Annotated in this window: 109 protein-coding genes (2 of these 109 cut by a window edge); 55 read left to right on the forward strand and 54 right to left on the reverse strand. The window is 72.1% G+C overall.

Annotated features, from left to right (window positions below; all coding sequences use genetic code 11):
• Positions 1-299, forward strand: partial view of a tryptophan--tRNA ligase gene (trpS, locus tag ACQPZG_RS15250; RefSeq protein ID WP_433546308.1) — the 3' portion only. The gene continues 700 nt to the left of window position 1, outside the view; the window shows 299 of its 999 coding nt (coding positions 701-999); its start codon lies off the left edge, out of view; the stop codon is at positions 297-299.
• Between the two features lie 259 nt (positions 300-558).
• On the opposite strand, the gene proC is transcribed toward trpS, so the two are convergent.
• Positions 559-1,410 carry a pyrroline-5-carboxylate reductase gene (gene proC, locus ACQPZG_RS15255; protein WP_433546309.1) on the reverse strand — a complete coding sequence of 284 codons (852 nt, stop codon included), beginning with the start codon at positions 1,408-1,410 and terminating at the stop codon, positions 559-561.
• A 141-nt stretch (positions 1,411-1,551) separates the two neighbouring features.
• Here proC and ACQPZG_RS15260 point away from each other — a divergent pair, with 141 nt between their 5' ends.
• Positions 1,552-1,902: a hypothetical protein gene (locus ACQPZG_RS15260; protein ID WP_433546310.1), complete on the forward strand. Its 351-nt coding sequence runs from the start codon at positions 1,552-1,554 to the stop codon at positions 1,900-1,902.
• Between the two features lie 113 nt (positions 1,903-2,015).
• Here the strand turns inward: ACQPZG_RS15260 and ACQPZG_RS15265 are convergent, their stop codons facing one another.
• Complete coding sequence (locus tag ACQPZG_RS15265; RefSeq protein WP_433546311.1) at positions 2,016-2,588, reverse strand: hypothetical protein; 573 nt, start codon at positions 2,586-2,588, stop codon at positions 2,016-2,018.
• 161 nt (positions 2,589-2,749) lie between these two features.
• Here ACQPZG_RS15265 and ACQPZG_RS15270 point away from each other — a divergent pair, with 161 nt between their 5' ends.
• Positions 2,750-5,350, forward strand: coding sequence for a protein kinase domain-containing protein (locus ACQPZG_RS15270; RefSeq protein WP_433546312.1), 2,601 nt, complete (start codon positions 2,750-2,752; stop codon positions 5,348-5,350).
• Positions 5,351-5,357: 7 nt separating this feature from the next.
• On the opposite strand, the gene ilvD is transcribed toward ACQPZG_RS15270, so the two are convergent.
• The 3 genes from ilvD to ACQPZG_RS15285 form a co-directional block, all read right to left on the reverse strand.
• Entirely contained in the window at positions 5,358-7,208 is a 1,851-nt protein-coding gene (gene ilvD, locus ACQPZG_RS15275; protein ID WP_433546313.1) for a dihydroxy-acid dehydratase, read from the reverse strand.
• Between the two features lie 923 nt (positions 7,209-8,131).
• Positions 8,132-8,995 carry a sugar phosphate isomerase/epimerase family protein gene (locus ACQPZG_RS15280; protein ID WP_433549418.1) on the reverse strand — a complete coding sequence of 288 codons (864 nt, stop codon included), beginning with the start codon at positions 8,993-8,995 and terminating at the stop codon, positions 8,132-8,134.
• A 64-nt stretch (positions 8,996-9,059) separates the two neighbouring features.
• Positions 9,060-9,992 (reverse strand): Ppx/GppA family phosphatase, encoded by a 933-nt coding sequence (locus tag ACQPZG_RS15285; RefSeq protein ID WP_433546314.1) that lies wholly within the window; start codon positions 9,990-9,992, stop codon positions 9,060-9,062.
• 54 nt (positions 9,993-10,046) lie between these two features.
• Here ACQPZG_RS15285 and ACQPZG_RS15290 point away from each other — a divergent pair, with 54 nt between their 5' ends.
• Positions 10,047-10,943, forward strand: a complete 897-nt coding sequence (locus ACQPZG_RS15290; protein ID WP_433546315.1) for a hypothetical protein — start codon at positions 10,047-10,049, stop codon at positions 10,941-10,943.
• A gap of 23 nt (positions 10,944-10,966) precedes the next feature.
• On the opposite strand, the gene ACQPZG_RS15295 is transcribed toward ACQPZG_RS15290, so the two are convergent.
• Both ACQPZG_RS15295 and ACQPZG_RS15300 read right to left on the reverse strand, forming a co-directional pair.
• Positions 10,967-13,042, reverse strand: coding sequence for a BACON domain-containing protein (locus tag ACQPZG_RS15295; protein WP_433546316.1), 2,076 nt, complete (start codon positions 13,040-13,042; stop codon positions 10,967-10,969).
• A gap of 140 nt (positions 13,043-13,182) precedes the next feature.
• The gene (locus ACQPZG_RS15300) at positions 13,183-13,554 is read right to left on the reverse strand and encodes a DUF1304 domain-containing protein (RefSeq protein WP_433546317.1); all 372 of its coding nucleotides are present in this window, start codon (positions 13,552-13,554) and stop codon (positions 13,183-13,185) included.
• A 73-nt stretch (positions 13,555-13,627) separates the two neighbouring features.
• On the opposite strand from ACQPZG_RS15300, the gene radA reads away from it, so the two are divergent.
• A complete protein-coding gene (gene radA / locus ACQPZG_RS15305; RefSeq protein ID WP_433546318.1) occupies positions 13,628-15,037 on the forward strand; it encodes a DNA repair protein RadA in 1,410 nt (469 codons plus the stop codon).
• A 102-nt stretch (positions 15,038-15,139) separates the two neighbouring features.
• Positions 15,140-16,279, forward strand: a complete 1,140-nt coding sequence (gene disA / locus ACQPZG_RS15310) for a DNA integrity scanning diadenylate cyclase DisA (RefSeq protein WP_433546319.1) — start codon at positions 15,140-15,142, stop codon at positions 16,277-16,279.
• Between the two features lie 518 nt (positions 16,280-16,797).
• On the opposite strand, the gene ACQPZG_RS15315 is transcribed toward disA, so the two are convergent.
• Positions 16,798-17,652 (reverse strand): hypothetical protein, encoded by an 855-nt coding sequence (locus ACQPZG_RS15315; RefSeq protein ID WP_433546320.1) that lies wholly within the window; start codon positions 17,650-17,652, stop codon positions 16,798-16,800.
• A gap of 206 nt (positions 17,653-17,858) precedes the next feature.
• On the opposite strand from ACQPZG_RS15315, the gene ACQPZG_RS15320 reads away from it, so the two are divergent.
• From ACQPZG_RS15320 to cseC, 6 genes are all read left to right on the forward strand, one after another.
• A complete protein-coding gene (locus tag ACQPZG_RS15320; RefSeq protein WP_433546321.1) occupies positions 17,859-18,482 on the forward strand; it encodes a phosphatase PAP2 family protein in 624 nt (207 codons plus the stop codon).
• A gap of 105 nt (positions 18,483-18,587) precedes the next feature.
• Entirely contained in the window at positions 18,588-19,580 is a 993-nt protein-coding gene (locus ACQPZG_RS15325) for an A/G-specific adenine glycosylase (protein WP_433546322.1), read from the forward strand.
• Between the two features lie 240 nt (positions 19,581-19,820).
• Positions 19,821-20,423, forward strand: a complete 603-nt coding sequence (locus ACQPZG_RS15330; RefSeq protein ID WP_433546323.1) for a SigE family RNA polymerase sigma factor — start codon at positions 19,821-19,823, stop codon at positions 20,421-20,423.
• Between the two features lie 110 nt (positions 20,424-20,533).
• Entirely contained in the window at positions 20,534-21,310 is a 777-nt protein-coding gene (locus tag ACQPZG_RS15335; protein ID WP_433546324.1) for a hypothetical protein, read from the forward strand.
• An 18-nt stretch (positions 21,311-21,328) separates the two neighbouring features.
• Positions 21,329-22,030: a two-component system response regulator CseB gene (gene cseB / locus ACQPZG_RS15340; RefSeq protein ID WP_185036494.1), complete on the forward strand. Its 702-nt coding sequence runs from the start codon at positions 21,329-21,331 to the stop codon at positions 22,028-22,030.
• 220 nt (positions 22,031-22,250) lie between these two features.
• Positions 22,251-23,555, forward strand: a complete 1,305-nt coding sequence (gene cseC, locus ACQPZG_RS15345) for a two-component system sensor histidine kinase CseC (RefSeq protein WP_433546325.1) — start codon at positions 22,251-22,253, stop codon at positions 23,553-23,555.
• A gap of 9 nt (positions 23,556-23,564) precedes the next feature.
• On the opposite strand, the gene ACQPZG_RS15350 is transcribed toward cseC, so the two are convergent.
• Positions 23,565-25,160 (reverse strand): MDR family MFS transporter, encoded by a 1,596-nt coding sequence (locus ACQPZG_RS15350; RefSeq protein WP_433546326.1) that lies wholly within the window; start codon positions 25,158-25,160, stop codon positions 23,565-23,567.
• A 123-nt stretch (positions 25,161-25,283) separates the two neighbouring features.
• Between ACQPZG_RS15350 and ACQPZG_RS15355 the strand changes: the two genes are divergently transcribed.
• The gene (locus ACQPZG_RS15355; protein ID WP_433546327.1) at positions 25,284-25,901 is read left to right on the forward strand and encodes a TetR/AcrR family transcriptional regulator; all 618 of its coding nucleotides are present in this window, start codon (positions 25,284-25,286) and stop codon (positions 25,899-25,901) included.
• On the opposite strand, the gene ACQPZG_RS15360 is transcribed toward ACQPZG_RS15355, so the two are convergent.
• Positions 25,898-26,548, reverse strand: coding sequence for a M23 family metallopeptidase (locus ACQPZG_RS15360; protein WP_433546328.1), 651 nt, complete (start codon positions 26,546-26,548; stop codon positions 25,898-25,900). The genes ACQPZG_RS15355 and ACQPZG_RS15360 overlap by 4 nt on opposite strands.
• 566 nt (positions 26,549-27,114) lie before the next feature.
• On the opposite strand from ACQPZG_RS15360, the gene ACQPZG_RS15365 reads away from it, so the two are divergent.
• Together ACQPZG_RS15365 and ACQPZG_RS15370 are read left to right on the forward strand one after the other, a co-directional pair.
• Complete coding sequence (locus ACQPZG_RS15365) at positions 27,115-27,471, forward strand: hypothetical protein (RefSeq protein WP_433546329.1); 357 nt, start codon at positions 27,115-27,117, stop codon at positions 27,469-27,471.
• Positions 27,468-27,713 carry a hypothetical protein gene (locus tag ACQPZG_RS15370; RefSeq protein WP_433546330.1) on the forward strand — a complete coding sequence of 82 codons (246 nt, stop codon included), beginning with the start codon at positions 27,468-27,470 and terminating at the stop codon, positions 27,711-27,713. The genes ACQPZG_RS15365 and ACQPZG_RS15370 overlap by 4 nt, the downstream gene beginning before the upstream one ends.
• 132 nt (positions 27,714-27,845) lie before the next feature.
• On the opposite strand, the gene ACQPZG_RS15375 is transcribed toward ACQPZG_RS15370, so the two are convergent.
• Positions 27,846-30,374: an ATP-dependent Clp protease ATP-binding subunit gene (locus ACQPZG_RS15375; protein WP_433546331.1), complete on the reverse strand. Its 2,529-nt coding sequence runs from the start codon at positions 30,372-30,374 to the stop codon at positions 27,846-27,848.
• Between the two features lie 454 nt (positions 30,375-30,828).
• Between ACQPZG_RS15375 and ACQPZG_RS15380 the strand changes: the two genes are divergently transcribed.
• Complete coding sequence (locus tag ACQPZG_RS15380) at positions 30,829-31,476, forward strand: SCO3374 family protein (protein ID WP_433546332.1); 648 nt, start codon at positions 30,829-30,831, stop codon at positions 31,474-31,476.
• Here ACQPZG_RS15380 and ACQPZG_RS15385 read toward each other — a convergent pair.
• The 11 genes from ACQPZG_RS15385 to ACQPZG_RS15435 all read right to left on the reverse strand — a co-directional run bounded on the left by ACQPZG_RS15385 (position 31,455) and on the right by ACQPZG_RS15435 (position 40,448).
• A complete protein-coding gene (locus tag ACQPZG_RS15385) occupies positions 31,455-31,787 on the reverse strand; it encodes a histone-like nucleoid-structuring protein Lsr2 (RefSeq protein WP_433546333.1) in 333 nt (110 codons plus the stop codon). The genes ACQPZG_RS15380 and ACQPZG_RS15385 overlap by 22 nt on opposite strands.
• 157 nt (positions 31,788-31,944) lie before the next feature.
• Positions 31,945-32,475 carry an amino-acid N-acetyltransferase gene (locus ACQPZG_RS15390; protein ID WP_185033749.1) on the reverse strand — a complete coding sequence of 177 codons (531 nt, stop codon included), beginning with the start codon at positions 32,473-32,475 and terminating at the stop codon, positions 31,945-31,947.
• A gap of 9 nt (positions 32,476-32,484) precedes the next feature.
• Positions 32,485-32,874, reverse strand: coding sequence for a BlaI/MecI/CopY family transcriptional regulator (locus ACQPZG_RS15395; protein ID WP_433546334.1), 390 nt, complete (start codon positions 32,872-32,874; stop codon positions 32,485-32,487).
• A gap of 134 nt (positions 32,875-33,008) precedes the next feature.
• Positions 33,009-33,173 carry a hypothetical protein gene (locus ACQPZG_RS15400; protein ID WP_433546335.1) on the reverse strand — a complete coding sequence of 55 codons (165 nt, stop codon included), beginning with the start codon at positions 33,171-33,173 and terminating at the stop codon, positions 33,009-33,011.
• A 13-nt stretch (positions 33,174-33,186) separates the two neighbouring features.
• Positions 33,187-33,840, reverse strand: coding sequence for a hypothetical protein (locus tag ACQPZG_RS15405; RefSeq protein WP_433549419.1), 654 nt, complete (start codon positions 33,838-33,840; stop codon positions 33,187-33,189).
• 365 nt (positions 33,841-34,205) lie between these two features.
• The gene (locus tag ACQPZG_RS15410; RefSeq protein WP_185033756.1) at positions 34,206-35,006 is read right to left on the reverse strand and encodes a type III pantothenate kinase; all 801 of its coding nucleotides are present in this window, start codon (positions 35,004-35,006) and stop codon (positions 34,206-34,208) included.
• Positions 35,007-35,008: 2 nt separating this feature from the next.
• Positions 35,009-36,049 carry a carboxylating nicotinate-nucleotide diphosphorylase gene (nadC, locus tag ACQPZG_RS15415; RefSeq protein WP_433546336.1) on the reverse strand — a complete coding sequence of 347 codons (1,041 nt, stop codon included), beginning with the start codon at positions 36,047-36,049 and terminating at the stop codon, positions 35,009-35,011.
• Positions 36,046-37,803, reverse strand: a complete 1,758-nt coding sequence (locus ACQPZG_RS15420) for an L-aspartate oxidase (RefSeq protein WP_433546337.1) — start codon at positions 37,801-37,803, stop codon at positions 36,046-36,048. Before ACQPZG_RS15420 ends, nadC begins: the two co-directional genes overlap by 4 nt.
• Positions 37,800-38,831, reverse strand: coding sequence for a pantoate--beta-alanine ligase (gene panC, locus ACQPZG_RS15425; RefSeq protein ID WP_433546338.1), 1,032 nt, complete (start codon positions 38,829-38,831; stop codon positions 37,800-37,802). Before panC ends, ACQPZG_RS15420 begins: the two co-directional genes overlap by 4 nt.
• A complete protein-coding gene (locus ACQPZG_RS15430; protein WP_433549420.1) occupies positions 38,828-39,688 on the reverse strand; it encodes a Rossmann-like and DUF2520 domain-containing protein in 861 nt (286 codons plus the stop codon). Before ACQPZG_RS15430 ends, panC begins: the two co-directional genes overlap by 4 nt.
• Before the next feature lie 451 nt (positions 39,689-40,139).
• On the reverse strand, positions 40,140-40,448 hold the full coding sequence (locus ACQPZG_RS15435; RefSeq protein WP_433546339.1) for a hypothetical protein: 309 nt from the start codon (positions 40,446-40,448) through the stop codon (positions 40,140-40,142).
• Between the two features lie 137 nt (positions 40,449-40,585).
• On the opposite strand from ACQPZG_RS15435, the gene ACQPZG_RS15440 reads away from it, so the two are divergent.
• Positions 40,586-41,704: a DUF5937 family protein gene (locus tag ACQPZG_RS15440; protein WP_433549421.1), complete on the forward strand. Its 1,119-nt coding sequence runs from the start codon at positions 40,586-40,588 to the stop codon at positions 41,702-41,704.
• 69 nt (positions 41,705-41,773) lie between these two features.
• Here the strand turns inward: ACQPZG_RS15440 and ACQPZG_RS15445 are convergent, their stop codons facing one another.
• Both ACQPZG_RS15445 and ACQPZG_RS15450 read right to left on the reverse strand, forming a co-directional pair.
• Positions 41,774-42,460, reverse strand: coding sequence for a response regulator (locus ACQPZG_RS15445; protein ID WP_433546340.1), 687 nt, complete (start codon positions 42,458-42,460; stop codon positions 41,774-41,776).
• A 172-nt stretch (positions 42,461-42,632) separates the two neighbouring features.
• Entirely contained in the window at positions 42,633-43,826 is a 1,194-nt protein-coding gene (locus tag ACQPZG_RS15450; protein ID WP_433546341.1) for a sensor histidine kinase, read from the reverse strand.
• A gap of 179 nt (positions 43,827-44,005) precedes the next feature.
• Between ACQPZG_RS15450 and ACQPZG_RS15455 the strand changes: the two genes are divergently transcribed.
• Both ACQPZG_RS15455 and ACQPZG_RS15460 read left to right on the forward strand, forming a co-directional pair.
• Positions 44,006-44,983 (forward strand): SAM-dependent methyltransferase, encoded by a 978-nt coding sequence (locus tag ACQPZG_RS15455; RefSeq protein ID WP_433549422.1) that lies wholly within the window; start codon positions 44,006-44,008, stop codon positions 44,981-44,983.
• A gap of 471 nt (positions 44,984-45,454) precedes the next feature.
• Complete coding sequence (locus tag ACQPZG_RS15460; RefSeq protein ID WP_433546342.1) at positions 45,455-46,600, forward strand: NADH-quinone oxidoreductase subunit D; 1,146 nt, start codon at positions 45,455-45,457, stop codon at positions 46,598-46,600.
• Between the two features lie 64 nt (positions 46,601-46,664).
• On the opposite strand, the gene ACQPZG_RS15465 is transcribed toward ACQPZG_RS15460, so the two are convergent.
• From ACQPZG_RS15465 to ACQPZG_RS15480, 4 genes are all read right to left on the reverse strand, one after another.
• Positions 46,665-47,822, reverse strand: a complete 1,158-nt coding sequence (locus ACQPZG_RS15465; RefSeq protein ID WP_433546343.1) for a hypothetical protein — start codon at positions 47,820-47,822, stop codon at positions 46,665-46,667.
• A 106-nt stretch (positions 47,823-47,928) separates the two neighbouring features.
• Positions 47,929-48,915, reverse strand: a complete 987-nt coding sequence (locus ACQPZG_RS15470) for an ABC transporter substrate-binding protein (protein ID WP_433546344.1) — start codon at positions 48,913-48,915, stop codon at positions 47,929-47,931.
• Between the two features lie 155 nt (positions 48,916-49,070).
• The gene (locus ACQPZG_RS15475) at positions 49,071-49,739 is read right to left on the reverse strand and encodes an ABC transporter permease (RefSeq protein ID WP_433546345.1); all 669 of its coding nucleotides are present in this window, start codon (positions 49,737-49,739) and stop codon (positions 49,071-49,073) included.
• 5 nt (positions 49,740-49,744) lie between these two features.
• A complete protein-coding gene (locus ACQPZG_RS15480; protein WP_433546346.1) occupies positions 49,745-50,476 on the reverse strand; it encodes an ABC transporter permease in 732 nt (243 codons plus the stop codon).
• Positions 50,477-50,662: 186 nt separating this feature from the next.
• On the opposite strand from ACQPZG_RS15480, the gene ACQPZG_RS15485 reads away from it, so the two are divergent.
• Positions 50,663-51,820 carry an ABC transporter ATP-binding protein gene (locus ACQPZG_RS15485; protein ID WP_433546347.1) on the forward strand — a complete coding sequence of 386 codons (1,158 nt, stop codon included), beginning with the start codon at positions 50,663-50,665 and terminating at the stop codon, positions 51,818-51,820.
• Between the two features lie 10 nt (positions 51,821-51,830).
• Here the strand turns inward: ACQPZG_RS15485 and ACQPZG_RS15490 are convergent, their stop codons facing one another.
• Positions 51,831-52,943 carry an alpha/beta hydrolase gene (locus tag ACQPZG_RS15490; protein WP_433546348.1) on the reverse strand — a complete coding sequence of 371 codons (1,113 nt, stop codon included), beginning with the start codon at positions 52,941-52,943 and terminating at the stop codon, positions 51,831-51,833.
• Positions 52,944-53,090: 147 nt separating this feature from the next.
• On the opposite strand from ACQPZG_RS15490, the gene ACQPZG_RS15495 reads away from it, so the two are divergent.
• Positions 53,091-54,929: a phosphatidylglycerol lysyltransferase domain-containing protein gene (locus ACQPZG_RS15495; protein ID WP_433546349.1), complete on the forward strand. Its 1,839-nt coding sequence runs from the start codon at positions 53,091-53,093 to the stop codon at positions 54,927-54,929.
• A 380-nt stretch (positions 54,930-55,309) separates the two neighbouring features.
• On the opposite strand, the gene ACQPZG_RS15500 is transcribed toward ACQPZG_RS15495, so the two are convergent.
• A complete protein-coding gene (locus ACQPZG_RS15500) occupies positions 55,310-56,236 on the reverse strand; it encodes an NADP-dependent oxidoreductase (protein ID WP_433546350.1) in 927 nt (308 codons plus the stop codon).
• Positions 56,237-56,397: 161 nt separating this feature from the next.
• Here ACQPZG_RS15500 and ACQPZG_RS15505 point away from each other — a divergent pair, with 161 nt between their 5' ends.
• The 6 genes from ACQPZG_RS15505 (at position 56,398) to ACQPZG_RS15530 (ending at position 60,029) form a co-directional block, all read left to right on the forward strand.
• Positions 56,398-56,880: a MarR family winged helix-turn-helix transcriptional regulator gene (locus ACQPZG_RS15505; protein WP_433546351.1), complete on the forward strand. Its 483-nt coding sequence runs from the start codon at positions 56,398-56,400 to the stop codon at positions 56,878-56,880.
• A gap of 16 nt (positions 56,881-56,896) precedes the next feature.
• Positions 56,897-57,793, forward strand: coding sequence for a dihydropteroate synthase (gene folP, locus ACQPZG_RS15510; RefSeq protein WP_433546352.1), 897 nt, complete (start codon positions 56,897-56,899; stop codon positions 57,791-57,793).
• Positions 57,790-58,245: a nuclear transport factor 2 family protein gene (locus tag ACQPZG_RS15515; RefSeq protein WP_433546353.1), complete on the forward strand. Its 456-nt coding sequence runs from the start codon at positions 57,790-57,792 to the stop codon at positions 58,243-58,245. Before folP ends, ACQPZG_RS15515 begins: the two co-directional genes overlap by 4 nt.
• Before the next feature lie 270 nt (positions 58,246-58,515).
• Positions 58,516-58,875, forward strand: a complete 360-nt coding sequence (folB, locus tag ACQPZG_RS15520; protein WP_433546354.1) for a dihydroneopterin aldolase — start codon at positions 58,516-58,518, stop codon at positions 58,873-58,875.
• Entirely contained in the window at positions 58,872-59,471 is a 600-nt protein-coding gene (folK, locus tag ACQPZG_RS15525) for a 2-amino-4-hydroxy-6-hydroxymethyldihydropteridine diphosphokinase (protein WP_433546355.1), read from the forward strand. The genes folB and folK overlap by 4 nt, the downstream gene beginning before the upstream one ends.
• A gap of 72 nt (positions 59,472-59,543) precedes the next feature.
• The gene (locus ACQPZG_RS15530; protein ID WP_433546356.1) at positions 59,544-60,029 is read left to right on the forward strand and encodes a DUF3180 domain-containing protein; all 486 of its coding nucleotides are present in this window, start codon (positions 59,544-59,546) and stop codon (positions 60,027-60,029) included.
• A 42-nt stretch (positions 60,030-60,071) separates the two neighbouring features.
• Here ACQPZG_RS15530 and folE read toward each other — a convergent pair whose 3' ends face one another.
• The 6 genes from folE to dacB form a co-directional block, all read right to left on the reverse strand.
• Positions 60,072-60,677, reverse strand: coding sequence for a GTP cyclohydrolase I FolE (folE, locus tag ACQPZG_RS15535; protein ID WP_433546357.1), 606 nt, complete (start codon positions 60,675-60,677; stop codon positions 60,072-60,074).
• A 140-nt stretch (positions 60,678-60,817) separates the two neighbouring features.
• Positions 60,818-62,845: an ATP-dependent zinc metalloprotease FtsH gene (gene ftsH / locus ACQPZG_RS15540; protein WP_433546358.1), complete on the reverse strand. Its 2,028-nt coding sequence runs from the start codon at positions 62,843-62,845 to the stop codon at positions 60,818-60,820.
• A gap of 219 nt (positions 62,846-63,064) precedes the next feature.
• Positions 63,065-63,625 carry a hypoxanthine phosphoribosyltransferase gene (hpt, locus tag ACQPZG_RS15545; protein ID WP_185033798.1) on the reverse strand — a complete coding sequence of 187 codons (561 nt, stop codon included), beginning with the start codon at positions 63,623-63,625 and terminating at the stop codon, positions 63,065-63,067.
• A gap of 29 nt (positions 63,626-63,654) precedes the next feature.
• Positions 63,655-64,695: a tRNA lysidine(34) synthetase TilS gene (gene tilS, locus ACQPZG_RS15550; protein ID WP_433546359.1), complete on the reverse strand. Its 1,041-nt coding sequence runs from the start codon at positions 64,693-64,695 to the stop codon at positions 63,655-63,657.
• Between the two features lie 186 nt (positions 64,696-64,881).
• Positions 64,882-66,015, reverse strand: coding sequence for a zinc-dependent metalloprotease (locus ACQPZG_RS15555; protein ID WP_433546360.1), 1,134 nt, complete (start codon positions 66,013-66,015; stop codon positions 64,882-64,884).
• Between the two features lie 255 nt (positions 66,016-66,270).
• Entirely contained in the window at positions 66,271-67,686 is a 1,416-nt protein-coding gene (dacB, locus tag ACQPZG_RS15560) for a D-alanyl-D-alanine carboxypeptidase/D-alanyl-D-alanine endopeptidase (RefSeq protein ID WP_433546361.1), read from the reverse strand.
• Between the two features lie 178 nt (positions 67,687-67,864).
• Between dacB and ACQPZG_RS15565 the strand changes: the two genes are divergently transcribed.
• Entirely contained in the window at positions 67,865-68,359 is a 495-nt protein-coding gene (locus ACQPZG_RS15565; RefSeq protein ID WP_185034151.1) for an inorganic diphosphatase, read from the forward strand.
• Between the two features lie 434 nt (positions 68,360-68,793).
• Positions 68,794-70,752 carry a threonine/serine ThrE exporter family protein gene (locus ACQPZG_RS15570; protein WP_433546362.1) on the forward strand — a complete coding sequence of 653 codons (1,959 nt, stop codon included), beginning with the start codon at positions 68,794-68,796 and terminating at the stop codon, positions 70,750-70,752.
• Between the two features lie 347 nt (positions 70,753-71,099).
• Here the strand turns inward: ACQPZG_RS15570 and ACQPZG_RS15575 are convergent, their stop codons facing one another.
• Positions 71,100-71,840 (reverse strand): DedA family protein, encoded by a 741-nt coding sequence (locus tag ACQPZG_RS15575; protein ID WP_433546363.1) that lies wholly within the window; start codon positions 71,838-71,840, stop codon positions 71,100-71,102.
• A gap of 167 nt (positions 71,841-72,007) precedes the next feature.
• On the opposite strand from ACQPZG_RS15575, the gene ACQPZG_RS15580 reads away from it, so the two are divergent.
• Positions 72,008-72,373 (forward strand): YbjQ family protein, encoded by a 366-nt coding sequence (locus ACQPZG_RS15580; protein WP_433546364.1) that lies wholly within the window; start codon positions 72,008-72,010, stop codon positions 72,371-72,373.
• A 188-nt stretch (positions 72,374-72,561) separates the two neighbouring features.
• On the opposite strand, the gene ACQPZG_RS15585 is transcribed toward ACQPZG_RS15580, so the two are convergent.
• Positions 72,562-73,320 carry a MerR family transcriptional regulator gene (locus ACQPZG_RS15585; protein WP_433546365.1) on the reverse strand — a complete coding sequence of 253 codons (759 nt, stop codon included), beginning with the start codon at positions 73,318-73,320 and terminating at the stop codon, positions 72,562-72,564.
• A 230-nt stretch (positions 73,321-73,550) separates the two neighbouring features.
• Between ACQPZG_RS15585 and ACQPZG_RS15590 the strand changes: the two genes are divergently transcribed.
• Positions 73,551-74,264: a bleomycin resistance protein gene (locus ACQPZG_RS15590; protein WP_433546366.1), complete on the forward strand. Its 714-nt coding sequence runs from the start codon at positions 73,551-73,553 to the stop codon at positions 74,262-74,264.
• 15 nt (positions 74,265-74,279) lie between these two features.
• Here the strand turns inward: ACQPZG_RS15590 and ACQPZG_RS15595 are convergent, their stop codons facing one another.
• The 3 genes from ACQPZG_RS15595 to ACQPZG_RS15605 form a co-directional block, all read right to left on the reverse strand.
• Positions 74,280-74,804, reverse strand: coding sequence for a DinB family protein (locus ACQPZG_RS15595; RefSeq protein ID WP_433546367.1), 525 nt, complete (start codon positions 74,802-74,804; stop codon positions 74,280-74,282).
• Positions 74,805-74,913: 109 nt separating this feature from the next.
• A complete protein-coding gene (locus tag ACQPZG_RS15600) occupies positions 74,914-76,371 on the reverse strand; it encodes an aldehyde dehydrogenase family protein (protein ID WP_433546368.1) in 1,458 nt (485 codons plus the stop codon).
• 180 nt (positions 76,372-76,551) lie between these two features.
• Positions 76,552-77,415: a helix-turn-helix domain-containing protein gene (locus ACQPZG_RS15605; RefSeq protein WP_433546369.1), complete on the reverse strand. Its 864-nt coding sequence runs from the start codon at positions 77,413-77,415 to the stop codon at positions 76,552-76,554.
• Between the two features lie 317 nt (positions 77,416-77,732).
• Between ACQPZG_RS15605 and ACQPZG_RS15610 the strand changes: the two genes are divergently transcribed.
• Positions 77,733-78,224 (forward strand): ATP-binding protein, encoded by a 492-nt coding sequence (locus ACQPZG_RS15610; protein ID WP_433546370.1) that lies wholly within the window; start codon positions 77,733-77,735, stop codon positions 78,222-78,224.
• A 242-nt stretch (positions 78,225-78,466) separates the two neighbouring features.
• Here the strand turns inward: ACQPZG_RS15610 and ACQPZG_RS15615 are convergent, their stop codons facing one another.
• Entirely contained in the window at positions 78,467-78,709 is a 243-nt protein-coding gene (locus ACQPZG_RS15615; RefSeq protein ID WP_185033823.1) for a DUF397 domain-containing protein, read from the reverse strand.
• A 255-nt stretch (positions 78,710-78,964) separates the two neighbouring features.
• On the opposite strand from ACQPZG_RS15615, the gene ACQPZG_RS15620 reads away from it, so the two are divergent.
• Positions 78,965-79,504: a hypothetical protein gene (locus ACQPZG_RS15620; protein ID WP_433546371.1), complete on the forward strand. Its 540-nt coding sequence runs from the start codon at positions 78,965-78,967 to the stop codon at positions 79,502-79,504.
• Positions 79,505-79,660: 156 nt separating this feature from the next.
• On the opposite strand, the gene ACQPZG_RS15625 is transcribed toward ACQPZG_RS15620, so the two are convergent.
• The 5 genes from ACQPZG_RS15625 to ACQPZG_RS15645 form a co-directional block, all read right to left on the reverse strand.
• Complete coding sequence (locus tag ACQPZG_RS15625) at positions 79,661-81,895, reverse strand: FUSC family protein (protein ID WP_433546372.1); 2,235 nt, start codon at positions 81,893-81,895, stop codon at positions 79,661-79,663.
• A 208-nt stretch (positions 81,896-82,103) separates the two neighbouring features.
• The gene (locus ACQPZG_RS15630; protein WP_433546373.1) at positions 82,104-83,297 is read right to left on the reverse strand and encodes an ABC transporter permease; all 1,194 of its coding nucleotides are present in this window, start codon (positions 83,295-83,297) and stop codon (positions 82,104-82,106) included.
• Entirely contained in the window at positions 83,294-84,064 is a 771-nt protein-coding gene (locus ACQPZG_RS15635) for an ABC transporter ATP-binding protein (RefSeq protein WP_433549423.1), read from the reverse strand. Before ACQPZG_RS15635 ends, ACQPZG_RS15630 begins: the two co-directional genes overlap by 4 nt.
• A gap of 542 nt (positions 84,065-84,606) precedes the next feature.
• Positions 84,607-85,704 carry a peptidoglycan-binding protein gene (locus tag ACQPZG_RS15640; RefSeq protein ID WP_433546374.1) on the reverse strand — a complete coding sequence of 366 codons (1,098 nt, stop codon included), beginning with the start codon at positions 85,702-85,704 and terminating at the stop codon, positions 84,607-84,609.
• A complete protein-coding gene (locus tag ACQPZG_RS15645) occupies positions 85,701-86,378 on the reverse strand; it encodes a hypothetical protein (RefSeq protein ID WP_433546375.1) in 678 nt (225 codons plus the stop codon). The genes ACQPZG_RS15640 and ACQPZG_RS15645 overlap by 4 nt, the downstream gene beginning before the upstream one ends.
• Before the next feature lie 134 nt (positions 86,379-86,512).
• Between ACQPZG_RS15645 and ACQPZG_RS15650 the strand changes: the two genes are divergently transcribed.
• The 3 genes from ACQPZG_RS15650 to ACQPZG_RS15660 are packed head-to-tail and all read left to right on the forward strand — an operon-like array spanning position 86,513 to position 89,207.
• Positions 86,513-87,205 carry a response regulator transcription factor gene (locus tag ACQPZG_RS15650; protein WP_433546376.1) on the forward strand — a complete coding sequence of 231 codons (693 nt, stop codon included), beginning with the start codon at positions 86,513-86,515 and terminating at the stop codon, positions 87,203-87,205.
• Positions 87,202-88,716, forward strand: a complete 1,515-nt coding sequence (locus tag ACQPZG_RS15655; RefSeq protein ID WP_433546377.1) for an ATP-binding protein — start codon at positions 87,202-87,204, stop codon at positions 88,714-88,716. Before ACQPZG_RS15650 ends, ACQPZG_RS15655 begins: the two co-directional genes overlap by 4 nt.
• Before the next feature lie 17 nt (positions 88,717-88,733).
• A complete protein-coding gene (locus tag ACQPZG_RS15660; protein ID WP_433546378.1) occupies positions 88,734-89,207 on the forward strand; it encodes a GerMN domain-containing protein in 474 nt (157 codons plus the stop codon).
• A gap of 383 nt (positions 89,208-89,590) precedes the next feature.
• Here ACQPZG_RS15660 and ACQPZG_RS15665 read toward each other — a convergent pair whose 3' ends face one another.
• Positions 89,591-90,766: a DUF2786 domain-containing protein gene (locus ACQPZG_RS15665; RefSeq protein ID WP_433549424.1), complete on the reverse strand. Its 1,176-nt coding sequence runs from the start codon at positions 90,764-90,766 to the stop codon at positions 89,591-89,593.
• A 216-nt stretch (positions 90,767-90,982) separates the two neighbouring features.
• On the opposite strand from ACQPZG_RS15665, the gene ACQPZG_RS15670 reads away from it, so the two are divergent.
• The 7 genes from ACQPZG_RS15670 (at position 90,983) to ACQPZG_RS15700 (ending at position 97,680) form a co-directional block, all read left to right on the forward strand.
• A complete protein-coding gene (locus ACQPZG_RS15670) occupies positions 90,983-92,677 on the forward strand; it encodes a bifunctional 3'-5' exonuclease/DNA polymerase (RefSeq protein ID WP_433546379.1) in 1,695 nt (564 codons plus the stop codon).
• 143 nt (positions 92,678-92,820) lie between these two features.
• A complete protein-coding gene (locus ACQPZG_RS15675; protein ID WP_433546380.1) occupies positions 92,821-93,225 on the forward strand; it encodes a DUF6479 family protein in 405 nt (134 codons plus the stop codon).
• A gap of 168 nt (positions 93,226-93,393) precedes the next feature.
• The gene (locus ACQPZG_RS15680) at positions 93,394-93,900 is read left to right on the forward strand and encodes a Dps family protein (RefSeq protein WP_433546381.1); all 507 of its coding nucleotides are present in this window, start codon (positions 93,394-93,396) and stop codon (positions 93,898-93,900) included.
• A 136-nt stretch (positions 93,901-94,036) separates the two neighbouring features.
• A complete protein-coding gene (locus ACQPZG_RS15685; RefSeq protein ID WP_433546382.1) occupies positions 94,037-94,699 on the forward strand; it encodes a DsbA family protein in 663 nt (220 codons plus the stop codon).
• Positions 94,700-94,807: 108 nt separating this feature from the next.
• Positions 94,808-95,197 carry a VOC family protein gene (locus ACQPZG_RS15690; protein ID WP_433546383.1) on the forward strand — a complete coding sequence of 130 codons (390 nt, stop codon included), beginning with the start codon at positions 94,808-94,810 and terminating at the stop codon, positions 95,195-95,197.
• Positions 95,198-95,357: 160 nt separating this feature from the next.
• Entirely contained in the window at positions 95,358-96,311 is a 954-nt protein-coding gene (locus ACQPZG_RS15695; RefSeq protein WP_433546384.1) for an aldo/keto reductase, read from the forward strand.
• A gap of 130 nt (positions 96,312-96,441) precedes the next feature.
• Positions 96,442-97,680, forward strand: a complete 1,239-nt coding sequence (locus ACQPZG_RS15700) for a serine hydrolase domain-containing protein (RefSeq protein WP_433546385.1) — start codon at positions 96,442-96,444, stop codon at positions 97,678-97,680.
• 320 nt (positions 97,681-98,000) lie between these two features.
• Here the strand turns inward: ACQPZG_RS15700 and ACQPZG_RS15705 are convergent, their stop codons facing one another.
• Entirely contained in the window at positions 98,001-98,681 is a 681-nt protein-coding gene (locus ACQPZG_RS15705) for a TetR family transcriptional regulator (RefSeq protein ID WP_433546386.1), read from the reverse strand.
• 121 nt (positions 98,682-98,802) lie between these two features.
• Here ACQPZG_RS15705 and ACQPZG_RS15710 point away from each other — a divergent pair, with 121 nt between their 5' ends.
• The 10 genes from ACQPZG_RS15710 (at position 98,803) to ACQPZG_RS15755 (ending at position 106,909) form a co-directional block, all read left to right on the forward strand.
• Positions 98,803-99,912 carry an IS701 family transposase gene (locus tag ACQPZG_RS15710; protein WP_433549425.1) on the forward strand — a complete coding sequence of 370 codons (1,110 nt, stop codon included), beginning with the start codon at positions 98,803-98,805 and terminating at the stop codon, positions 99,910-99,912.
• Positions 99,913-100,035: 123 nt separating this feature from the next.
• Positions 100,036-100,479, forward strand: coding sequence for a MarR family winged helix-turn-helix transcriptional regulator (locus ACQPZG_RS15715; RefSeq protein ID WP_185033844.1), 444 nt, complete (start codon positions 100,036-100,038; stop codon positions 100,477-100,479).
• A 237-nt stretch (positions 100,480-100,716) separates the two neighbouring features.
• The gene (locus tag ACQPZG_RS15720; protein WP_433546387.1) at positions 100,717-102,162 is read left to right on the forward strand and encodes an AMP-binding protein; all 1,446 of its coding nucleotides are present in this window, start codon (positions 100,717-100,719) and stop codon (positions 102,160-102,162) included.
• Positions 102,162-102,422, forward strand: a complete 261-nt coding sequence (locus ACQPZG_RS15725; RefSeq protein WP_433546388.1) for a phosphopantetheine-binding protein — start codon at positions 102,162-102,164, stop codon at positions 102,420-102,422. The genes ACQPZG_RS15720 and ACQPZG_RS15725 overlap by 1 nt, the downstream gene beginning before the upstream one ends.
• A 116-nt stretch (positions 102,423-102,538) precedes the next feature.
• The gene (locus ACQPZG_RS15730; protein ID WP_185033846.1) at positions 102,539-102,913 is read left to right on the forward strand and encodes an ectoine synthase; all 375 of its coding nucleotides are present in this window, start codon (positions 102,539-102,541) and stop codon (positions 102,911-102,913) included.
• 93 nt (positions 102,914-103,006) lie between these two features.
• Entirely contained in the window at positions 103,007-104,137 is a 1,131-nt protein-coding gene (locus tag ACQPZG_RS15735; protein ID WP_433546389.1) for an acyl-CoA dehydrogenase family protein, read from the forward strand.
• 14 nt (positions 104,138-104,151) lie between these two features.
• Positions 104,152-104,928 (forward strand): transglutaminase-like domain-containing protein, encoded by a 777-nt coding sequence (locus ACQPZG_RS15740; RefSeq protein WP_433546390.1) that lies wholly within the window; start codon positions 104,152-104,154, stop codon positions 104,926-104,928.
• Between the two features lie 82 nt (positions 104,929-105,010).
• Positions 105,011-105,850, forward strand: coding sequence for a maleate cis-trans isomerase family protein (locus ACQPZG_RS15745; RefSeq protein WP_433546391.1), 840 nt, complete (start codon positions 105,011-105,013; stop codon positions 105,848-105,850).
• On the forward strand, positions 105,847-106,089 hold the full coding sequence (locus ACQPZG_RS15750; protein WP_185033850.1) for a DUF6253 family protein: 243 nt from the start codon (positions 105,847-105,849) through the stop codon (positions 106,087-106,089). The genes ACQPZG_RS15745 and ACQPZG_RS15750 overlap by 4 nt, the downstream gene beginning before the upstream one ends.
• A 55-nt stretch (positions 106,090-106,144) precedes the next feature.
• Positions 106,145-106,909, forward strand: a complete 765-nt coding sequence (locus ACQPZG_RS15755; protein ID WP_433546392.1) for a 4'-phosphopantetheinyl transferase family protein — start codon at positions 106,145-106,147, stop codon at positions 106,907-106,909.
• 120 nt (positions 106,910-107,029) lie between these two features.
• Here the strand turns inward: ACQPZG_RS15755 and ACQPZG_RS15760 are convergent, their stop codons facing one another.
• The gene (locus ACQPZG_RS15760) at positions 107,030-107,953 is read right to left on the reverse strand and encodes a ScbA/BarX family gamma-butyrolactone biosynthesis protein (RefSeq protein ID WP_433546393.1); all 924 of its coding nucleotides are present in this window, start codon (positions 107,951-107,953) and stop codon (positions 107,030-107,032) included.
• Positions 107,954-108,199: 246 nt separating this feature from the next.
• Between ACQPZG_RS15760 and ACQPZG_RS15765 the strand changes: the two genes are divergently transcribed.
• Positions 108,200-108,829, forward strand: a complete 630-nt coding sequence (locus tag ACQPZG_RS15765; RefSeq protein WP_433546394.1) for a ScbR family autoregulator-binding transcription factor — start codon at positions 108,200-108,202, stop codon at positions 108,827-108,829.
• On the forward strand, positions 108,826-109,794 hold the full coding sequence (locus ACQPZG_RS15770; protein WP_433546395.1) for an NAD-dependent epimerase/dehydratase family protein: 969 nt from the start codon (positions 108,826-108,828) through the stop codon (positions 109,792-109,794). The genes ACQPZG_RS15765 and ACQPZG_RS15770 overlap by 4 nt, the downstream gene beginning before the upstream one ends.
• Positions 109,795-110,077: 283 nt before the next feature.
• On the opposite strand, the gene ACQPZG_RS15775 is transcribed toward ACQPZG_RS15770, so the two are convergent.
• The 4 genes from ACQPZG_RS15775 to ACQPZG_RS15790 form a co-directional block, all read right to left on the reverse strand.
• Positions 110,078-110,497: a DMT family transporter gene (locus ACQPZG_RS15775; RefSeq protein ID WP_433546396.1), complete on the reverse strand. Its 420-nt coding sequence runs from the start codon at positions 110,495-110,497 to the stop codon at positions 110,078-110,080.
• Positions 110,498-110,579: 82 nt separating this feature from the next.
• A complete protein-coding gene (locus tag ACQPZG_RS15780; RefSeq protein WP_433546397.1) occupies positions 110,580-110,900 on the reverse strand; it encodes a DMT family transporter in 321 nt (106 codons plus the stop codon).
• A 144-nt stretch (positions 110,901-111,044) separates the two neighbouring features.
• Positions 111,045-111,542 carry a nucleoside deaminase gene (locus ACQPZG_RS15785; RefSeq protein ID WP_433546398.1) on the reverse strand — a complete coding sequence of 166 codons (498 nt, stop codon included), beginning with the start codon at positions 111,540-111,542 and terminating at the stop codon, positions 111,045-111,047.
• 125 nt (positions 111,543-111,667) lie between these two features.
• Positions 111,668-112,010 carry the end of an NADH:flavin oxidoreductase gene (locus ACQPZG_RS15790; protein ID WP_433546399.1) on the reverse strand. Its footprint extends 779 nt past the window's final position, so the window shows 343 of its 1,122 coding nt (coding positions 780-1,122); its start codon lies off the right edge, out of view; it ends in the stop codon at positions 111,668-111,670.

The following is a 112,010-nucleotide window of genomic DNA, read 5'->3' on the forward strand; positions in this document are numbered from 1 at the left end:
AGTACGACCCCGAGGGGCGGCCCGGGGTGTCGAACCTGCTGGAGGTGCTGGCGGCCTGTGGCGGTGGGGAGCCGGACGAACTGGCGGGGGCGTACACCTCGTACGGGGCGTTGAAGCGGGATGTCGCGGAGGCGGTGGTGGAGCTGCTGCGGCCGGTGCGTGAGCGGCACGCGGCGCTTGCCGCGGATCCCGGGTACGTGGACGGGGTGCTGCGGGAGGGGGCGGCGCGGGCACGGGCGATGGCCCGGCCGACGGTGGATGCCGCCTACCGGGCCATCGGGTTGCTGCCGGCCGGGTGAGGTCTCCCGGGTGAGGGGGTGGGGGTGTCGGCGCGGGAGGGAGCGGCGGGGTGAGGGCTCCGGGGTGGCGGTGCGGGTGAGGGGCGGGGTGGCAGTGCGGGTGAGGGGCCGGAGGTGCGGGCCCGTCACTCGGACTGGCTCCCTCGGGGTGAGGGGCCGGGGGCACAGGCCCGTCTCACTCGGACTGGGGCCCACCCGGGGTGATGTGTGAGGGCGTCCATGCGGGCACGGGTCCGGGGTGGGGTGGGGTGGGGTGGGGTCAGCCGTTGCCGGAGGCGAGTTCGCGGCTGCGGTTGCGGGCGGCTTCCAGGGCGGAGATGAGGGCGGCCCGTACGCCGTGGTTCTCCAGTTCCCTGATGGCGCTGATGGTGGTGCCGGCGGGGGACGTCACCGCCTCGCGGAGTTTGACCGGGTGCTCGCCGCTGTCGCGGAGCATGACGGCCGCGCCGATCGCGGCCTGGACGATCAGGTCGTGGGCCTGGTTGCGGGGCAGGCCCAGGAGGATGCCCGCGTCGGTCATCGCCTCGACGAGGAAGTAGAAGTACGCCGGGCCCGACCCCGAGAGGGCGGTGGCGGCGTCCTGCTGGGACTCCGGGACACGCAGGGTCTTGCCGACGCCCGCGAAGATCTCCTCCGCATGGGAGAGGTGGACGGCGGTGGCGTGGCTGCCGGCGGAGATGACGGACATGGCCTCGTCGACGAGGGCCGGGGTGTTCGTCATGACGCGGACCACGGGGGTGCTCGCCGCGAGCCGTTCCTCGAAGAAGGAGGTCGGGATGCCTGCCGCACCGCTGATGACCAGACGGTCGGCGGGGAGGTGGGGGGCGAGTTCTTCGAGGAGTTTGCCCATGTCCTGCGGCTTGACCGTGAGGATCAGGGTGTCGGCGCGCTTGGCGGCTTCGGCGTTCGTGACGGACTCCACGCCGTAACGCGTACGCAGCTCCTCGGCGCGCTCGGGGCGGCGGGCGGTGACCAGGAGGTCCGCGGGGCGGCGACCGCCCCGGATCATGCCGCTGAGGAGGGCTTCGCCGATCTTGCCGGTGCCGAGCACGGCCACGGTCTTGGGAGCGGGAGCGGTCGTGAGTGGGGCGGCGGCTGTCTGCTCGGTCATGCGGGGTGCACCCTCCGTGCCGGTGGAACATGTCGTACGCGGTCATCCTCGCACCGGGGAGGGGCGGGGCGGAGGGGGTGTCCGAGGGGTGGGAGGGAGCAGGCGGGGGCGGTGCGGTGGGGCTGCGCCTACGCTTTGGGGATGACTGGCGTGAATCCGACCCTGGCCGAACTCCTCGAAGGGGGCAGCCCGGACCATGCGGAGCTGCTCGCCGCCGTGGCGGACGGCGTGATCATCGCTGTGGACGACAGCGGGGCCGTCGTTTTCATCCGGGGTGAGGACGGGCAACCCTGGCTCCCCTCCTTCGTCGACGAGGCCACTTGTGCGCGGGACATCGCGCACGGGCAGCCGTTCCTGTGCGATGGGCAGCGACTGCTCGACATCGCTGCGCGCACGGGGGTCAGGACCATGACGGTGGCTTCGGCGACTCAGTGTGCGACCGTGCCGATCGCTCTGGTGGGGAGAGCGGCGGCTGGGGACGGCGGGCAGTAACCGGGGCGGGTGGCCGAGAGCTGGCGGCTGAGGGGCCAGGGGCTTGAGGGGCTGAGGGGGCTGGGGCGGAGGGGCTGAGGCGGAAGGGCTGGGGTGCGGGCAGGGCGGGGTGGCTATGTGCGCTTGGGCTTCTTCTTGCGGGCGGCAGGGTTTCCCGTACGGGTGCCCCGTCGGCGTTCGTACTGCTTGACGGCCGCCTCGTACTCCGTGCGGTGCAGTTTCTCGCCCGGTGCTTCGGTCAGGGACCGGAAGAAGTAGGCGAGGAGCGAGCCGACGAAACCGATCGTCTTCAGGCTGCGCAGGGACTGCTCGCGGGCCGGGTCGGCGGGGCGGGCCGAGAAGCCCTCCCAGGTCTTGCGGAACGCGATCGCACTGCACACCGCGAACATCACGATGACCAGCATGCCGACGAAGCCGCCCACGTCCGCGATCTGGAGTCCCTGGTACGCGAAGCGGAGCAGGAAGCAGCCCGCGGCGGCTGCGGCGAGCGAGCCGAGGGAGGCGCCGACGCGGCGCAGGGCGTAGCCGTTGTCGTGGTGGAGCCAGGTGGTGCCGAAGAGGCGGAGGGGCTCGGGGCGGGGGCCGGTGATGGTGGGTGTGGTGGTGCGGGTGTCCGGCGTGGTGGGGCCGGTGGGGGTGTCGGGGGTGGTGGAGGGGGTGTCGGCGTGCTGGGGGTTTTCACTCACAGGGGTGATTGTCTCCCGGAGGGGGTGGGTGGGGGTTGAGCGGGACCGTCGCGCGGGTGGTGGGGACGGGCGGGCGAGGGGGCTACTTGGGGAGGGGGTGGGGGTTTTAGGGTGGGCGGGCCAGGCGGCTTTTTACGTACGGGAATCGAGAGGGGCGTGTCGTGTCGCTCGCGGCGGACGAGCCTGAGGTGATCGGCGACTACCGGCTCGTCGGGCGGCTCGGTACCGGGGGCATGGGCACGGTCTTCCTCGGGCGGTCGCCGTCCGGCCGCGACGTCGCCGTGAAGGTGATCCACGAGCAGTACGCCGCCGATCCGGATTTCCGTACCCGTTTCCGGCAGGAGATCGCCGCGGCGCGGCGGGTCAGCGGGGCGTTCACCGCGCCCGTGGTGGATGCCGATCCGGACGCCGTGCGGCCGTGGATGGCCACCCAGTACGTGCCGGGGCCGACGTTGGCGCAGTTGCTGGAGAGCCAAGGCCCTTTGCACGACCGTGAGTTGCGGTCATTGGCGCTGGGGCTGGTCGAGGCGTTACGTGACATCCACCGCGTCGGGGTCGTACACCGGGACCTGAAGCCCGCCAACGTGCTGATGGCGCAGGACGGGCCGCGCGTCATCGACTTCGGCGTCTCACGGGCCGTCGGCAACCGTGCGCTGACCGTCACCGGGCACGTCATGGGCACCCCGCCGTTCATGTCGCCCGAGCAGCTCAGCAGCCCGCGCACCATCGGCCCCGCGTCCGACATCTTCTCGCTCGGCGCGCTCCTGGTGTACGCGGCGGTGGGGCACGGGCCGTTCGACGCGGACAGTCCGCACATGACGGCGTACCACGTGGTGCACGAGCCACCGGTGCTCGACGGCGTGCGTGAGCCGTTGCGCGGGATTCTGGAGTACTGCCTGGTCAAGGAGCCGGAAGAGCGGCCGGACGGTGTTGAGCTGGCCTCGCTCCTCCGGAAGTGGAGGACTGCGTCCGGGAGCGGCGACGGGCCGGGGGGTGGGGACTGGGACGGGGCCGGGTTCCGGGTCGGGGATCGGGATGGGACCGGGGCGGGGTACCCGGTCGCGGGCGCTTCCGCCCGTGGCCCGGAGGTGGCGGACGATGCCGATCGCGGCACCGTGGTCGTGCGACGGGGTGGGCAGGACTCCGAAGCGCTCGGGGTGGTCGGGGTGGACGGGGCGGGTAGGGAGGCGGGGCAGACCGGGGCGGGTACGGCCGGGACGGGGGCTCGGAACGGGCCGGGCGAGAAGGTCGGGGACTCCGGGGCGGCCGGAGAGGCCGTGGGTGTCGGGGCGGGGGTATCTCGTGGGGCGGGCCGAGCTGTTGGGCCCGGTGGGGCGGTGGGCGGGCTGCCCACCCCGGCGGTGTCCCGGCGGCCTCTCCCCCGGCGCGTGCTCCTCGTCTCCGCCGTCGCTCTGGCGCTGGTTCTCGGTGGGGGCGGCCTCGCTCTCTTCGTCGATCCGCCGGGGGCGGGCAAGGGCGGGGCCGCGGAGGATGTGCGGGACGGGAAGCCCACCGCTCCCGCCGGGCGGGAGTCCTGGCAGGTCGCCTTGGACTGGGCCCCCGGGACGTCCTCGTCCCTCGGGGCGGTCCGCTGTGTCGCCTCGGGTTCCGCCGCGTTCTGCGGAGGGCCGTACGTGCGGGCCGCACGGCTCGACACCGCGACGGGGGCGACGGTGTGGCAGGCCCCGGATCCGCCGACCGCCCCGGGTACCAGGACGGCCGCCGACTCGGCTCCGGCGGGGGTGGGGGGCAAGGCCGTGTTCGTCGTGGAGACCCTGTCGGACTCGGCGCGACGGCTGGCCGCGCTGGACGCCGGTGACGGGCGGCGGCTGTGGCACCGCCCGGTGGGCGGGTACCGTCCTCCGGCCGTCCACGGCGGACTCGTCGCCGCCGCCGACGCGGGGCAGCGCAATGTCGTCGCCCGTGACGCACTCACCGGCGCCACCCGCTGGACCGCACCGAATCCGGCCGGGCAGGCGTGCTTCCCGATCGTGCTCCAGGGGCAGTGGTACGGGTCCTGCACGCCCTCCGACGACGGCGCGGCGCCCCGCACCTACGTCCGGTACGGCGCCGACGGCAGCCCGTCCCACCTCTTCACCCGGGGCCGCGACCACGAACTCGTGGGCACTGACGGCAAGTTGCTCGTCTTCGCCCGGTGGGCGCGTCCCGACGACGCGGCCGGGCACGCCAACCACGAGGGCGCCTACTCCTCACTCCTCCTGGTCGACCCCTCGGGCGCCCGGCTGCCGCGCACCCTGCCTCTGCCCGGTGCGCCGGCGGGGCGTCCGGTTCTGCGCGGCGACGCGGTCCTCTTCGTGCACCACTGGGGCACGGTCTCCTCGCACGGGGTGCGCGACGGCGACCGGCGGTGGGCCAGGGACACCGGGGTGCGGGGTCTCGGGGTGCCGACGGCCGGGCGGGCGGCGGAGCAGGACGTGCTGTTCGTGCCGAGTCTCAGCGGGCGGGTGCTCGCGCTGAACGCGCGTTCCGGCAAGGAGGTGTGGCGTTCGGCGCACCGGGGGGCGCCCCCGGCCTCGTACCACGACACGGAGGTCGTGCGCGTGGGCGGACTGTTGCTCGTCACCGGTACGGGCGGCACCGTCTTCTCCCTGGACCCGGCGGATCCGGCCCTGCGGGCGGGCGACGGCGGACACGCGCCGGAGGGTGCGCCGGGGCCCGGACCCGGTCCCGGCGGTGGACCGCCACCGCCCTCGCCTCCGCGCAACGGCGGGGGCGGGGGCGGGGGCGGGGGCGGCAGTTGAGCCGGTCTCAGCCGAGCTTCGTCACGTCGCGGACCGCGCCCTTGTCCGCGCTGGTCGCCATCGCGGCGTACGCGCGCAGGGCCTGGGAGACCTTGCGTTCGCGGTTGCGCGGGGCGTACACGCCACCGAGGGCTTCGCTGCGCTCGGCCAACTGCTCGTCGGGAACCAGGAGTTCGATCGTGCGGTTCGGGATGTCAATGCGGATGCGGTCGCCGTCCTCGACGAGTGCGATCGTGCCGCCGGAGGCCGCTTCGGGGGAGGCGTGGCCGATGGACAGGCCCGACGTGCCGCCGGAGAAGCGGCCGTCGGTGATCAGCGCGCACTCCTTGCCGAGGCCGGTGCCCTTCAGGTACGAGGTGGGGTAGAGCATCTCCTGCATGCCGGGGCCGCCCTTGGGGCCCTCGTACCGGATGACGACGACGTCGCCGGCCTTGACCTGCTTGAGGAGGATCTTCTCCACGGCTTCCTCCTGCGACTCGCAGACGACCGCCGGACCCTCGAAGGTCCAGATCGACTCGTCGACGCCGGCCGTCTTCACGACACAGCCGTCGATGGCCAGGTTGCCGCGCAGCACGGCCAGGCCGCCGTCCTTGGAGTAGGCGTGCTCGACGGAGCGGATGCAGCCCTCGGCGGCGTCGGTGTCGAGGCTGTCCCAGCGCTCGGACTGCGAGAACGCGGTGGCGGAGCGGACGCAGCCGGGGGCGGCGTGCCACAGTTCGACGGCCTCGGGGGCGGGTGAACCGCCGCGCACGTCCCAGTTCTTGAGCCATTCGGCGAGGGACGGGGAGTGCACGGAGTGCACGTCCTCGTTGAGGAGTCCGCCGCGGTGCAGTTCGCCCAGGATGGCGGGGATGCCGCCGGCGCGGTGGACGTCCTCCATGTAGTACGTGCGGTTCTTGGCGACGTTCGGGGCGACCTTGGCGAGGCAGGGGACGCGGCGCGAGATCTCGTCCATCTCGGGGAGCCCGAAGTCCAGTTCGGCCTCCTGGGCGGCGGCCAGCAGGTGCAGGATCGTGTTGGTGGAGCCGCCCATGGCGATGTCCAGGGCCATGGCGTTCTCGAAGGCGGCGCGCGAGGCAATGGCGCGGGGCAGGACGGTCGCGTCGTCCTGCTCGTAGTGGCGCTTGGTGATCTCGACGATCGTGCGGCCCGCGTTCTCGTACAGGGCGCGGCGGGACGTGTGCGTGGCGAGGGTCGAGCCGTTGCCCGGGAGGGCGAGGCCGATGGCCTCGGCGAGGCAGTTCATCGAGTTGGCGGTGAACATGCCGGAGCAGCTGCCGCAGGTGGGGCAGGCGTTCTCCTCGATGCGGAGCATGTCCTCGTCGGAGATCTTGTCGTTCACCGCGTCGGACATCGCGTCGACCAGGTCGAGGGTGCGGACGGTGCCGTCGACCAGGGTGGCCCGGCCGGACTCCATGGGGCCGCCGGAGACGAAGATCGTGGGGATGTTGAGGCGGAGCGCCGCGTTGAGCATGCCCGGGGTGATCTTGTCGCAGTTGGAGATGCAGATCAGGGCGTCGGCGCAGTGGGCCTCGACCATGTACTCGACGCTGTCCGCGATCAGGTCGCGGGAGGGCAGGGAGTACAGCATCCCGCCGTGGCCCATCGCGATGCCGTCGTCGACGGCGATGGTGTTGAACTCTCGGGGGACGGCGCCGGCCGCGAGGATCGCCTCGGAGACGATGCGGCCCACCGGGGCGAGGTGGGTGTGGCCGGGGACGAACTCGGTGAAGGAGTTGGCGACCGCGATGATCGGCTTGCCGATGTCCTCGCTCGCTACACCGGAGGCGCGCATGAGCGCGCGGGCGCCTGCCATGTTGCGGCCGTGGGTGACGGTGCGGGACCTCAGCTCGGGCATCGGGTTCACTTCCCAGGAGTACGGGTGCGGGGTGCGGGCCGCGCGGGGCGCGGATGCGTGCGGCACTACTGGCGTCGAGCGTACGCCTCCGATCCAGGATCTGGACAGGTCGTCCGGATGACGGAACAGGTGTTCAGGTTCCGGACGGGCGAGGTGGGGCGGGGTGGGATCGGGTGGGGTGGGTTCGGGTGGGGTGGGTTCGCGGGGTGGGCGGGGGCGGGGACGGACGGCTGCTGGGCGGGGGCGGACGGCTGCTGGGCGGGGACGTCGCGGGCAGCAGCAGGGCAGGCGGGCGCGGAGGAAGCGGCGCGCGGCACGGCACGGGACAGACGGACCCCCGACGGACCCCCGAGGCGGGCAGGCATCGGGCCGGAGGGCATCGCCGGACGCGGACGCGGGGCCAGGGGGGCCGGCACCGCATCTGACGGAGCCGGACGGTCGGGCACCGGACCGCACCGCACCGCACACCGCACACCGCACACCGCACCGCAAGGACGGTACTGGGCCGCACAGCGCCGGAGGGCGCGGAGCGAGGACGAGCGGGCATCGGGCCCGGCGCTGGCGGACGGACAGCCATCAGGCCGCACCACACGGGAGGGACCGCGACGGGCCGGGTGGAGCCGGAACGGCTGTGTCCGCTGTACCGGGGGTGCCTCGCGTTACCGAGGGGCCTCGGGGTACCGAGGGGCCTCGGGGTACCGGCGGTGCCATGCGGGTACCGGGGGATGCCACGCGATACCGGCTATGCCCCGCCGTACCGGCTCTGCCACGCACGGGTGGCCTGCCTCAGTCCCGTAGCCGCGCCCGGCGCATTCCGCGTGAGGGGCCGTCGAGGTGCGGTGCGGGTGTGCGGTCCGGCCGGGTTCGGGGCGGTACGGGCGACCGGTCGCGGCGGCAGGGTGCCGTCGGCGGTGCCGGTGCGCTCACGCGCCCGGGATCCGGGCGCGTGAGGCCGGTGGTGCGGCGGATGCGGCCGGTGACGTAGCGGAGGCCAGGTGGAGGCGGGTGAAGGCGAGGGCCTCGGCGAGGTCCGCTTCGCGTTCGGCCGAGGACATGGCGCGGCGGGTGTTGACCTCGACCACGACGTGGCCGTCGAAGCCGCTGGTCGCCAGGTGTTCGAGGAGTTCCGCGCAGGGCTGGTCGCCGCGGCCGGGGACGAGGTGTTCGTCCTTCGCGGAGCCCTTGCCGTCCGCGAGGTGGACGTGGCCGAGGCGGTCGCCCATCCGGCTGATCATCGCCATGGCGTCGGTGCGCGCGGTCGCCGTGTGCGAGAGGTCGACGGTGAAGTGCCGGTAGTCGTCCTTCGTGACGTCCCATTCGGGGGCGTACGCCAGCATCTCCCGGTCCTTGTAGCGCCACGGGTACATGTTCTCGACGGCGAAGCGCACGTCGGTCTCGTCGGCCATCCGCCAGATGCCGGTGACGAAGTCCCGCGCGTAGTTGCGCTGCCACCGGAAGGGCGGGTGGACGACGACCGTGGACGCGCCCAGGCTCTCGGCGGCGGCCCGAGCACGCTGGAGTTTCACCCACGGGTCCGTCGACCACACCCGTTGCGTGATCAGCAGGCACGGGGCGTGCACGGCGAGGACCGGGACGCCGTGGTAGTCGGAGAGTCTGCGCAGTGCCTCGACGTCCTGACTGACGGGATCCGTCCACACCATGACCTCGACGCCGTCGTAGCCGAGGCGTGCGGCGATCTCGAAGGCCGTCGCCGTCGACTCCGGATAGACGGAGGCCGTGGACAGCGCGACCTTCGCATCCGGGATGCGTACCGCTGGTTTCGCCACTTCTGCCACGAGGGACAGCCTACGGTCCGCCGCCGGTGCGGGGTCGGCCGAGGTCACGTCCCGATCATGACGGAGGGAGCCGATCCAGCCGCCGCAGAATGACGCCCTCGCGCAGTGCCCAGGGGCCTATTTCCAGCGTCGACACGTCGAAGAGGTCCATCGCGGCCTCTGCGACCAGCGCTCCTGCCAGGAGTTGGGTGGCGCGGTCGGCCGAGACGCCGGGCAGTTCCGCCCGCTGCTCGGCCGTCATCGAGGCGAGTTTCGGAACCCATTCCTCCAGCGAAGTGCGACTCAGCTCACGTTGGACGTAGAGGCCCTCGGCCGAGCGTGCGGCCCCCGCGATCCTCGCGAGCTGGCGGAAGGTCTTGGACGTGCCCACCACGTGGTCGGGCGGACCGAAGCGGGCGAATTCCCCGACGCTGCGGCCGATTCGCGCGCGTACGTGGCGGCGCAGTGCCCGTACGTCCTGGACGTCCGGCGGATCGCCGGGCAGATGGGCCGCGGTCAGTCGGCCCGCGCCGAGCGGGAGGCTGACCGCCGCGTCCGGGTCCTCGTCGATGCCGTACGCGATCTCCAGCGACCCGCCGCCGATGTCGAGCAGCAGCAGCTTCCCCGCCGACCAGCCGAACCAGCGGCGGGCGGCCAGGAAGGTCAGCCGGGCCTCGTCCTCACCGGAGAGGACCTGGAGGTCCGCGCCGGTCTCCTCGCGGACCCGGGCCAGTACGTGGTCGGCGTTGGTGGCTTCGCGCACGGCGGAGGTCGCGAACGCCATGACGTCCTCGCAGCCCTTGTCCTCGGCCGCCTGAAGGGCCACGCCGATGGTGTTGACCAGCCGTTCCACCCCTTCCTCACCGATCGCGCCGTCCTCGTCGAGCAGCTCCGCGAGGCGGAGTGCCGCCTTGTAGGAGTACGCGGGAAGGGGGCGGGCGCCGCGATGGGCGTCCACCGCCAGCAGGTGCACCGTGTTCGAACCGACGTCGAGGACTCCGAGTCTCATGGGCGGAACGCTACTGCGGCGCGTGGCGGACACCCTTGCGCCTACCCTTGCCCCGTGCCAAAGACGAAAAAGGCGAAGCCCGGAAAAGCCGCGAAGCAGACGAAGTCGGGCGTGTTCGTGGACGTCAAGGACGTGACGCCCGCCGCGAGAGACGACGAACAGGGGTTGGACTTCGCACGCGCGTGGGTGGAGTTCCCCGATCCGGAGGACGAGGAGCAGGTCTTCCGGTGCGACCTGACCTGGCTGACCTCGAAGTGGACGTGCATCTTCGGCAGCGGCTGCCAGGGCATCAAGCTGGGGCGCGCGGACGACGGTTGCTGCACGCTGGGGGCGCACTTCTCCGACGAGGACGACGAGAAGCGGGTCGCGGAGCACGTGGCGCGGCTGACTCCGGACATCTGGCAGTTCCACGACGTGGCGAAGACGACGAAGGGCTCCAAGGGGCCCCACGGCGGCTGGACGCAGACCGACGAGGACGGCGACCGGCAGACACGGCGCTGGGAGGGTTCGTGCATCTTCCAGAACCGGCCCGGGTTCGCGGGCGGCATGGGCTGTTCCCTGCACATCCTCGCGTTGCGGGAGGGCAAGGAGCCCCTCGAAACGAAGCCGGACGTGTGCTGGCAGCTGCCGGTGCGACGGACGTACGAGTGGATCGAACGGCCCGACGACACGAAGATCCTCCAGGTCACGATCGGTGAGTACGACCGGCGCGGCTGGGGGCCCGGTGGGCACGACCTGCACTGGTGGTGCACGTCGGCGACGTCCGCGCACGGGGCGGGCGATCCGGTGTACGTGTCGTACCGGCCGGAGCTGACGGAGCTCATGGGCGCGGGCGGGTACGCGCGTCTCGTCGAGCACTGCGAGGCGCGGACGGCTTCGCTGCTGCCGATGGTGGCGCCGCATCCGGCGGACCCGGAGCAGTCGGAGCAGTCGGAGCAACCGGAGGGGTAGGGGGCCGCACGCCCGCCCCTCCCCTATCCCCCGTCCGGGGCCTGCGTTCCCGGGGCCGGCGGCGAGGGGTCCGGCGGGTCGCTCTGCGCGGGCGGGGAGGAGGGCGGATCCGTGGCCGGTGGCGGGGTCGTCGGCGGCTCGGTGGGCTCCGGCGGCGCGGTGGTCGCCGAGGGCTCGGTCGGTTGCGGCGCGGGATCCGTGGGCGCGGGGCCCGGCCCGGGCGTACCGCCGGGGGGCGGAGTCTCGCCGGGTCCGGGGTGGCCGCCGGGTCCCGGGTGCGGGCCCGGTCCTGGAGGGGCGCCCGGCTCCGGCTGCGTTCCCGGCGCGGCCCAGGCCCCCGTACCCCGCCCGGAGACCGAGAGCACCGCTCCGCTCGGCGCGACCCCCAGGCGCGCCGTCCACGGTTCGGTGGGCTCCTTGTCGCGGTCCACGGTGACGTACACGGTGAACGACTCGCCCGCGGCCAGTGTTCCCGTCGTCCTGCTCAGATGCAGCCAGTGCGCGTCGGCCCACATGGACCAGACCACCGGACCGCCAGACGCCGTCAGCCGTACGACCGTGGTGCCGCCCGCCGTCTCGGCCCGCACCGCGAGGTTCCTCCCCGTCGCCGACGTCCCGCGGCCGGGGGTGAGGACCTTCACCGTCACGTCGCCCACGCCGTTGCCCACCGAGAGGGTGGGGTCGGGTCTGCCGTGCGCGGTGCCGGTCTTGCGGTAGCCGTCGTACGGAAGGCCGTCGTGTCCGGGCAGTCCGTCCTCCTCGCTCGCGGTGATCGCGGTGTCCCGGTGCCCGTCGCCCGTCACGGGCGCGCCCCGGTAGGCGGCCCACAGGGCGAGGACGGGGGCGGCGACCACCGTCGCGACGACCGTCGTGGTCACCGCGCGCGTACGCAGGCGTTCGCGGCGTGCCGCCCGGTCCTTGGGGTCGAGCGGGAAGCCCCCGCGGTCGAAGCGCGGGGCAGCGCTCCGGGGCATCCGAGGGGCGTGCACCATCGCCGCGTACGCCGTCGCCCGGGGCGCCTCGACGAGTGGCAGGTCCCCGGGGGAGGCGCCCGTTCCGGGCCACGGGCCGCGGGCGCCCGCGCGTTCGGCGGCGCGGCGGCAGAGTGGGCAGTCGTCGACGTGCCGGACGAGTTCGCCGCGCAGGGCGGTGCTGAGCAGGACCTGGTCGTCGCCCGCGAGGCGGGTGACGGTCGGGCAGGTGCCGGTCTCGACGACGACGAGCGCCGCCCTGGTGCGCTCCACCTCGCATGCGGCGGCGGCGAGGAGTTCGCGGGCCGCGAGCGGTTCGAGGCCGAGGACGGCGGCGACCTGCCGGGCGCCGAGCCCGTGCCGTACCGCCAGTTCCAGGGCTTCGCGCTGTTCGGGGGTGGTGCCGGCCGCTTCCGGCCAGGCGAGGCGGGCCAGGTCGGCGTGCCGACGACGGGCCTCGCCCTCTTCCACCGGAAGTTCCGGTTCCGGAACGGGCGGGGCCGGGCGATGTGCGTGGCTCCCCCGTCCGCCGCTGTCGCCGTGCCTTCCGTGCGCGCCCTGTCTGCGGCGCTTGTCGTCGGTGAGGCGGCGCAGGCAGTTCCAGCGGGCGAGGGCGTAGAGCCAGGCCTTGCGTTCCGGTTCGGCGGCGGGGCTGCGCGAGTCGCTGCGTTCGGCGAGGGCGAGCACCTCGCCGATGGCCGTCGTCGCCAGGTCGTGGTCGCGCAGTACGCAGAGCGCGTACGTGAACAGGCCGTCGAGGTACGGCTCGTAGCGGGTCGACGGTTGCTGGTCGCAGGCGCGGGGCGCGCGCCGGAGCGTTCCGGGCTCGTCGGGGGCGCCCGAGGGGGCGCTTCCGGTCCCGCTGTCGCCGGTCGCGCCGAAGCCGGTCGCGCTGCTGCCGGTCGCGCCGCTGTTGGTTCCGCCGTCGTGGGTCGCGCCGAAGCCGGTCGCGCCGTCGCCGGTCGCGCTGGAGCCGGTCCTTCCGATGCCCGTCGTGCCCGCTGCGGAGCCGTCGGATCCGGAGCCCTGGGCTCCGGAATTCGCCGTTCCGCCGGTTCCGACTCCGCTGCCCGTGGGGCCGCTGCTTCCGGTGCTCTGCGTGGGGTGCTCCCGCCTGCTGGTCGTCACCCGGCCGACCGTAGGGGTGCCACGCCTGCCCCTTTGCTTTCCCTGAGCCCTTTTAACCCATTCGGGTGAACAGATCCCTCAAAAGGGGCCAGGAATTGCACATTCCGCCCTCTTTCGGCCCATACCACTGGCCTATGCCCTTACGCGCCGCGACCGTTCGCGAGCACCAGTGCGAGGACCACGACCGCCGGAACCGTCTGGACGAAGAAGATCTTCCGGCTGGCCGTGGCCGCCCCGTACAGCCCGGCGACGGCCACGCAGAGCACGAAGAAGATCCGCACGGGAAACGCGACCGGTTCGGCGGCGAAGGCGCCCCAGGCCAGGCCCGCGGCCAGGAACCCGTTGTAGAGGCCCTGGTTCGCGGCCATCGACCTGGTCGCGGCGGCGAACTCCTCGGTCGTGCCGAACGCCGCCCGCGCACGCGGCGACTGCCACAGGAACATCTCCAGCACCAGGATGTACGCGTGCAGCGCGGCCAGCACGAGCAGCGCAATTGTGGTGATTACCGTCATACCGCCGAGGCTACGGCCGCGGAGGCCCCTCGGCGCGTGCCGCGTTGTCAGACCCCGTCTGTACGGTGACGCCATGGCTGCCCGTACGAAATCCGCGAAGGACCGGCCGTCCTACCGTTGCACCGAGTGCGGCTGGACGGCCGTCAAGTGGCTGGGCCGTTGCCCCGAGTGCCAGGCCTGGGGGACGGTCGAGGAGTACGGCGCGCCCGCGGTCCGCACCACCGCCGCGGGCCGGGTCTCCAGCGCCGCCCTGCCGATCGCCGAGGTGGACGTCCGCACCGCCACCGCCCGCTCCACCGGCGTCCCCGAGCTGGACCGGGTACTGGGCGGCGGCCTGGTGCCCGGCGCCGTGGTCCTGGTCGCGGGCGAACCGGGCGTCGGCAAGTCGACGCTCCTGCTGGACGTCGCCGCGAAGGCGGCCGACGACGAGCACCGCACCCTGTACGTCACCGCCGAGGAGTCCGCGAGCCAGGTCCGGCTGCGCGCGGACCGGATCCACGCGCTCAACGACCACCTCTACCTGGCGGCCGAGACGGACCTCGCCGCCGTCCTCGGTCATCTGGACGCCGTCAAGCCCACCCTGCTGATCCTGGACTCCGTGCAGACCGTCGCCTCCGCCGAGCTGGACGGCGCTCCCGGCGGCGTCGCCCAGATCCGGGAGGTGACGGCGGCCCTCATCCGCGCGTCCAAGGAGCGCGGCATGGCGACGCTGCTCGTCGGCCACGTCACCAAGGACGGCAACATCGCGGGCCCCCGCCTCCTCGAACACCTCGTCGACGTCGTCCTCTCCTTCGAGGGCGACCGGCACGCCAGGCTCCGCCTGGTCCGCGGCGTCAAGAACAGGTACGGGGCGACCGACGAGGTCGGCTGCTTCGAGCTGCACGACGAGGGCATCACCGGCCTCACCGACCCCTCCGGCCTCTTCCTCACCCGCCGCGACGTGGCCGTGCCCGGCACCTGCCTGACGGTCACCCTGGAGGGCCGCCGCCCCCTGGTCGCCGAGGTGCAGGCCCTCACCGTCGACTCGCAGATCCCCTCCCCCCGCCGCACCACCTCCGGCCTGGAGACCTCCCGCGTCTCGATGATGCTGGCCGTCCTCGAACAGCGCGGCCGGATCTCCGCGCTCGGCAAGCGCGACATCTACTGCGCGACGGTCGGCGGCGTGAAACTCACCGAACCCGCCTCCGACCTGGCCGTCGCCCTGGCCCTGGCCTCCGCCGCCAGCGACACCCCGCTGCCCAAGAACCTCGTCGCGATCGGCGAAGTGGGGCTCGCCGGAGAGGTCCGCCGGGTCACGGGCGTACAACGAAGACTGGCCGAGGCACACCGGCTGGGATTCACCCATGCCCTGGTCCCGGGCGATCCCGGCCGGGTTCCCGCAGGCATGAAGGTGACCGAAGTGGCCGATATGGGGGCCGCTCTGAGCGTCCTTCCGCGCCGGTCTCGCGCACAGGCCCCACGGAGCGAGGAGGAGCGCCGGTAGACTTTGCCCTGATCTCGCCTGTCCACCGCGTACGCGAGGCGAAGTTGACCGCCCCTGCCGGGGGCGGCCCCGACCCGTGACCCCCGTACCCGGAGGAGTGCAGTGGCAGCCAACGACCGGGCCTCATCACCCGGAAAGTCCGGCGGAGGCTCCAGCAACTCCGGCTCTGGCAACGAGGCCCAGATCCGCGCCTCGCTGAGCGCCGTCGCGCCCGGCCAGCCGCTCCGCGACGGCTTGGAGCGCATCCTGCGCGGCAACACCGGCGGACTCATCGTCCTCGGCATGGACAAGACCGTCGAGTCGATGTGCACCGGCGGCTTCGTCCTGGACGTCGAGTTCACGGCGACGCGCCTGCGTGAGCTGTGCAAGCTCGACGGCGCGCTCATCCTCGACAAGGACATGACGAAGATCCTGCGGGCGGGCGTGCAGCTGGTCCCGGACGCGTCGATCCACACGGAGGAGACCGGCACCCGGCACCGCACGGCGGACCGCGTCTCCAAGCAGTGCAACTTCCCCGTCGTGTCCGTGTCGCAGTCCATGCGCCTGATCGCCCTGTACGTGAACGGCGAACGGCGCGTCCTGGAGGAGTCCGCGGCGATCCTCTCCCGGGCCAACCAGGCCCTCGCCACCCTGGAGCGCTACAAGCTCCGCCTCGACGAGGTCGCCGGCACGCTCTCCGCCCTGGAGATCGAGGACCTGGTGACGGTCCGCGACGTCACGGCGGTCGCCCAGCGGCTGGAGATGGTGCGCCGCATCGCGACCGAGATCGCGGAGTACGTGGTCGAGTTGGGCACCGACGGGCGGCTCCTGTCGCTCCAGCTCGACGAGTTGATCGCCGGCGTCGAGCCCGAGCGGGAGCTGGTCGTCCGGGACTACGTGCCGGAACCGACGGCGAAACGGTCGCGGACGGTCGCGGAGGCACTGACCGAACTGGACGCGCTCACGCACGGCGAGCTCCTCGAACTGCCCATAGTGGCACGCGCGTTGGGGTACAGCGGATCCCCCGAGAACCTGGACTCGGCGGTCTCCCCGCGAGGCTTCAGGCTGCTGGCGAAGGTGCCCAGGCTGCCGGGGGCGATCATCGAACGGCTCGTGGAGCACTTCGGTGGACTGCAGAAGCTGCTCGCGGCGAGCGTGGACGATCTCCAGACGGTGGACGGGGTCGGGGAGGCGCGGGCGCGATCGGTGCGGGAGGGGCTTTCGCGGTTGGCGGAGTCTTCGATTCTGGAGCGGTACGTGTAGGTGGGAGCGGGGGTTGGCGGGCCCTTCCGGGGGCTTGGCCGGGCATCGGCTTGGCCGGGCATCGGCTTGGCCGGGCATCGGTCGCGCGTGGGCGTGGGGGTCCGGCGGCGCGTGGGGTGGGCGTGGGCCGGGCGTCGGCGTGGGTCGGACGTCGACGTGGGCCTCGCGTCGGCGGGGGCTGGGCGTCCGGCGGCGCGTGGGGTGGGCGTGGGCTGGGCGTCGGCGTGGGTCGGACGTCGACGTGGGCCTCGCGTCGGCGGGGGCTGGGCGTCCGGCGGCGCGTGGGGTGGGCGTGGGCCGGGCGACGACGTAGGGGCGGGGCGAGCGTACGGGGGGTGGCGGGACGTACGGCTGGGGCTCGGCGTCCGCCGGGGGCCGCCCCCTTGCCCGCCCGTTCCGCCCCCGGGGGCGGCCCCGCCGCCCAAGAGGGCTACGGAAGGCGTACGGCCCCACCGCCCAAGAAGGCTGACACAGGGCGTACGGCCCCGGCGCCCGAGGGGGCTGACGGAGGGCGGGGGTCAGTCCTTCTGGAGGAAGATGGAGGCGGAGTTCTTCGCTCCGGCGAGTTCCACCAGGTAGGTTCCCGGCTCCACCGGTCCTCCCGTTCCCTTGTCGCACTTCGTCGCGTCGCTGCGGGTCCGGTCCCACTCGAACTCGCGCGGCACCTCCCCCTTGGCCGGGACGCGGAACAGCAGGGTCGTCGCCCCCTTGGGGCAGTCCTTGGACGACCAGACCGTCTCGTTCTTCGCGTTCTTGATCTTGATGACGGCGGCCTTCGGCCCGAGGTCGACCTTGCAGTCGGCCGCCGAGGTGTTCTTCGCGATCAGCTCGAACTTCGGGTTCTCACCGGCCGGTACCTGCACCTCGCGCGCACGGATCGTCAACTCCACCGCTCCGGCAGCGCAATGGGGGAGCGGTGAGTTCGCGGGAAGCTGCGCTCCCCCGCCGGACGCCGCGCCCGCAGCCGTACCACCGGAGGCGCTGCTCCCGCCCGTACCGCCGCCGGAACCCTCGGCGCCACCGGTGCCGTCGGCGCCCCCGGCGCCGGCACCTCCGGAGGCCGTGCCCCCGGATCCCGTACTCCCGCCGCCCGTACCGCCGTTGGTCCCGCTGCCGCCGTCGCCGCCCGCGGTGTCACGGCCGCCCGGCTCGCCCGGGACCACCGGACCGGAGCCCGAGGGGCCGGGCGTGATCGACGCGGCGGGCGAAGGCCCGCCCCCGCCCCGGCCGTTGTTGTCGCCGTTCCCGCCGCCGGCGAGTACGGCCCAGAGCACCAGCGCCACCAACAGCGCCAGCAGGGCAAGCCCGACGACCCTCCGGCGCCAGTAGATGGAGGAGGGGAGCGGCCCGACTGGATTACGCAGAGATCCCACGGCCCGAACTCTACGAGAGATCAGGGCTCAACTCCTGCCCCACCCGCCGCTGTCGCGGCATCTTTTGCGGATCATCATTTCGCAGCCGCGGCCACGGACCGCCAGGGACCGCACGTCGGTCGCGCACAGGGCACGCTTTCGTCACGCAGCGGAGCCGGTGAAGGCGATTGTGAACGCCGCCCGTCCATTCCGTAACGTCTGGGGGCATGGAAAGCAGCAGCGCGCTCTATCGCGCCATCCTCAACTTCGCGCACTCCACTCCCGGCTGGTTCCAGTACCTGGCCGAGATATGGACGGAGCTGGGACTGCTGATCTTCGCGGCCCTGTTCGTGCTGGTGTGGTGGCGGGCGCGCGGCGACAGTGCGGCGGCGGTCGCGGTCGCGGTGCTCGCGCCGCTGGCGACCGGGGTGATGTACGTGTGCAGCGAGCTGTTCAAGTCGTTCGTCAACGAGGACCGTCCGTGCCGGGCCGTCGCGCGGGCCGCGCGGCCGCTCATCGAGTGCCCGGCCGTCGGCGACTGGTCGTTCCCCAGCAACCACTCCACCATCGCCGGCGCCGCTGCCGTCGGCCTGGTGCTGGCCTGGCCGCGACTGGCCGTGTTCGTGGCCCCGATGGCCGTGCTGATGGCGTTCTCCCGGGTGTTCGTCGGCGTCCACTACCCGCACGACGTGGGTGTCGGTCTGCTGCTGGGCGCGATCGGCGCGGGGCTGCTGGTGTGGGGGTGCGCACGGGTCGCGCAGGGCGTGATCATGTCGATGCGGGCGAGCAGTCTCGGCCTGCTGCTGTGGTTCGCGGGCCCGGGGGGCCGCCGCTCGCGCAGCCTGACGTGAGGTCCCCGTACGCGACGGCACCGGGTGCGCGGCAGTCGGGCACGCAGCGCCCCGTGTCCCGCTTCGGCCGTCCGTACACCGTTTCGTGCCAGGATCGGAAGTGCCATGACTGCGACCACTGAGTACACGCCCGAGACCGTGACCCCCGAAGCCGAGACCGAGAACGGCCCCGAGACAGGCGCCGTCGCCGACGCCGGTGCCGCCGAAGCCGCTTCCGCCGAAGCGCTGCCCGTCCTGCACCCCCATGTCAACGCCTGGTTCGAGCTCAACGCCCGTGACCTGCCCTGGCGGCACCCCGAAGCGGGCCCGTGGGGGGTGATGGTCAGCGAGTTCATGCTCCAGCAGACGCCCGTCAGCCGGGTGCTGCCGGTGTACGAACAGTGGATGGCCCGCTGGCCGCGCCCCGCCGACCTGGCCGCCGAGCCGTCCGGCGAGGCCGTTCGCGCCTGGGGCCGGCTCGGCTACCCGCGCCGCGCGCTGCGCCTGCACGGCGCGGCCACCGCCATAACGGAACGGCACGGCGGCGACGTACCGCGGGAGCACTCGCAACTGCTCGCCCTGCCCGGGATCGGCGAGTACACGGCCGCGGCCGTCGCCTCCTTCGCGTACGGGCAGCGGTACGCCGTCCTCGACACGAACGTGCGGCGGGTGATCGCGCGCGCGGTGTCCGGCACCGAGTACCCGCCGAACGCCACCACCGCCGCCGAACGCAGGCTGGCGCGTGCGCTGCTCCCCGAGGACGTGCCCACGGCGGCCCGCTGGGCGGCCTCCTCGATGGAGCTCGGCGCGCTCGTGTGCACGTCGAAGAACCCGGAGTGCGGGCGCTGCCCGATCGTCGCGCAGTGCGCCTGGGTACGGGCGGGCAAGCCGCCGCACCAGGGTCCCGCCCGCCGTACCCAGACGTACGCGGGGACCGACCGCCAGGTGCGCGGGCGGCTGCTGGCCGTGCTGCGGGACGCGGTGACTCCCGTGCCGCAGAAGGACCTTGACGCCGTGTGGCACGAGCCGGTGCAGCGGGCGCGGGCGCTGGACGGGCTGGTGGCGGACGGACTGGTGGAGCCGCTGGAGGGCGGTGTGTACCGGCTTCCGCGTACCTGAGGACGGGCTCGCACGTCCTGAGCAGGGGCCTCCGCGTACCGGCAAAACGCCTTTCGCGTGCTTAAACCTCTTTCCCCGAAGTCGTCGTTACACAACCGATGGACAGCCGTGCGTCCGTCGAGCGCTCACCCGCACAGCCCCGTGACAAGCCCTCCGTAGCTTCATGAGCACAGGGGAACACAGGGGACGCACAGCTGGACGACCAACCAGCTGTCACTGGACGGGACGGAGGCGGTTCGAATGGCGCACGGCGAGGTGCTCGAATTCGAGGAGTACGTACGCACGCGGCAGGAGGCCCTGCTGCGCAGTGCCCGTCGTCTCGTTCCGGACCCGGTGGACGCGCAGGACCTCCTCCAGACCGCGCTGGCCCGCACGTACGGCCGCTGGGACGGCATCGCCGACAAGTCGCTGGCCGACGCCTACCTCCGCCGTGTCATGATCAATACGCGTACGGAGTGGTGGCGGGCCCGGAAGCTGGACGAGGTGCCCACCGAGCAGCTGCCCGACGCCCGCGTCGAGGACGGCACCGAGCAGCGCGCGGACCGCGCCCTGCTCATGGACATCCTCGGTGTGCTGGCGCCGAAGCAGCGCAGCGTGGTCGTATTGCGGCACTGGGAGCAGATGAGCACCGAGGAGACCGCTGCCGCGCTGGGCATGTCTGCCGGTACCGTCAAGAGCACCCTGCACCGTGCGCTCGCCCGGCTCCGCCAGGAGCTGGAGAGCCGGGACCTGGACTTCCGGGCCCTGGAGCGCGGTCACGGCGGCGGACGTGACGAGGTGCACGAAGTGCGTGCAGTACGCGGAGTGCGGGGCGAACGGGGGCAGGAGCGGTGCGCGGCCTAGACAGCGGAAGCGACGTCGGGGGCGGGGCCCCCGGAGAGCCCGATTCCTCCCGGGACCGGGCTTCCCAGGACGTCAGGACTCCCCATGACGTCAGGTCGGCGAGAAGCATCATGGCGGCGAGCGGAACGGCGGCGGCCGGGCTCGCCGCCGTCGGCCTGTTCGCGGTCACCGTGGTGTCCTGCGGGGCCGGCGGCACCGGCACCCGCGACGAGGGTCCGGCGGCGGTCGCCGTGAAGGTGAGCCCGGGACCGCAGACCGCCGCGTCGTCGGCCGCCCCCGCGCCCGCCGACCGGGTCGATCCCGTCGAACTCCTCAAGAACGACCCGAAGGTCAGCGCGGCCGTCAAGGCCGACCTCAAGCCGTGCGTGAAGAACATCTACCCGGTCGACGCCTCGTACGGCAAGGTCACCGGCAACACCGCCGACGACATCGTGGTCAACGTTCTGACCTGCGGCGACGCCATCGGAATCGGCTCCTACGTGTTCCGTGAGGACAATGGGCACTACAAGAACGTCTTCGTGGCGGAGGAGCCCGCCGTGTACGCGGAGATCGACCGGGGCGACCTGGTGGTGACCCGGCCGGAGTACAAGAAGGGCGACCCGGTGGCGTTCCCGTCCGGCGAGGTGGTGGTCACGTACCGCTGGGCCGGGCACCGGTTCTCCGAGCACGACAGGGTGGAGAACAGTTACAGCAAGGCCGTCGGCAACGGCGACCAGAGCGGCGAGGAGCCGAGCACCGCACCGCGGGTGCAGGAGGAGGCCGACCGGGAGGCCGCACTGCGCAAGGCGGAGGGCTTCGCGAACGACACTCCCGCCGGCTCCTCCGGCGGGACGTCCGCGGTGTCGCCGGACATCGCGCCGAGGACCGACCCGGCGACCAGGGACTGAGAGAACAGAGAGCAGCACATGGCCGATACCCACGTCCTGTTCGTCGAGGACGACGACGTGATCCGTGAGGCGACCCAGCTCGCGCTGGAGCGGGACGGTTTCACCGTGACCGCGATGCCGGACGGACTCTCCGGCCTGGAGGCGTTCCGCGCGCGACAGCCCGACATCGCGCTGCTCGACGTGATGCTGCCCGGGATGGACGGGGTGAGCCTGTGCCGCCGCATCCGTGACGAGTCGACCGTGCCGGTGATCATGCTGTCCGCGCGGGCCGACTCGATCGACGTGGTGCTGGGCCTGGAGGCGGGCGCCGACGACTACGTGACGAAGCCGTTCGACGGGTCGGTGCTGGTCGCCCGGATACGCGCGGTGCTGCGCCGCTTCGGCCACGCGTCGGGCGGCGGCGCGCTGGAACCGGTGCAGGGCGGCGAGGGCGGCGGGCTGCTGACCTTCGGTGAGCTGGAGGTCGACACCGAGGGCATGGAGGTGCGCAGGGGCGGCGAGCCGGTGGCGCTGACGCCGACCGAGATGCGGCTGCTCCTGGAGTTCTCCGCGGCCCCGGGCACGGTCCTCTCCCGCGACCGACTGCTGGAACGGGTGTGGGACTACGGGTGGGGCGGCGACACCCGGGTGGTGGACGTGCACGTCCAGCGGCTGCGTACGAAGATCGGCCAGGACCGGATCGAGACGGTCCGCGGCTTCGGCTACAAGTTGAGAGGCTGACCCGCACGGGCATGAGCATGACCGCCAGCCGTACGAACGCCCCCTGCCCCCGGTGCCTGCCGCGCCTGTCGGACCCGCGAAACCTACCGGTCCGACCGCGCCTGCGACGCCTGCCGGCCCCGGCGATCCTGCCGGTCCGACCGGGCCTGCGGTTCCTGCCGGTCCGACCGGTCCGACCGGGCCTGCCGAACCTGCCGGTACGCAGAACGCCGGGCACGCCATGAGGCGCTTCCCGCTCCGCACCGGTATCCGCTGGAAGATCAGCGTCGCGATCGCCGCGGTCAGCGCGCTCATCGCCGTGGCCCTCAGCCTCGTGGTGCACAATTCCGCGCGGGTTTCCATGCTCGACAACGCCCGTGACCTGCAACTGGAGCGGCTCCAGTTCGCGCAGCGGCTGTACGAGTCGTCCCGCGACCCGAAGGTCGGCTCCAAGCTCAACGACCCGGACCTGCCCGCCGAACTGCGCGCCAAGCTCGCCCGCGGCCGGCGTGCCACCTTCGTCCAGGAGGACGCGGACGGGGTGCCCGAGGTGTGGGCTGCCATGCCGTACCCCGGCGACGACGTCCTCTCGCTGCACACCCGTTTCCCCAACAACGCCGCCGTCGTCGCGAACCTCGACCGCTCGCTGGTGATCGCGTCGGTCGCCGTGGTCCTCGGTGGCACGGTCCTCGGCATCCTCATCGGCGGCTCCATCTCGCGCCGCCTGCGCAAGGCGGCGGCTGCCGCCACCGATGTGGCGCAGGGCAATACGCAGGTGCGGGTGCTGGACGCGATCGGCGGTGTCGTACGGGACGAGACCGACGACCTCGCCCATGCCGTCGACGCGCTGACCGACGCCCTCCAGGAGCGGGTGGAGGCCGAGCGGCGCGTCACCGCCGACATCGCGCACGAGCTGCGCACTCCGGTCACCGGCCTGCTCACCGCCGCGGAACTGCTTCCCCCGAGCCGACCCACCGAGCTGGTGCGGGACCGTGCGCAGGCCCTGCGCACCCTCGTCGAGGACGTGCTCGAAGTGGCACGGCTCGACAGTGCCGCCGAGCGGGCGGAGCTGCAGGAACTCCCGCTGGGCGAGTTCGTGTCGCGCCGGGTGGCGTCGCTCTACCCGGAGGCGGTGGTGCACGTCATTCACGACTCGTACGTGAACACCGACCCGCGCCGGCTGGAGCGCATCATCGGCAACCTCCTCGGCAACGCGGCCAAGCACGGGAAGCCCCCGTTCGAGGTGGCGGTCGAGGGCCGGGTGGTCCGGGTCCGCGACCACGGCAAGGGCTTCCCGCCCGACCTGCTGCGCGAGGGGCCGAGCCGCTTCCGTACGGGTTCCAGCGACCGGGCGGGCCACGGGCACGGCCTTGGCCTGACCATCGCCGCAGGTCAGGCCAAGGTCCTCGGGGCGCGGCTCACCTTCCGCAACGCGCAGCAGGACGGCGGGGCGATCGCCGTCCTGTGGCTGCCGGAACACGCGCCGACCGCGACCGGCAGCTTTCCGATCGTCAACCTGGCGGACCTGCCGCCTCGCAAGAGGTAGGCGCCCGGCCTACTCGGCCACCGCCGCCGGGACGTCCTTCGGGCCCGCACCCTTGAGCAGGACCTCCTTGACGAAGAACGCCGCGACGAACGCCACCAGCGCGATCCCCGCGCCCAACAGGAACGCGCCGTGCGTGCCCGAGGCCACGGCGACCTGGTACGCCTCGCGCGTCTGTTCGGGCAGCTTCGCCAGGCTCGCCGCGTCCAGCGCCGCCCCCTGCGGCAGTCCGTCGGCCGACCCGCCGTGGGCCGTCATCGACTCGGTCACCCGGGCGGTGAACAGCGCGCCCATCACCGAGACGCCGAACGAGCTGCCGAGCGTGCGGAAGAGGGTCGTGGTCGAGGAGGCGACACCCATGTCCGCGGGTTCCACGCTGTTCTGCGCGACGAGCATGGTGATCTGCATCAGGAAGCCCATGCCCGCGCCGAGGACCGCCATGTAGATCCCGGAGGTGAGGCGGTCGGTGCCGGTGTCCATCTGCGCGAGCAGGAACAGTCCGGCGGTGACCAGCGCGCCGCCGATGATCGGGAACAGCTTGTACTTGCCGGTGTGGGTGGTGATCCGGCCGACGACCAGCGAGACGACCATCATCGACAGCAGCATGGGCAGCAGGAGCAGCCCGGAGTTGGTGGCGGATGCGCCCTGCACCGACTGCTGGAACAGCGGCAGGTAGAGCACCGCTCCGAACATCACGAAGCCGACGATGAAGCCGATGACCGACATCAGGGCGAAGTTCCGGTTGCGGAAGATGTGCAGCGGAATGATCGGCTCCGCTGCCTTCGTCTCGACGAACAGGAAAGCGGCGACGGCGACGAGGCCCAGCGACATCAGGCCCAGGATCTGCGGCGAGCCCCAGGCGTACTCGCTGCCGCCCCAGGTCGTGACCAGCACGATCGCGGTGATGCCGACGGTCAGCAGGCTCGCGCCCAGGTAGTCGATCCGTGCCTTGCGCGGTTCCTTCTTCGGCAGGTGCAGCACCGTGGTGATCATCACGAGGGCGAGCGCGCCGAGCGGGACGTTGATGTAGAAGGACCAGCGCCAGCCGAGGTGGTCGGTGAGGACGCCGCCGACCAGCGGACCGCCGATCATGGCGAGCGCCATCACGCCGGCCATCATGCCCTGGTACTTGCCGCGCTCACGCGGCGGGATCAGGTCGCCGATGATCGCCATGACGCCGACCATCAGGCCGCCCGCTCCCAGGCCCTGCAAGGCGCGGAAGCCGATCAGCTGTCCCATGTCCTGGGCCATGCCGCTGAGCACGGAGCCGAGGACGAAGACGACGATCGCGGTGAGGAAAATGCCCTTGCGGCCGTAGAGGTCGCCGAGTTTGCCCCAGAGGGGAGTGGAGGCGGCGGTGGTGAGGGTGTACGCGGTGACCACCCAGGACAGGTGCTCCAGGCCGCCCAGTTCGCCGACGATGGTCGGCATGGCGGTGCCGATGATCATGTTGTCGAGCATGGCGAGCAGCATCGCGATCATGAGCGCGAGCAGGACGACGCGCACGCTGCGCTGCCGCGGCGGCGCCTTCTCCGGCTTCGCCGGCCTTTCCGGCTCCGGTGGCTTCCCGGAGGTCGGCCTCACCGATGCCGATGCCGTGTTTCCCATGTGCCGCTCCCCAGATTACTTACTTGCCGCCCGGCAAGTTGGCTACACTCGGGGAAGGTAGACGGCTAACTTGCCGGTCGTCAAGTAAGTATCGGCGAGTTGAACAAAGCTTGGAGTACGAGGATGAGCAGCAGCGCCAGCGGCACCGGCCGGCCGCGCCGGGGTGACACGCGCCGACGCATCCAGGACGTGGCGCTGGAGCTGTTCGCCGAGCAGGGCTACGAGAAGACCTCGTTGCGCGAGATCGCCGAGGAGCTGGAGGTCACCAAGGCGGCCCTGTACTACCACTTCAAGACCAAGGAAGACATCCTGGTCAGCCTCTTCGAGGACCTGACACGCCCGCTGGACGAGCTGATCGAATGGGGGCAGGGGGAGCCGCGCACCCTGGAGTCCAAGAAGGAGCTGCTGACCCGCTACAGCGTCGCCCTGCGCAACGCGGGCCCGCTGTTCCGCTTCATGCAGGAGAACCAGGGGACCGTGCGGGAGCTGAGCATCGGCGACAGCTTCAAGGAGCGGATGCTCAAGATGATGGCGTTGATGCAGGAGCCGGACGCCCCGCTGATCGACCAGGTCAGGTGCATGAGCGCGCTGTTCACCCTGCACTCGGGCATGTTCGCGCTCAAGGACGTCGAAGGCGACTTCGAGGAGAAGCGCAAGGCCGTCCTCGAAGTCGCCTTCGAGCTGATCACGCGGGCCCAGCAGGACCCGGAGGGCCGGGCACAGGCCGGACCGGGGTCCTAGACGCGCACGCCCACCGAACGCAGGTAGGCGACGGGGTTGATCGACGAGCCGTAGTGGGCGGTGGTGCGGATCTCGAAGTGCAGATGCGGGCCGGAGGAGTTCCCGGTGTTGCCGGACAGGGCTATCCGCTGGCCGGCCGCGACCCGCTGACCGGGCTTGACCTGGAGGCGCGAGAGGTGCGCGTACTGGGAGTACGTGCGGTCCGCGTGCCGCACCACGATCGCGTTGCCGTACGCCGGGCCGTCGCCGCCGCCGTTCGGGCCCGCCTTGACCACGACGCCTGCTCCGGCGGCCTTCACCGCGGTGCCTACCGGGACGGCGAAGTCCTGGCCGGAGTGCTTCTGGGCCCACATGCCGCCGCCCTTGCCGTACGTGGCGGAGAGCGCGTAGCCCTGGACGGGCCTGGCCCATGCCCTGGCCCCGGCCTTCTTGTGGACGGCCTTCGTCCGGGCTGCCTTCTTGGCGACCGTCTTCCGGGCAGCCTTCTTCTGGACGGCCTTCTGCGCGGAGGCGGACGCGCCGACGGGGGCGGCGGTCCTGGTCTCCGCGGCGAAGGCGGCGCTCCCGGAACCGGCAACGGCCGTCGCACCGAACACGGCGGCGACGAGGGCGGTGCGGATCCGCCGGGAATGGGCGCGCTTCGACATGCGGGAAAGACCTCCGGACGTGAAAGATCCCGGCGGGTTCCCGCCGGGCTTGCTCCACCTTGGTAACCCGCCGCTCCCCGGAGCCCCAAAACCCCCACGTACGAGTCCGCGTAGTAGCCGTGGTCGCGGAAGACGGTGCCTTGACGCCCTCGTGTCCGCCCTGCCGTACCCCCCGAAACCCGGTGAAACCATCCCTCCGCCTCGCCACCTCGCCCGTCCCCGAAGCCACGACGGCAGGTTCCGACGGACCTCCGGCCCGAGCCGGAGGTGCCGCCCCGCGCCCCTCTGGAAGCACCGCCGGACGGCGGACGAACCCGACTACCAGCCCTAGTAGGCGGGGTCCCCCCTGTGCGCCTTGTCACGAACAGCCGCCCCCGCACCGCGCGCCCGGACGGGTGCCCCTCGGCCGCAGCGCGTCAACCAGGCACCCCGACTCCACTCGTACGGACGACTGGTTGCCGTTCCGCTCGCCCGTCCATTCCTCGTGCGCAACTCTCAACCGCATGAGGGGAGTCGGCGTACCGTGGGGGTGCAGGACAGTGCTGGCCGGACCGGAGGGGCGCCGTATGGGCGAGAACCGTGCGAAGAACAGCGGCGACAGCGACCCCGCCGGCTCCACTGCCCCCGCCCTCCCCGCCCATCCCACCTGGCACACCGTCGTCAGCGGACGGCGGATCGACCTGCCCGCGACGCTGCCCACCATCCGCGCCGCCCTCACCGCCGCGCAGGCCGCCGACCTGGACGCCGAGCTGGCCCGTACCCCGGCCCTGGACCTTCCCCTGGTGCTGGCCCGCTGGGCACTCGCCCCGACGGAGGCCGCCGCGGAGGACGAAGCGGTCTTCGCCCGCCTGGCGTCCGGTGACTTCTCGGACTGCGTGGCAGCCTCGGGCGACGAACCCCGACCCGCCCCGGAAGTTTCATGACGCGCCTGCGCATCCAGTACGCCCCGGCCGCCGAGATCGCCCGGCACGCGATGCACCCGGACCTCCGCTGCCGTTTCGAACACTCCATGCGCGCCCTGGCCCGCGACCCCTACGGCCAGGGAACGCGCGACGTCAAGGGCGAGAAGGACCGCCGACAGGGGGTCGCGGGAGGGGCCGTGGTCGTCTACTACGTGAGCGCGGCGGTGCTGGTGGTGACGGTGGTACGGATCGTGCACGCGTGACGCCGCGGCCCAGAGCCGGGCGGCGTCATCGGCCGCAGCGTTCCCCGTGCGTCACCTCATGGGAAAGGGGCCCCGGAAACCTTTCGGTTTCCGGGGCCCCTCACACGCTCACCTCGGCGCAGGCGCCGAGCGTCACGCGTCCTTCGTCATGTTCGGCCCGGCGTTGCCGCCCGCGGCCGACTCGATCGGCGGGACGTCCGGCAGTGCCGCCTTCTCCTCGCCGCGGAAGGTGAAGGCCTTCGCGTCGCCCTCGCCCTCGGTGCCGACGACCACGATGTGACCGGGGCGCAGCTCACCGAAGAGGATCTTCTCGGAGAGGATGTCCTCGATCTCGCGCTGGATCGTCCGGCGCAGCGGCCGGGCGCCCATCACGGGGTCGTAGCCCTTCTTGGCGAGCAGCGACTTGGCCTCCGAGCTCAGCTCGATGCCCATGTCGCGGTCCTTGAGACGCTCGTCCACCTTGTCGACCATGAGGTCGACGATCTGGATGATGTCTTCCTCGGTCAGCTGGTGGAAGACCACCGTGTCGTCGACACGGTTGAGGAACTCGGGCCTGAAGTGCTGCTTGAGCTCTTCGTTGACCTTGACCTTCATCCGCTCGTAGTTGGTCTTGACGTCGCCCTGGGCCGCGAAGCCCAGGTTGAAGCCCTTCGAGATGTCCCGCGTACCCAGGTTGGTCGTCATGATGATGACCGTGTTCTTGAAGTCCACGACCCGGCCCTGGGAGTCGGTCAGACGACCGTCCTCCAGGATCTGGAGCAGGGAGTTGAAGATGTCCGGGTGCGCCTTCTCGACCTCGTCGAAGAGGACCACGGAGAACGGCTTGCGCCGCACCTTCTCCGTCAGCTGGCCGCCCTCTTCGTAGCCCACGTAGCCGGGGGGCGAACCGAAGAGACGCGAGACCGTGTGCTTCTCGCTGAACTCCGACATGTCGAGGGAGATCAGTGCGTCCTCGTCGCCGAAGAGGAACTCCGCCAGCGTCTTGGACAGCTCGGTCTTACCGACACCGGAAGGACCGGCGAAGATGAACGAGCCACCGGGGCGCTTCGGGTCCTTCAGGCCCGCACGCGTACGGCGGATCGCCTGCGAGAGGGCCTTGATGGCGTCCTTCTGACCGATGACGCGCTTGTGCAGCTCGTCCTCCATGCGGAGCAGCCGCGAGGACTCCTCCTCGGTCAGCTTGAAGACCGGGATGCCGGTCGCGGTCGCCAGGACCTCGGCGATCAGCTCGCCGTCGACCTCGGCGACGACGTCCATGTCGCCGGCCTTCCACTCCTTCTCCCGCTTGGCCTTCGCGGCGAGGAGCTGCTTCTCCTTGTCGCGCAGGGAGGCGGCCTTCTCGAAGTCCTGCGAGTCGATCGCCGACTCCTTGTCCCTGCGGACGTTCGCGATCTTCTCGTCGAATTCGCGGAGGTCCGGCGGCGCGGTCATCCGACGGATGCGCATCCGGGATCCGGCCTCGTCGATCAGGTCGATCGCCTTGTCCGGAAGGAAGCGGTCCGAGATGTAGCGGTCCGCCAGCGTCGCCGCCTGGACGAGGGCCTCGTCCGTGATGGAGACGCGGTGGTGGGCCTCGTACCGGTCGCGCAGACCCTTGAGGATCTCGATGGTGTGCGGCAGCGACGGCTCCGCGACCTGGATCGGCTGGAAGCGGCGCTCAAGAGCGGCGTCCTTCTCCAGGTGCTTGCGGTACTCGTCGAGCGTGGTGGCACCGATGGTCTGGAGCTCACCGCGGGCCAGCATCGGCTTCAGGATCGAAGCCGCGTCGATCGCGCCCTCTGCGGCACCCGCCCCGACGAGCGTGTGCAGCTCGTCGATGAACAGGATGATGTCGCCGCGGGTGCGGATCTCCTTGAGGACCTTCTTCAGCCGCTCCTCGAAGTCACCGCGGTAGCGGGAACCGGCGACGAGCGCGCCGAGGTCCAGGGTGTAGAGGTGCTTGTCCTTGAGGGTCTCGGGCACCTCGCCCTTGACGATGGCCTGCGCCAGTCCCTCGACGACGGCGGTCTTGCCGACGCCGGGCTCGCCGATGAGGACCGGGTTGTTCTTGGTCCGGCGGGACAGCACCTGCATGACCCGCTCGATCTCCTTCTCGCGCCCGATGACCGGGTCGAGCTTGGACTCACGAGCGGCCTGGGTGAGGTTCCGGCCGAACTGGTCGAGCACCAGGGACGTGGAAGGCGTGCCTTCCGCAGGGCCGCCGGCAGCGGCGGTCTCCTTGCCCTGGTAACCGGAGAGCAGCTGGATGACCTGCTGCCGGACCCGGTTGAGATCGGCGCCCAGCTTCACCAGGACCTGGGCGGCGACGCCCTCGCCCTCGCGAATCAGGCCGAGCAGGATGTGCTCGGTGCCGATGTAGTTGTGGCCGAGCTGGAGGGCCTCTCGGAGCGACAGCTCCAGGACCTTCTTCGCACGCGGGGTGAAGGGAATGTGGCCGGACGGAGCCTGCTGGCCCTGACCGATGATCTCCTCGACCTGCTGGCGAACCGCCTCAAGCGAAATGCCGAGGCTCTCCAGGGCCTTAGCGGCGACACCTTCACCCTCGTGGATCAGACCCAGGAGGATGTGCTCGGTGCCGATGTAGTTGTGGTTGAGCATCCGGGCTTCTTCCTGAGCCAGGACGACAACCCGCCGCGCGCGGTCGGTGAACCTCTCGAACATCGTTATTCGCTCCTCAGAGCGGTCGGGCAGTTAAGGGGTCGGTCCCCTCCCTGTCCTTCCGCATGCTAGTCCCGCAGGGCGGGACAGCTCATTCCAACTGCCGACACCCGTTCTTGCCTCCCGGCCTGAACAGCCGACAACTACTTCAACTCGATGGTGCGAGACGATGTTCCCGCAGGCCAAGCAGTTAGCCCCATCGCCACTACGCCGATGGCGAACGTGGCACTGCTTCGTATGCGTGTCGCCCCTGTCTGCATGGCTGCCGGAGTGGGCCCTTACTAGGTCTGTCTTACCCGCAAGCACTGACACTCCATGCGGCGCACGCCGGTTCCCTCAGCTACGGGCGAACATCCTTGCGCCGCCGGAAGCTCCCGCACGCCCCCCGCAGCTCCACGGAACGCGTCCATCCGGGGACCCAGCGTAACCAGGCGTCGTTTCCGGAGTTTCTCCGGGCATGGCCCTCACCCTTCCGCACCCCCGGCTGCCGCTGCCCGACGGTGGCACCGCGCAGTGGGCCGCCTGGTACGAGAAGGAACTCGGCTGGGCCACGGTCAGCGCCCCCGGCGAACCGGTTCTGCTGCGTACCGGTCTCCGGTTCGACGTGCTGGAACTGCCCGTCGCCGCGGGGCATGCCGTACTGCGCCGCGTCGGCCCCACCGGCCCGGTCGCGCTGTGCGGGCACCGGATGCGACTGCTGACCGCCCCGGGGAGCGCCGAAGAGGTGCCCGCGCTGCTGGAGTGGCTGGAGTGGGGTTCCGTGCCGCTGGATCTGCGGGCGACCGGCCCCGGAGGACTGATCGCCGCCCCCGCCCCGCCCGGAACGACGGCGTCCGGTCCGGTTCCGGCAGGCGGGGCCGCGGTCTGGCTGCGGCCCCCCGCACCGGGGTACGAGGAGGAGCAGACACTGCCGGCCTTCGCCGGCGTCGGGGGCCGCGGTGCCGCCCCCGATCTTCTGCGCCTGGTGGCCGCGGCGGCGACGGAATGCCACCGGGCCCGGTTGATCGACTCGGCCGGCGACGTGCGCATCGACGGCGTGCAGATCGACCGCACGAATACGGCACTGCCAAAAGAACGGCAGACTCAGCCGTTGGCCTTCTCGTAGGCCTCGCGCACCGAGGCCGGAACGCGGCCGCGGTCGTTCACGTCGTGGCCGTTCTCCTTGGCCCACTTACGGATCTCGGCCGTGTTCTGGCTGCCACCGGAAACAGCGCGCGCCTTGCCGCGACCAGCAGCACGTCCGCCGGTGCGGCGGCCGTTCCTGGTGTACGGGTCGAGCAGCCCGCGGAGCTTCTCCGCGTTCGCGGTGGTGAGGTCGATCTCATAGGTCTTGCCGTCCAGAGCGAACGTCACCGTCTCGTTCGCCTCGACGCCGTCGAGGTCGTCAACAAGAAGGACCTGAACCTTCTGTGCCACCGGATTTCCTTTCATCGAAAATGCAGTACGCGGAAAGGAAACCGCTTTTCCACGGAAAACACAAACCCCTGTCCGAGGTTCAGTGACGCGAGAACACGGGAAACGTGCGCGTTTCGGACATAGGGATACACGGGCTTACCGTCCTGCGGAGGTCGCTTCAGAGGTGCAGAAGCATCCGACTGTTACCCAAGGTGTTGGGCTTCACTCGTTCGAGACCGAGGAACTCCGCCACGCCCTCGTCATTGGATCGCAGCAGCTCGCTGTAGACATCTCCGTCGACCGGGGCCTCGCCGATCTCCACGAAGCCGTGCTTCGCGAAGAACTCGACTTCGAAGGTCAGGCAGAATACCCGCCGGACCCCGATCCAGCGGGCGGTCTGGAGGAGTTTGTCCAGGACCTGATGTCCGACACCGGCGCCCTTGAAGGCGGGGTCGACGGCGAGAGTGCGTACTTCGGCGAGGTCTTCCCACATGATGTGCAGGGCGCCGCAGCCGATCACCGAGGCGTCCTCGTCGCGTTCCGCGACCCAGAACTCCTGGATGTCCTCGTAAAGCGTCACGTTCGCTTTGTCGAGGAGGATGCGGCTGCGGGCGTAGGTGTCCACGAGAGCGCGGACGGAGGGCACATCACTGGTGCGCGCCCGCCGGACGGTGATGGCTTTTGCCGACGCAATACGATCTGGGGCCATGCCCGGACGCTATCGTCCGGAGGTCTTCTCATCGTCACCGGGGAGTTGCACGACCCGCATCGCGTCCTGAAGTGCCTCGCGCTGCTCGGCGGACATCATGCCGAAGAAGGCGACAAGGGCCGCGGCCGGGTTGTCACTGGTCGACCAGGCTTCGTTCATCAGTGCGGCCGAGTAGGCGGCACGGGTGGAGACCGAGGTATATCTATAGGCCCGGCCGTCGACTTCCCTTCGCACCCAGCCCTTCTGATGGAGATTGTCCATTACGGTCATGACGGTGGTGTAGGCGATGGACCGGTCCTTCTGAAGGTCTTCGAGGACTTCCCGGACGGTGACCGGACGGTTCCACTCCCACACGCGGGTCATGACGGCGTCTTCCAGCTCTCCCAATCGGCGAGGCACAGCGCCACCTTAGTGGGAGTTATCGCGAAATGGCTGGTTATCGGGGCCCTGGACAGCAGAAAAAGGGTGCGCGGCTCAGCAGCAGCTGATCCGCACACCCTCCTGGTTCCGGCGATTCCGCCGGGCCGGATGCCCTACGCGTCGCCGGTGCGCCGCGCGGCGTCGGCGGCCACGGCGTCCACGTAGGCGTCTTCCTTGGCCTTGTTGGAACCGCCCTGCGTCTTGACGATCGTCACGATGAGGGCGATGAAGAAGGCGGCCATCACCACCGGGGGCAGGAGCGCGGAGACATAGTCCATGTCTCCAGAGTAGCTAGCTCGCTTCCCGGCGCTCCCCCGGGGGCGTGGGCCGTTTGCGCGGCGGGAACGCCTCGGCCGGGGTCGGCACCGGACGGCCGTGGGCCGGGTTGTCGGCGGGCACGGGCTCCCTGGGGGCGGGCTCGGCCGGCCGGGAGGGCTTGGCATCGGCGGCGAGCCCACCGGGCAGTGCGGTGAGCCGGGTACGCGGGGCCGGCGCGGCGGGCGCCGTTGCGGCCGGTGCTGATGCGGCTGGTGCCGTTGCGGCCGGTGCCGTTGCGGCGGTCGCGTACGAGGTCGCATGGGCGAGTCTCGCGCGTACGGAACGCTCCGCGATGCCCTGGCAGCGGGCCAGCAGCGCCGCCGCGAGCGGCAGGGAGCGCAGGGAGCGCAGGGAGACCAGGTCGTCGGGCAGGGGCCGGTAGCCGGCCGCCAGGGCGTCCTGGAGGAGTTCCAGGTAGCCGCCGGCGGAGCCGGGAAGGGCGACCCGGTAGCGGGCGAGGTCCGCGAGCAGGAAGGCGCGCAGCCGCCCTGCCTCGTGGATCGCCTCGTCCACCGACTCGGCCAGGCGCAGGCACTCCCGTACCTCGTCGGCGGGGAGGGGGGCGGGATGGAGGGCGAGGGCGAGGGCGCTTCGCAGCACACGCAGTTCGTCTGCGCTGAACGCCATGCCGCCGCGGGAACCGTATGGCGTGGGCATGTGGTGACTTTAAGTGCTAAGCGGACAAATTTCTCTTAACGGGTGTTCGGTGGCGCGTCAAATCCGCGTGCTCTCGCCGGTGCGGCCCGCGGGCGGCCCGAGCCGTCGTGTGCGGGTACGGGCGCGAACGGCACAGGGGCGGGACCACCCGGCACTTTCGGCCGGGCGGGCCCGCCCCTGTCGGGCGAAGCGGTTCACCCACGGGCGGCATCACGGTTCACCCGGAGGGGGCGGCGCGGTGCGCCCGCGGGGGTCTTCGCGGTGCGCCTGCGGAGGACGTCGCGGCACGCCCCGCGGGAGACGACGCGCTGTCGCCTGCGGGACGCGTCGCGCTGTCACATGCGGGAGATGTTGCGTTCGTACACCAGGCGCAGGCCGATCAGCGTGAGCCACGGTTCGTGCTCGTCGATCGCCGAGGACTCGCCGAGGATGATCGGGGCGAGGCCGCCGGTGGCGATGACGGTGACGTCGTCGGGGTCCGCCGGGGAGAGCTCGCGGGCCATCCGGGCGACGACTCCGTCGACCTGGCCGGCGAAGCCGTACACGATGCCCGACTGCATCGCCTCCACGGTGTTCTTGCCGATGACGCTGCGCGGGCGGGCCAGTTCGATCTTGCGGAGCTGGGCGCCCTTGACGCCGAGGGCGTCGACGGAGATCTCGATGCCGGGGGCGATGACGCCGCCCACGTACTCGCCGCGTGCGGAGACCGCGTCGAAGGTGGTGGCGGTGCCGAAGTCCACGACGACCGCGGGGCCCCCGTACAGCTCGACGGCGGCGACCGCGTTGATGATGCGGTCGGCGCCCACCTCCTTGGGGTTGTCCATGAGGATCGGCACGCCGGTCTTCACCCCTGGCTCGACGAGGACGGAGGGGACGTCGCCGTAGTAGCGGCGGGTGACCTCGCGCAGCTCGTGCAGGACCGAGGGGACGGTGGCGCAGATCGCGATGCCCTCGATGCCGTCGCCCAGCTCGTTGCCGAGCATGGGGTGCATGCCCATCAGTCCCTGGAGGAGCACGGCGAGTTCGTCGGCGGTGCGGCGGGCGTCGGTGGAGATGCGCCAGTGCTCGACGATCTCCTCGCCGTCGAACAGGCCGAGGACGGTGTGCGTGTTGCCGACGTCGATGGTGAGGAGCATGCCTACTTCTCCTCGCCCCGGGTGCTCCCGGCCTCACGCAGGTCGAGGCCGATGTCGAGGATCGGCGAGGAGTGGGTGAGGGCGCCCACCGCGAGGAAGTCGACGCCGGTCTCCGCGTACGCGCGTGCCGTGGCCAGGGTGAGGCGGCCGGAGGACTCCAGCACGGCGCGGCCGTCGACGAGGGCGACCGCCTCGGCGGTCTGCTCGGGGGTGAAGTTGTCCAGCAGGATCAGGTCGGCGCCCGCGTCCAGGACTTCGGTGACCTGGGCGAGGGTGTCGACCTCGACCTCGATGGGGACATCGGGGAAGTTCTCGCGTACGAGCGTGAACGCCTGGGCCACGCCCCCGGCCGCCACCACGTGGTTGTCCTTGACCAGGGCGGCGTCGGACAGCGACATGCGGTGGTTGACGCCGCCTCCGCAGCGGACCGCGAACTTCTCCAGGGAGCGCAGGCCGGGCGTGGTCTTGCGGGTGTCGCGGACCTTGGCTTTGGTGCCGTCCAGCACGTCCGCCCACGCGCGCGTGGCGGTGGCGATGCCCGACAGGCGGCACAGCAGGTTGAGGGCGCTGCGCTCGCCGGTGAGCAGGTCACGGGTGCGGGTGGTGACGGTGAGGAGCTTCTGGCCGGCTTCGACGCGGTCGCCGTCCTCGACGTGCCGCTCGACCTCGAACTCCTCCGTGCAGACGATCGACAGGACCGTCTCGGCGATGCGCAGGCCCGCGACGGTGCCGGCTTCGCGGGCGGTGAAGTCGCCGGTGGCCACGGCCTCCTCGGGGACCGTCGCGACGGTCGTCACGTCGACGCCGTGGGCGAGGTCCTCGGCGAGGGCGACGTTGGCGATGTCCTCGACCTCGATCGGGTCCAGGCCGCAGTCGAGGAGGAGCTGGGCGAGGTCGGGGTCGAGGCCGCAGTCGGCGAGTTCGTACGCGTCGTCCGCCCCGCCGTCCCGGGGTTCCGTTCCGGCGGAGCAGCCGCAGGCGTCGCCGCAGCCGCCACCCGTGTCGGCCTGCGGGAGGAGCCGGGGATTCTCGGGGGTGCTCACTGGTGCTGCTCCTTCGGGAGGGATGCGGGTGCTTCCGGTACGGGGGACTGCTGCTGTACGGAGGGCTGCTGCACGGGCTGCCGCTGTACGGGCGGGAAGGCGGCGCTCTCCGTACGGTGGACGACCGGGCGGCGGTCGGGGGTCAGCCGTACCACCAGGTGGCGCCGCCAGTCGGCGTCGTCGCGGTCCGGGCGGTCCTCGCGCCAGTGGCAGCCGCGGGTCTCCTCGCGTTCCAGGGCGGCGGCGACCAGCACGCGCGAGACGCACAGGAGGTTGGTCGTCTCCCAGGCGTCGACGCCCGGCTCGGCGGACTTGGCGCGGCCGTCCGGGTCGTGCGCCGCGTCGCGCTGCACGGCCTCCAGTGCGTCCGCCGCCGCGCGCAGGCTGCCGGCCGAGCGCAGGACGCCCGCGCCCTGCGACATCGTGTGCTGGATGCCGTGCCGGGCCTCCGGGGCGACGAGCGGGAGGACGGTGTCGGGCCCGGTCGGGGCCCCCGGGACGGGGAGGTCCGCGGCCGAGACGTCCTCGGCGATGCGCTCGGCGAAGACCAGGCCCTCCAGGAGGGAGTTGGAGGCGAGCCGGTTCGCGCCGTGGACGCCGGTGCAGGCGACCTCGCCGCACGCGTACAGGCCGGGCACCGTGGTGCGGCCGTGCAGGTCGGTACGGACGCCGCCGGAGGCGTAGTGGGCGGCCGGGGCGACCGGAACCGGCTCGGTCACCGGGTCGATGCCGTGGGCGCGGCAGGCGGCCAGGATGGTCGGGAAGCGGTTCTCCCACATCTCGCGGCCGAAGTGGCGCGCGTCCAGGTACATGTGGGCGGCGCCCTGCTCCTGCATGCGGCGCATGATCGCCTTGGCGACGATGTCCCGGGGGGCCAGTTCGGCGAGTTCGTGCTGCCCGAGCATGAAGCGCACGCCGTCGCCGTCCACCAGGTGCGCGCCCTCTCCCCGGACCGCCTCGGAGACCAGCGGCTGCTGGCCCTCCGCGCCCGCGCCCAGGAACAGCACGGTCGGGTGGAACTGGACGAATTCGAGGTCGGAGACCTCCGCCCCGGCGCGCAGCGCGAGGGCGACGCCGTCGCCCGTGGAGACGGCCGGGTTGGTGGTGGCGGAGAAGACCTGGCCCATGCCGCCGGTGGCGAGGACCACGGCGGGGGCGTTGACCGCGCCGACGCCGTCGTGCTGGCCCTCGCCCATGACGTGCAGGGTGACGCCGGCGGTGTGTCCCCGCGCGTCCTTGAGGAGGTCGAGGACCAGGGCGTTCTCGATCGTGCGGACGGCCCGGTCGCGGACCGCTTCGACCAGGGCGCGGGAGATCTCCGCGCCGGTCGCGTCGCCGCCCGCGTGCGCGATGCGGCGGCGGTGGTGGCCGCCCTCGCGGGTCAGCTCGATGACGCCGCTCTCCGGGTCGGTGTCGAAGTGCGCGCCGGTGGCGATCAGGCGCCGTACGGCGTCCGGGCCCTCGGTGACCAGGGTGCGCACCGCTTCCTCGTCGCAGAGGCCCGCGCCGGCGACGAGGGTGTCGTCGAGGTGCTGTTCGGGGGTGTCGCCCTCGCCGAGGGCGGCGGCGATGCCGCCCTGCGCCCAGCGGGTGGAGCCGTCGTCCAGCCGGGCCTTGGTGACGACGACGGTGCGCAGTCCCGCGGCGGTGCAGCGCAGGGCGGCGGTCAGGCCGGCCACGCCGGAGCCGACGACCACGACGTCGGCGTCGATCGCCCAGCCGGGGGCGGGGGCGGTGAGGCGTATGCCGGTCACTGTGCTGCTCCTTGGGGGCGCTGCGTGTCGGCCCCGGCGGGGCCGAAGGTCAGCGGGAGGTTGTCGATCAGACGGGTCGCGCCGACCTTCGCGGCGACGGCGAGGACCGCCTCGCCGACGTGGTCGTCGGGGACCTCGGTGAAGTCGTGCGGGTCCACCAGCGCCAGGTAGTCGAGCACGAGCGGGGGTTCCTGCTTCGCCGCCTCGGACAGAACGGTGCGGGCGGCCTCCCGTACGGCGGCGGGGGCGGGCTGCGCGGCGCGCTCCACGGCGTGCGCGTCGGCGGACTCGCGCTCGGCGCCGAGCGCGGCCAGGGCGCCGCCACGCGCGCGCGGGGGCGCGTGCTCCCCCTGGGCCTGTACGCGCGCGTGCAGGGCCTGCTGGGCGGCGAGCCGGTCGCGGCCCGCGAACAGGGCGGCCGACAGCGCGAGGGCGGTACGGCGCTCGGCGGGCGAGAGGTAGCGGTTGCGGCTGGAGAGGGCCAGGCCGTCGTCCTCGCGGACGGTGGGGACGCCGACGATCTCGACGGGGAAGTCGAGGTCGCGGACCATGCGCCGGATCAGGGCGAGCTGCTGTGCGTCCTTCTGGCCGTAGAAGGCCAGGTCGGGGGCGGTGAGGTGGAGCAGCTTGGCGACGACGGTGAGCATGCCGTCGAAGTGGCCGGGGCGGGTGGCGCCTTCGAGCCGCTGTCCCATGGGGCCCGCCGCGAGGCGCACCTGGGGTTCGCCGCCCGGGTAGACCTCGTCGGCGGCGGGGGCGAACACGGCGTCCGCGCCCGCCTCCTTCGCGATCAGCAGGTCCGCTTCGAGCGTGCGGGGGTAACGGTCGAGGTCCTCGTTCGCGCCGAACTGGAGGGGGTTGACGAAGACGGTGACGATCACCTGCCCCTGCGAGCCCGCGCGGGCGCGTGCCGTGCGGATCAGGGTGGCGTGGCCCTCGTGCAGCGCTCCCATCGTCATGACGACGCAGCGCCCGCCGGTGCGGGTGAGGGCCGCGAGTTCGGCGGCCGTACGTACCAGGGCTGTCATCGCGGTTCTCCCTCGGAGAGCACGCCCAGCAGGTCTTCCGCCAGCTCGGGCTTGAGCAGACCGTGGGCGAGGGCGCGGTCGGCGGTCGTACGGGCCATGGCGAGGTAGCCCGCGACGGCCTGCGGGGCGTGTTGACGCAGTTCCGTGACGTGGGCGGCGACGGTTCCGGCGTCCCCGCGGGCGACCGGCCCGGTGAGGGCGGCGTCGCCGGAGCGCAGGGCGTTGTCCAGGGCGGCTCCCAGGAGGGGGCCGAGCATCCGGTCGGGAGCCTCGACGCCCGCCGTGCGGAGCAGCTCCATGGCCTGGGCGACCAGCGTGACCAGGTGGTTCGCGCCCAGGGCGAGGGCCGCGTGGTAGAGCGGGCGGGCCGCTTCCTCGATCCACTCCGGTTCGCCGCCCATCTCGATGACCAGGGCCTGGGCGGCGAGCCGCAGCTCCTCGGGAGCGGTGATCCCGAAGGAGCAGCCGGCGAGCCGCTGGACGTCCACGGCGGTGCCGGTGAAGGTCATCACGGGGTGCAGGGCCAGCGGGAGCGCTCCGGCGCGCAGGGCCGGGGCGAGGACGTCCGTCCCGTACCGCCCGGAGGTGTGCACGACGAGCTGGCCGGGACGGATCGCGCCGGTCTCCGCGAGGCCCTCGACGAGACCCGGAAGGGTGTCGTCCGGGACGGTGAGCAGAACGAGTTCCGCACGGGCCAGCACCTCGGCGGGCGCGACCAGCGGAACGCCGGGCAGCAGTGCGGCGGCGCGGCGCACCGAGGCGTCGGAGACGCCGGACGCGGCGACCGGACGGTGCCCCGCCTGACGCAGGGCGGCTGCCAGGGCGACCCCTACCCGGCCGGCCCCGACGACGCCCACGGTGAGGCGGGCGGGACGGTCCGAGGGGTCGGGGACGCCCTCGGAGCGGTACGCGGACGGGGGCTCCGGACGGCTCCCGGGCCCGCCGTCGGAGGGGGCTTCGGGGCGGTGCCCGGGGCTGTGGGCCGAGGGAAGCCCGGGACCGCGGGCCGAACTGGGCCCGGGGCGGTCTGCCGAGGGGGGCTCGGGGTGGGGCGATGCGTTCACGCGGAAACGGCCTTCCGTTCCAGTCCGCAGGGGGTACCGGACGACTGCTCGTCATGCTACGCCAGGGTTTCGGGGGCTTCTCGGGGTGCGCGGCGGGGCGGGCGACGGTCCTCGGGGCGGCTCCCGCGACAGCCTGTCCACAGGGGTGCCTGTCACGGGACGGCTGTCCACAGGCTGTGGGGAATGGAGACGCGACGACGGAGGACGTGGTGGCGGCGGTGGCCGGGTTCATCGGCCGGACCGCCTAGCTCCGGTCCGCGGTACGGGCGCGGGGCGTCCTGCCGGTACGGGTCGGCCGGGCGGTACGGGACGTCCTGCCGGTACGGGCGGGCCGGGTCTCGCGCAGCCGGGTCGCGAGGCGTGCGAGCGCGGCCCTGAGGAACGACCGGCCGGGCTGCCCCGCGACCACCGCGCGGAAGCGGAGTTCGTCGCGGGCGGCCTCGCCGAGTTCGCGGACGGCCTGCCAGTCGTGCCGGCCGGGGGCGGGCGGGGTGCGGGTGCCGTGCCGGGCGGCGCGGTGGGCGTCGAGGAGGTGCTGCTGCGATGCGGTCATGGCCTCACGCTGCGCCGCCCGGGACCCGGAGGCCGAGCGGATTGGCCGAAGCCGTCAATCGGGGCCGGCCGGATTGACGGACGGCGTCAATCGGCGGCCCGGTTGTCAGTGGTGGCGTGCACCATGAGGGCATGAGCGTGACCATCGACATCACCGGACTCCCGCCCGAGCGGATCGACTTCGCGATCTCGCCCCTGGCGGAGCTGGGCATGGCTTTGCACACGCTGTCGGAGCCGGGACACCATCCGGCGCAGCACGGCTGGGCGACGGCGACCGCCGCCTCGCTGAAGCCGGACCTCGCGGACCGGCTGACCGAGGCGGACTTCCTGTGGCGGACGACGTTCTCCGACGTGTTCATGCCGTTCGCCGGGGTCAGGGGCCACGCGCGTGTGCCGGGGACGTCGCTCGCGGAGGACCTGGACCAGCTGGACCGGCTGGAGGACGAGACGTTCGTGTCGGCGGCCCTGGAGTTCACCTGCTCCAGTACGTACTCAACGGGCGGCCCCTCGCCGCTGGTGAACGCGGAACTCCGCTCCCGGGCTCGGGACATGGCGGCGGCGCGCGGGCCCAAGCCGCTGGAGTTCACCGACCGGCTGCTGGCGGATCCCGGGTCCGTGCGGGTGTGGCTGCGGCGACTCTTCGAGGACTGCGACGACGCGTTCTTCCGGGACACCTGGCAGCGGGTCCGTATGCAACTCGCCGCCGAGGCACGGCAGAAGACCGACCTCCTGCACCGCCGCGGTCCGGCCGCCGCTCTGGGGGCGGTGTCCTCCGCCGTCACCCTGGACGAGGACGCGCGCCGCATCGAGGTCGACAAGCTCTCGGTGGGCCACACCAGCGCGGTGGGCACGGAGGCGGGGGCGGGGGCGGGCCTGACGCTGATCCCGTCCGCGTTCGGCTGGCCGCACCTGTGGGTGCTGTACGCCCGGAACTGGCGGCCGGTGATCCACTACCCGGTGGGCTCCCCCGAGCCGGCCTCACCCGCGTCGCTGGAGCTACTGCAACGGCGGATGGACGCCCTCTCGCATCCGCTGCGCATGCAGCTGTGCCGTTTCCTCGGACGCACCCCGTACACCACGGTCGAGCTGACGGACGCGCTGAACATCACCGCCCCCGAGGTGTCCCGGCACCTGACCGTCCTGAAGAAGGCCGGGCTGATCACCACCCGGCGGCGCGGCCGGTACGTGCTGCACCAGCTGGACATGACCGTGGTGGCGCGGTTGGGCAGCGACTTCCTGGAGGGGGTGCTGCGTTAGGCGACCTGGTGCGTCACCGCGGGACCTCCCGCGACCGCGCCACCCGGGGCCCCGTGCGATGCCCGGCGCTCAGCGTGCTCCGGACGAGCCCCCGGCGCGTACCAGGCCGGTCTCGTACGCGAGCACGACCACCTGCACGCGGTCGCGCAGGCCGAGCTTGGTCAGGATGCGGCCCACGTGCGTCTTGACCGTGGCCTCCGACAGGACCAGGCGGGCGGCGATCTCCCCGTTGGACAGCCCCTGGGCGACCAGCAGCATCACTTCGCGTTCGCGCTCGGTGAGCCTCTCGACCTCCTTGTGCCGCGGCTCCTTGCCGGTGCTCGGCAGCATCGACGAGAAGCGGTCGAGCAGACGGCGGGTGGTGGACGGGGCGACCACCGCGTCACCGCTGTGCACGGAACGGATCGCGGCCAGCAGTTCCGCCGGCGGCACGTCCTTCAGCATGAAGCCGGACGCCCCCGCCCGAAGGCCGGAGAAGGCGTACTCGTCGAGGTCGAAGGTGGTCAGGATCAGCACCTTGGGCGGGTTGTCCGCCGCGCAGATCTTCCGGGTCGCCTCCACCCCGTCCAGCCTCGGCATGCGGACGTCCATCAGCACGACGTCGACGGCCGTGCCGCGCAGGACGTCGATCGCCTCCTGCCCGTCGCCCGCCTCCGCGACGACCTCCATGTCGGGCTGCGCGGCCAGCACCATCCGGAATCCGGTGCGCAGCAGCATCTGGTCGTCGACGAGCATGACGCGGATCGAAGTCGGCATGGGGACCTTCCGGGGAGCGGGCGAGGCGGGTGCGGGGCTGGCTTCGGGCGGCGGACGGGGTGGGTGCGGGGCTTCGGGCGGCGGACGGGCGGGGCTGCGGGCCGGGCGGGACGGAGCGGGGAACGTGAGCAGGAGCGGGTCGGGGTCGAGGGCGGACGGGGCGAGCCTGCTGTCAGTGGGTCGGCTTGAGCGGGAGCAGCGCGCTGATCCGGAAGCCGCCGCCGGGACGCGGACCCGCGTCCAGCGTGCCGCCGACCATACCGACCCGCTCGCGCATGCCGATCAGGCCGTGCCCCTGGCCGTCCGCCCCGCCGTCCTGGTACAGCTCGTGGGAGGCGCCCCGCCCGTCGTCCTCGACGAGCAGGCCGAGCCCGTCGTCGAAGTAGACGAGCCGCACGCTCGCGCCCACGTCGGGACCGCCGTGCTTACGGGTGTTGGTGAGGGCCTCCTGCACGATCCGGTACGCGGTCAGCTCGACGCCGCTGGGCAGCGGACGCGCGGTGCCCTCGACCTTGAAGTCCACGGCGAGGCCCGCGGCCCTGACCTGTTCCACCAGGTCCTCGATCTGCTGGACGTCGGGCTGGGGCACGTACTCCCCGCTCTCCGGCTGCTCTCCCGTGCGCAGGACGCCGAGCAGTCTGCGCATCTCGGCGAGCGCCTGGCGGCCGGTCGTCGAGATGGTCTCCAGGGCCTGCTTGGCCTGTTCGGGCGAGGCGTCCATGACGTAGGAGGCGCCGTCGGCCTGCACCACCATCACGGACACGTTGTGCGCGACGACGTCGTGCAGTTCCCGGGCGATCCGGGCGCGCTCCGCGGCGACGGCGACCTTGGCCTGCGCCTCGCGTTCCCTCTCCAGCCGGGCCGCCCGCTCCTCCAGCTGCGCGAAATACGCGCGCCGGGTGCGCATCGAGTCGCCGAGCACCCAGGCCAGGACGAACGGGACGGTCAGGAAGACGGCGAAGACGACGGGGGCGATCGGGTCGTTCTTCTCCACCGCCCAGCGGACCTGGGAGAGCGTCGCCGCGGTCAGCGACGCGCCGAGGGCGAGCCGGGAGGCCCAGCGGGCGCCGTTCGCCGCGACGGTGTAGACGATGACGAGCATCGCGAAGTCGGAGGGGTTGGGCTGGACGTTCAGGGCGAGCTGGAGCAGCCCGACCAGGATCGTCACGATCAGCATCGCCTCGGGGACGCGACGGCGCAGGGCGACCGTGAGACACAGCACGAGGATGCAGAAGGCCGCGGGAATCTCCCCGGTCCCGGAAACGGTCCCCCCGAACATCAGCACGGACATTCCGAGGAGCATCACGGCCCAGAAGCTGTCGACGCTCGTCGGGTGTCTGCGAATGAAGTCGTAGAGGCGCTGCACATGACCAGCGTAGGGAAACCCTGGAGGCCATTGGGTCAACCGGAGGGGCGATCCGGTGGCCGGGCCACTACTCCCCAAGGTGGAGACGTCCGTGGAGACTGGGTGGCGTGAGAGACGAGAAGGACCGCCCGGACGGACGCGGCGCCGGTCGGCCCGAGGGCGGCGGGCGGAGCGAGTGGCTGAGGTGGCGGGAGGCGTCGGAGGCCGCACTGTACGGGCCCGGCGGGTTCTACGTGCGGCCCGACGCCGACGGACCTGCGGGGCACTTCCGTACGTCCGTGCACGCGTCGCCGCTGTTCGCGGGGGCGGTCGCGCGACTGCTGCGGGAGACGCACGAGTCGCTGGGCGGACCCGCCGAGATCGCTCTCGTCGACATCGGCGCCGGGCGCGGCGAGTTGTTGACCGGAGTGCTGGCCGCACTCCCCGAGGGCTTCGGGGTGCGCGCGTACGCCGTGGAACGGGCGGCCCGTCCGGCCGCACTCGACCCGCGCGTCGAGTGGCTCGCGCGACCCCCCTCCGGCGTCACCGGTCTGGTCTTCGCGAACGAGTGGCTGGACAACGTGCCGGTGGACGTCGCGGAGGCGGACGAGGACGGGGTCGCACGGTACGTCGAGGTGCGGGCGGCGGACGGCGCGGAGCGCCTCGGGGCGCCGGTGTCCGGGGCCGACGCGGCGTGGCTGGAGCGGTGGTGGCCGCTGGCGGGACGGCCGGGTCAGCGGGCGGAGATCGGTCGCCCTCGGGACACGGCGTGGGCGGACGCGGTGGGGACGCTCGACGCGGGCCTGGCGGTCGCGGTCGACTACGCCCACGCGCGCGCGTGCAGGCCGCCGTACGGGACGCTGACCGGGTTCGCGGGTGGCCGGGAGGTGCGGGCGGTGCCGGACGGACGGTGCGACGTGACGGCGCATGTCGCACTGGACGCGTGTGCGGCCGAGGCGGAGGCCCGTGCGCGGGTCCGTACGGAACTGCTGACGCAGCGCCAGGCGCTGGGGCGGCTGGGGGTCGTGGGCTCGCGTCCCGCGTTGTCACTGGCGTCGACGAATCCGGTCGCGTACGTGAAGGCGCTGTCGAGGGCGGGCGAGGCGGCGGAACTGGTGGCCCGCGGCGGGCTGGGGGACTTCGGGTGGCTGATGCAGGCGGTGGGGAGAGAGGGGTGAGGAGGGCGGTGGCCCCGCTGCCGCTGCGGACTCCGGCCCGAGGAGCGCGGCCCCCCGGGTGCCCCGGCCCCGGCGGGGGGACGGCGGCCCCGCCGACGTCCCGGCCCTTTCGTTCGTCGGCCCTCCTCCTCGCGTCCCTCGTCCCGCAGGAGACCCGGGCCCCGCTGCGCTCCTCGGGTCCGCTGTTCCTCCGTCCCCTCGTCCCCCGGCCTTCGAGTGCTCGGCTCCTCGGGGGGAGCAACGCCACTGCCGCCCCACGCTCCGGTCCAGAGGAACGCTCCGCCGCCTCGGCCCCGCGTCCCTCGTCCCTCAGGAGACCCGGCCCCCGGCCAACGGGCGAACCGCTTCGCCGACGCCCCGACCCCCCGGCCGACGGGGAAGCCGCTTCGCCGACGCCCCGGACCGCGGTCCGCCCCGCGTTCCCCCGCTCCCACGCCCCCGTCCCGTGGCCTCCGGTGGATACTGTCCCCCATGACGCAGACGACGACAGTCGGCATCGGCGGCGGCGCCGAGAGCACCGACATGGTGCTCAACATCGGCCCCCAGCACCCCTCCACCCACGGCGTGCTCCGTCTCAAGCTCGTCCTGGACGGCGAACGCATCCAGCACGCCGAGCCCGTCATCGGCTACATGCACCGCGGCGCGGAGAAGCTCTTCGAGGCGCGGGACTACCGCCAGATCGTCATGCTCGCCAACCGCCACGACTGGCTCTCGGCCTTCTCCAACGAGCTGGGCGTCGTCATGGCCGTGGAGCGCATGCTCGGCATGGAGGTCCCGGAGCGCGCGGTGTGGACCCGGACCCTCCTCGCCGAGCTGAACCGGGTGCTCAACCACCTCATGTTCCTCGGCTCGTACCCGCTCGAACTCGGCGGCATCACCGCCGTCTTCCACGCCTTCCGGGAGCGCGAGGAGCTCCAGGCCGTGATGGAGGAGGTGTCCGGCGGCCGCATGCACTACATGTTCAACCGGGTCGGCGGCCTCAAGGAGGACCTGCCGGCGGGCTGGCCCGGCCGGGTCCGCGACGCGGTCGCCTCCGTCCGTTCCCGCATGAACGTCTACGACGACCTGGTCCTCGGCAACGAGATCTTCCGCGGCCGTACCCGGAACGTCGGCGTGCTCTCCGCCGAGGCGGTCCACGCGTACGGCGTCTCCGGCCCCATCGCCCGTGCCTCGGGCGTCGACTTCGACCTGCGGCGCGACGAGCCGTACCTCGCGTACGGCGAACTCCGGGACACTCTCAGGGTGGTCACCCGGCAGGAGGGCGACTGCCTCGCCCGCTTCGAGTGCCTGCTGGAGCAGACGCACAACGCGCTCGACCTCGCCGACGCCTGCCTCGACCGGATGGCCGACCTGCCGCCCGGTCCGATCAACCAGCGTCTGCCGAAGGTGCTCAAGGCCCCCGAGGGCCACACCTACGCCTGGACCGAGAACCCGCTCGGAATCAACGGCTACTACCTGGTCTCCAAGGGTGAGAAGACCCCGTACCGGCTGAAGCTGCGCTCGGCGTCCTTCAACAACATCCAGGCGCTGACCGAGTTGCTGCCCGGGACGCTGGTCTCGGACATGGTCGCGATCCTCGGCTCGCTCTTCTTCGTCGTGGGCGACGTCGACAAGTAGCGGACGAACGACCGGCGGCGGGCGGTACGCCGTCGGCGAGCCGGCTGGCCGCAGGCGGGCGGGCTCAGGAGCCGATCGCGCTCCTGAGGTCCGCCACGTCCAGTTGCTCCGTCTCGTCGTGCGCCGTCAGGTCGATGACCGCACCGACGGTCTCGGCGTCGGCGGCCGTGCGGGAGGACCGGTGTTCGGCGAGGGCTTCCTCGCCGACGACGTCCGCGAGGTCCTCGTCCTGCATGTCGGCGGCCACGCCCGCGCCCGTACTCGTACCGAAGAAGTCGAAGCCGCCCTGTTTGCGTACGGCGGGCAGGTTCTGCGGCGCGTACGGCGTGAGGGCCGACGAGGGCCGGGTGTGCTCGCGCGCCTCGCGGGCGGCGTCGGACGCCGGCCCGGGAGTCGTGGCGGGCACGGAGGCGTCGGAGGGCAGGGCGCCCCCGGCAGGTGCGGGGGCCGGGTGGCGCGCCGCGCCCGAGGCCGGGACCGGGGCCAGTGCCTGCGCGTCCACCCGGGCGCCCTCGGGCACCGGAACCTTCCCGTCCGCCGGGCTGTCCGCCGGGGCCTTCCCGGCTGCGTCCCGCGGTGCGGCCACCCGTGCCGGGGTCTGTACCGCGGCCCGTACCGCCATCGCGCCGGACGCGACGCGGGCCGCCGTCTCCCGCTGGACCCGTCCGTTGCGCTCCAGGTTCTCCAGCGCCGCGGCCGCCCGCATGTACGCGGCCGGAGTGGGCGTGGAGCGGGCGGCGGGGAGTTCCTTCGGACTCTCCTCCGCGGCTGCCGTCAGTTCGAGCAGACGGCGGCGCTCCAGCGCGGTCGCGCGCTCGGTCTCCGCGGTGGCGTACCTGCGCAGCAGCGCGGCGTGCTCGTTGCGCAGCCCGGCCAGTTCGGCGCGCTTGGCGCGGAGCTTGGCCTCCAGCTTGACGCGCAGGGCGCGCGACTCCTCCAGGTCGCCCTCGATCTCGGCGACGCGCTCCTCGGTCTTCCAGGTGTCGGCCTCGCGCGCCCGCTTCAGCTCGGCCACCTTGCGGCCCGCGGTGCGGTCCCAGCTGCGCATCAGGGCGGCCCCGGTGACGGCCGCCGCCGCGACGACGGCGACGAGCACCCGCAGGGCCACGGGTTCCGCCACGAACCAGGCGCCGACGGCGCAGGCGAGCGAACCGCCCGCGACCGCAGACGAGGGCAGCAGTTTGTGCAGGGGTGGTGAATGGCGGTGGCGTCCACGGGGCATGGCCTGAAATTTACCGCGCGCAGGACACGTATGGGGCATCACTCGCCAATCTGTTCCCGTGCGGTTACCCGGGAATCGGCCACGCAGCACCCCAACTGCTCCGCCACTACCCCTTGATGAGGTTCTTCTCCTCCAGATAGGTCTTCGCCACATCGGCCGGCTTCGCACGCTCGATGTCCACCTTGCGGTTCAGTTCGCCGAGATCCGCCGTGGTGAGCGCCTTGGTGAGCTTGCCGAGGGCCTCGGCCACCGCCGGGTCGCCGGCGTCCTTGGCGTTGACCACCGGCAACAGGTTGTCGGCGTTCTGGAGCTTCTTGTCGTCGGCGAGGAAGACGAGACCGAAGCTGTCGATGGTGGCGTCCGTCGTGGTGGACAGGACGAGCTGCGCCTCGCCGTCCTTGACGGCCTGCTTGGACTGCGGCGTGCCGACGCCCTTGGGGACGAGTCCGGTGACGTCGATGCCGTACTTCGACTTCAGACCGGGCGCGCAGAACGGCCGGATCTCGCACTCGTCGCCCGCCGCGATCTTGACCTTCACCTTGGACCTGCCCAGGTCGGACAGCGTCTTGAGGTTGTTCTTCGCGGCGAACTCCTTCGTGACCGCGAACGCGTTCTGGTCGACGGCCTCGCCCGCCGGAAGCACCTTCAGGCCGAGCGGCTTCGCCAGGTCCTCCAGGGCGGCGACGGTGGCGGTCACGTCGCTGGAGGCCAGCGGCTTCTTCTCCGCCTCCTTCGCACCGTTCACCTTGGCGTTGAGGAACTCGGTGAGGGTCGCCGCGTACTCCGGTACGACGTCTATCTCGCCCTTCTCCAGCGAGGGCTCGTACAGCTCACGGTTCTTGACGACGGTCACCGAGGTCGCGAACCCGGCGTCCTTGAGGATCTGCGCGTACAGCTCCGCCAGCACCTTCGACTCGGTGAAGGCGGCCGCGCCGACCACCAGCGAACCCTTCTTGCCGCCACCGGCGGAATCCGTCGGTCCGGAACCGGACCTGCCCTGCTGCTCCAGACTGTCGCCGCCGCACGCGGCGAGCGAGCCGGTCAGTGCCACCAGGCCGACAACCGCACCCGCGAGGCGTGAGGTCTTGCTCATGAGAGTTCACCATCCAGGAAGTGCCCGAGGCACGGGAAAGAGGGACAAAGGAAGACAAAAGGAAACGGGAGGTACGGGAGCGGAGGAGCGTGAGGAGGTGGGACGAGGCCCGAAGAGGTACGCGGCAGCGCGGGACGAGCAGCGGGAACACACCGTCAGGCGGCTTTCCGCAGCGGCGAGAACACCCGGCCCAGCAGCACCAGCACCCCCTCCACCACCAGTGCCAGCAGCGCCACCAGCAGCGCCCCCGCGACCACCTGCGCGGTGTCGTAGGTGTTGAAGCCGGCGGTGATGATGCGGCCGAGCCCGCCCTGTCCGACCATCGCGGCGATCGAGGCCGTGGCCACCACCTGCACGGCGGCCGACCGCAGTCCGGTCATCACCAACGGGTACGCGAGGGGCAGCTCGACCCGGGCGAACAGCTGCCTGCCCGACATGCCCATGCCGCGTGCGGCCTCCACCACCGCCCGGTCCACCTCCCGCATCCCGACGTACGCGTTGGTGAGCAGCGGCGGCACGGCGAACAGCACCAGCGCGACGATCGTCGGCACGTAACCGGCGGAGCGCAGCGGCGAGACCATGAACAGCGCGAGCACCGCGAACACCGGGACGGCGCGTCCCACGTTGGAGATGTTGACCGCGAGCGCACCCCCCTTGCCGAGGTGCCCGAGCAGGAAGGCGAGCGGCAGCGCGAGCGCGCAGGCGATGAGGAGCGCGACCCCGCTGACGTACAGATGCTCCGTCAGCCGGACCCACGCGCCGCCGTCACCCGACCAGTTCGAGCCCGTGACCAGCCAGGTCCAGGCGTCCGAGAGCACACCCATCGAAATCAGCCCGCCCCCGCGGTCGCAGTCGTCTTCCGTATGCGTGCCGTACGCGGTTCCGGCTTCGTGCCGCCCGCCCGCGTCCACGGTGTCAGCAGCCGTTGCAGCCCGAGCAGCAGCAGGTCGGCGACCACGGCGAGCAGCACGCACAGCACGGACGCGGCGAGTACCTGCGCCTTGAAGAAGGTGGGCAGCGCGTCCTCGATGAGGTTGCCGAGGCCGCCCCGGCCGACGATCGAGCCGACCGTGGTGAGCGCGACCGTCGACACCGTGGCGATCCGCACGCCCGCCATCAACGCGGGGAGCGCCAACGGCAGTTCCACCTCCCAGAGCATCCGCCCCGGCCCGTACCCCATGCCGCGGGCGGCCTCCCGGGTCTCCTGCGGGACCGCTTGGAGTCCGGCCAGGATGTTGCGTACGAGGATGGTCAGCGAGTACAGCACCAGACCGGTGATCACCAGCGCCGACGACAGCCCGAACAGCGGCAGCAGCAGCGAGAACATCGCCAGCGAAGGCACCGTGTACAGCACGGTCGTCAGCCCGAGGACCGGGCCGGCGAAGCGCTTGCTGCGGCGGGCCAGGAGGGCGAGCGGGAGGGCGACGGCCAGCCCGATCAGCACCGAGACCACGGTGATCCATAGGTGCTCGACCGTCGCCTCGGTCAACTCCTGGCTGCGGGAACGCAGGTACTCCGCGCAGATCCAGTCGTTCGTCACCAGGCAGTTCTGCTCGCTCACCCGTCCCACCTCCCCCGTTCCGCCCGTTCCACACCGCCGGAGCGGCAGTGGAGAACGTATGTTCAAAGCCCGTGCGAGGACCATATCGCCGACCACTGACAACGCCCTCGGTCCGGTTCGGGCCGCCACATCCCGGCAACATGCCCTTCACCCGAGTTCCGCCGCCAGCCGTCACAATGGGGACCCATGATCCGGTTCGAGCACGTCACCAAGCGCTACGCCGACGGCACGACCGCCGTCGACGACCTGTCCTTCGAGGTCGCCGCGGGTGAACTCGTCACACTGGTGGGCCCGTCGGGCTGCGGCAAGACCACCACCATGAAGATGGTCAACCGGCTCATCGAGCCGTCAGCGGGCCGCATCCTGCTCGACGGCGAGGACATAGCCGGGGTCGACCCGGTGGAGCTGCGCCGGCGCATCGGCTACGTCATCCAGCAGGTCGGCCTCTTCCCGCACCGGACGGTGCTCGACAACACCGCGACCGTCCCGCATCTGCTCGGCGTGAAGCGCACGCAGGCCCGTGCGCGCGCGGCCGAACTCCTCGACCTGGTCGGCCTCGACCCGAAGGTCCACGGCTCCCGCTACCCCGAGCAGCTCTCCGGCGGCCAGCGCCAGCGCGTCGGCGTCGCCCGCGCCCTGGCCGCCGACCCCCCGGTCCTCCTCATGGACGAACCCTTCGGCGCCGTCGACCCGGTGGTCCGCGAGCACTTGCAGAACGAGTTCCTGAGGCTCCAGTCGCAGGTCAACAAGACGGTGCTGTTCGTCACGCACGACATCGAGGAGGCGGTCCGTCTCGGCGACCGGATCGCGGTGTACGGGCAGGGCCGCATCGAGCAGTTCGACGCCCCCGCCGCCGTCCTGGGCGCGCCCGCCACCCCGTACGTCGCGGACTTCGTCGGCGCGGACCGCGGCCTGAAAAGACTGTCGGTGACGCCCATCGAGGAGAGCGACCTGGACCAGCCGCCCGTGGTCCACCTCGACGACTCCCTGGCGACCGCCACCCGGCGGCTGTCCGCGGAGGGTGCGCGCTGGGCCGTCGTGCTCGACCGCGAGGACAACCTGCACGGGTGGATCCCCGCCGACGCCACGGAGAGGACGGGCACGGTACGGGAGCACGCGCGCCGCATGGAGGCGTGGCTGCCGGTGGGTGCGTCCCTGAAGCAGGCGTTCGCGACGATGCTCCAGCACGACGCCGGCTGGATCGCCGTCATCGACGAGGAGGGCGAGGGGCGGTTCCTGGGCGTGCTCACCCCGGCGCGGCTGCACGAGGCGCTGCGGCGGTCCATCGACGCGGACGGCCGCAGGGTCTCCCGTACGGAAGTGGCGGTCGAGACCGTCGGCTAGCGCCGCCGCGTCAGGGCGTGAGCTTCTTGCTCATCCACTCCACGACCGCCGGGATCTCGCGCTTCCAGGTGTTGAAGTTGTGCCCGCCGCTGTTGAGGGTGATCGACGACACCTGCGTGGGCGGCTTCACCTTGCTGATGAACTGGGCCGTCGGCTTTTTGTTGTCCTCGCCCTTCTCGCTGGTGGTGACCAGCAGGGAGGTCTTGGGCGCGGGCAGGTTGTCCAGGGCCCACAGCAGGTTGGCACGCTGCCTGAGCTTCGGGTCACTGCCGAAGAGGTCGCCGGTCGTCGCGTCCTCGGCCGCCTTGTAGTACGCGGAGAGACCGGCGCCCGCGGCGAACTTGTCCGGGTGCGCCATGGCGATCTTCACGGCGCAGTAGCCGCCGGTGGAGTTGCCCATGAAGCCCCAGTTCTGCGGCTTCGTGCCCACCCGATAGGCGCCCGACACCGCGCGCGGCAGGTCGTCGGCGAAGAACGTCTCGGTCTGCGGGCCCTTCGGGATGTCGACGCACTCGGTGTCCCGGGGCGGCGCGACCGTCGGCCGCATCATGACCATGATCATCGGCTGTGCCTTGCCGGCGCGGGCCTGCATCAGCGCGGTCTGCGGATAGCGGAGCCCCTTGATCAGGTTCATCGCGGTGCCGGGGTAGCCGGTCAGCACGACCGTCGCGGGGAAGTTCTTCTTGGCGTACTCGGGCTGGAAGTACTCCGGTGGCAGGTACACGAAGGCGGGACTGACGATCTTCGACTTCTCGCCCTCGATCCGCACTTCCTGGATCTGCCCGCCGACGGACGGCTTGTTCCCGCCCGGAACGTCCATCGCCCGGGTGCCGATGAGCTGCGCGTGCCTGCCGGGGCCGGACGCGTGGTCGACGACCACGCCCAGCTCCTCCTCCTGGCCGAAGAGGTCGGCCCACGAGCCGTAGAAGAGGAACGACTTGTTCGCCGCGAGGCCGACCGCGGCGAACAGCGCCAGCTGGGTCACCAGCAGCATTCCCACCCTGCCCAGCACCGCACGCCAGGTGCGGCCCGAGAGCCGCGGCCAGAACCAGATCGTGGCCGCGAAGAACAGAACCGCGATCACTACGGTGAGCACGAGAACCTTGGTACTGGTGAGACCCATGACGAGATCGTTACTTCCTGAATGAGGATTTCCTGAGAGCCGAGTGAACCCGCCCCCCGGAAGCGCCGTCCTAGTGGACGCACGTTGTCCGAGCGGCCCTTCTCCAGGGCGCCGGACTTGAAACCTACTTGCGGACCTCGGGAAGCGATGTCAATCAGAATAGATGGGGATAAGTCCGGGGCGGTTCCGGATCGGGTGCGCCGGGTCTTCCGCGGACCGCGCCCCGAGAAGGTCCCTTCGCTGGTGGGCGCGGCGGTCACGCTCGTCGGCCTGCTCGACATCGCGGCCGGGGTCTTCCCCCGCTTCCGGCACAGCCGGATGCACAGCCTTGCCGAGGTGCTGCCCGGAACCCTCGGGCCGTTCGCCGCCGCGTTCTCCCTCACGGTGGGTGTCCTGCTGCTGCTCCTCGCCCACGGCCTCAAGCGGCGCAAGCGCCGTGCCTGGCGCTCGGCGGTGTTCCTGCTGCCGGTGGGCGCCCTCGCGCAGTACACCTACCGGCACTCCGTCCTCGGGGTGCTGATCGCCCTCGCCCTGCTGGCGCTGCTGCTGGTCCACCGGCGCGAATTCGCCGCGCTGCCCGACCCGCGCAGCCGCTGGAAGGCCGTCGCCAACTTCGTGCTGACGACGCTGGGATCGGTCGGGCTCGGCCTGGTGATCGTCAGCTCCCACCCGAAGACGATCATCGGGAACCCGGACTTCGGCGACCGTCTCACCCACGTCCTGTACGGGCTGGCCGGCTTCGAGGGGCCGATCGACTACGCCAGGCAGGCGTCCTGGACGGTCGGCTACTCGCTCGGCGCGCTCGGCTGGATCATCGCGCTCACCACCGTCTACCTGGCGCTGCGTCCCGAGCACCCGGCGGCGCGGCTCACCGAGGAGGACGAGGTACGGCTGCGTGCCCTGCTCGACAGGCACGGCGCCCGCGACTCGCTGGGCCACTTCGCGCTCCGGCACGACAAGGCCGCCGTCTTCTCCCCCAGCGGCAAGGCCGCCGTCACCTACCGCGTGGTCTCCGGCGTGATGCTCGCCAGCGGCGACCCGATCGGCGACGTCGAAGCCTGGCCGGGCGCCATCGAGCGCTTCATGGAGGAGGCGAAGGCGCACTCCTGGACCCCCGCCGTGATGGGCTGCTCGGAGACCGGCGGCGAGGTCTGGACCCGCGAGACCGGGCTGGACGCCCTGGAGCTGGGCGACGAGGCCGTCGTCGACGTACCGGACTTCTCCCTCTCCGGGCGGGCGATGCGCAACGTGCGCCAGATGGTCAAGCGCATCGAGCGCAACGGTTACCGGACCGAGGTGCGCCGGGTCGGAGACCTGGAGCCCGAGGAACTGGAACGCATCCGCAGGGCCGCCGCCGACTGGCGCGGCACGGAGACCGAACGCGGTTTCTCCATGGCACTGGGCCGGGTGGGTGAGCCGGGCGACGAGGACTGCTTCATCGCCACCGCCCACAAGGCCGACGAGGAGGGCGCGGCCCCGGGCCCCTACGGCGACATCAAGGCCGTCCTCCACTTCGTGCCGTGGGGCGCCGACGGCATGTCCCTCGACCTCATGAGGCGCGACCGGGCGGCCGACCCCGGTATGAACGAGCTGCTGATCGTGGCGTCGCTGACCGCGGCCCCGGACCTCGGGATCAAGAAGGTCTCGCTCAACTTCGCCATGTTCCGCTCGGCACTGGCCCGCGGCGAGAAGCTGGGCGCGGGGCCGGTGCTGCGGGGGTGGCGGGGTCTGCTCGTCTTCCTCTCCCGCTGGTTCCAGATCGAGTCGCTGTACAAGTTCAACGCCAAGTTCCAGCCGCGCTGGGAGCCGCGCTTCGTGGTCTTCCGGACGACTCGCGACCTGCCCCGGATCGGCTTCGCGGCGATGCAGGCGGAGGGTTTCGTGACGCTGGGCCTGCCGCGGATGTTCACCCGCAGGTCCCCGGCGGAGCGCGCACCCCGGCCCTGCGCGCACACGGAACGCTCGGCGCTCGAACGCACGGCCTAACGTCGGCCGCCTCTGACGGCGGGGGCGGGCGACTCCGCCCAGGAGCGGGGGCGGGGTGGCGGGGACGGGCACGGGCACGGGTGCAGGGAGGGGTTCAGGGAGGGGTTCAGGCGTAGGCGGTGGGCGCGGGGCGGGGGGCCACCTCCGATGGGGACCGCCCCCTTGCCCACCCGTTCCGCCTCCGCGGGGCGGCCCCGCCGCCCGAGGGAGTTACGGGGGGTGGGCGCGCCGCCCGAGGGAGTTACGGGGGGTGGGCGCGCCGCCCGAGGGGGCTGACGGTCTGCTGCCGAGGGGGCTGACGGTGAGCGGCGCCGCCGCCCCGGGGGCTGACGTGGGGGCGGGGCGGCGGCTTCCGTCGTGTCAGGGGCTGCGGGCTCCGCCTACGCCACGCTGATCGCGATCTTCCCCCGTGTGTGCCCGCCGATGCTCTCCCGGAACGCGTCCGCCGCCTTCTCCAGCGGATACACCGCCGCCACTTCCACCTCGACCTCGCCCCGCTCGACCAGTTCCGTCAGCGCCAGCAGGTCCGCCGCGTCCGGCCGCACGAAGACGTAGTCGCCGCCGAGCTCCAGGACGCCGCCGTCCGCGATGGACGCCAGCCGTCCGCCCTCGGCCAGCAGGCCGGGCGACAGCTGGAGCGCGTCCCCGCCCACCAGGTCCAGCACCGCGTCCACGCCGTTCGGCGCGGCCTCGCGCACCCGCTCGGCGAGGCCGTCCCCGTACTCGACCGGAGTCGCCCCGAGGGACCGCAGGTAGTCGTGGTTGCGGGCACTGGCGGTGCCGATGACCTTCACCCCGTGCGCCCGCGCGATCTGCACGGCGAGCGAGCCGACCCCGCCGGCCGCCGCGTGCACCAGCACCGTCTCGCCCTCGCGCACCTTGAGGCTGCGGTGCAGCGACTGGTACGCGGTGAGGCCCGCCAGCGGCAGCCCCGCCGCCTCCTCGAAGCTCGTGTTCCGCGGCTTGCGGGCCAGCGTGCGGATGGGCGCGGCGACGTACTCCGCGAAGGTCCCGCGGGACACGAAGTCCTCGCGTACGTACCCGATGACCTCGTCGCCGGGCTTGAACTCGGACACGGACGGGCCCGCCTTCTCGACGACGCCCGCCACGTCCCAGCCCGGGATCACCGGGAAGACGGCGTCCAGCGCGGGGTCCAGGTACCCGGCGAGGACCTTCCAGTCGACGGGGTTGACCGAGGCCGCGCGGACCTTGACCAGGACGGAGTCGGGGCCGAGCTTGGGCTCGGGGCGGTCGCCGTACTCCAGGACGTCGGGGTCGCCGTACACGGGGTAGGAAATGGCCTTCATGGGGGGAGCCCTCCAGTGGTGGACGGTTGCGAGCAAAGGGGTCGGGCCGGAGGCCGGGCCTGTGTGGCCCAACCTCAATTGTTGAGAATCTCAAGCAATTCGTTCCGACCGTAAACCTCAATGGTTGAGATGGTCAAGTTTTGCGGCGTACACTGCGTGTCATGGCAGCCAACCCGCCGACCAAGGCCGAGCTAGTCGAACGACTGGCCACCTCCTTCGGTCTCTATTACGGCGACTTCACCCTCGCCGCCGCCACCGCAGGGCTCACCCCGAGCCAGGCGAAGGCGCTCAGCGTGCTGCGCGGCTCCCCCGCTCCGATGCGCGCCCTCGCTACTACCCTCGCCTGCGACGCGTCCAACATCACCGGGATCGTCGACCGGCTGGAGAAGCGCGACCTGGTGCGCCGCGAGCCCAGCGCCACCGACCGCCGCGTGAAGAACGTCGTCCTGACCGAGTACGGCGAGCGCACGATCGACACCATCCGGGCCCGCATGCACACCACCCTCGACGGTCTGGACGCCCTGGACGACTCCGAGCGCACCGCCCTGTTCGGCCTCCTCGGACGGGTCTTCCCCGAGGGCCCGGACGGCGCGACGGCCGGCGGCTCGGGCTGCGGCACCGGCGGTCCGGAGACCACGCGCTGACGCCTAGGCTGGGCGTATGAGTACGTTGCTGCGCACCCACCCCGTCGAAGGGCTCCCGGAGTGGGACCGCTGTGCGGTCATGGGAGTCGTCAACGTGACCCCCGACTCCTTCTCCGACGGCGGTCGCTGGTTCGACACCACGGCCGCGGTGAAGCGCGGCCTCGCCCTGGTCGCGGAGGGAGCCGACCTCGTCGACGTGGGCGGCGAGTCCACCCGGCCGGGCGCCAGCCGCGTGGACGCCGCCGAGGAGCTCAAGCGGGTCGTGCCGGTCGTACGCGGCCTGGTCTCCGAGGGCGTCACCGTCTCCGTGGACACGATGCGCGCCGGCGTCGCCGAGCAGGCCGTCGCCGCCGGCGCGGTCCTGGTCAACGACGTCAGCGGCGGCCTCGCCGACCCCGACATGATTCCGGCGGTCGCCGCCGCCGACGTCCCCTTCGTGGTCATGCACTGGCGCGGCTTCAGCGAGAACATGAACAGTCTCGCGGTGTACGACGACGTGGTCGCCGAAGTCCTCGCCGAACTCCACGCGCGCGTGGACGCGGTCGTCGCCGGCGGCGTCGACCCGGGACGCATCGTCGTCGACCCCGGCCTCGGCTTCGCCAAACAGGCCGAGCACGACCTCGCGCTCCTCGCCCACCTCGGCGACCTCGGCACTCTCGGCCACCCCCTGCTGGTCGCCGCCTCCCGCAAACGCTTCCTGGGCCGCGTGCTCGCCCGGGACGGCGCCGCCCCGCCGCCGGCCCGCGAGCGCGACGCCGCCACCGCCGCCGTCTCCGCGATCGCCGCCCACGAGGGCGCCTGGGCGGTCCGGGTCCACGAGGTGCGGGCCACCGCGGACGCGGTACGGGTCGCCCGCGCCGTCGCGGGCGCGAGGACCACCCCGGCACCGTCCGGTCCGGCAGGCACCCGGTGACCCCCCGCGGCACCGACGCCGAGCGGGTCGAACTGGCCAACACCGCGTTCTACGAATGTCTGGAACGCGGCGACTTCGACGAGCTGTCCGCGCTCTGGCTGGACGACGACATCACCTGCGTGCACCCCGGCTGGCCGGTGCTGAGCGGACGCGGCGAGGTGCTGCGCTCGTACGCGCTGATCATGGCGCACACCGAGTACATCCAGTTCTTCCTCACCGACGTGAAGGTCTCGGTCATGGGCGACACCGCCGTGGCGACCTGCACCGAGAACATCCTCAGCGGCGGCCCCGCCGAGGAGAGCGGCGAACTCGGTCCGCTGGTCGGCCAGCTGGTCGTCGCCACCAACGTCTTCCGGCGCACCCCGGACGGCTGGCGGCTGTGGGCGCACCACGGCTCCCCCGTGCTGGCGGACGCGGACGACGAGGACACGGACGACGATCCGGCCGAGTAGGACGCCGCCCGGGGGCGCGGGGGAGCATCCGGCGGCGCGGGGCGGCATGGAGCGGCGCGGGGGCCCGATTCCGCGCCGCCACCCGGCGACGCGGCGTCGCAAAGTGCCCCGAATGGGTAGGGGCCTCTGTGAGAAGGATCCCGGAAGCACGCCGTCCGCAGCCCCGCGGGCGGGGGCTGTCGGTGCGCGCGGGTAGATTCGTTTCCCAGGTGAGCCGCCGACCGCACTCGGCGCGGAGCCAGATGACTACGAACAGCAGGAGTGATTCGCGTGGATCGTGTCGCGCTGCGCGGCCTCAAGGCCCGCGGGCACCACGGCGTGTTCCCCAGGGAGCGCGAAGAGGGCCAGACCTTCATCGTGGACCTCGTCCTCGGCCTGGACACCCGTCCCGCCGCGGCCGACGACGACCTGACGAAGACCGTCCACTACGGCGTGGTCGCCGAGGAGGTCGTGGAGGTCGTGCAGGGCGAGCCGGTCAATCTGATCGAGACGCTCGCGGAACGGATCGCGCAGCAGTGTCTCCAGCACGAGGGGGTCGAGGAGGTCGAGGTGTGTCTGCACAAGCCGGACGCCCCGATCACCGTGCCCTTCGACGACGTGACCATCACCATCACCCGGAGCCGTGTATGAACCCCCTGCAGAGCGACCCCACCGTCCAGCCGGTTCCGGCCTCCGTGACGCAGCGGGTCGACGCCGCGGACATCACCCTCTCCAACCCCCGATGGGCCGTCATCGGCCTCGGCAGCAACCTCGGCAACCGCCTGGAGACCCTCCAGGGCGCCGTGGACCTCCTGGAGGACACCCCCGGTGTCCGCGTCAAGGCGGTCTCCCCGGTGTACGAGACGGAGCCGTGGGGCGTCGACTCCGGCTCCCAGCCCTCGTACTTCAACGCGGTGGTCCTGGTGAAGACCACCCTCCCGCCGTCCTCGCTCCTGGAGCGTGGCCAGGCCATCGAGGAGGCATTCGACCGGGTGCGCGAGGAGCGCTGGGGCCCGCGCACCATCGACGTCGACATCCTGTCGTACGCCGACGTCGTCTCCGACGACCCGGTGCTCACCCTCCCGCACCCGCGCGCCCACGAGCGCGGCTTCGTCCTCGCTCCGTGGCACGACGTGGACCCCGAGGCACAGGTCCCCGGCCGCGGCGCGGTCGCCGAACTGCTGGGCGCCGTCCCCACCGACGGCGTGCTCGCCCGCGCCGATCTGGAACTCCGGCTGCCCGAGTAGACGTTGCACCGGGCAGAAGCCTGTTCCGTACGACACCCATGACCACGTGACTGTGACAGAGAGCGGAGCCTCGTGAAGCAACTACGGCTCGGGGTACTGGCGGGCGTGTTCGCCGTGGCCGGAGTGCTGTCGTGGGCGGGCGCCCGCCTCTGGTCCTCCGTCGGCACCCTGCCCGGCGTGCCGGTCGCGGCGCCCGTCGTGCTGGCGCTGATCGCGGCGGTCCTGCTGGCGACCGCACTGGGGATGCGCGCGCGGCTGCGCGCCCAGCGCGAGCGCCGGCCCGGCGCCAAGGGCGTCGATCCGATGGTGGCCGCCCGCGCGGTCGTCTTCGGGCAGGCCAGCGCCCTGGTCTCCGCCCTCGTCGCCGGTATGTACGGCGGCGTGGGCGTCCACCTGCTGATCGGCCTCGCCGACCTGCCCGCCCGCCGCGACCAGGCGATCTACGCGGGCTTCTCGGTCCTCGCGGGCGCGGCGGTGATCGCCGCCGCGTTCTTCCTGGAGCGCGTCCTGCGCCTGCCCGACGACGAGGACGAGGCCCCGGTGGCGGACGCCGCCTGAGGCCCCGTACGGGCGCGCAGGGCCGTTCCCGGCCGCCGGTCGTCAGCGGGCGATGATCAGGCTCATCGCCTCGGCCCGCGTGGCCGGGTCGCGCAGCTGCCCGCGCACCGCCGAGGTGATCGTCTTCGCGCCGGGCTTGCGCACCCCGCGCATCGTCATGCACATGTGCTCGCACTCGACGACGACGATCACGCCACGCGGCTCCAGGATCTCCATGAGGGAGTCCGCGATCTGCGTGGTGAGCCGCTCCTGCACCTGCGGGCGACGCGCGTACACGTCCACCAGCCGGGCCAGCTTGGACAGTCCGGTGATCTTGCCGTCGGTGGACGGGATGTAGCCGACGTGCGCGACGCCGTGGAACGGCACCAGGTGGTGCTCGCAGGAGCTCATCACCTCGATGTCCTTCACCAGCACCATCTCGTCGTGGCCCAGGTCGAAGGTCGTCGTCAGCACGTCCTCCGGCTTCTGCCACAGCCCGGCGTATATCTCCCGGTACGCCCGTGCCACCCGCCCGGGGGTCGCCCGCAGGCCCTCGCGGTCGGGATCCTCGCCCACGGCGATCAGAAGCTCGCGCACCGCGTTCTCGGCCCGCTTCTCGTCGAAAACGCCGATGCTGGGCTCGCCGTCCAGCGTCACCGGGTCGGTCATCAGTGCCTCGTTCCTGTGGTTCGTGCCGCGCGCGTCGCTCCGCGTGCACACGCGCAAAGAAAGTGCCGCGACCCCCAGGCTAGAACCTGGGGGTCGCGGCATCCATTCCGGGCCCGCCACGACGCGGGCCGGCGATGGTGTCAGCTGCTCTCCGGACGCTCTTCCGGAGCGGGGATCGCGTCGCCGGGGGTCACGTCCTTGGTCACCGAGGTGATCGCGGGCGTGGCGCCGTTGGTGAGCGCGAGCTCCTTGGGCGAGAGCACCGGCGGCCGGGTGGAGGGCGTACGGCGGGACGAACCGGTCCACGCGGGGCGGGCCGGACGTCGCACGATCGGCTGGAAGATCTCGGCGATCCGCTCCTTGTTCAGCGTCTCCTTCTCCAGGAGGGCCAACACCAGGTTGTCGAGGACGTCGCGGTTCTCGACCAGGATCTCCCACGCCTCGTTGTGCGCGGTCTCGATGAGCTTCTTGACCTCTTCGTCGACGAGCGCGGCGACCTCTTCCGAGTAGTCGCGCTGGTGCGTCATGTCCCGGCCCAGGAAGGGCTCGGTGTTGTCGCCGCCGAACTTGATCGCGCCGAGGCGCTCGGTCATGCCGTACTGCGTGACCATCGAGCGGGCCGTACCGGTGGCCTTCTCGATGTCGTTCGCGGCACCCGTCGTCGGGTCGTGGAAGACCAGCTCCTCGGCCGCGCGCCCGCCCAGCATGTACGCCAGCTGGTCGAGCATCTCGTTGCGCGTGGTCGAGTACTTGTCCTCTTCCGGGAGCACCATGGTGTAACCCAGGGCCCGGCCGCGCGACAGAATCGTGATCTTGTGGACCGGGTCCGAGTTCGGCAGAGCCGCCGCGACCAGGGCGTGTCCGCCCTCGTGGTACGCGGTGATCTTCTTTTCCTTGTCGGACATGATCCGGGTCCGCTTCTGCGGGCCCGCCACGACGCGGTCGATCGCCTCGTCGAGCATCAGGTTGTCGATCAGCTTCTGGTTGCTGCGCGCGGTGAGCAGCGCGGCCTCGTTCAGCACGTTCGACAGGTCCGCGCCGGTGAAGCCGGGCGTACGACGGGCGACAGCACCCAGGTCGACGTCCGGGGCGACCGGCTTGCCCTTCTGGTGGACCTTGAGGATCTCCAGACGGCCCTGCATGTCCGGCCGGTCGACCGCGATCTGCCGGTCGAAGCGGCCCGGACGCAGCAGCGCCGGGTCGAGGATGTCCGGCCGGTTCGTCGCGGCGATCAGGATGACGCCGCCCTTGACGTCGAAGCCGTCCATCTCGACGAGCAGCTGGTTGAGCGTCTGCTCGCGCTCGTCGTGGCCGCCGCCCATGCCGGCGCCGCGGTGGCGGCCGACGGCGTCGATCTCGTCGACGAAGACGATCGCCGGGGCGTTCGCCTTGGCCTGCTCGAAGAGGTCACGGACGCGCGAGGCGCCGACACCCACGAACATCTCGACGAAGTCGGAGCCCGAGATGGAGTAGAACGGCACGCCCGCCTCGCCCGCGACGGCTCGCGCGAGCAGCGTCTTGCCGGTGCCGGGCGGGCCGTACAGCAGCACGCCCTTGGGGATCTTGGCGCCGACGGCCTGGAACTTCGCCGGCTCCTGGAGGAACTCCTTGATCTCGTGGAGTTCCTCGACCGCCTCGTCGGACCCGGCCACGTCGGCGAAGGTCGTCTTCGGGGTGTCCTTGGTGATGAGCTTCGCCTTGGACTTCCCGAACTGCATGACCCGGGAGCCGCCGCCCTGCATCTGATTCATCAGGAACAGGAAGACGACGACGATCAGGACGAAGGGCAGCAGGGACAGCAGGATCCCGACGAAGGCGTTCTGCTTCGTCGGTGTGACGGTGTAGCCCTTTTCGAGCTTGCCGGACTCAAATTTCTGGTCGAGCTTCGTGACGAGCTTGGAGCCCTGGTCCCCGATGTAGCTCGCCTGGATCTTGGAGCTGTCGTCGACCTTGAGGTCGCCCGTCAGCTCCACCTTGATGATCTGTTCGTCACCGGTGGTGACCTTGACCTGCCGGGCCTGGTCCTTGTCGATCGCCTGGATGACCTTGCCGGTGTCGACCGTCTTGTAGCCGCCAGACGAGCCGACGACCTGCATCAGCACGACCACGGCGAGGACGGCCAGCACGATCCACATGACCGGCCCACGGAAGTATCGCTTCACGTCCATCCATACGGGGCGAACTGCGCCCCGTCCCTCCTGCCCGTAGGTAAATGCCGCTCAATAAAAGACTGTTCTTCGGACGGTACCCCAGCATTGCCACCCGCGACCGCAGGGGACGGCTGACAAGTCTGCCTTCCCCTGCTCCAACGGCGGGAATTGCGCGAGGGTTCCCCGAAACGGCCCCGAGGTGCCCCGGAAGGGTTCCCGGGGGCCGGGTGCCCGGACTCAGCCCCCGTATACGTGGGGCGCGAGCGTCCCGACGAAGGGGAGGTTCCGGTACTTCTCGGCGTAATCCAGGCCGTATCCCACGACGAATTCATTCGGAATGTCGAAGCCGACCCACTTCACGTCGATCGCGACCTTGGCGGCCTCCGGCTTGCGCAGCAGCGTGCACACGTTGAGGGACGCCGGTTCGCGGGAGCCGAGGTTCGACAGCAGCCACGACAGCGTCAGGCCGGAGTCGATGATGTCCTCGACGATCAGGACGTGCTTGCCCTTGATGTCGGTGTCCAGGTCCTTGAGGATCCGGACCACACCGGAGGACTGGGTGCCCGCGCCGTACGAGGACACCGCCATCCAGTCCATGGTGAGGGGGGTGGACAGCGCGCGCGCCAGATCCGCCATCACCATCACGGCACCCTTGAGCACCCCGACGATGAGCAGGTCCTTGCCCGCGTACTCCGCATCGATCTCCGCGGCCAGCCCGGCCAGCTTCGCGTCGATCTCTTCCTTGGTGATGAGCACCGACTTGAGGTCGGTACCCATGTCGTTCGCGTCCACCCGCATCACTTTCGTAGAACGTCGGCCCTGCCGATTCAGCCCTGCCGAATCACCAGTCTGCCACCCTGCCGCCGGGCCTCGACGCGGCCGGGGAGGTTGATGGCTCCCTGACCGCGCCAACCGGTGATCAGTCGGTCCACCTCTTCGATGTGCCGGGCGAAGAGGGAGCCCGCGGGCGACCCGGCCTCGATGACCGCGCCGCGCAGCACCCGGCGGCGCACCGCGGGGGGCAGGGCGTAGAGCTTGGCGCATTCGAGGCGGCCCGTCTCGTCCCGTACGGAACGGCCGGCGTCGGCGGCCCAGTGGTCGAGGGCGTCCGCGTCGTCACGGGAGAGCTGGGCGGTGCGGGCGAGGGCTTCGACGACGCCCTTGCCGAGCGCCTTCTCCAGGGCGGGCAGCCCTTCCTGGCGGAGCCGGGAGCGGGTGTAGGCGGGGTCGGCGTTGTGCGGGTCGTCCCAGACGGGCAGGGACTGGACCATGCAGGCCTTGCGGGCGGTCTGCCGGTCGAGCTGGAGGAAGGGGCGCCGGTAGCGCCCGGCCGCCCCCGAGACGGCCGCCATTCCGGAGAGCGAGCGGGTGCCGGAGCCGCGGGCCAGGCCTAGCAGGACGGTCTCGGCCTGGTCGTCGCGGGTGTGGCCGAGCAGGACGGCGACGGCGCCGTGCCGCTGGGCGCTGCCGTCCAGGGCGGCGTACCGGGCGTCGCGGGCGGCGGCCTCGGGGCCCCCGGCGCGGCCGACGGTCACCGAGACGGCCTCGACGGGGGCCAGCCCCAGCGAGGACATCCGGGTCACGACTTCGGCGGCGCGGGTGCCCGATCCCGCCTGGAGGTTGTGATCGACGGTGACGCCGCCCGCCCGGACGCCCAGCTTGGGCGCCTCGAAGGCGAGCGCGGAGGCGAGCGCCATGGAGTCGGCGCCGCCGGAGCACGCCACGAGCACGAGCGGCGGGGCGGCCGGCTCGTGCGCGGGGTCGAGCTGCTTGCGGTGGTGGTCGTTCAGGCTGTGCTGGTTCAGCACGTCGTGGAGTACGCGGCGGACCGCCAGGCGTATCGCTGCGACCGCAGGATGGGGACCCATGTCCGGTGCCCTTCGGTGGAGTTGGGGTGCCTCGGGAGGAGGAGCCTCTGTCACGGAGAGTGCGTAGATGGTGACAGAGACGAGCGGTTACCCGAGCATTGCACGCCTACCCAGCGCTTACGGTCCCTCGGATGGGTGATTTCGGGGGCGTTTCCCTTACCCGTCCCACCGAGGCGCACTCCGGCTTCAGGCGTCTCCCTTACGGTGCACCCGCGCGACCCAGTCCGCCGGTTTGGCGATCTCGGCCTTGGTCGGAAGCGTGTTCGGCGAGGTCCACACCCGGTTGAAGCCGTCCATGCCGACCTCGTCGACCACCGCGCGCACGAACTTCTCGCCGTCCTTGTACTGGCGCAGCTTGGCGTCCATGCCGAGCAGCTTGCGCAACGCGAGGTCCAGCCGGCTGGCGCCCTTGGCCCGGCGCTGCTGGAACTTCTCCCGGATCTCGGCGACGGACGGCACGACCTGGGGGCCGACCCCGTCCATGACGTAGTCCGCGTGGCCTTCGAGCAGGGACATGACGGCGGTCAGACGGCCGAGGATCTCGCGCTGGGCGGGGCTCTGGACGAGTTCGACGAGGCTGCGTCCGCCGTCGTCGTCCGTCTCGCCCTCGGGGCGGCTGCCGGCGAAGGCCTGGGCGGCCTCGCGGACGCGCTCCAGGATCGTCATCGGGTCGACGTCGGTCTCCCCGAGGAACGACTGGATCTCGTTCTCCAGGTGGTCGCGCAGCCAGGGCACGGCGGTGAACTGGGTGCGGTGGGTCTCCTCGTGCAGGCAGACCCAGAGCCGGAAGTCGTGCGGGTCCACTTCGAGGTCGCGCTCGACCTGGACGATGTTCGGGGCGATCAGCAGGAGGCGGCCGCCGCCGTTCCCACCGGCCGGCAGGTCGCGGGAGGCGGGGGCGAAGGTCTCGTACTGGCCCAGCACCCGGGAGGACAGGAAGGACAGCAGCATGCCGACCTCCACGCCGGTGACCTTGCCGCCCACGGCGCCGAGCACGGCTCCGCCGGGGGAGTTGCCGCGACGTTCCTGCATCTTGCCCAGCAGGGGTTGCAGCAGTTCGCGGAAGCCCGCGACGTTCGCCTTGATCCAGCCCGCCCGGTCCACGACCAGTACCGGGGTGTCCTGCGGCTCCGTGCCTTCGGGGATCATCCGCGTGAACGCGCGGACGTGTTCCTCGGACGCCTTGGCATGCCTGCGAAGCTCCGCGACGACTGCGCGGGCCTCGTCCCGACTGACGTCGGGACCGGGCCTCACGAGTCGGGTCGCGGTCGCCACCGCGAGCTTCCAGTCGACCATCTCCGCACCACCGAGGCTCGTCATGCGTCAACCGTACGTTGTCGAGTGCGCGCGCGGAGGGGGTCGGGAGGAGTGGAGTGGGACGGAGCGGGCACGCCGTACGGACGGCGGCGGGCTGCGGCTGCCCGCGGGGCGGAACGTCTGCTGCCCGCGGCGCGGCACCGTTCCCGGAGGTGTCCGTCCGTCGGTCGGCCCGTCGGCCAAGCCCGTGAGCTGCCCGTCCCTCGGTCGGCCCGTCGGTCAGCCCGTGAGGTGTCCGTCCGTCGGTCGGCCCGTCGGTCAGCCCGTCGCCGCGAGTTTCGAGGCCAGGGCGTCCAGCGCGTCCTGGGCCGGGCCCGGGGCGGAGGTGTTGCCCGCCAGGAACGCGAAGGCCACCAGTCGGCCGTCCTGGGTGACGACGGTTCCGGCGAGCGTGTTGATGCCGCGCAGGGTGCCCGTCTTGGCGCGGACCAGGCCGGTTCCGGGGGCGTCCGCGGCGTACCTGGTGCTGAGCGTGCCGCTGAAGCCCGCGACCGGGAGGCCGGTCAGCACGGGGCGGAGCTCGGGGTGCGCGGGGTCGGCCGCGCGGGTGAGGAGCGCCGTGAGGAGGCTCGCCGGGACCCGGCCGTTGCGGTCGAGGCCGCTGCCGTCCGCGAAGTGGACGCCGTTGAGGGCGTCGGCCGCCGGGAGGTCCAGTTCGGCGAGCCGGTCGCGCACCGCCTTGCCCGCGCCCACGAAGCTCACCTCCTCGCCCGCCGCGATCGCCGTCTGCCGGGCGAGGGCCTCGGCGATGTCGTTGTCGCTGTGGGTCAGGGTGCGCTCGACGAGGGCGGAGAGGGGGGCGGAGAGGGTCTTGGCGACGGGCTCCGCGTCGGCGGGCGCCTTGGCGGAGGACGGGTCGCCGGTCAGCTCCACGCCCAGGGCCCGGAGTTCGGCCGCGAAGGCGCTAGCCGCGTCGCCCGCCGGGTCGGGGCTGCGGTCGCCGATGCCGCTGCGGCTGCCGTCGACGCGTCCCTCGTTCACCATCAGCGGCGTCACGCGCGCGAGGTTCTCGTTGTTCCTGCCGATGGGGTGGATGTCGGGGCCGGTGTACAGGGTCGTGTCGTACGCGAGGGAGACCGGGCCGGCGCCCTTGTCGCGCAGGGCGCGGGCGGTGTCGGCGGCGAGGGCGCGCAGCCCCTCCTTCTCCAGGGTGGGGTCGCCGCCCCCCTTGAGGACGACGGCCTTGCCGTCGGCGGTGGCGAGGACGGTGGTGGGGATCCGGTGGTCGGGGCCGAGCGCGGACAGCGCAGCGACCGCCGTGGCGATCTTCACGGTGGAGGCCGGGGTCATGGCGTCCCGCTCCCCCCGTGCGAACAGCGGCTCGCCGGTGGCTGCGTCCACCACCGACGCCGTACGGAGCGGGCCCAGGGCGGCGGCGTCCAGGAGCGGCGACAGCGCGGCCTTGACGCGGTCGGCCTTCGACGGCGGAACGGCGGGTGCGCCGAGCGCGCCCAGGACGCTGCGGGCGCTGGGCGCGGGAGCCGGTTCGGCCGGGTTGCGGGGCGGCGTTTCGTGATGTGCGCCACCCGTACGGTCCTGGACGGCCGCAACGTCCCGTTCGGCCTTACGCTGACCGGAGTCCCAGGGCCCCGAGACGGCGACCGCACCGGCCGCCAAGGCCAGTCCGGCCACGGCGGAGCCCGCCGTGAGCTGCCAGGTTTTGAGCTTGGGCACTGCGGACCAGCCCCTTTCGCGATCACACGTCTGCGTGAGGGACACTTAACCACTGCGTTCTGCGTGAGCAGGGCACCCCGCGAGGCATACCCGTCCATTCGGCCGGGCCCGGGGGGAGCCGACTACTCCGGGAGGACGCAGCATCCCTAAGACTGTGTTGATCATGGAGGAGCCACCCGTGGAGTTCGACGTCACCATCGAGATTCCGAAGGGTTCGCGGAACAAGTACGAGGTGGACCACGAGACCGGTCGGATCCGTCTGGACCGTCGACTCTTCACCTCGACCAGCTACCCCGCGGACTACGGATTCGTCGAGAACACCCTCGGCGAGGACGGTGACCCGCTGGACGCGCTGGTCATCCTGGACGAGCCCACCTTCCCGGGCTGCGTCATCAAGTGCCGCGCGATCGGCATGTTCCGCATGACGGACGAGGCCGGCGGCGACGACAAGCTGCTGTGCGTCCCGGCGTCGGACCCGCGGGTGGAGCACCTGCGCGACATCCACCACGTGTCGGAGTTCGACCGCCTGGAGATCCAGCACTTCTTCGAGGTCTACAAGGACCTGGAGCCGGGCAAGTCGGTCGAGGGCGCGGACTGGGTCGGCCGGACCGAGGCCGAGGCCGAGATCGAGGCCTCGTACAAGCGGCTTGAGGCGCAGGGCGGCGCGCACTGAACGGTGCGTGAGCGGTAAACCGTAGGCGGTAGGTCCGGCGGGCGGCGTGCACTCCTCGTGGTGGGGTGCGGGCCGCCCGCTGTGCTGTGTGGGGGACGTTACGGAAGAGCTGCGGGCGGTACGGGCGGTACGGGCGTTACGGGGGGCGTACGCGGGGCGGCGGGGCGTGGGGCGGGGGTGCAGGTCCGGTGGGGGGCCGCCCCCGCGCCCGCCCTCCCCCGAGCACTCGGCTTCGCTCGTGCAGGGAGGCGCCCCCCGCGCCCCCCCGGGGGCGGCCCCGCCGCCCAAGGGGGCTCACGAGGGCGGGAAGGGAACGTGCGGCCCGCCGCCCGGGGGGCTGGTGTGGGCTGGGGGAAGGGGTGGGGGTGGCGGGCGGCGAGGGGGGTGGATCCGTGGACATACTGGGCAGGCGGGTGTGTCGAGGCGTGTGAGTGGTGGGAGCGAGGCGAGTGGTGGCGGAGTCGGAGCGGGGCAAGGGCGGTACCGGGGCTGAGGAGGCCGAGGACCGCAAGCCGACGTCGGACGAAGCGCGCAGCGCGTTCGCGGCGCCGACCGGAGCGAAGACCGCCACCGAGTCGGGGTCCGGGTCCGGCGTGGGCGGGAACTCCGAGGCCGGGCGGAGCGGGCGTACGGCGTCCAGCACCACGTCCGGGGTCGGGGCCACCCAGGCCATCCCCGTGGTGGCGGTGGACGAGGACCAGTCCGTGACCTCCGAGTTCGCGCTTCCGCAGGGTCTGCGGAGCACTCCGGCGGTCGAGGAGGAGCAGCCGACCTCCGAGTTCGCCCTTCCCAAGGGGCTGACGCCCGAGACCCCGCAGTCGCAGGAGGGCTCCGCCTTCGACGTACCGAAGACCGCCGCGCAGAAGCGGAACGCGCAGAGGGGCGGGTCCGGGACCGCGCTGGACGCTTCCAGGACCTACAGCGCGCGGCACTCGCCCCCGGCCTTCACCCCCGCCCACGGCATACCCATGGTCAAGCTGACCAAGGAGGCCCCCTGGCAGGACCGGATGCGCACCCTGCTGCGGATGCCCGTCGGGGACCGTCCGGTGCCGGACACCGTGCAGCGGCACGGCGACGAGGAGGACTCGGGGCCGGCCGTGCCGCGCGTGCTCGACCTGACGCTGCGCATCGGCGAACTGCTGCTGGCGGGCGGTGAGGGCGCCGAGGACGTCGAGGCGGCCATGTTCGCGGTGTCCCGGGCGTACGGACTCGACCGGTGCGAGCCCACCGTCACCTTCACGCTGCTGTCGATCTCGTACCAGCCCTCCCTCGTGGACGACCCCGTCACCGCGAGCCGGACCGTGCGGCGCCGGGGCACCGACTACACCCGCCTGGCGGGCGTCTACCGGCTGATCGCGGACATCACGGCCGCGGACACCGACGTCACCCTGGAGGAGGCGTACCGGCGGCTGGCGGAGATCCGGCGGAACCGGCACCCGTACCCCGGGTGGGCGCTCACCGGGGCCAGCGGACTGCTCGCGGGTTCGGCCTCGGTGCTGGTCGGCGGTGGTGTGCTCGTGTTCATCGCGGCGACGCTCGGGGCGATCCTGGGCGACCGGCTGGCGTGGCTGTGCGCGGGGCGCGGACTGCCGGAGTTCTACCAGTTCGTGGCGGCGGCGATGCCACCGGCCGCGATGGGCGTGGGCCTGGCCTTCGTCCCCGACAGCGTGGTGAGCGGAATCCTGCCGTCCGCGGTGATCACCGGTGGGCTGTTCGCGCTGCTGCCCGGACGGGCGCTGGTCGCGGGCGTGCAGGACGGGCTGACCGGCTACTACATCACCGCGTCCGCGCGACTGCTCGAAGTCATGTACTTCTTCATCGCGATCGTGCTGGGCGTACTGATCGTGCTGTACGTGGGGGCCGGGCTGAACCCGAACCTGCATCCCGACGCGACGATGCACGTGCAGTCGCGGCCGGTGATCCAGATCCTGGCCTCGATCGCCCTGTGCTTCGCCTTCGCGATCCTGCTCCAGCAGGAGCGCAGCACCGTCCTGATGGTGTCGCTCAACGGCGGCGTCGCGTGGATCGTCTTCGGGGCGATGAACACCACCGGGAACATCTCGGCGGTGGCGTCGACGGCGGTGGCGGCCGGGCTGGTCGGCCTCTTCGGACAGCTCTTCTCGCGCTACCAGTACGCATCGGCCCTGCCGTACGTGACGGCGGCCATCGGGCCGCTGCTGCCGGGTTCGTCGACGTACTACGGACTCCTCGGCATCGCTCAGAACGACGTGAACGCGGGGCTCACCTCACTGTCCAAGGCGGCGGCGATCGCGCTGGCGATCGCGATCGGCGTGAACCTGGGGGGCGAGATCTCGCGGCTGTTCCTGCGGACGCCGGGGGCGGCGCGGGAAGGGGGAAGCAGGAGGGCGGCGAAGCGGACGCGGGGGTTCTAGCGGGGGTGCGGGGGCCGGTGCCGGTCGGGGGTGGGGGGCGCGGTGTGGGCGTACGGGTCGTGCGGGGGTGCGGCGGCGCGGGGTGCGGGGCGTGAGGCGGGCGCGGGCGTACGGCGGCGCGGGTCGGCGCACGGCGGGGGCGGGACGCTGCGCGTGGGGGCCGCCCCCTTGCCCGCCCGTTCCGCCCCCGGGGGCGGCCCCGCCGCCCAAGGGGGCTACGGCGTGCGGCCCCGCCGCCCGCGGGGGCTACGGCGTGCGGCCTTGCCGCCCAAGGGGGGTGGAGGGGGACCGTGCTGCCCGTAGGGCTGGGTGCGGGTGAGCCGGGCCGCCGGGTTGCCGCGAGCGGATCAGCGTTTGGCGTGACGGCCGCGTTGCGGGGGGTTCGGGGGCTGGGGCTGCGGGGGCAGGGGGGTGCCGTCGGGGCCGAGGACCGGAGCGGAGCCGGGCAGCGGGGCCGGCGGGTTCTTCTTCGACTGGCTACGGGCCTTGATGACCTCGACGACGATCGGTACGACCGAGAGCAGCACGATGGCGATCAGGATCATCTCGATGTTCTTGTGCACGAACTCGACGTTGCCGAGAGCCGCACCCAGCAGCGTGACGCCCGCTCCCCAGAGCACGCCGCCGACGACGTTGTAGATGATGAACGTGCGGTAGTTCATCTTGCTGACGCCGACGATGATCGGCGTGAAGGTGCGCACGATGGGCACGAAGCGGGCCAGGATCAGCGCCTTCGGGCCGTGCTTCTCGAAGAACTCGTGCGCCTTCTGCACGTTCTCCTGCTTGAAGATCTTGGAGTCGGGCCGGCTGAAGAGGGCCGGGCCGACCTTCCGTCCGAAGAGGTAGCCCACCTGGTCGCCCACGACCGCGGCGATCACGATCAGCAGACAGAGCAGCCACAGCGGAGTCTTCAGCACGCCGGTCGTCACCAGCAGACCGGCGGTGAAGAGGAGCGAGTCGCCGGGCAGGAAGAAGCCGATCAGCAGACCGGACTCGGCGAAGACGATGGCCAGCAGGCCGTACAGACCGAATTGGTTGAGCAGGAAGTCCGGATCCAGCCAGGCCGGTCCGAGCGCAATCGTGTTCACGGGTTCCGGGCTCCAGGGGGATCGTCTTCAGGTGGGCTGGCCAAAAGTATCAACGCCCATGGGCACTCACGGGTTCCCCCGGTCCTTCCAGGGTGCACTCTGCCTGTACGAGCGCAAGGCTCTCCTGGGAGAACGCGCGCGAAGTCGACGGGAAGAGGCGCATGCGGATGGGTATCGAGGAGTTCGGCGGCGGCCAGAGCGGCGAGGCGGACATCCTCGTCGTCACCACCAATGACGTACCGGGTCATCGGGTGGAACGGGTGATCGGCGAGGTGTTCGGCCTGACTGTACGGTCCCGGCACGTGGGCAGCCAGATCGGGGCCGGGTTGAAGTCGTTGGTCGGCGGGGAGCTGCGCGGCCTGACCAGGACGCTCGTGGAAACGCGCAGCCAGGCGATGGAGCGGCTGACGGAACAGGCGCGGGTGCGCGGGGCGAACGCGGTGCTGGCGATGCGGTTCGACGTCACGGCGGGCGCGGACGTCGGCACCGAGGTGTGCGCGTACGGGACGGCGGTCGTCATCGTCAGGGAATGAGGACCGGCGCACGCGGAGCGGCGCGTGGGCGGGGAACGCGGTGGGGCAACGCGGTGGGGGTGGGGGTCGGCAGACCCCCACCCCCGTCCCCCCGACGGGCGGCTCACGCCCCGCCCCCGTGGTCCCACCCCCCGTCCCTCGTGGGCCCGTCCCCGCCCGTGCCCACGAGGGAACCGCCCCGCCGGTCGTCAGACGTTCCGTACCCCGTTGGCCAGGATCGCGTCGCGCATGTAGGCCGCTAGGCCGGGGCGGATCTTCTCGTAGACCGCGGTGAACCGTTCGTCCGCGACGTACATCTCGCCGAGGCAGGTGTGCATCTCGTGCGAGACGTGGAGGTAGCCGTCGCACATGAACAGACGGTGTTCCTCGGCCACGTCCATGGCGTCGGTCGAGTCCGCCGGGACGCCTGCGGCGAGCAGGTCGGCCATCTTGTGGTGCAGGGCGTCGAGCCCCTCGGTGAGGCGCTTCCAGTCCTCCTTCGTGTAGCCGGCGGTCCGCCGCTGGGACTCGCGGTACGCGTCGGTGTTCCCCCAGCGTTCCTGGACCTCTTCGGCGTACTGGTCGGGGTCGTGGTCCCCGAAGACCTCGAACTTCTCCTCGGGGGTGAGGTTGATGCCCATCTTCCGTGCCTCCATGGCGGTTTCGACGGCGGCGGCCATCTCCTGGAGCCTGACGATCCGGGCGGACAGCAGTTCGTGCTGGCGCCGCAGGTGTTCCCGCGGGTCCGTGTGCGGGTCGTCCAGGAGGGTCGCCACCTGGTCGAGAGGGAAGCCGAGCTCCCGGTAGAACAGGATCTGCTGCAGCCGGTCGAGGTCCGTGTCGTCGTAACGCCGGTGGCCTGCGTGGCTGCGCCCGCTCGGGGAGAGCAGGCCGATCGCGTCGTAGTGGTGCAGGGTGCGCACGGTCACTCCGGCGAACTCGGCGACCTGTCCCACGGAATAGCTCATGGCGGTTCCGCTGCCCTCTCTGTGAGGTGGTGTTCCGTGTCGTTCCTCAGCGTGCTTCCTCACGTCGCGTGAGGTGCAAGTCCGTGTCCGGGGTCTCCGCCGGGAAGACGTACGTCCCCTCCTCGATCCACCCGGTCGGCCCGCACGCCCGATGCGCTCCCGGCCCGGTCCCGCGAGCGACCGGAAAAACCCTGGACGCAGGTCGTCAAATTTGACTAGAGTCCTTCGGTATGGCCGAGAAGACGATTCCGATCCTCCCCTGCCGGCAGGTCCAGCCGGTGGTCGACTTCTACACCGTGCTGGGTTTCGCGACGACGTACCAGCAGAAGAGCCCCAACCCGTACGCGGAGGTGGAGCGCGGCGGCATCCGGCTCCAGTTCTTCGGCATGAAGGAGTACGACCCCACCCGGTCGTACTCGTCGGCGTACATCGTCAGCGACGGCGTGGACGCGCTCTACGAGGACTTCCGGGGCCGCCTCAAGGAAGCGTACGGGAGGATCCCGGCGCGCGGGCTGCCGCGCATCGGTGCGCTGCGGGACATGTCCTTCGGGATGCGGCAGTTCCTGGTCAGCGATCCGGGCGGCAACTGCCTGAGGTTCGGGCAGCCCGCCGGCGAGGACCTGACCCGTGCCCCGAAGGAGACCTTCGAGCGGGCGATGTACTACGCGGCCCGCTGGGTCGACGCCAGGGAGCACCTGGCGGGTGCCGCCCGGCTTCTGGACCGGACGCTGGCGATCACCGACGAGCAGCCCACCCCGGTGCAGCTGTTCGAGATGCTGGTGATGCGGGCCGATGTGGCCTTTCGGAGCGACTGCTTCCAGGAGGCCGCCGGATTTCTGGACCGGGCGCGGGCGGTGCGGCTGGGTTCCGCCGAGCGGGCCGCCGTACAGGACGAGCTGCGGCGGTTCGAGGAGATCCGGGAGGCCCTCCTCGAACCGCGGTGAGGGCCGTGACCTGCGCTAGTCGCCGAGTTCGTGGGAGTTCTTGCCGTCCAGGGACTCACGGATGATGTCCGCGTGGCCGGCGTGCCGGGCCATCTCGGTGATCAGGCGCAGCAGCACCCAGCGCAGCGAGACGTCCTCCTTGGGGAACCAGGGGGCGTCGGGCAGCGGGAAGGTCGCGTCCAGGTCACAGGCGCGGGCGAACTCCGCTCCCCTGCGCCCTACTTCGGCCCAGCGCTCGATCATCGCGGACACCGTCTCGCCCTGCTCCGGGACCAGCCGGAAGGAGTCCTGCCAGTCGCTCTCGGAGCGCTCGACGGGGGTGATGTCGCAACCGGCGAGCGCGAGCCAGTTCTGCTCGGCCTCGGTGACGTGCTTGAGGAGGCCGGAGAGCGAGAGCGTGCTGGCGCTCGGCGTGGTGGCCGCCTGCTCGTCGGTGAGGCCGCGCAGGGCGTTGCGGATGCCCGCGCGCTGCTCGTCCAGGAAGGCCAGGAGGGCGCTGATCTCGTCGGTGCAGTTCTCGGCGCTGACGTGCAGAACCATGGCGGGCCGCCCTTCGGGGAGTCTCTCGGGGAACGAGTCCCACGCTAGCGAGGCATGCGGACAGGTCGTGTCCGCAACTCACGCCTCTCGATGTCCACAATGCACGCCTCTAGAAAGGGAACTCGGATCTGCCGTGCTGGATCGAGATCCACTTGTGGGTGGTGAAGACGTCGACCGTGGACTCGCCGTTCATCCGGCCGATTCCGGAGGCCTTCTCGCCGCCGAAGGCGACCATCGGGTCGTCCTGGATGGTGGAGTCGTTGATGTGGATCATGCCGGTTTCGATCCGGCGGGCGAAACGGACGCCGCGTTCCACGTTGCGGGTGTGCACGGCGCCGCTCAGGCCGTACGGGCTGTCGTTGGCGATCCGTACCGCCTCGTCGTCCCCGTCGAAGGGCAGGAGGAGGGCGACGGGGCCGAATATCTCCTGCTCCAGGATGGGCGACCCGGCGGGAACACCGGTCAGGACGGTCGGCTCGACCAGGTTGCCGCGGGTGGCCCCTCGTACGAGAGCGGTGGCGCCTTCGGCGAGGGCCTGGTCGACCAGGCCGGTCAGGGCCTCCGCGTGGAAGGTGTTGATGACGGGGCCGAGCTGGGTGGCGGGGTCGGCCGGGTCGCCGGTGCGCAGGTCCCGTACTCTCGCCGCGAAGATCTCGGTGAACTCCCGTTCCACGGCGCGGTCGACGAGGATCCGGTTGGCCGCCATGCAGACCTGGCCCTGGGAGACGAAGCGGCTGAAGACGGCCGCGTCGGCCGCGTAGGAGAGGTCGGCGTCGTCCAGGACGACCAGGGCGCTGTTGCCGCTGAGGGAGAGCACCGCGCGCTTGAAGTGCGCTCCGGCGACGGCGGCGACGTGGCGGCCGGTGCGGTCGGAGCCGGTGAAGGCGATCACCTTGGGCACGGGGTGTTCGAGGAGCGCGTCGCCGATCTCGGCTATGTCGGTGATCAGGACGTTGAGGAGACCGGCGGGCAGCCCCGCCTCCTCGAAGAGGTGCGCGATGAGTCCGCCGCCGACGACGGGGGTGTTCTGGTTCGGCTTGATGACGACCGCGTTGCCGAGTGCCAGGGCGGGGGCCGCGGCCTTGATGCCGGTGAGGAAGGGGAAGTTGAAAGGGGTGATGACGCCGATGACGCCGACGGGGAGCCGGTGGACGCGGTTCTCCTTGCCGGGCGTCGGGGAGGCCAGGATGCGCCCCTCGGGCAGGGTCGCCAACTGGGTGGCCTCGCGCAGGAACTCCTTGGCCAGCCGGACCTCGAACCTCGCCTTCACCCGGGTACCGCCCGCCTCCGCGGTGATCGCCTCGACGATGGCGTCCTCCTGGTCCTCCAGGAGGCGCAGGACCCGCTCGACGACGTCCCGGCGGCTGAAGGCGTTGACGTTCGCCCAGGCGCGCTGGGCGCGCTCGGCCGCGCGGTAGGCGTCGTCGACCTCGGCGACCGAGGCGACGGTGATCGCGGCCAGCTTCTCCCCGTCGTACGGGTTGAAGTCGATGATGTCCCACGAGCCGCTGCCGGTGCGCCACTGGCCGTCGATGTACTGGTGGGCCAGGTCGGTGAAGTAGGACATGCCATCCCTCTGTTCTGCCCCGGCGTCCCCGGTGTTCCCGAGTGCCACTGTTCCCCCGTTGTGTGGTCCGTGCTGGTCCATCTGGTGCGGTCGTTGCGTGCGGTGGTGCGTTTCCCTGTGTGCGTCCCGTGACGTCTGATGCGCGCGGGAGGCGCGAGGTTCCGCCAACGTACAGCTCGATCAGATGAGTTGGAGGAGTCCGCGCAGGACGTCCCGAGTGGCGGACGGGCTCGGGCAGTCCTCCTGGAGGCGGTCCATGACCCGTTCGTACTGTCCGACCTCCTCGCGCTTGTCGAGGTAGAGCGCGCTGGTCAGCTGCTCCAGGTAGACCAGGTCGGAGAGGTCCGACTCCGGGAAGCGCAGCAGGGTGAAGGCGCCGCTCTCGCCCGCGTGGCCGCCGAAGTTGAAGGGCATCACCTGGAGCGTGACGTTGTGGCGCTCGGAGACGTCGATCAGGTGCTGCAACTGCCCCCGCATGACGTCCTTGTCGCCGTACGGGCGGCGCAGCGCGGCCTCGTCGAGCACCGCGTGGAAGTGCGGGCCGCGCTCGGAGACGAGGACCTTCTGGCGTTCCAGGCGCAGGGCCACGCGGCGGTCGACCTCGGCGGCAGTGGCGTGCGGGATACCACGCCGCACGACCGCGTGCGCGTACGCCTCCGTCTGCAACAGGCCGTGCACGAACTGGACTTCGTAGATGCGGATCAGTGACGCCGCACCCTCCAGGCCGACGTACGTCTGGAACCAGCCGGGAAGTACGTCGCCGAAACTGTGCCACCAGCCGGCGAGGTTGGCCTCCCGGGCGAGGGCGAGCAGCGACTCGCGCTCCGCTCCGTCCGTGACGCCGTACAGCGTCAGCAGATCCTCCACGTCCCTTGCCTTGAAGCTCACCCGTCCCAACTCCATGCGGCTGATCTTCGACTCGGAGGCACGGATCGAGTAGCCGGCCGCCTCGCGGGTGATGCCGCGCGACTCGCGCAGGCGCCTGAGCTGAGAACCCAGCAGGATGCGCCGCACCACAGATCCGCTCGATTCGCCTGCGGTCACCTCTCCCGCCCTCCCTCTCGTTGCCGCTGCCGCTCGTTCGTCCTCGTCCGCTTCATGTGCGCGAGGCCCTCCCCAGAGTCCCGAGGCCGCAGTCTGCCACCAAAACGCTCCGCCCCGTACTCATTCGGTTACGGAAATGGCAGGGGTACGAAAGTGGTTGCAGGAAGAAATGAGCAAGAAACGGCACGGTGTTGTCCAAGTCCGGCGCGTGCACGTGCATCTGCCCTTGCATCTGCTCTACGCATTCGGAACCATGGTCCGCGCGCACGTCTGACCAACGCCGTATGTCACGACCGCGAACCCGGGGAGCGCCTCGCATGGGGACCAATGGATCGACCATGCTCGTGCCTTTACGGCAGGGCCCGCCCCCCATCGACCCCGCGTCGGTGTCCTCCTCCGCGTCCTGCGCACTGCCCGCGCGGTTCGAAGCGGTGGGCGGGGCAAGGAAGTTCACGCGCACCACGCTGTGCCAGTGGGACCTGGAGAGCCGGTTCGACGACGTCGCCCTGGTGGTGTCGGAGCTCGTCACCAACGCACTGCGACACGCCCTCCCGGCCGACACCCCGCGGGAGAGCGACGTCCCCGTGCGGCTGCACCTGATGCACTGGAACGCGCGACTGGTGTGTGCGGTGCGCGACCCCAGTCACGACGGCCCCGCCGCGCGCGACAGCGACGACTTCTCGGCGGAGTCCGGGCGGGGGCTGTTCCTGGTGGACTCCTTCAGCGACAGCTGGGGCTGGCACCCGCTGGACGGGACGCTGCACGGCAAGGTCGTGTGGGCGCTGTTCCGGCTGCAGAAGGAGCAGTGAGGACGGGCGACCGGCCCCGGCCCGGACGGTGAGGCCGCGCCCGGCACGGGCGGGAACGGGCGGAGGGGCCGCGCCCGGCACGGGCCGGAACGGGCGGCGAGATCGCGCCCGGCACGGGCCGGAACGGCCGGTGCGGACCACGTCGTCGCCCCGGGGGCGAACAGCGGGGCCGGGTGCCGTTCCGGAGCGGTCTGCGGGGGTTCGCGTCGCGTCCGCCGGGCGCCCGCAGTGATGCGTGGCGCTCAGTTCCCCGCCGTCAGATGGTCGAACTCGCCGTCCTTGATGCCGAGCAGCATCGCCTCGATCTCCGCGGGCGTGTAGACGAGCGCGGGACCCTCCGGGTGCCGCGAGTTGCGAACCGCCACGTCGCCGCCCGGCAGCTTCGCGAACTCCACGCAGGAGCCCTGCGAGTTGCTGTGTCTGCTCTTCTGCCAGACCACCCCGTGGAGCTGTGTGGCCGCCATGCCGTTGTATGCGTGGTGCACAGGTCGCTCCCGGAAGTGCTGGTGTCAACTGCTACTGGCGTCGTCTGCCGTCAACTGCTGTCGGAATGTCAACTGACCCGGATCATAGCTTCGTTCATCTGCGGATGCATGGGCAGATGCACGTGCACGCGGGGTTGTCCCTCGACTACAGAACCGGTGGGCCGCAGTGGCTCGCGACTTCTCCTTCTAGACGCCCTGGTAGCTTGACGCGTTCCTTCCACCACCCGATTGCCGACCACACATGGGGAGTCCGGAGTGCACCAGCACGTACGTACCGCCGCGGGTGCGGCCGCTCTGGCGGCCGCCCTCCTGCTGACCGGATGCAGCAGCGACGGCGACAAGGGCAAGGCCCCGCAGGACTCCGCGAGTCCGGAGGCGTCCGCCGACGCCGGCGCGGCCACCACCACACCGCCGGCCGGGGACGCGGGCGCCGGGGACGTCAACGGCTCCTGGATGGCGACCACGAACGGCAAGTCCGTCTTCCTGACCGTCCAGGACGACGCGGCAGGCATCCTCGGCGAGCACATGTGCACCGGCCGGGTGGTCCGCCAGGGCGCCGTCACGCTCGACCTCAAGTGCCCCAACGGCAACACCGACCGCGCGAAGGGCACGGTGACCACGGGCGCGGACGGCAAGTCGCTCACGGTGAAGTGGGAGGGCAGCGGCATCGAGGACCGGTTCACCAGGGGCCCGGCGGGCGGGCTGCCCTCCGGCATCCCGACGGACCTGCCCTCGGGGATCCCCACCGACCTGCCGTCCGGGCTGCCGTCGGCCCCCGAGCTGCCGGGCTCCTGACGGCCGCTCGGCGTCCGATCTGCCGACGTCCTGACCGGCCGCTGGGCGTCCACGGTGCCGACGTCCTGACCGGCCGTCCCGCCGTCCGCCGTCCCGCCGTCCGCCGTCCCGCCGTCCCGCCGCCCCGCCCGCGGGGTGCAAGTCCCGTGGCGGGTGTCAGGACCGGGAGAGGGCCGCGTCCCCCTTGGGGCGCGGCCGCTCGGCGTCCAGGGCTTCGGTGAGTTCGTCCAGCGCTTCCAGCAGGAGCCCGGCCCCCTTGCGTACGACCTTGTCGTCACCGGTCGGCTCCCCCGCGACCGCCCCCGTCTCGCCCGCGCGCCAGGCCGCCAGTGCTGCCTGGAAGGCGTCCCACCGGGGAGCACGGCGTTCGCGCACCGCGCGGGCCGCGGCGTCGACGTCCGCGCGCAGCGCTTTCGCGAGGGTGGCGGCGGCCGGGACCGGATGGGTGTCGCGGGCCGGCAGGTGGGCCTCCATGAGCATGGCGACCCGGGCCACCTGCGCGAGCGCGTGCGGGGCGTCGGCGGCGGCTGCGCGGGACAGGCCCCGGTGCCGTACCGGCTCGTTGGCCGCCCGTTCCAGGGCGTCCTTCCAGGCCACCCGGGCCTCGCGGGTGGCCAGCAGCGCCTCGCGCACGGCGTCGGCGGGGGCGCCGGCGGGGTCCGCGTACCGCTGGAGGACGGCGGACGCGTACCGCACGTCGGCGACCAGCCAGTCGGCGAGGCGGGTACGCAGCCGCGGGGTCTCCCACGCCGGGTAGATCGCGTACGCCAGCATCGCGAGCAGCCCGCCCGCCAGGGTGAGCACGACGCGTTCGGGAACGGTCTGGGTCCACTGGAGACCGCCCATGCCGAGCAGGAAGACGACGTACGCGGCGACGCAGACCTGGCTGACCGCGTACCCGGTGCGCAGCAGCAGGAACATCAGGAAGGCACTGACCACGGCGAGCGCGGCCGACAACTCCGTTCCCGGGTGTGCGAGTTGCACCAGGCCGGTGGCGAGGGCGACGCCCAGGAGGGTGCCGCCGAAGCGGGCGACGGCACGCGAGTACGTCTGCGAGAAGTCGGGCCGCATGACCATCACGGCGGCCATCGGCACCCAGTAGCCGTGACCGAGCGGCAGCGCCGTGCCGAGGACGTAACCGCTGGCGCTGACGGCGGCGACGCGCAGGGCGTGCCGCAGTACCGGCGAGTCGCGGCGCAGTTCGGCGCGCATCAGACGCAGCGCGACCGGGACCAGCTCCAGCACGGTCGGGCGGTGCAGGTGGTCGTCGGGGTCCGCGCGGTGCTCGGGGTGACGGGCGACCCGACGGGCGGCGCGGACCGCGGCGCGGCGGGCGGTGACGTACGCGGGACGGTCCTCGTCCTTGAGGTTGCGGCGGTCCCTGGTGCCCACCGCGTCGGTGGTGCCCGTGCCGCGGGCGGTTTCCACCACGTCGCGCAGCAGGGCGATCAGCCGGGACTCCGCGCGGCGGGCCGGGCCGGTGAGCACCGCGCCCTCCTTGGGGAGGGCGAGCACGGCCAGCGCGGCCGGGGACATCGTGACGGGCTCGCCGTGGCGCACGGCGCGGGCGGCGGCGTCGAGCGTGGTCCCCGCCGCGGCGAGCAGTTCGCGCACCCGGGCGCGCTCCTCGCCCTCCGCGGGAACGCCGAGGGCCGGGTCGGCGAGGGAGGCGAGGACCGGACGGATGCGTTCCGCGAGGCCCCGGGCGCCGTGCAGTTCGGCGGGGCGGCGGCGGGCCTGCCGGGGGGTGATCGCGGCGGCGCTGCGGGCGGCCATCAGGGGCTCGGGGTCGAAGGGGGCGACGGGGTCGTGGCGCAGCCGGCGCGCGTAGTCGGCCTCGGCGGCGAGCGCGTCGGCGAGCGCGTCGCGCTGGGCGCCCCAGCGACGCACCGGGAACAGCACGATCAGGGCGGCCTGCACCATACCGCCCACCATGATCATCCCGGCGTGGCCCGCGGCGGCGCCCACCGAGGTCGGGAGGGTCACGGTGACGAGCATGATCGCCACGTTGGAACTCGCGATCATGCCCGCGGTGGGGCCGATCGCCCACGCCATGCCGGCCAGGAAGGTCCACAGCGCCAGCAGCCCGACGAACAGGACCTGGTGAGACCCGGTCAGGTACCCGACGAAGGTCGTCACGGCGAGGCTCGCGCCGGACGCGAGCGCGAGAACGGGTCGGGTGCGCCAACTGCGCTGGAAGGTGGCGAGTGCGGCCTGGAAGGCTCCGAAGGCGGAACTGGCGGCGACCGCGGGACCGAAGAAGTGCAGCGCGGCGCCGACGAGCAGGGCGAGGCCCACGGCGGCCCGGACGGCGACGAGGGGATCGAGCCGCTGCCGCTCGACGGTGAGTCCGGAGCGGGCGGTGTCCTTCAGGGCTTGGAGCCAGCTCATGCTCCGAGATTAGTGGGTGGGGGGCGGATGGGGCATAGGGGGCTTAAGGGGTGCGGGATTCCACTGGGACGGAGCGGGCCCGGGGGGTGTGGTGGGGGACGCGGGGGAGCACGGGGGTGGGCTGGGGGGTCGGGGGCAGAAGGCAGGCCGGACAGTGACGGGGGCGGGGGCCAGTGCCGTCGAGTGGCCCCGGCCTCCGCCGCCCCCGTCAGGTCGCGCTCAGCGCCGCCGTCGGATGCAGCCGGGACGCGCGGACCGCCGGGTACAGGCCCGCCAGCACGCCGATCGCCAGAGTGGCGCCCAGGCCGCCCGCCAGGGACCACGGCGGAACCACCGCCGTCCACCCCTGGGTCCGGGCGAACCCGTACGTGGCCGCCGCTCCCAGGACCGCGCCCGTCGCCCCGCCCAGGGCGGAGAGCAGCAGCGACTCGGTCAGGAACTGCAAGCGGATCGCACCCCGCGTCGCGCCCAGCGAACGGCGCAGGCCGATCTCCTGGCGGCGCTCCAGCACGGAGATGACCATGGTGTTGGCGACGCCGACCGCGCCGACCAGCAGGGCGACCGCGCCGAGGCCCAGCATGAGCGTGGTCAGGCCCTCGTTGGTGGCGGCCTTGGCGGCCAGCGCGTCCGAGGGGCGGGAGACCTTCACACCTCCCTCCGCGCCGGGGCTGATGGTGCGGGCGAGGACGGCCCGTACGTCCTCCACCGAGGCGTCCGTGGAACGTTCGAAGACGGTGGTGGGATGGCCGTCGAAGCCGAAGAGGCGCTCGGCGGCCGGGAACCCGACCAGGGCCACCCGGTCCAGGCTGGGGAACAGTTCGACCGGGTCGAGGACGCCGACGACCACCATCCGCGTGTCGTTCATCATGATCGTCTCGCCGGTCCGGGCGACGCCCAGGCGCTGTGCGGCGACGGAACCGAGGACCGTCACCGGGAGGCGTTCACGGGCCCGGTCCAACCAGACGCCCTCGGCCACCGTCCCCCCGAGAGCGGCCAGCAGGTCCGTACGGGCCGCCTGGGTGGTGACGCCCGCCGTGCGCTCCTCGGGGACGACGTCGCTGCGGCGGATGCGGGTGTCGACGTATCCGGTGGCGGTGGCGTGCTGCACCGGGCCGATGCGCTCGACCATGGCGACCGCGCTCTTGGGCAGCTTCACGTCCTTCCCCGTGGCGTCCTTGCCCGCCTCGGCGGTGAGGAGGTTGGTGCCGAGCCGGTCGAGCCGGGCCATCAGGTCGGCGCGGCTCGACTCGGACAGGCCGACGACGGCGACCGTGGTCGCGATGCCGATGGCGATGCCGAGCGCGGAGAGAACCACCCGTGCGCGACGCGCGCGCAGGCCGACCGCACCGAGGCGCAGGAGGTCGCGCGGGGAGAGTCGGAAGGGTGTGAGGGCCCTCGTCATGAGGTGCCCCCTTCCGGTCCGCCCGTACGCGCCGTGCGGGCCGTACTTCGCGCGGGGACGTCCGAGACGATCTCGCCGTCCCTGAAGCGGACGCGGCGGGGCAGCGAGTCGGCGATCCCGTTGTCGTGGGTGATCACGCAGACGGTGGTGCCGGACGCGTGCAGTTGGTGGAGGAGTTCCATGACGACCTCGCCGGAAGCGGTGTCGAGGGCGCCGGTGGGCTCGTCCGCGAGGAGGAGGGTGGGACGGCCGACGAGCGCGCGGGCGATCGCCACGCGCTGCTTCTCGCCGCCGGAGAGTTCGTTGGGCCGGTGGGCGCGGCGGTGGTCCAGGCGGACCGCCGCGAGAGCTTCACGCGCGCGTGCCCGTCGTTCCTTGAGGGGCACACCCGCGTAGAGCAGCCCGTCGGCCACGTTGTCGACGGCGTCGCGACCGGCCGACAGGTGGAAGTGCTGGAAGACGAAGCCGATGTGGCGTGCGCGCAGGGCGGAGAGCCGGGCGTCGGAGAGCGTGGAGACGTCGTAGCCGGCGATCCGGACGGTGCCGGAGGTGGGCTTGTCGAGGGTGCCCATGACGTGGAGCATCGTGGACTTCCCCGAGCCGGACGGTCCGACGACCGCGAGGAGTTCGCCCTCGTCGACGACGAGGTCGACCCCGCGCAGGGCGTGCACGCCGCCCGGGTACGCCTTCGTGGCGCCGCGCAACTCGACGACGGGCACCCCCCGGCCGGACCTCGTGGGGGCTTCGGCCCCCGCCGGGTCCCGCACGAGACCGACGCGCCCGACGGTCGGCACGGGGGCCGGTGCGGGGCCTGCGGAATCCGGTGCGGGGCCTGCGGCGGCCTGTACGGGGCCTGCTGCGGCGAGCGGCGCGACGGGCGGCGCGGAGGCCGGGCCGGCTGCGACGGGCGGTGTGGCGATCGGCACGGTGCCCGGTACGGAGCCCGGCGCGACGGGCGACACGGGAACCGACGCGGGGCCTGCTGCGGCGGTCGGGGCGGGGCCCGGCGCGACGGGCGGCACGGAGCCCGGTGCGGCGACCGGCACGGTGGCCAGACCCGGTGACACGACCGGCACGGAGCCCGGCACAGGGCCCGGCGCGACGGGCGACACGGCGACCGGTGCGAGGCCCGGCGCACGGCCTGGTGCGGCGACCGGCACGGGGCCCGGTGCCGCGGACGAACCCGACGCACGTCCGGCTTCGCGCGATCCCGCGTGCCCGGCGCCCCCCGCCTCCGCTCCGGCCTGTCCGCCGTGCCCCGCCCGCGGCCCGGCGTGCGGCCTCCGGGCAGGTACGCCCTTGCGCGCGCTCATGACTTCGCCACCCCGACCTTCAGCCCCTCCCGCACGTCCGGGCCCGAGACCTCGATCCGGCCGTCCGCGACCATGCCGGTCTCCACCCGTATCGTGCGCACCGTCTCCGTCTCTGACTCCGTCCGGCCGCCCCCGACGACCTGGAGGCCGTAGCCCCCGTTCTCGCCGCGCAGGGCGAGGACCGCCTCGACGGGGACCGCGAGGACCCCCTCACGTGCCTCGCTGACGAACGTCACGCTCGCCGGCGCGCCGGCGTCCTCGCCCGCCACGGCCCTCGCTCCGCCGTCCAGGACGACCTCGACCGTGATGCCGTCCCGGGCGGCGGCCTCTCCGTCGGCGGGCTCCTCGGGCCGTACCGTCCCGACGACCTCGGCGGCCGACTTCCTCCCGCTCGGCAGCGTGACCTCGACCTTCGTGCCCCGCGCCGCGAGCGCACCGTCGCCCTGGTCCAGCTGGGCCCGTACGACGGGCCGGGTGGAGGCGACCGTCAGCACGGTCGTATCGGGTGCGACCTGGGCGGCGAGCGCCGCGTCGGCCGAGACGACCTTCACCTCGCGCGGCTGGAAGACGACGTCGCCCCTGCCGACCCGGCCGGTGAGCGTCCGGTTCAGGGACTTCTGCCACTGCTTGACGGCGGCCTCGGTGCTCCGGTCGTAGTGCGTGTCGACGTACAGCTTTCTCCCGTACCCCAGGTCGCGCAGGTTGCGTTCCAGCTGGAGCACGTCGCTGCCGCTGTCCCCCGGCTTCATCTCGCGGAACATCGGGACGGGTCCGTAGAGGAGGGTGACGGGCTTGTCGTTCAGTTCGTACAGCGCCTGTCCCGCGGTCACGGTGCGCCCCTCGGCGGCGGCCACCGTGACGGTGCCCTCGACGGCCGCCGTCACCGGACGGCGCTGCGCGAAGTCCAGCTTGCCGTCGACCGTCCTGGACCGCACGAGATCGGTGCGCACGACGGTGGCGGTGGCGGGCGGCAGTCCTGCCGTCGCCGCGGAGGCGCCCGCGTCGCCGCGACCGCCGAGGAACAGGGCGCCGCCGCCTGCTCCGGCGGCCACGGCCACCGCGCCGGCCACGAGGAGGGCGGTACGGCGCTTCACTGCATCCCGTCCAGGCCGTCGAGCAGCTTCGTCCGGCACGCCTCGCGCGCCTGCTTGTACGCCGGGGATCCGGTGTCGATGGCGGGGGATCCCGGCGACGGATCGCCGCCGGGGACCGCGTTGCCGCCGGACATCGTCGGGTTGGTGAACTTCGGGATGCCGTTGTCCCGCATGCACTTGGCGTGGGCGAGCATCGACTCGTAGGACTTCTGCTGGTCGCGCGGGGGTTCGGCGTCCATGGCGGCCTGGAGTTCGGGGAGGCACACGTTGTCCCGCCCCGCCTTGATGCCCTCGTTCCGGCCTGGCTGCGCGCCGAGTTCGCCGATCCTCGCCCAGTCCAGGTGCCCGCTGAGCTTGGGGTCGGGGAACTCCTTGTAGCCGCCCTTGGCGCGCATGCACTGCACGAACTTCACCTGGGCGTCGTAGAAGGCGCTCTTGCCCGCGGCCGGCGCGCGGGCCCCGTCCTTCACCGCGTCCTTGCCGGTGCCCGCTCCCCCGTCGGCGGCGGGCACGGTCGGTGCGGGCGGCGCGTCGGCGATCCCGCCGTCCTTCGTCGCCGCACCGCCGCCGCAGGCGACGGAGAGGGCGAGCACGGGTGCGGCCACGAGAGAGGCCGTGCGCAGCCGGGAGACGGCACGGCGGCCGGTCCGGTTCGTCCTGCTGAGGTAGGTCATGCACCGCACCCTGGCCACCGCAGTCGATGACCCGTCCACGACGACATGATGGGAACGTAACAATGCCCCCGGCCTGCGCCCCCGCGCCCGGGGAAGCGGGCGCGAAGCGCCGCGTGGCGCCCATAATCGGCCCCATGCCGCATGTGCTTCTCATCGAGGACGACGCGTCCGTACGGGACGGGATGGAACTCGTCCTGCGCCGGCACGGGTACGGGGTGGACGTCGCCGCCACCGGCGAGCAGGCGCTCGACCTGCTGTCCGGGGAACGGGGCGCGCGTGTCGAACTCGCCGTGCTGGACCTGATGCTGCCGGGCATGGACGGCTTCGAGGTGTGCCGCCGCATCCGCACCCGTACGACGACGCTGCCGGTCATCATGTTGACGGCGCGCGGTGACGACCAGGACATCGTGGAGGGCCTGGAGGCGGGCGCCGACGACTACGTGGTCAAGCCGGTCACCGCGCCCGTCCTGGAGGCGCGCATCAGGGCGGCGCTGCGGCGCGCGGAGCCGTCCGCCCGGCGGGCGCCGGACGCCGACCTCGCCGGGCTCGTCATCGACCGCGCCGGGCTGACCGTCACCAAGCACGGCGCGCCCGTCGCCCTGCCGCCCACCGAACTGCGGCTGCTCCTGGAGCTGTCGGCCTCTCCCGGGCGGGTCTTCAGCCGGGAACAGCTCCTCGAATCGGTCTGGGACCACACCTTCCTCGGCGACTCGCGGATCGTGGACGCGGCGGTCGGCCGGCTGCGGGCCAAACTGGAGGACGTGCCGGGCAGACCGCGGTACGTGCAGACGGTGCGGGGCTTCGGCTACCGCTTCGGACCGCTGTGAGGCGTACGGAGGGCCGGAAGGCCGCCGACGGCCCGCGCGGGGGCCCGCGGCGGCTCGTCGGCGGGCTGCGCGCCCGGCTCGTCGTGGCCTTCGTCGTCGTCGCCCTGGTCAGCGCGGTGACCGCGACCGCGCTCGCCTACCGGGACGCCCGGACCGCCGTGTTGCAGCGGGCCCAGAACACGGCCGTGGACGACCTCCGCGAACAGGTCGGGGCGGTCGCCGCCGAGTTCGACCTGCCGCCCGACCAGCGGTCCCTGTCGCGGTTCGCGGCGAAGGTGTCGGCCGGGCTCGGCGGTCACGTCGTACTGGCCCGCTACCAGGGCCTGACGGCCGTCTCGCACTCCGCCGCGGACGCCGAGGAGCGAATCACGACGGCGCTGCGGGCCTCCACGACGAGCACCGCGCGGCTCCAGCGGGTCGTGTGGCGGGGCGATCCCTACCTCGTGGTCGGGGTGCCGGTCGCCTATGCCGACGGGGACCGCCGCGCCTCCGGTCTGACGGTGTACTCGATCACCGGCCTGGGGGCCGAACGCGACGACACGGCCGCCCTCCTGGACTCCGTGCGGGCGGGTGTCGTTCCGGTGGTCCTGCTGGCCGCCGTCCTGGCACTGCTGGCCGCAGGAACGGTTCTGCGGCCGGTACGGAGACTCGGCCGGGCCACCCGCGGGCTGGCGGCCGGGGACCTCGGCAGCCGGGTCGCCGTCACCGGCCACGACGAACTCGCCGAACTGGCACGGACGTTCAACGAGACCGCCGACGCGCTCCAGGCGTCCGACGCCGAGCTGCGCGCACAGGAGGCGAAGGCGCGCCGCTTCGTGGCGGACGTGTCGCACGAACTGCGCACGCCCCTCGCCGCGATGACGATGATGGCGACCGTCCTGGGCGAGGACGCCGACCAGCTGCCGCCCGACGCGGCGCGGGCCGCCCGTACCGTCGGCGCGGAGACGGCACGGCTGTCCCGGCTGGTCGAGGACCTGATGGAGATCTCCCGCTTCGACGCGAAGGCGGCCCGGCTGAACGCCTCCGAGGTCGACCTCGCCGACACGGTACGGGCCACGCTCGCCCTGCGCGGCTGGACGGACCGGGTCGAGACGCGACTGCCCGAGGGCGTACGGGCGGTGGTGGACCGCCGCCGCGTCGACGTGATCGTCGCCAACCTCGTCGGCAACGCGCTGCGGCACGGGGCGCCGCCCGTCGTCGTCGACCTCGCGGCGGGCGACGGTCTGCTGACCGTGCGGGTGTCCGACCACGGCCCCGGGCTGCCGCCGCACGCCCGGGAGCGGGTCTTCGACCGGTTCTACAAGGCGGACGGGTCCCGCACGCGCGGTGCCTCCGACGACGCCACGGGCCAGGGCAGCGGCCTCGGGACGGCGATCGCGCTGGAGAACGCCCGGCTGCACGGCGGCACGATCGACGTCGCCGACGGACCGCACGGCGGCGCGGTGTTCACCCTGCGGCTTCCGCTGCGGCTCACCGGACAGGAAGAGGAGGTCGCCCAGTGCGCACGGTGAGGTGCGGACGAGGAGCGATGGCCGCCGTGCTGGGGGCCGTCCTGCTGGGCTGCGGCGTCCAGCCGACCGGCGTGGTGGACGCGGGCGAGCCCGCCACCGGGCTGACGCGCGGCATGCGGCTGTACTACGTCGGCGACGGCGGGCTGCGCGCGGTGCCGCTGATCGACCAGCGGGTCAAGACCCTCGATTCGGTGGTGAAGATGCTCCTCCAGCCGCCGCCGGCGACCGAGGGGGGCGGCCTCACCACCCTCGTCGACATCGGGGGCTTCTCGGTGACGGGGCAGGGGGACCGCGTCACGGTCGCCCTGGAAGGACCCGGCGGCATGGCACAGCACGAACGCCTGGGCACGGGGCAGCTCGTGTGCACGCTGGCGCGCGCCCAGTCCGTGCTCGAACCCGGCGTCAGGACGGATGACGTGCAGGTCCTGCTGAAACCGTCCGAGGGGGCCGCGCAGGGCCCCTACCGGTGCTCGGAGTTCCTCGACGGATGACCGCGGCGCAGACCCCCGTCACCCCGCGGGCACGCGACCGGTGAAGGCTCGCGGACGGCCCGGAAACCCGGGTGCGGGACCGTACCGGGCAGGCCCGGAGGGGCGCGGTCCCCTGCGCGCACGGTCTGTACGGGCGCGGTCTGTATGGGCGCGGTCCGCACAGGCGCGGTCCCGGCACGATCAGTACGAGCGCGATCCGTACGAACGCGGTCTCTGCACGCACGGTCCGTACAGGCACAATCCGTACAGGCGCGGTCCCTGCACGCGCGGTCCCTACGGGAACGATCCGTACGAGCGCGGTCCCTGCACGCACAGCCCCTACGGGCACCGCCCGCACAGGCGCGGTCCCGTGACGCGCGTCGGCCGTGCGGCCCGTACGCCGTTCAGCGGGTCAGGCGGTCGCGCGGCCCCCGTGCCCCGTGCACCGACGCGCGGTCCGCCGCCGCCGTGCCGTGCTCCCAGCCGGCCAGGTCGTTCACGCCGCGCACGCGCGTGGACGTGGTGCGCGGGAACATCTGCTCCGCGCGGTCCGTGACCGCCACGTCCCGCGCGGCGAGGACCGGGAGCAGCGAGCCCGCCGACTCCTCCACGACGTGCTCGGTGGCCTGCGCCAGGCGCGTGCCCAGACGGCTCGCGTACGCCGTGAGGAAGGACTGGCGGAACGACTTCGTGCGCTTGCGGCCGCCGGCCCGCTGGGCGGCCTCCGCGCGCGTCATCGCGGCCGTCCCCTGCACCAGCAACGAGGTGTACAGCAGCTCGACGGCCTCCAGGTCGGCCTCGAAACCGACGACCGTCGAGAAACCGCACTCGCTGTTCCACACGGCCCGGCAGCGGTTCGCGGTGGCGACCGCGTCCAGCAGGATCGCCTTCGCCGTCTCGTACGGGGCGTCCACACCGACCCGGCACGCCCCCGGCCCGCCCGCGGCCCCGTGCCCCTCGGCGGCGAGCACCGCCTCGTCGATGCTGTGCCGCGCCATCAGCTCCTGCGCCTTCCCGGTCAGGGCCTCGGCCTCCTCCGGGTACTCGGTGGCCTCCGCCTTGGCGAGCAGGGCACGGATACGGGTGAGCATGCGCGGCTCGCCGGGGGCCGGCCGGGCCTGGCGCACGGGAACGGAGACGCCGCCCGGCGCGGGGCCGACCGGCTCGATCGCGGGCAGCCGGATCAGCAGCCGCAGCAGCTCCAGCACCGCGGTGGCCAGCGAGAACCGGTCGGTCCTCTCCCGGCGGGCGAGTGCGTCGGCGTACTTCTCGTCGCTCTTCCACCACACCTGCCCGCCCACGCCCAGCTCGGTCAGCTGTGTCTGCCAGCGCGGCGGCACGCACGCGCGCGCGTAGCGCCGGTGCTCGGCGGCCACCAGGTCGGCGAGGAGCCGTACGTGGACCTCCTTGAGATCGCGGGCGACGAGCCGGGCGACGTCGGCGGGCTGCCAGCCGCGGTCCCAGGCACGGCGGACGAACTCCTCCCCACGGCGCAGCACTTCGCACCCCGCGTCCGGCCAAGGAGCGGCGGCCAGCAGGGAGGCGCCCAGGTCGAGGTCCTCGTCGCCGGTGCCGTACAGCGCGGAGAACGCCCGGTCGGCGTCGGGAAAGCCCCGGTCGGCGTCCTGGTCGGGGCCCGGCGGGGTGTGGTCGGTCAACGTCGTGTCTCCTCGGTCGGGCTCACCCTCCTGGTATACCTCGCCCGGCCGGAGCGCCGCCCCGGGGGCCGCGGACGGGACCGCCGCCGCGACCCGCGCTCCGGCGGGTTGTCAGTGGTGGCTGTCACACTCGCAAACATGAGCGACCGTTGGGCCATCGCCGAGGGGCAGGGCGGCGGGGCGCTGCTCGTCCCCCTCCGGCGGGACGGCCGCCCCGCCGACGAGGTGCGCCGCGAGCCCGACCTCGTCGAAGCCGTCCGCTCCCGCCCCGAGGTCGGCCGCTGGGTCTGGCGCTCGACCGCCGAGGTCTACCCCCGCCTCCTCGCCGCCGGAGTCCGCGTCGAGCGGTGCTACGACATCGAGGACGCGGAACTCCTCCTCCTCGGGCACGCCGGCCGCTGGGGCGAGCCCCGCTCGGCGGCGGCGGCCCACGCCCGGCTGCACCACCTGCCCGTTCCGCCCGACCCCCCGCAGCGCGCCGCCGAACCCGGCTCGCAGTCCTCCCTGTTCGAGCCGCAGCCGGTGCACGTCCCCTTCGCGTCCCTGCTGGAGGTGTACGAGGACCAGGTCCGGCGGCACGACGAGGCCCAGCACCCGGGCCGAATGCGGCTGCTGACCGCCGCCGAGTCCGCCGGGATGCTCGTCGCCGCCGAGATGAACCGGGCCGGGCTGCCCTGGCGGGCCGACGTCCACCGGGCGGTACTGGACGAACTGCTCGGCGAGCGGTACGCGGGCGGCGGCGACCCGCGCAGAATGGCGGAACTCGCCGACCAGGTGTCCCGGGCGCTCGGACGGCGGGTGCGCCCGGAGCTGCCCGCCGACGTGATCAAGGCGTTCGCGCAGGCCGGGATCAAGGTCAGGTCAACCCGGCGCTGGGAGTTGCAGGAGCTCGACCATCCCGCCGTCGCACCGCTGATCGCGTACAAGAAGCTGTACCGGATCCAGACCGCGCACGGCTGGGGCTGGCTCCAGGACTGGGTGCGTGACGGCCGCTTCCGCCCCGAGTACCTGCCCGGCGGAACGGTCACCGGCCGCTGGGTGACCAACGGCGGGGGCGCGCTCCAGATCCCCAAGGTGATCCGGCGGGCGGTGATCGCGGACGAGGGGTGGCGGCTGGTGGTGGCCGACGCCGACCAGATGGAACCCCGGGTCCTGGCCGCGATCTCCCGCGATCCCGGCCTGATGGACGTCGCCGGGCAGCCGGGCGACCTCTACAAGGCGGTCTCCGACCGCGCCTTCTCCGGTGACCGCGAGGCGGCGAAACTCGCCGTGCTGGGCGCGGTGTACGGCCAGACCTCGGGCGACGGCCTGAAGAACCTGGCCGCCATGCGGCGAAGATTCCCGCGCGCCGTCCAGTACGTCGACGACGCGGCCCGCGAGGGTGAGGAGGGCCGTCTCGTACGGACCTGGCTGGGCCGCACGTGCCCGCCCGCGCCCGGCTCCGGGGACGACGACGAGGCGGGCATCCCGCAGGAGCAGAGCGCCGACCCGGCCCCCGGGGAGGACGAGTTCACACCGGGGTACGCCTCACGCAACAGCCGGGCCCGCGGGCGTTTCACCCGTAACTTCGTGGTGCAGGGCAGCGCCGCCGACTGGGCCCTGCTGATGCTGGCGGCGCTGCGGCAGTCCCTCCACGCCTCCGGGATGAAGGCCGAACTGGTCTTCTTCCAGCACGACGAGGTGATCGTGCACTGTCCCGAGGACGAGACGGACGCCGTCGCTCGGGCGATCCGCGCGGCCGGCGAACTGGCCGGCCGCATCGCCTTCGGCCGGACCCCGGTGCGCTTCCCGTTCACGGTGGCGGCGGTGGAGTGCTATGCCGACGCCAAGTAGACGGAACGGACCGCCGCTCCCCGGCTCCCGCGTCCGGGCGTCCCGCGCGAACGCGGCCCGTCCCTGCTCACACCTCGCCGACGGGTCGGCCCCGGGACATGTTTCACCCGCATTCCCAGGCACCCCGTGGGTACCCGGGACGCATGTACACACATGGCATCGAAAGCGTCCGACTCGCCGGAACGGAGCTGGCCGCCAACCGTGACCTGATGGTGGGCATCGCCCCCTTCCTCGTCGGGCTGGCCGTCGTGGCGATCCTCATCGGCGCGGTGTGGCTCGGCATCCGGGTCAAGAACCGCGAACCCGCCGCGCCGCGCCCGGAGGAGCAGCCGCGTGCCCCGCAGCGGGACCACCCGCCGGGCGAGATGCAGGAGGTCCGGGAGCCGAACGAGATGCCGCAGGACGGTGTACGCCGCACCCCGCACCAGCTGGGCGGGAACGGCGGACACGGCAACGCGGGCACCCGCCCGGCGGCCGAGGGCGCCGAACCGCCCAAGTGGGACGACAAGTCCGGCGGGGCGTTCGGCAGCGGCGGGCCCGGCGGCTGAGGCGCCCACGCCAGGACGGAGTCCGCCCCCCGCGGGGTGGCCGTCCGTCCACGCGGGTCACCGCGGGCGCGCGCCGACCCGTGCACGTCGGCGCGCATGGACCGCTCGAAACACCGAGAACACCAGAACCACCGGAAACACCAGAACCACAGGGAGGACCCCTTCACCATGACCACCTCCATCCCCACCCCCGTCCACACCTCCGCCCCCACCATCGAGGGCACCCTCCCCGAGGCATCCCGCCGCACGGTCGGCGACGCCCTCCAGGGCGCCCTGGTCGACCTGATAGACCTGTCGCTGCTGGCCAAGCAGGCCCACTGGACGATCGTCGGCCCGCGCTTCCGCTCGGTGCACCTCCAGCTCGACGAGATCGTCGACACCGCCCGCACCTACGCGGACACCGTCGCCGAGCGCGCCTCCGCGATCGGCGTCGCGCCGGACGGGCGGGCCACGACCGTGGGCAAGCAGACCCAACTGCCGCAGCCGCCGAGCGGCTGGCTCGCCGACGGCGACGTGGTGGCGCTGCTGGTCGAGGCGCTGGGCGGCGTGATCCTGCGGATGCGCGAGCGGATCGACGCGACGGACGCGCCGGACCCGGTGTCGCAGGACCTCCTCATCGCGCTCACCGCCGAGCTGGAGAAGCAGCGCTGGATGTTCCAGGCCGAGAACCACTGAGGCCGGGCGGGGCGGGACGGACGCCCGGCTCCCGGGCCCCGTCCCGTTCCGGGCCCCGCCTCCGCCCGCCCCGGCTGAAGATGCGTGGTCCGCGCCGCTGTGCGTACCTGGGAGGAACCGAAAAGGAGCCCTCCCCATGCCCCACCAGCCGACCAGGGACTCGTCGTCGCTGTCACCACCGCAGACGTCCCCGTCGCCGCGACGGATGCGCATACCCGGTCACACCGCCGGTGAGTCCGGACTGGTCGTCCCCTACGGCGCGGCGGGCCCGCTCCCGGTCCTGGCCGTGTACGAGGACTTCCGCTGCCCCTACTGCGCCGCCGTGGAGACCTCCGCGGGGGCGGCGATCCGCCGCTTCGCCGACGAGGGCAGACTGCGTGTGGAGTACCACTTCGCGGCCTTCCTCGACGGCATGCTCGGCGGCCGGGGCTCGGTGCTGGCACTGGGCGCGGCGGGCGCGGCCGTCAACGAGAGCCAGCAGGACTTCAAGACCCTGCACGACGCCCTGTACGCCCAGCAGCCCGACGAGAGCGTCGACTCCTACGGCGACCCCTCGGTGCTGCTGCGCGTGGCCGAGTCCGTCGGCCTCGTCGCGCCGCCCTTCCGCGAGGCGGTCGCCACCGGCACGTACACGCCGTGGGCGGTGGCCGTCGGGGACGCCTTCGGGCGCAGCAAAGTGCGCGGCACCCCGACCCTTCGCCTCGACGAGGTGACGATCCGCGGGCTGGACCGCGTCGGCCGCGCGCTGTCCGCGTCGGAGGTCGCCCAGCAGATCGAGACGGCGCTCGCGGCACGCTGAGCCCGCGCCCGTACCCGGGCGCGGACCCGCTCCTGACGAGCGGTTCCCCACGAGCCCCTCCCCGCACTGTCGTTGACACCTCCCACCGGCCCCGCTTCACTCCCCCTCATGAATCTGCACGTGAAAGACTTCGACCACCTCGTCCTCAACGTCCAGGACGTCGAACGCTCCCTCGCCTTCTACACCGGCCCGCTCGGCCTGGAGCCCGTCCGCGTGGAGGAATGGCGCGCGGGCAAGGTCCCCTTCCCGTCCGTCCGCGTGACGCCCAGCACGATCATCGACCTGTTCAGCCGCCCCCGCGGCTCGTCCAACGTCGACCACATCTGTCTGACCGTCGACCCGCTCGACTGGCAGGAAGTCATCGACTCCGGGGTCTTCACCGTCCTGGAGGGGCCCGTGCCGCGCTTCGGCGCCCGCGGCAGCGCCCAGTCCCTCTACGTACAGGACCCGGACGGCAACACGGTCGAACTCCGCTGGTACCCGCAGGACGCCGAGTAGCCGTCCGCCCCGGACACGGCCGCGCCCGGCCGACGATCCGGCGGGACTTCCCGAAGTCGTCCGAGATCGGCAAGTAGGAGCGGGTTGCTGTCCTTCCGCAGCCCGGCCTGTTGCCATGAAGGGGTCGCTTTCCTTCTCGGACCAAGGGAGTTCTCTCGGGATGCGGACCACCACACTGGGCAGGGACGGACCGGTCGTCGGCCGGCTGGGGCTGGGGGCCATGGGCCTCTCGTACCGCTACGCCCCGACCCTGCGAGACAGGAGCAAAGCCGTATCGCTGGTCCAGGAGGCGGTGGACCGGGGAGTCAATCTCGTCGAGACGGCCGGTGCCTACGCGGCCGGGGACAACGAGCGGCTGATCGGCGAGGCGATCCGCGGACGCCGGGACGAGGTGGTGCTGTGCACCGGCGGCGGACTGCTCGGCGACACGGACGGCACGCTGCGGCCCGCGGGCGGCCCGCAGGAGCTGCGGGACGGCGTCGACGAGAGCCTGCGCCGACTGCACGTGGACCACATCGACCTCTACCTGCTGCGCCGCGTCGATCCCGGCGTCCCGCTGGAGGAGAGCTGGGGCGCGCTGGCCGAACAGGTCTGGGCGGGGAAGATCCGCATGCTGGGCCTGCCCGTGGTCACCGTGCAGCAGGCCCGCGCCGCCGAGGCCGTGCACCAGGCGGCGGCGATGGCGGCCGAGGTGTCGCTGTTCACGCGCTGCGGTCTGGACGACGTCGTGCCGTACGCGGTGGAGCGCAGGATCGCGCTCCTGGCGGGCGCCCCGCTCGGCCGCGGCCTGCTGACCGGGGCGCTGGCCCATTTCGACGACCTGCCGCTGGACGACTGGCGGCGCACCCAGCCCCGCTTCGCGCCGCGCGCCATCCGCCACAACTTCGCGCTCGCGCAGGCCGTCGCCCAGGTGGCCGTCCGGCACGGGGCGAGCCCCGCCCAGGTCGCCCTGGCGTGGCTGCTGCGGCTCGGTGACCACGTGGTGCCGCTGCCCGGCACGAGGGCGGCGGAACACCTCGCGGAGAACCTCGGCGGCGACCGGCTCCGCCTGACCGAGCAGGACCTGACCGATCTGGAGTTCCTGCCCTACCCGTCCGGGGCCCCGGAGGCGTGAACCGCTCCCGGCCCGCGCCCCCGTGGCGTGAGCCGCCCCGGACACACCCGCTCGCCGCCCCCCACCCCGCGCTCCCCCACGGCACCCCGCGCATTCCCGTCCCTGACGCACCTCTTCTGGAGTTCTCCTCATGACGACCTCTCTGGTAAGGCCGGTCCTCCCGCCGTCGCGGGCGACGAACACCGGCGTGCACGGAACCACGGCACCGGGGTTCGCCTCCGTGCGCCACCACTTCGAGCGGGCCTGCCTGGACGCGGGTCCGCCCGGTGCGCAGGGAGCCGCGCTGGCGGTGGTACGGGACGGTGAGACGGTCGTCGACCTGTGGCACGGCACCGCCGATCCGGTCACCGGGACGGCGTGGACCGGCGACACCCTCCAGCCGGTGCTGACGGGCTCGCACGGAATCCTGGCCACGGCGGTCCTGCTGCTCGCCGACATGGGCGCGCTCGCACTGGACCGGCCCGTCGCCCACTTCTGGCCGGAGTTCGCGACGCGGGGCAAGGAGGCGGTGACGCTGCGGGACGTGCTGACGTTCACCGCCCGCCTCCCCGGCATGGCGGCCCCCCTCGACCAGCGGGACGTCGAGAACCCGCGCATGATGGCCGCGCTGCTCGAACTGCACAGCCTGGAGGACGACCCGAGGGCCGGCGGCGTGCTGCACGGGCCGTGGACCGCCGGGTGGATCGTCGCCGAAATCGTCCGCCGGGTCGACGGGCGCGATCTCGACCTGTTCTTCCTGGAGGAGATCGCGGGTCCGCTGGGCCTCGACGTCCATTTCGGGCTCGTCCCCGACCAACTGCCGCAGGCCGCGCGGATCTCCTACGAGGCGGGCTTCGGCGGCCGGTTCCCAGGGCTGGGCGGCGGGGCGGACGGCAGCGGGGCGGACCTCTTCGGCCGGGTGTGGGACAACCCGTCGCCGTTCCCCCCGGACGCGGGCGTGTGGAGCGAGAACCGGCGGCGCTACTCCGTCATCCCCTCGCTGGGGGTGTACGCGTCGGCCCGCGGTCTCGCCCGGCTCCAGGGCGTCCTCGCCGCGGACGCCGTACGGACCCCGGGCGAGGAACCGCTCCTGCTCTCGCGCCGCATGCTCGACCAGGCGCGGAGCTTCTGGGTCGAGGGCCTGGACCCGCTGCTGGGCGGGATCAGCGCGTACGGCGAGGGCGGCCTGCAACTCCTCGACGAGGGCCTCCACCCGGCGGTCCGCTCGGGTGCCTTCGGCCACCAGGGGCCCGGCGGAGTCGCGTACCAGGCGTGGCCGCAGGTCGCGGCGGGGGCCGCACTGGTCCGCAGCCGGCTGACGGCGGACCCCGGCACGGGGGTCCTGGACGAGGTGGCGGGCGCGGTGGCGAGGGCGCTGCGCGCGGTCTGAACCGGGACCGGTCGCAGACGGGCGGAACCGGCGGTGGCGAGGGCGCTGCGCGCCGTCTGAGGCGGGACCGGACAGGACGGACGGAAAGCGGCCTGTGGGCGGGACCGGACAGGCCGCTTTCCGGCTCGGGTCCGCCCGACGCCACATGGCTGCGGGCAGGTCCCGCCCGAGGGCGCGCTTTCCGGCGCGGGTCCGCCCGGCATCACATGACTACGGGCGGGTCCCGCCCGAACTCGCTGTCAGGCGCAGGCCCGCCCGGCACCACGTGCGGACGCGGGTTCCGTCCCCGCACGCATGAGGGGACGGAACCCGCGTCCGCGTCACATCCGGGCCGTCCCGCCCGTCCGGCCTGGCCCGCCCGTCCCACTCGTCCCACTCGTCCCGTCCGTTCCGCCGACCGTGAGGCCGTGCAGGACGACGTCCCAGACCGAGTCCCAGTCCGCGTCCCGCCTTTCGGCCCGCCCCGCGCCCCGCCCTTCGGCCGGGCCCGCCTCGTGGCCGGTGCCCCGGGTCGCGCCGTGCGCGGCCATGGCACCCTCCGCCAGGTGCTCCAGCAGTGCCACGGCGTCCCCCGGGGATATGCCGGGGCGGAGCCGGTGCGCACCGTATGCCCGGTCGAGCAGGCCGTGGAGGACGGGGAGCCAGGTCTCGGTCAGCGGCGGCACCTCCCCGGGGCGATCGGTCTCCAGCCGTCGCGCGGCCCGTACGAAGGGGTCCTCGTACGCCAGTCTGGCAAGCCGGCCGATGAGCGTGCGCAGCTCCCGCAACGGGTCGGCCGCCCCGAGGTCCTCCAGGCAGCACCCCAAGCGGGCCCGTGCGGCCGTCCGTACCTCCTGCGCGAGCACGTTCTTGGTCCCGAAGTGAAAGGTCAGCGCGCCGATCGAGGTCGCTGCCCGCCAGACCATCCGCTGGAGTGAAGCGCCCTCGTAGCCGCGCTCGGCGAACTCCTCGGCGGCCGCTTCCATCAGGGCCTGGCGCGTCCTGGCCGCTCGTTCCTGCATGCGCCCTCTCCTTGAACCTCGGCAAGTAGTCGTACCCCCCATGGAAAATATAACGAACATTCTCTATGTTTGTTACTGTGCAGAGCAACCACCGACCTGGGAGGGACCTGCAGTGACGACGATGCAAGAGACGCCCGACATGCTGGCGGGCCGGCCGCTGGGCGATCTGCCCCGGCGCCTGTTCGGTCACCTGCACCGTTCCGACCAGCAGCGATGGGGACACGTGTATCTGGAGGGACTGCTCCGTACGCGCGGCAAGAAGACCGTGAGACGAATGGCGGCGGTGGTGACCGGTTCGGAGGCCGCCTCGGTCTCGCTGCACCAGTTCGTCAACGCCAGCCCCTGGGAATGGGCCCCGGCGCGCGGCGAACTGGCCCGCTGGGCCGCCCAGTCACTGCCCGTACGGGCCTGGACCCTGGCGCCCGCGGTGCTGCCCAAACGCGGCAGCCACTCGGCGGGAGTGCACCAGCGCTTCCTGCCGGAGTCCGGGCGGACCGTCAACTGCCAACTGGGACTCGGCCTGTTCCTGGACGCCGGGCAGGCGCACGTGCCGGTCGACTGGCAGCTGTTCCTGCCTCCCCGCTTCACCGGCGACGAGGCGGTGCGCGACAGGGCGAAGATCCCCCCGTCGGCGCAGGCCCGGCCCCTGTGGGCGCACGCCCTGCGGCTGGTCGAGGACATGGCGTCGCGGGCGGGCGGGCGGACGGCGCCGGTGGTGGCCGACCTGACGACTCTGTGCGACACCATGCCGCTGATACGGCGGCTGCACGGCGGCGGGCACACCTACGTCCTCGCCGTCCCGGGCCAGACCACCCTCGCGGATCCGGAACTGCCGCCCGGCGAACGGAAATCGGTGCGCGACCTGCTGCTGCGCCGGGGTCTGCGGCACCCGGTGGGGCCGGGTCGACAGGTCGTCTCGTACGACACGCCGGTGCGCGGGCTGCGCCCGGACGGCGAGCACACCCGCACCACCGGCCGCCTGCTGGCCGAGTGGGACGCGGGCACCGGGCGTCCGGGCCGGATCTGGCTGACGAACATCACCGACCGCCACCCGGCGGAGCTGCTGGACCTGACCCGTTCGCCGCAAGGGGCGCGGACCGCCATCGACCGGATGGGCGAGGACTTCGGCCTCCTCGACTTCGAGGGCCGCTCCTTCCCCGGCTGGCACCGGCACATGACCCTCGTCTCGGCCGCCTACGCGTGCAGCACCCTGGAGGGCATGGAACGCTGATCCAATGATTGCGCCTACAAGTACATAGCGGACGGAGCCCCGGATCACGGGTCCGACACCTCCCCAGATGATTGCATGGGCATGTATCTTGTTGTTCATCACATCGAGAAGGGGAGTCGTTCCATGACGATCCAGCAGCAGCCGCGCGCCGCCTCAGATCAGGCCATGTGGGAGGCCGTTCTCGGCCTGCACGCCTTCGTGGAGCGTCAGCTCGCGCAGACCCTCCAGCGCCGCCACGGCGTGGGCCTGTCCGAGTACCGGGCCCTGGAGGTCCTCACCCAGGCCGAGAAGGGCGAGCGCCGCATGCAGGAGCTCGCGGACCACATCGGACTGGGCCAGAGCTCCGTCACTCGCCTGGTGGGGCGGCTGGACAGTGCCGGCTACGCCTACAAGGACAACTGCGCCGACGACCGCCGCGGCGTCTTCGCCGTGATCACCGAGGAAGGCCGCAAGCGCTACCAGGATGCCCGTGCCACGTACGCCGACGTCCTCAGCTCGGCCCTCAACACGGCGGGGGCCGACGACCAGTTCGCCCGCGCGGTGCAGGCGCTGCGCAGCGCCGCCTGACGCCGGACTCGACAGACGGCGGGAGCGTCCGGGGTGACCCGGCCTCCCGCCGTCTTTTGCATGTGCGGGATCATTTCCGTGCACAGCAGGGGGTGACCTGGATCACTCCATCCCCGTAAGTATTTGCTTGACCATGCATATAAACACCCGTAGGTTCTCTCTCGTAGCCAAGAAGCCAAGTCCAACGAGGGGGGACCGTTGCCTTCGCCACGCCTGTTGCAAGCACTCAGTCGGCACGTGCAGGAACAGCCCGACAGCACCGCGCTCGTCTTCGCCGGCGAACGGGTCACCTACGCCGGCCTCGACCGGCTGACCCGCCGCGCCGCCACGGACCTCGACGGCGTCGACCTCGGCCCCGTACGTGCCCTGTGCGTCCCGGCGCACAAGTCGCCGGAGACCGTCGCCCTGCTGCTGGCGGCCTGGGGTCTGGGGATCAACACCCTGGTCCCGTCGCCCGGTCTGGGCGCCGCCGCCCTGGCCACGCTCACCGCCCAGGCGCACGGCCCGCTGTCGGCGGTCGCGGTGCCCGGCGGCGGCGCGGTCCTGACGCGGCAGGCGGCCGACCCGGCGCTGTCGGACGGGTTCAGCGCCCCCGACCCGCGGGAGTCGCTGCTGACCCTCACCACCTCCGGGTCCACCGGCGTACCCAAGCTCGTCCCCATCCGCACCGAGGCGTTCGACCGCTTCGGGGCCTGGGCCACGGAGAAGTTCGCACTCGACGGCGAGACCCGCTCGCTGAGCTTCTCGCCGCTCAACTTCGACCTGGCACTCCTCGACGTGTGGGCGGTGCTGGAGGCCGGCGGCACCGTCGTACTGGCCGACGCCGGAGCCAGCGGGGACGCCGGCTACCTGCGGGACCTCACGCGGAGCAACGACGTGACCCTCCTCCAGGGGGTGCCGCTGCTGCACCGGCTGCTGGCGACGGGCGGCGCCCGCTACCCGGCGGTCCGTACGGTCGTCTTCACCGGGGAGGCCGTCTCCGAGCAGGGGCTGCGGGACGCGTTCGCCGCCTGCCCCTCCGCCCGCTTCCACAACGTCTTCGGCTGCACGGAGACCAACGACAGCTTCGTCCAGGACATCGACCCGGACGCATACATGCACCCGCTGCCCATCGGCGAACCGATCGACGGCACCGAGGCCGTGCTGCTGATCGAGGGGGCCGAGGGCACCGAGGTCCTGCGGGGCCCCGGCACCGGCGAGCTGCTGGTGCACACCCCCTTCCAGACCTGCGGCTACCTGGAGCAGGCCCGCAACGCGCACGCCTTCATGCCGGACCCGCGCGGCGGCGGCGCCATGTTCTACCGCACCGGCGACCTCGTCCACCGCGACGCCGACGGCCGCCACTTCCTCCAGGGACGCACCGACTTCCAGGTCAAGGTGCGCGGCGTGCGCACCAACACGCTGGAGGTCGAGACCGTCCTGGCGGCACACCCGGACGTCGTCGAGGCCGCGGTCGTCGCGCTGCCCTGCCCCGAGGCCGGCACCCGGCTGCACGCCGAAGTGGTGCGCCGGGACGGCACCACCCTGAGCTCACTGGGCCTGCGGGCGTACGCGGCCAAGCACCTGCCGCGGCACGCGGTGCCCAGTTCCGTGGGGCTCGGCGGCACTCCGCTGCCGAAGACCCAGACCGGAAAGCCCGACCGTAACTCGATCAAGAAAACCAAACTGAACGGAGCCTCTTGATGAACACCGGCGCCAACGACCCGATCCGCGAGTACATCGTCCAGGACTTCCTGGGCGGCGAGGACACCGAAGACCTGACCGACGACTTCGACCTCATCGAGAGCACCGTCGTCAACAGCCTCGGCCTGGTCCGCCTCATCTCCTGGATCTCCGAGACGTACGGCATCTCCGTCGACGACATACCGCTGGAGCCGGACGTCTACCGCACCCTCGCGGACATCCGGAACTTCGTCCGGCAGGCCGCCCCGGCCACGGTCTGACCCCGCGTCTCCTCCCTGCGCACACCCCGCACACCCCGCACACCCCGCACACAGCACACGGCACACGGCACACGGCAACACCCGTCCGGAACACAGCGATGACAGGAGTACTCGCCATGATCGTTCGTTCTCTTTCCGACGTCCCCGCGGTCGAGTGGGGCAGCGGCACCAGCCACCGCCTGCTCACCGAGGCCGACGGCATGGGCTTCACCGTCTGCGAGACGCTGGTCCGCCAGGGCACCTCCAGCGCGTTGCAGTACCTCGGCCACCTGGAGGCCTGCTACTGCATCGGCGGCTCGGGCGAGGTCGTCACCACGGACGGCGCCCACCACAAGATCATGACCGGGACCATCTACGCCCTGGACAAGAACGACGCCCACCACCTGATCGCCTCCGACGACGAGGACCTCCTGCTCGTCTCCGTCTTCAGCCCGGCCCTGCGCGGCGACGAGAAGCACTCGCTGTCCGAGGACGGCTTCTCCCGCTACTGACCCGCTCCGCCGGGGGCGGGGCCGCGCGCCCGCGGCCCCGCCCCCGGCACCGCCCCGCACTCCGCGCCCAGCGAAAGGCAAGGCAGAACACGCATGGCAGCAGACACAGCCGAAGACACCTACGGCGTCACGGCCCCCTACGCGGACGAGCTGAACGACGACGTCGCCCGCTGGGACCGCGCCGCCGAGTTCCCGCACGAGAAGTGGAAGCCGCTCCAGCGGTCCGGCCTCTTCACCCTCCCCTTCGCCCCGGAGTACGGCGGCTCCGGCCGGACGCTCACCGAGACCATGCGGGCGCTGGAGGGCCTCGGCCACACCAGCCGGGACGCCGGCCTGAACTTCTCGGCGTCCACGCAGATCGTCAGCGTCGGCATCCCGTTGCAGGCGTTCGGCTCCGACGAACTGCGCGAGCGCTACCTGCCGCGGGTCACCTCCGGGCAGGCCATCACCGCACACGCGATCACCGAGCCGAGCCACGGCTCGGACGTGATGAACATCCGGACCACGGCCGTCCGCGACGGCGACGAGTACGTGCTCAACGGCGGCAAGATGTTCATCACCAACGCCCCCATCGCCGACCTCTTCCTGCTCTACGTCCGCACCGGCAAACCGGGCGCCTTCGGCCTCAGCACCTTCCTCGCCGAACGCGGCACTCCGGGCCTGAAGGTAGGCGAGCCGCTGGAGACGATGGGACTGCGCACCTCCCCCATCAGCGAGGTCCTCCTGGAGGACGTCCGGCTGCCGGTCGGCAACCGGCTGGGCAGCGAGGGCGCCGGCTTCCTGATCATGGACCACGTGATGAAGCGGGAGGTCCTCTTCTCCTTCGCCGTCAACCTCGGGGAGATGACCCACCGCCTGAAGCGCGTGGTCGAACACGCCACCACCCGCCAGCAGTTCGGCAGCGCCATCGGCAAGAACCAGGCCGTCGCCCACAAGGTGGCGGACATGCGGATCGCCGTGGAGACCGCCCGCAAGTGGCTGTACGACACCGGCCGCAAGGTCGAGGCGGGCAAGGACGCCTCGACGGACGTGGCCATCACCAAGATCGTGGTCAGCGAGGCCAACCAGCGCACCGCCCAGGACGCGATCCAGATCTTCGGCGCCCGCGGCTACCTGACGGACACCGGCATCGAGCGCGAGCTGCGCAACGCCGCCGCCGGCTCCATCTACTCCGGCACCAACGAAATCCAGCGCAACTGCATCGCCGCCCTGATGGGCCTGTGACGAGAGGCACCCACATGACCGACACCCTCGCCGAAGCCACGTTCGAGGCGACGGCAGCACCCCGGCCGACCGCACCACCGGCCGCCCCCGAGCACCCGGCCGAGCCGCTGACCGCCGAGGACCGCGCGCGCCTCACCGCGGCCACCGACTTCCTCGACCACCGGCACGAGACCGTCAGAGCCTTCGTCGACAAGGCCCTGAGCGGCGTCGACCGCGACACCGCCGATCCGGTCGACCTCGCCGTCGCCCTCTACTACGCGGTGCGCGACGGCATCCACTACGAGGTCTACGGCGCGAACCTCTCCCCGGAGGGCCTGCGCGCCTCCCGCATCATCAGCGGGGGCAAGGGCTTCTGCCTGCACAAGTCCGTGCTCTACGCCGCCTGCTGCCGCGCCGTCGGCATCCCCGCCCGACTGCACTACAGCGACGTCCGCAACCACCTCGCCTCCGACCGGCTGCGCGAGTACATCGGTGGCGACGTCTTCTTCCACGGCCTGGCCACGGTGTACCTCGACGGCCGCTGGGTGAAGGTGACCCCGGTCTTCAACAAGCTCCTGTGCCGGCTGTACGGCATGACCCCGCTGGAGTTCGACGGCCGCTCCGACAGCCTCTACCACCCCTTCGACGCGAAGGGGCGGCAGAGCATGGAGTTCCTGACCGACCACGGCGACTTCGACGACGTCCCGTACGAGTTCGTGATGGCCACCATGCGCCGCAAGCACCCGAAGTTCCTGAACGACGACGGCGACGGCACGGTCGGCGGCGGCTCGCTGGCCGACGAAGCGGCCTGAACCGCGGGCACACCCGCCCCCGCCGCGGGCACCGCGTCCGCACCGACCCAGCAGCAGGACAGCAGAAGAGGAGAGGCACCCCATGACGCAGTTCCAGGCCCGTGAGGACGGCTGGGCCGCGACCGCCCGCGTCGGCGTCGTCGTTCCGCACGCGGACGTCGGGCCGGAGACCGAGCTGCAGGCGATGGCGCCGCGCGATGTCTCCGTGCACGGTTCGCGCGTCCACTTCGGAGCGATGCGCCCCGGCGGGGAGATGGACCCCAAGATCCCGCACGACCCGGTGCGCGCCTTCATCGACCCGCCCTTCATCGACGACGCCGTGGAGCTGCTCGCCGCCTCCCCGCTGGACTCCATCGCGCTGGGCTTCACCAGCTCGGCCTACGTGCTGGGAGCCGACGGCGAGCAGAAGCTGTTCGAGCGGCTCGCCGAGCGGACCCGGGGCATCCCGCTCACCGGCACCACCCACGCGGCCGCGGCCGGCTTCACCGCCCTGGGCGCCGAACGGATCGCGCTCGTCAACCCGCCCTGGTTCGACGACGAGCTGTCCGCCCTGGGCGCCTCGTACTTCGACGAGCGCGGCTTCGACGTCGTCCACCACGCCCCCTGCGGCCTCCCCAGCAACCAGAAACTGATCACACCGGAGGCGCTGGTGCACTGGATCGAGACAGCCGTCGCACCGCACCAGCCGCAGACGGTACTGGTCGCCGGCAACGGCATCCGCGCGGTGGGCACCATCGCGGGCCTGGAGGAGCGGCTCGGGTTTTCCGTACTCACCGCGAACCAGGTGCTCTTCTGGCACGCGCTCCACCTCGCGGGGGGAAGCGAGGCGGCCGCGCGGATCACCGAGTACGGATCCCTGTTCGGCGTCCGCCCCGAGTCCGAGGGCGCGGGCACGGGCGTGGCGGTGGGTGCGGCCGCATGAGCATGCTGCCCGCGTACGGCTACCAAGCCGCCGTACAGGAGACCTGCGACACCCCGGAGTACTTCGTCCCCCTCGTGTGCTGGCACGACGACGGGACCGGTGTGCGCGGCCTGGTGCTGCACCGCGGATCGCTGCGCCCGGCGGAGCAGGTGCCGGGATTCCGGCGCTATCTCGCCCACGAGGACCTTGAGCAGTACGCCACGACCGGTCCGTGGTCGCTGCTCGCAGCCACCGCCTGATCCGACCCGTGGCGGGGACCGGCCGGGTCCCCGTCGCATCAGGAGCCGTATCGACATGACACACGACCTCAAGTGGTCCGACGCACCCCCGGGGGAGGTCCGCGATCCGGTCGGCATCTGGATCGTCCGGGCTCCGGCAGGGCAGCACCTTTCGGACGGCGGGGCTCCGCCCGACTGGTTCGACGAGAACGAAAGGCGCCGGCTGGCCTCGATACCGCAGCCGGCCGGGAGGGATGCCTACGTCTTCGCCCACTGGGCGCTGCGGAGCGTTCTCGGATCCTCGCTCGACTGCTCACCCAGGAGCGTCGGCTTCCTGCGGCAGCCGTGTCCCGGCTGTGGCGGGGCACACGGAAGACCGGCCGTCCGCGACCCGGGCCCGGACAGCGAAGCACTGGAGTTCTCGATGTCGCACAGCGGGGACCACGTCGCCATCGGGGTCGCCGAGGCGACCATCGGCATCGACATCGAGTCCTGGCCGACCCCGGAATCCGTCGCCGGCTACCTGCCGTTCCTCCACCCGAAGGAACAGCAGTGGCTGGGCGGGCGTCCGGACGACGAACTCGTCCGGGACTTCGCCCGCCTGTGGACCCGCAAGGAGGCCATGGCCAAGGCGACGGGCCAGGGCATGGCTGCCGTCATGAACCGGCTGGATCTCACCAACCAGCCGCTCGGCTGGCGGGTACGGCAGCTGCTCGCACCGCCCGGGTACGAGGCCAGCTTCGCGGTCCCGGCCTCGGTGCACGTCGACGTCACGATGCACGACGAGCTCCCGGAGCCGATGCCGGAGCCGGTGGCCATGCTGGAGCCGGCGCAGGTCTGACCCGACGGCGGGCGGCCCCGTATCCCCTTCCACAGGGGATACGGGCCGCCCGCCGCGCTGCGTACTGCGTTGTTTCCAGAAATACGGTCTACAGACCTACAGACCTACAGACCTACAGACCTACAGGCCGATCGCCGGTTCTACGGTCACCTCGGCGCTGAAGACCCGCACGCCGCGCTGCTCGATCGACACGTCCACCCGGCGCCGGCCCGCGCGGTCGCGCACGGGCTCCGCGGCCAGGACGGAGGCGGGGGCGTCGAACTCGACGTACCGGACGAAGTCCGTCTTCATCCCGGTGACGACCGAATCTCCGTCGCCGACGGCGTGCGCCGCCTGCCGGGCGGCTTCGAGGAGAAGCATCCCGGGCACGTGATCGACGGCGTGGTCGAACAGCACCGGGTGCCCGGGGTCCACCCGCAGCCTCCACTGTCCGGGCACACCGGCGGGATCCGGTGAGAGCACCACGTCGTCCGGGGAGACCCGGTCCACCAGGTGCGGCTCCACGGGCGGGCCCGGCGGCAGGCAGTGCGCGAGCGCGGCGCCGATGTCCGCGTAACTCCCGCGCAGCCGCCGGTATATGGCCGCTGGCTGGTTGTTGAAGCGGGTGCGAGCGGTACCCATCAGCCGCTCCCCCAGGTGGACTTCCGTGTCCATCGTCATGCCGGCGAACCTGGCGCCGCGGCGGACCACGTCCGAGCAGGACACCACGAGACGCACCTCCTCCTCGGTGGTGGCCACCAACGCCGCCAGCGGCTCGACCGAGAAGCTGAAGTTCTCCCACGCCTGCTTGTACTCCCGCGGCACGCCGTGCACGGCGTGGGACAGCAGCGGCACCGCCTGGCGCACGCTCTCGGCGAGCAGCAGCGGGTCGTACACGCCCTTCGACGGGCGGTAGAAGTCGTGCCCCTGCGGCCATCTCGCGGTGATCACGTATTGCCCCTGGGATTCGACCCACGCCTTGAGCAGCACTTCCTCACCCCGAAGCTTGTGCACCTGCCACTGATGGACCGACTGCGACTCAAGATCCAGTACCGAAACAGACAACTTTCCGCCCCCACGATCGGTAGTCATTTCCGGACGACTACACAGAGGTGCCCAAGGCCCACTCCGTGTACCCGATGCAAAAATAATGATCTTTTTGTTTTATTACGTCAAGAGGTCGCAATCTCTTTGTTTTTTTCGCGAGGGGATTAGGGGATATTAGCAACTCAATGCCTATAAACCGGACTTGCTCAAACCGGGGGACCCTCGGATAACGTAAGGAGCGTTCTTTTTGGGAAGGTGAGAGATATGGCGCAACTGAAACAGGAGCGGGCGGAACAGACCCGCCGCACCCTCCTGCTCGCTGCAGCAGAGGTCTTCGACGAGTCCGGCTACGCGGGGGCCAGCATCACCCGCATCCTCAAGCGCGCCGGCGTGACGGCAGGGGCGCTCTACTTCCACTTCGGCTCCAAGGAAGGCCTCGCCAAGGCCGTGATGGTCGAGCAAGGCCAGCACCTCGAACTTCCGGGCGGCCCGGACGGGTTGCAGCGGCTCGTATACATCACCCTGTACCTGGCCCGGCAGTTGCAGGTCGACCCGGTCCTGCGTGGCGGCGTGCGGCTTGCCGTGGAGCAAGGCGAGTTCGGCCTGCAGGACGACGAGGCATATCAGGGATGGGTCCAGGTCTTCGACGAACAGTTGCTTGCCGCCCGCTCCCGGGGCGAACTGGCCCACGACGCACTGGTGGATGAGGTGTCCTGGCTCCTGGTGGGTTCGTTCACCGGAATGCAGCTCTTCTCCCAGATCACCACCCACCGCGCTGACTTGCCTGCACGGATCCGTATGCTGTGGCGCTACCTCCTACCGTCCGTGGCGTCCCCGCAGGCCAGGAGAGCGATCGTCATTGACGATGCCCCGTCGGCCGAGCAGAGCGCGTGAGGGCCACAGTCATCGGCGCGACCGGCTTCATCGGTGGCGCCGTGGTGGACCAACTCCTGCGCCTCGGGGTGGAGGTCAGAGCCGTGGGGCGTCACGCCCCGGCCGTCGAGGAGCGGGCAGGGGTCGAGTGGGTCGAAGCCGATCTTGCGGAGCCGCCCTCCTTACGCGGTCTGTGCAAGGGCAGTGACGTACTGCTGCAACTCGCTTCGTACATCGGGTCCGACCCCGCACGCTGTCACCGCGTCAACACACTCGGCACTCGTGAGGTGGTGCGCGAAGCCGAGCGCTCCGGAATCCGGCGCACGGTCCTGCTGTCGACGGCCGCCGCGTACGGGGCCGGAGTACACCGTGGGATCGCTGTCGAACAGGTCGAGCCCGGTCCGCTTTCGGTGGCCAGCGCAAGTCGTCGTGCCGCCGAGCAGTCGGTCCTCGATGCCCACGGGGTGGTGCTGCGGCCCGGTCTGGTCGTCGGCGCAGGCGACCGATGGGTGGTGCCCGCACTCGCGGACGCTCTCCACAGGGTGCCTGCACGCTGGGGCGGCGGACAGGCACTGCACTCCGTGATCTCCGTGCACGACCTGGCCCGGCTGATCGCCGGGATCACGGTCGTACAGCCCGCCCCGGAAACGGAAGGACGCATCTTTCACGCGAACCATCCGCGCCCCGTGCCGATCGCCGACTTGATCTCCTCGCTGGCCGCGCGCGGACTTGTGGTGGACCCGACGGAGGATTGGCCGCTCGACCGGTGCCTGGCCGCGCTCGGTGAACGGCCCGGTTGGGTGAGCGAGCGTCAGTTCCGGTTGCTTGCTGAGGACCACTGGTACCTGAGCGAGGAGGTGTGGAACGCGTTCGGCGTCGCCCCCGCCCCCGATCCGCTGTCCTGGCTCACTGATGCGGCCGACTGGTACCGGAGACACCTGGCCGAGACGGATCGCCACAGCGCTCAGCCTCATTGTTCCGGTTGAGTCGATGAGGTGGTCACTGGGCGTCGACTCTCGGGTGCGCGGGGCGATGTCACCGCCCAGCACGGACGTGGTGCGGCGCGAGGGCTGGATTCCGGATCGGACGGAGTCGGCCGGTGGGCGGCCACGCGTGGTGCCGGGGACCCGTGCACCCGCGCTGCGAGCACCACCCTCAGGCCCCGGTCGGCGCCGGCGCGATCGTCAACGCCGTACGCACGCCACAGGCGCCGGGTGCCCTTGTCGGAGAAGGGCAGCAGGCGCCTGTGGGCGTTGTCGTCGGCGTACGTCAGACCGTCACCGCTCCGGGACGGTCCGCGAGGCGTCCGGCTTCCGGGGTCCCGGCGTCCGCGGCGGGAGCCTTCGTGCGGTCGGCGAGCTTGAGCCAGATGACCCCGACGATGATGACCGCCAGCCAGATGCCCTTGGTCAGCGTGAGGGTCTCGTCGAAGAAGAGCGGACCGAAGACCGCGGCGCCCACCGCGCCGATGCCGGCCCAGACGGCATAGCCGACGCTCACGTCGATCGTGCGAAGGGCGAGGCTCAGTGCGTAGAGCGTGAGCAGGAAGAACACGACGGCGACCAGGGACCAGGTCAGGCGGGTGAAGCCCTCGCTGCCGCCGACGGCGAGCGCGTACCCGATCTCGAAGACTCCGGCGAGGAGGAGCATGAGCCAGGCGTTGGCGGAGCTCCGGGCTGCGTTGGACATGGGAGGTGGGTCCTCTCGTGAAAGGTCGTCAGGTGGTTGCGGGTGGAGCGGGGTGCGAAGTCGGGGAGGCCGGGCTCCGGGCTCAGGCGGAGCCGCTCAGCTGCAGGCCGACGACCCCGCCGATGACGAGGGCGATGCCGATCAGCTTGTGCAGGTTCAGGCGCTGGGCGAAGAACAGCGCTCCGATGACCGTGATGCCGACACCGGCGACGGACGTCCACAGGGCGTAGCCGACGCCGACCTCGAAGGTCAGCAGCGCCTTGCTGAGGAAGAAGGTCGCGGCGGCTCCGCTGAGCAGGGTGATGGCGGTCCACTTGCGGTTCTTGAAGCCTTCGGCCTTGCCGGCGGCGATGGCGACCGTGGTCTCGAAGGCGACGGCGATCGCGAGGTAGAGCCAGTGCATGGGGGTGGTCCTTCCGTGCGGTGTATGGAGGAGGAGAGGGAGGGGCGTCGTACGGGCACGCGGGTCGTACGGGACGCGGGTCGTACCGGAATGCGGGTCGTACCGGACGCGGGGCGTACGGGGCGGCGGAGAGAGGCGGTCCGGCTACCGACCGGCGCGGCTCAGGGAGAGGAAGTCCTGGAACGGCTGCTCCGCTTCGGGGAGTTGCAGCGCCGTGACCTGAAGCGGCCAGTCCGCCGGGTCCTCGGCGAAGAGGGAGTACGAGCTCGTGTAGTCGAACCCGTACCGGGCGGCGGTCCTGCGGTCGGCGACGTGCACGATGTGGCCGACACCGGCGTACAAAGACGCCATGTAGCACAGGGCGCAGGGTTCACCGGAGGCGATCAGGGTGGCTCCGGCCACGGCGCGGATGCCGTGCTTGGCGGTGGCCTCCCGGAGGGCGACGACCTCGGCGTGGGCGGTGGGGTCGTTGTCCTCGCGGACCCGGTTGAAGCCGGTCCCCAGGATCCGTCCGCTGCCCACGACCACGCCGGAGAAGGGGATGCCGCCCTGTGCGACGTGCTCGCGGCTGAGCCGGATCGCTTCGTGGGCGTATTCCATCAGTTCGCTGCCGTGTGTCAGTTCGCTGTCGTGTGTACGCATGAGCAGTTCGTCTCCCGAGTGACCCGCACCTACTGCTTGTCTGCACAAGCAAGAAGATGCTGACATCAGATCGCCGTCGGCGTTCCGGCCTTGGGTACTAATCTTGTATGTGCAAGTAATGACTGTCAAGCCGTCGCGCGGAGGCGGGCGTTGGACAGCGTCGCCAACGGCTCCAGCACCCCGGGATCGAACGGCGCCAGGGCCACGCCCGCGGCCACCCTGCGCGGCAGGTCGGGGTTGGCCAGCGCGGCCGTCCCGATGGCCAGGACGTCGGCGTGCCGTTCGTCCAGGACGCGCCGGGCCGGCGTTTCCTGGTGCAGCCCGCCGTTGGCCATCACCGGAAGTCCGGTGACCTTCCGGGCGAGCGCGGCAAGCGTCGGCTCACCGGGGAGCCAGTCCCGCCGGCCGCCCGCGAGGTGCACGTAGCCCGCCCCCGCTTCGGCTGCCGCCGAGAAGACGGCGCCCGCC

The organism is Streptomyces sp. CA-294286, assembly GCF_050947155.1.
Lineage (GTDB): Bacteria > Actinomycetota > Actinomycetes > Streptomycetales > Streptomycetaceae > Streptomyces.

Bases quoted from the DNA above. Each gene is read 5' to 3' on its own strand.
- proC (WP_433546309.1), bottom strand. From the start codon at position 1,410: ATGACCGAGCAGACAGCCGCCGCCCCACTCACGACCGCTCCCGCTCCC.
- ACQPZG_RS15260 (WP_433546310.1), top strand. From the start codon at position 1,552: ATGACTGGCGTGAATCCGACCCTGGCCGAACTCCTCGAAGGGGGCAGC.
- ilvD (WP_433546313.1), bottom strand. From the start codon at position 7,208: ATGCCCGAGCTGAGGTCCCGCACCGTCACCCACGGCCGCAACATGGCA.
- ACQPZG_RS15285 (WP_433546314.1), bottom strand. From the start codon at position 9,992: ATGAGACTCGGAGTCCTCGACGTCGGTTCGAACACGGTGCACCTGCTG.
- ACQPZG_RS15300 (WP_433546317.1), bottom strand. From the start codon at position 13,554: ATGACGGTAATCACCACAATTGCGCTGCTCGTGCTGGCCGCGCTGCAC.
- radA (WP_433546318.1), top strand. From the start codon at position 13,628: ATGGCTGCCCGTACGAAATCCGCGAAGGACCGGCCGTCCTACCGTTGC.
- ACQPZG_RS15320 (WP_433546321.1), top strand. From the start codon at position 17,859: ATGGAAAGCAGCAGCGCGCTCTATCGCGCCATCCTCAACTTCGCGCAC.
- ACQPZG_RS15325 (WP_433546322.1), top strand. From the start codon at position 18,588: ATGACTGCGACCACTGAGTACACGCCCGAGACCGTGACCCCCGAAGCC.
- ACQPZG_RS15330 (WP_433546323.1), top strand. From the start codon at position 19,821: ATGGCGCACGGCGAGGTGCTCGAATTCGAGGAGTACGTACGCACGCGG.
- ACQPZG_RS15335 (WP_433546324.1), top strand. From the start codon at position 20,534: ATGGCGGCGAGCGGAACGGCGGCGGCCGGGCTCGCCGCCGTCGGCCTG.
- cseB (WP_185036494.1), top strand. From the start codon at position 21,329: ATGGCCGATACCCACGTCCTGTTCGTCGAGGACGACGACGTGATCCGT.
- cseC (WP_433546325.1), top strand. From the start codon at position 22,251: ATGAGGCGCTTCCCGCTCCGCACCGGTATCCGCTGGAAGATCAGCGTC.
- ACQPZG_RS15350 (WP_433546326.1), bottom strand. From the start codon at position 25,160: ATGGGAAACACGGCATCGGCATCGGTGAGGCCGACCTCCGGGAAGCCA.
- ACQPZG_RS15355 (WP_433546327.1), top strand. From the start codon at position 25,284: ATGAGCAGCAGCGCCAGCGGCACCGGCCGGCCGCGCCGGGGTGACACG.
- ACQPZG_RS15360 (WP_433546328.1), bottom strand. From the start codon at position 26,548: ATGTCGAAGCGCGCCCATTCCCGGCGGATCCGCACCGCCCTCGTCGCC.
- ACQPZG_RS15365 (WP_433546329.1), top strand. From the start codon at position 27,115: ATGGGCGAGAACCGTGCGAAGAACAGCGGCGACAGCGACCCCGCCGGC.
- ACQPZG_RS15370 (WP_433546330.1), top strand. From the start codon at position 27,468: ATGACGCGCCTGCGCATCCAGTACGCCCCGGCCGCCGAGATCGCCCGG.
- ACQPZG_RS15375 (WP_433546331.1), bottom strand. From the start codon at position 30,374: ATGTTCGAGAGGTTCACCGACCGCGCGCGGCGGGTTGTCGTCCTGGCT.
- ACQPZG_RS15380 (WP_433546332.1), top strand. From the start codon at position 30,829: ATGGCCCTCACCCTTCCGCACCCCCGGCTGCCGCTGCCCGACGGTGGC.
- ACQPZG_RS15390 (WP_185033749.1), bottom strand. From the start codon at position 32,475: ATGGCCCCAGATCGTATTGCGTCGGCAAAAGCCATCACCGTCCGGCGG.
- ACQPZG_RS15400 (WP_433546335.1), bottom strand. From the start codon at position 33,173: ATGGACTATGTCTCCGCGCTCCTGCCCCCGGTGGTGATGGCCGCCTTC.
- ACQPZG_RS15405 (WP_433549419.1), bottom strand. From the start codon at position 33,840: ATGGCGTTCAGCGCAGACGAACTGCGTGTGCTGCGAAGCGCCCTCGCC.
- ACQPZG_RS15410 (WP_185033756.1), bottom strand. From the start codon at position 35,006: ATGCTCCTCACCATCGACGTCGGCAACACGCACACCGTCCTCGGCCTG.
- panC (WP_433546338.1), bottom strand. From the start codon at position 38,831: ATGACAGCCCTGGTACGTACGGCCGCCGAACTCGCGGCCCTCACCCGC.
- ACQPZG_RS15435 (WP_433546339.1), bottom strand. From the start codon at position 40,448: ATGACCGCATCGCAGCAGCACCTCCTCGACGCCCACCGCGCCGCCCGG.
- ACQPZG_RS15445 (WP_433546340.1), bottom strand. From the start codon at position 42,460: ATGCCGACTTCGATCCGCGTCATGCTCGTCGACGACCAGATGCTGCTG.
- ACQPZG_RS15460 (WP_433546342.1), top strand. From the start codon at position 45,455: ATGACGCAGACGACGACAGTCGGCATCGGCGGCGGCGCCGAGAGCACC.
- ACQPZG_RS15465 (WP_433546343.1), bottom strand. From the start codon at position 47,822: ATGCCCCGTGGACGCCACCGCCATTCACCACCCCTGCACAAACTGCTG.
- ACQPZG_RS15470 (WP_433546344.1), bottom strand. From the start codon at position 48,915: ATGAGCAAGACCTCACGCCTCGCGGGTGCGGTTGTCGGCCTGGTGGCA.
- ACQPZG_RS15475 (WP_433546345.1), bottom strand. From the start codon at position 49,739: ATGGGTGTGCTCTCGGACGCCTGGACCTGGCTGGTCACGGGCTCGAAC.
- ACQPZG_RS15485 (WP_433546347.1), top strand. From the start codon at position 50,663: ATGATCCGGTTCGAGCACGTCACCAAGCGCTACGCCGACGGCACGACC.
- ACQPZG_RS15490 (WP_433546348.1), bottom strand. From the start codon at position 52,943: ATGGGTCTCACCAGTACCAAGGTTCTCGTGCTCACCGTAGTGATCGCG.
- ACQPZG_RS15495 (WP_433546349.1), top strand. From the start codon at position 53,091: ATGTCAATCAGAATAGATGGGGATAAGTCCGGGGCGGTTCCGGATCGG.
- ACQPZG_RS15500 (WP_433546350.1), bottom strand. From the start codon at position 56,236: ATGAAGGCCATTTCCTACCCCGTGTACGGCGACCCCGACGTCCTGGAG.
- ACQPZG_RS15505 (WP_433546351.1), top strand. From the start codon at position 56,398: ATGGCAGCCAACCCGCCGACCAAGGCCGAGCTAGTCGAACGACTGGCC.
- folP (WP_433546352.1), top strand. From the start codon at position 56,897: ATGAGTACGTTGCTGCGCACCCACCCCGTCGAAGGGCTCCCGGAGTGG.
- folK (WP_433546355.1), top strand. From the start codon at position 58,872: ATGAACCCCCTGCAGAGCGACCCCACCGTCCAGCCGGTTCCGGCCTCC.
- folE (WP_433546357.1), bottom strand. From the start codon at position 60,677: ATGACCGACCCGGTGACGCTGGACGGCGAGCCCAGCATCGGCGTTTTC.
- ftsH (WP_433546358.1), bottom strand. From the start codon at position 62,845: ATGGACGTGAAGCGATACTTCCGTGGGCCGGTCATGTGGATCGTGCTG.
- hpt (WP_185033798.1), bottom strand. From the start codon at position 63,625: ATGCGGGTGGACGCGAACGACATGGGTACCGACCTCAAGTCGGTGCTC.
- tilS (WP_433546359.1), bottom strand. From the start codon at position 64,695: ATGGGTCCCCATCCTGCGGTCGCAGCGATACGCCTGGCGGTCCGCCGC.
- ACQPZG_RS15555 (WP_433546360.1), bottom strand. From the start codon at position 66,015: ATGACGAGCCTCGGTGGTGCGGAGATGGTCGACTGGAAGCTCGCGGTG.
- ACQPZG_RS15580 (WP_433546364.1), top strand. From the start codon at position 72,008: ATGGGTATCGAGGAGTTCGGCGGCGGCCAGAGCGGCGAGGCGGACATC.
- ACQPZG_RS15585 (WP_433546365.1), bottom strand. From the start codon at position 73,320: ATGAGCTATTCCGTGGGACAGGTCGCCGAGTTCGCCGGAGTGACCGTG.
- ACQPZG_RS15590 (WP_433546366.1), top strand. From the start codon at position 73,551: ATGGCCGAGAAGACGATTCCGATCCTCCCCTGCCGGCAGGTCCAGCCG.
- ACQPZG_RS15595 (WP_433546367.1), bottom strand. From the start codon at position 74,804: ATGGTTCTGCACGTCAGCGCCGAGAACTGCACCGACGAGATCAGCGCC.
- ACQPZG_RS15600 (WP_433546368.1), bottom strand. From the start codon at position 76,371: ATGTCCTACTTCACCGACCTGGCCCACCAGTACATCGACGGCCAGTGG.
- ACQPZG_RS15610 (WP_433546370.1), top strand. From the start codon at position 77,733: ATGGGGACCAATGGATCGACCATGCTCGTGCCTTTACGGCAGGGCCCG.
- ACQPZG_RS15625 (WP_433546372.1), bottom strand. From the start codon at position 81,895: ATGAGCTGGCTCCAAGCCCTGAAGGACACCGCCCGCTCCGGACTCACC.
- ACQPZG_RS15630 (WP_433546373.1), bottom strand. From the start codon at position 83,297: ATGACGAGGGCCCTCACACCCTTCCGACTCTCCCCGCGCGACCTCCTG.
- ACQPZG_RS15645 (WP_433546375.1), bottom strand. From the start codon at position 86,378: ATGACCTACCTCAGCAGGACGAACCGGACCGGCCGCCGTGCCGTCTCC.
- ACQPZG_RS15650 (WP_433546376.1), top strand. From the start codon at position 86,513: ATGCCGCATGTGCTTCTCATCGAGGACGACGCGTCCGTACGGGACGGG.
- ACQPZG_RS15660 (WP_433546378.1), top strand. From the start codon at position 88,734: ATGGCCGCCGTGCTGGGGGCCGTCCTGCTGGGCTGCGGCGTCCAGCCG.
- ACQPZG_RS15670 (WP_433546379.1), top strand. From the start codon at position 90,983: ATGAGCGACCGTTGGGCCATCGCCGAGGGGCAGGGCGGCGGGGCGCTG.
- ACQPZG_RS15675 (WP_433546380.1), top strand. From the start codon at position 92,821: ATGTACACACATGGCATCGAAAGCGTCCGACTCGCCGGAACGGAGCTG.
- ACQPZG_RS15680 (WP_433546381.1), top strand. From the start codon at position 93,394: ATGACCACCTCCATCCCCACCCCCGTCCACACCTCCGCCCCCACCATC.
- ACQPZG_RS15685 (WP_433546382.1), top strand. From the start codon at position 94,037: ATGCCCCACCAGCCGACCAGGGACTCGTCGTCGCTGTCACCACCGCAG.
- ACQPZG_RS15690 (WP_433546383.1), top strand. From the start codon at position 94,808: ATGAATCTGCACGTGAAAGACTTCGACCACCTCGTCCTCAACGTCCAG.
- ACQPZG_RS15695 (WP_433546384.1), top strand. From the start codon at position 95,358: ATGCGGACCACCACACTGGGCAGGGACGGACCGGTCGTCGGCCGGCTG.
- ACQPZG_RS15700 (WP_433546385.1), top strand. From the start codon at position 96,442: ATGACGACCTCTCTGGTAAGGCCGGTCCTCCCGCCGTCGCGGGCGACG.
- ACQPZG_RS15705 (WP_433546386.1), bottom strand. From the start codon at position 98,681: ATGCAGGAACGAGCGGCCAGGACGCGCCAGGCCCTGATGGAAGCGGCC.
- ACQPZG_RS15710 (WP_433549425.1), top strand. From the start codon at position 98,803: ATGCAAGAGACGCCCGACATGCTGGCGGGCCGGCCGCTGGGCGATCTG.
- ACQPZG_RS15715 (WP_185033844.1), top strand. From the start codon at position 100,036: ATGACGATCCAGCAGCAGCCGCGCGCCGCCTCAGATCAGGCCATGTGG.
- ACQPZG_RS15725 (WP_433546388.1), top strand. From the start codon at position 102,162: ATGAACACCGGCGCCAACGACCCGATCCGCGAGTACATCGTCCAGGAC.
- ACQPZG_RS15730 (WP_185033846.1), top strand. From the start codon at position 102,539: ATGATCGTTCGTTCTCTTTCCGACGTCCCCGCGGTCGAGTGGGGCAGC.
- ACQPZG_RS15735 (WP_433546389.1), top strand. From the start codon at position 103,007: ATGGCAGCAGACACAGCCGAAGACACCTACGGCGTCACGGCCCCCTAC.
- ACQPZG_RS15740 (WP_433546390.1), top strand. From the start codon at position 104,152: ATGACCGACACCCTCGCCGAAGCCACGTTCGAGGCGACGGCAGCACCC.
- ACQPZG_RS15745 (WP_433546391.1), top strand. From the start codon at position 105,011: ATGACGCAGTTCCAGGCCCGTGAGGACGGCTGGGCCGCGACCGCCCGC.
- ACQPZG_RS15750 (WP_185033850.1), top strand. From the start codon at position 105,847: ATGAGCATGCTGCCCGCGTACGGCTACCAAGCCGCCGTACAGGAGACC.
- ACQPZG_RS15755 (WP_433546392.1), top strand. From the start codon at position 106,145: ATGACACACGACCTCAAGTGGTCCGACGCACCCCCGGGGGAGGTCCGC.
- ACQPZG_RS15765 (WP_433546394.1), top strand. From the start codon at position 108,200: ATGGCGCAACTGAAACAGGAGCGGGCGGAACAGACCCGCCGCACCCTC.
- ACQPZG_RS15775 (WP_433546396.1), bottom strand. From the start codon at position 110,497: ATGTCCAACGCAGCCCGGAGCTCCGCCAACGCCTGGCTCATGCTCCTC.
- ACQPZG_RS15780 (WP_433546397.1), bottom strand. From the start codon at position 110,900: ATGCACTGGCTCTACCTCGCGATCGCCGTCGCCTTCGAGACCACGGTC.
- ACQPZG_RS15785 (WP_433546398.1), bottom strand. From the start codon at position 111,542: ATGCGTACACACGACAGCGAACTGACACACGGCAGCGAACTGATGGAA.